The organism is Leptospira noguchii serovar Panama str. CZ214, from assembly GCF_000306255.2.
Lineage (GTDB): Bacteria > Spirochaetota > Leptospiria > Leptospirales > Leptospiraceae > Leptospira > Leptospira noguchii.
Window position 1 is genome coordinate 1 of the sequence record NZ_AKWY02000004.1, and the last position, 115,343, is coordinate 115,343.

A 115,343-nucleotide genomic window follows, 5' to 3' on the forward strand; every position below is an offset into this window, starting at 1 on the left:
AATCTAAAAAAGAAGATCTTTTAGTCAAATTTCTTTATAAGAATCGTTGTTTTACGGTCGTTACAAAAATTAAAAATAGAATTGTTGAAAAATTAATTCTCTATCCGTTTGCGTTTCATGGAAACGGACAATTGAAACAGTTTTGTCGATTTGAACTATGGAATTTTTCAATAACTCTAATTTATTTTTATACTTCTTCATAGTAACTAAAATTGAAGTAACCCTCAGAGTTTAAAAAAAATAAATTTAAACTGAATACAATTCGTATGTATGTTAAAAATAAGCTGGTTATCATTTCTTTTCATTAGAATTCACGAATTGATAGAAACCTTGGTTTTATTACTTGGAGTTATAGAATGGAACGTCTAAGTTCCTGTTTCTAACTATAGAATTGTCTCAAAATGTACGGTGCTTTGGATCAATATAACGATCTAAAAAAGAATAGAGTTGTTGAAAAATTCCATAATGGCGGTTAACAAAATTGTTTCAATCGACCACTTCTATAAAACAGAAATAGATGGAGAAAATTCATTTTTTAATAACTCTAATGTAACGTTCTTTTTACTTGCTGAATTGGAATGATCCAATCTAAAGTCTCGTAATACATCTGGTTAAATTTACATTCATAAATAATGTTATATTTATATAAAATTATTTATGATATTTTTTGATAACAATCTGTAATTGTGCCGAACTGAATTTTCCTGAAATTTTCATTTAGAAGCAGAGCTTTAAACAGCCTATTGCGTAACTCTTCAGTAAATTAGGAAATTATATACAATATAAATTCTTAATATTGATGATAACTGTAGGGCTGCGATTTTACGAAAAGATTCGATTTTGAGATCGTTAGATTTGAATTGAATAGAAGTTAAAGAAATGGGAGTTTAAAAGATGCGTAATTGGAAGAAAATGTTAATAGTAGTTCTGTTAGTCTCGATTGGAGTTGGCTTCGAGTATAGTATAAATCCTACACCTGTCCATGCTTCGTCAAAGGCTAATAATTCGATCGTTCAAAAACCTACCGATCCACCAAAAGATAAACCGATCAAAGTAGTTGTAAGTAATAAGAAGGCGTATTGTTATTCTCCTGCTTTTACTAAAGGTGAAGGTTACGTTTGGATTGACACGTGTACGGATAAGATTGCTAAAGCAAGATACGATGTGTTTCAAAGAATTTCTTATTATATCAATGACACTTGGTTATGTATTACTGCTCCATGGTCAGTCATTCATGGGGAAGAACCCTGGGACTATGTAAATCTCAGACCTTGTACGATCAATGATCCTCAGCAAAGATGGATCGTAAAAGAGAATTCTTTTTGGACTGCAGATGGACTTTATCGATTAAAAGATACAAATTGGTATGGTTATATTTCTAGAAACTCTGGAGATAAATATAATCACACATTAGATTCTTCTATGGATGATTGGGTTAAAACAGTAGCCACTCCTGGAAACATCAGCATTCAAACTTCCATTGCTTGGGATTTGAAAACTACTGATGGAAATGAACGTTACTTTGTTCGTTGGGGAGGTTCGGATAAAAACACTACACCTCTTTACTACAATCCTGAAAGTGGACATATTGCTCAGTATTATCCTTCAAGTGGTTCTCTCTATTGTATGTCTTCTAAGATGAAAGATGATTATGATTGGAACTGGGTGAAATGGGCATTGTGTAGCGACGCAGCAATCAGTAAGGATAATAATCCAGCTTTTTGGAACGTCTATCTTGAGACAAAAGAAGGAGGAATGATTACGGACTATAAAGGTAATATCCTCAGAGTTACTAGATACGGATTCAATAAGGGTGTTGCCTATACAGTCAATCCTTCTTATTTAGAAAAAGATACTACCCATAGCCCCACTTCTTTGTTTGTTGTTGATAAAGATTTGCTAGATTGGACACGTTATACAGCTTCTAATCTTGGTAAGACAGATCAGTATTGTCCAGCTGGTAATAAAGAAAGTCTTGGACATAAAAGAGTCAAAAGGACCTTACCTTCTGATTTTCAATTAACTGAGGCTTGGATTCGAAGACTTTACGATATAGCTAGTACGAACTCGAATTCGCGTACGGCAAGTGGAATATGTGGTGTTTGTATGCTTCAAACCCTTCAGATGATAGCAGAACTCCAGGAATATCATTCTCAAGGACCTCTTCAGAGTGGAGGTTATTTTTTTGATACGGCTCCTAATACAGATCCTTTTGTTTCATTTAGACTACGTTATCCGCACTTAGACAGATTACTGGTGGATATTTTAAATGTGTTTAACCGTTACTTTGATACAAGTGAAATGTTGGGATATTTATCTGCTATGAATCTCTTACCTCAATACGAATGGGGACGCACTCGTGAATTCACTACTATGTCTGAAATACGATCTCATTTTAGAGCGCTCATTGCTTCTCCACCCGGAAGCATTTATTTAGCGTTAATGACGATGCTTAATTCAGATGGAACTACCTCGGGACATGCCGTTCCAATTCTTAGAACCTCTCAGGGATTAGTTGTAATTCAAACAAACATGGCAACCACAACATTTGAAATATATAGATCAAATTTAAGACCCACTACAAATCTTGAACAGGTAATTAGAAATCTGAGATTCCAAAATAGTGTGCTGACAGGAGTTTCAACTTTAGAGTTAGGAAGGCGTTACCACAATCCTTTGGACTCCACAATCTCTAACAGAAATTGCACTGGAGAAGGAAGTGATAGAAGAGGTTCGGGAGAATATCCAACCAGCGCATCTGTAAATCAGTGTCCAAGCGGTAGGTGTGTACTACAATAAATCAGAGACCAAAAAAATGGAAGCTCCTTTGATTCGTTAGTGGAAAGAAAACCCGATAGTAGATAACGTGAGTTCGGCATAACAAATGCGAAAGCGATTATTATGCTGCGATCCGTAGAGAGCAGCACCTGAGTTTATTATTCGCCCCAATTTTCTTACGTCGAACTCACGTTAGATAATAATTTTATAAAAAATAAATCTGCGTCAATCCTACTACTGATCTCTATAAAAATAAGTACCGTTAATTCTATTACAAAACGCTGATTCTATGTAAAATATTAGGTACTCTATTATATAGTTATGAGTAAGAGATTTTTTTACCATAAGCTATTTAAAAAATATTTTAGAATTCAATATTTTAAACAAAGATAAAGTATTTTTGAGTAGCTTATAGTAAACCTTTATAAAATCCGAAACAGTATTCTCCATGAAATCTTCGTTTTGCAATTGTCATTCGAGAAAAAAAATTCATTTTATAGAGGTATTGGCTTTTTGAAGGAGATTACTATATTCTAAGTTTTGAAACAAGCTCAAGTACGGTATTAATCTTTATGTATCGGAGTAGTCATCTTAACGTGAACACCAATACGAAAGCAATGATCATGCTGGATTACTCAAACGGATCACATAGTGCAAGATACTTTATTTAAAGTGAGTTCGGCATCTTTCTGAAAAAAGTTGAGATTTGAACTTTGCAGATCGATTCTTAAAATGTAGGAACTACAACAAATCAGATTTTACAAACAAATTAATTGTAGGAGTACATATTTTTAGAAAATTCTTTCCTATTTAATTAAGAGATTGTTCCAAAACCTGGCGAACGACACTTAGGAAGTGAGACACTTTAGTTTCATAAAATGTGGACCTACTACGAAATTGAACGAGTTAGTACTGCTTGAAAGTTCCCAAAATACCAAATGAGACAAAAATGTGGGAACTACTGCAGTTTATTAAAAATTTCTAAAGAATGATCGCGTAAAATTCTTTGAGATTTTGAGACCGGCTCTAAGTCAAACTTACGTTATTCAGAACATTATATAAAAAATCACTAATAGAGTTGATAAATGAATTCTCCATAGGTTTCTGTTTTATGGAAACGGACAATTTGAAACAGTTTTGTTAATTTGGACTATGGAATTTTTCAACAACCTAATATTTATACTGGAAGCAGTGTTTTACGAAAAAAATTTAAGTTATTCCAACTTTATAAAGATTATTAACAAATCTTATTTTTTAAAAGAAAGATCTAACATTCTTTGAACGGACATCCTTCCTTTTTCAATCACTTCAGGATCGAGATGAATTTCATATTGATCGTATAACAAAGAATCTCTGATTTTTTCGAGAGTGATTTTTTTCATATGAGGACAAACCTGACAAGTGGAAACAAAATGTCTGTCTGGAAATTCGGAACGAAGATTATCTCCCATAGAACATTCGGTAATTAGAAAAATATTTTTAGCCTCAGACTTACGGATAAAATCGCTCATCTGAGAAGTAGAACCAGAATAGTCCGAACGATCCACAACCTCGGTTTTACATTCCGGATGAGAGATCACGGTAACACCAGGGAATTGTTTTCTAGTAAGTTCAATATCTTCCGCAGAATACATTTCATGAACCATACAACTTCCAGGATGAGTAATAATTTTTTTCTGAGTCAGATTTTGAACGTTTGCAGCCAAATAACGATCCGGTAAAAAAATCACAATATCACTTTCCAGAGATTCTACCACCTGTAGAGCGTTAGCTGATGTACAACAAATATCGGTCTCCGCTTTTACGTCTGCAGTACAATTGACGTAAGTTACGACAGGAACACCTGGGTATTTCTGTTTGAGATCGATCACATCCTGTCTCGTAATACTTTCTGCAAGAGAACAACCCGCTTTTAGATCTGCGATCAAAACTTTCTTTTGAGGAGACATCAACTTAGCGGTCTCCGCCATAAAATGAACCCCGTTAAAAAGAATCACATCCGCATCCGTATCCGCGGCCACTTTGCTCAGATAAAGTGAATCGCCGGTAATATCCGAAACACCATGAAACACATCCGGGGTCATATAATTATGTCCGAGAAGAATCGCATTTTTTTCTTTTTTTAATTTCTGAATTTCTTGGATCAGAGGAAGTTTCCCTTCGACCTCGTGTTCCATATAAGTGCTTTTAAGAGCTTTTGTAACTTCTTCGAGAGTTTTCATGGATAAGGCCAATAAGTTGTTGTAGTTGAAATCCCATTTAATTTCGGAAAAGAAGAATTCGTTCCCGTGTTACAATTAGACTGACACTGTCTCCAAAGATTCCCGCTATTTGTGGAACTAGAACGTTTGGCGGTAACATAATCGGATTCGGTTTCAAAAGAGCACGAACCAGAATAATTCAAAAAAAACGTGGAATTACATTGGCTCCAACATTGTAATAGTTCATCTAAAACTCCCCTATTTTGCATATTAGCCGGTTGGATTCCTTTTTGGAGTCGATCCATTTCCTGATCAGAACACTTTTCATTGATAGATACGGGAGATTTTAAACATAAATTTTCTTGAGAATAATAATCCGAACAAGCTGGGTTCGCATTCAAAGATAAAATCCAACCTAAAAATTGTTGATTGGTTGTATCCTCTTCTTTTTTAGAAGTAGCGCAATTCAAGAGAATGATGATACAAAATAGAAAAATGAAAACAAATTGTTTGTGCACAGCAAAACTCATCTTAGTTTCAGTATCTTGTATCAGAAGTGTCTCTACAATCAAAAAAACAAAGAACAAAAGATCCGTTCGTCAAATCCTAGTTTTTCGATTCTAAAATAATTGACATGATTCTTTTTGATTTTTTAATCATCCCTTATTCCCCAAAATCAAACAGGATTGGTGTTACTTTTCATGAGAAAATTATCTTCTCTAATTTCTGTGTTAGTTCTCCTTATGTTCTTAGGAAATTGCGCAGCTACAGTTGATGTAGAATATCCGGTATTCCCGAAAGATAAAGAAGGCCGTGCGCTTCAAAAATTTCTCGGAACCATTCGTAACGTAGGTTTAGCTGTAGAAGCTCCTAAAAAAAGTCTTTGGGAAGCGATCTTTGGTGAAGGTTCTAGTTTCATCGATCAAATGCCTTCTAAAGTTTTCGAAGCGTTTGACAAAGAGTCTTATTACAAACTTACCGACCTAAGCAAACGCGCGGACGCAATCAACGAAGCGAGTCTTTCTCTTACAGGAATCACTAAAAATAGAGCGAAGATCGGAAATCTAATCGGAGCGGAAGCAATCCTATACATAGGTTATCAAAAACCTTATACAGAGTGTAGTACTGAAAATAAAATCGATGCGGTTGCAGCCGGTTTGAAAGTGGCAGGTTTTGCTGCTTCTATGGCAACTGGTAAAGACGTAAATACAGGAAACGAACCAGTATCTAAACCTACTGGAGTTCGTATGATGTTAATTCCTCTGGATGCAACTCTGATCAAAGTAGAAACTGGAGAAGTAAAAAAAGCGGTCGTTTCTAGCCCTGCAAAAATTTTCAACAGCGTAGGAAATTTAGAATGTCCTTCAATCTTGGATTCTTTCGGACAAGGTTTGGATGAAGCTGCTGCGTATATCAAGGGCAGACTTTCTCCAATGGTTAAAACAGAAAAAATTAAGGTTTTCGTTAAAGACGAAGACGAAGAAGTAAAAGAACTTCTTCAAGAAGGTTACGAAGAAATCGTTGGTGAAACTCCAAGTTTCAAAAAAGCAAAAGAAGCTTGGGAAAAAGCTGATAAAAAAGCAAAAGGTCAGTCTTGGGGAGCGAAAGCAAACCTTGCAACCTACTATTTTTCAGCAGGTGATTTTGAAAAATCAATTAAACTCTACGAAGAAGCTATGAAACTGAAAGATGCTGATAAAAGCTATTTGAGAGAGCTTAGAAAAAGAGTAGAAGCCACTTTTGCTGTTGATGAAAGCAACGCAAAGTAATCCGATTCTTTGAAATTACTAAATTGTAAGAAAAGCGGGCTTTCGTCCGCTTTTCTTATTTCTATTCTAACCTTCTCAACCTTATTTCTTATTGAGTGTAGAAAAACTCCAAACGAAGAAGAATGTGTAGAGAATCAGATGCACAACGTCAAACTAATTGCAGACGCCTCTGAAGACGAAATCCCTCCTACAATGCAACAGATTATGTTGAAACAAATTCTTCAACCGGATATGTCAAAAGCGATCGTTCTGCGTTGTATGTCCGAAAAAACTCTCAAACAAGTTCAATGCGAACTGAAAAAAGAAAAGTTCAAAGATTTAATAGAATGTAAGAAATTCGGAAAAGAAGAATCAAAGTAAATACAATCTTAACGATATTTTCCAAATTTATAATAACGTGAGTTCGGCGATCGATTGACTTATATTGTGTGGGAACTCACACATTTTCTAATTTGCTGAACGTGAAATAGTTCCGCATTTCTGAAATCAACTGTAAAACCCCGGATTTCGAGGTAGTTCCCACATTTTGCAGAAAGTAACAGCGAAATTTTATAGTAAAATCCCAAACCTCATGGTAGTTCCCACAGATTAAGTCACATTACAAATTTTTAAATACTTAACGTAAGAAAATTTAGGCGAATCCAGCCTGCTACAGGCAAACAGACCCGACTCTCTCAGTTCTGGTTAATAAATTTGCATGCAGGAAACTTTATACAATAATCTTCTTTAGTTTTAATAGAACGCGACTTGTCGAGTGCCTTGCAAAGCGCGACCCGGGAAACTCATAACCTTACCCATAAACATTTGGATCTCAAAATAATCTGTCGGAATTACGACAAATCCTCTGTAAAACTTACATCCCAGAAAGCGAATCGCTGAGTTCAGGATGTTTGAGAAACTTTTCTCTATCAGAAAAACATACTTTTTTCAAGTAAAAAGACTCATTCTACTTGAAAAATGTGCGTTTTTAATCCTTCTGATTCTAAAATACTCTTCAACTATGGGTAAGGTTATGGGGAAACTCAGCAAATGCTTCTCGTAAATCCTACATTAGAGTTGTTGAAAAATTAATTCGCCACTTAGTTTCTATTTTATGGAAACGGTCGATTGAAGCAATTTTATTGATCGTCACTATAAAATTTTTCAACAACTCTATTTTAAATTTTGAAACAAACCAGCTTTCCATACTCCCGCGCAACGAGCAAAATTCAGTTTATAAGCAAAATAGAATTTTCTAATATTTTTTTCAAAAAAATATTAACGATTAAGTTCCAGAGTTGTTTCTTCTTAAATACGCAGGAATATCATAATCCTCCATTTTAGGAGAAGAACTGTTCGAAGAACGAAGTCTTAAAGATCCTGGATTTCTTTGAGGTTCTACATTTTCATCTTGAAAAAAATCTTTTTTTTCAAGAGAGGAATTTTCCATTCCAACCGCTTTTCTTTGAAACCCGTAGTTCTCTTGTACACCTTTCTGAACCGAATCCTGATTTTGAAGCAACTTACCTCGTTTGTGAAAACCGGTCGCAATTACAGTCACTCTAATTTTATTAGAAAGACTTTCGTCTTCATGAAGACCTACAATGATGTTTGCATTTGGATCAACTTGAGACGTGATAATTCCGGAAACCTCGTTCCAATCCGAAATCGTAAGATCCTTTCCACCGGAAACATTGATCAGCAAAGAAGAAGCTCCGGCAATCGAAGTAGAGTCTAACAACGAATTGTTGATCGCATATTCCACCGCTTCTTTGACCTTACCTTCCCCACTTCCTTCTCCTACTCCCATAACCGCGTCTCCGGTATCACGCATAATCGTTTTCACGTCCGCAAAGTCTACGTTGATCAGACCAGGATTATTGATGATGTCGCTGATTCCTCGAACTGCATTGAGAAGAATATCGTCTATCACTTGAAAGGCGAGATCGATCGGAGTATTTTTATCCACGACTCTAAAGATAGAATCGTTATTGATCAAAATCAATGTATCCACGTGAGAACGAAGTTGTTCGATTCCCTTGCGTGCAAATTCCATTCTTCTTCGACCTTCAAAAGAAAAAGGAAGAGTGACCACTCCCACAACAAGACATTTCATTTCTTTAGCGATCTTTGCAATAACAGGTGCAGCCCCGGTCCCGGTTCCACCGCCCATTCCGGCAGTTATAAAAACCATATCCGATCCGCGCACAATAGATTGAATCCTTTCCTTATCTTCTTCCGCGGCTTTTAACCCAAGTTCCGGGTCTCCACCGGCTCCCATACCTCGGGTAACTTTTGTCCCTAAGATGATTTTATTTTCTACAGGAGAACGAAGTAAAACTTGTTCGTCAGTGTTCAGGATTGCAAACTCAACTCCTTTCAAACTAGAATTAGACATTCTAGTCACAGCATTCATTCCACCTCCGCCAACTCCAAACACCTTGATCACAGCGGGGCTCGTTTTAGTTTCTTCTTCAAATCGGATCATGTTATTTTTCCTTACGGATCAAAGATTGTCTTCGATCCATCTCCTAATTTTTTTAGACCATCCTTCCGAACGATCCACTGATTTTTGATCCATGTCAGTCATTCTGTCTGCGTATTTGACCATACCAATCGTCGTGGAGAATTCTGGAGAAGAAGCCTTTTCCGCAAGTCCCGTAATTCCGCCCGGCCTAGCTCTAGATGACGTTAGACGAAATACATCTTCGGCAAGAGTATCGATCCCTTCCAGAAGACTTCCTCCTCCTGTCAAAATCACCCCTCCTGCGAGAAATCCTTTTTTACCCGACTTTTCCAGCTCCTTATCTACCATCTCGAAAATTTCTCTCATTCTAGGTTCAATGATAGAAACTAACTCTTCTCTGAGCACTTGTCTTGCGGGTCTACCACTGATCGGAGGAATTTCGATCGTTTCGGTCGGATCAATTTCGGAAAGAATGGTATGTCCATATCTTTTTTTTAAAAGTTCTGCGGTTTCTAAAGTGGTTTTAAGTCCGATAGATATGTCGCTCGTAACGTTAATTCCTCCAAAAGGAATCACGGAAGAATAAGAAATTCCTCCGTCCACATATACGATTAAGTCACAACTTCCGGCGCCAATGTCTAACACTGCGGTTCCCAAATCTTTTTCCCCCGAAGTCAAAACCGCTTCTGAAGAAGCAAGGCTGGAAAGAATCATTACCTCACAACCTAAACCCGATGATTCAACACACTTTTCTAAATTATGAATTGCTGTTATTCCTGCTGTGACTATATGAACTTCCGCTTCCAAACGAACTCCGGTCATTCCGATCGGATCTCGAATGCTGGTTTGATCATCGACTGAAAACTCCTTGGAAAGTACGTGTAAGATCTGTTGATCCGCCGGAACTCGAATCGCCTGTGCGGCTTCGATCACTCTTACAACGTCCGGTTCCGTTACGGTTCGATCACGATTTGTAATTGCAACCACTCCTTTAGAATTATCTGCCTTTACCGTTTTACCTGTGATATTAACTGCAACCACAGAAATTTCTTGACCCGACATGAGTTCCGCTTCGCTCACAGCTTCGATGATGGAGCGTGTAGTAGATTCAATATTGATAATAGACCCATTTTTAATTCCAGAAGAAGGATAAGCACCGGTCCCGATGATTTCTACCTCGTATTCGGAGACTGGACGAGCTACGACTACTTTGGTCAACGAAGTCCCCAAATCTAAAGCGGCAATAATTCTATCTCTTGGTTCCGACATATCAGTGATAGACAGCGTCTTCTCCTCTGATGTCTACAAGTTCGGACTGAATCCGATCTTTTTCAAAATATGCTAATATAGCGTATAGTTTTCTGACCTGATCCCTATGAAGAAGAGTACCGATTTGAATCCTCAAACGGATCGGTTCGTCCACAAAGAAAAAAATTTCGCCGTCTTCTTGTAGTAAAACTTCGGAGATTCTAGGTTTCAAAGCTGGATACATCTTAAACGCATGTTCCACAGAATTATAAAGGTCTCTAAAACTCGCGTCTTGAATAGCTCCATTTTTAATTTGGAAATTTCCGGAAAGAACACATAAATCTTTTTCACGAACATCATCCTGAGAAAGAAGTCGTAACTCCGAATCGATCTCGTAGAGATGCCCGCTCGAATTAACAATATAACTGGCTTTTCTCTCTGTAAGTTCTACAAGAAGTTGATCTTCCGACTTTTTAGTAATACGGACGGAGTTGATCCTCGGAAGTCTGGAAAGTTTTTTCTCTAAAAGATCTAAGTCCAGCGAATCAAAAGAGGTCCCGGGTTGAATTTCAAGCATTCTTACGATTTCTTCCGTTTTAAGCTTTTCATGCCCCGTAATGATTAACTTATTCAATTCTCGTGGAATCATCCCTTGATAACTGAACCCAAGAATCATTCCAATGCTCAAAATCCCGATTAGGAGAGCCAAAAGTAGGACGTTTCTCCTTTTTTGCACAAATTCTCGTAGAAAGTCAATCAGATTATGTCTCATAATAAATTCTTAGAAGAAATTTCTTTTCTAGTTTCCCTATCGGTATTTAGGATGATTTACATATCTTGTTTTTCGATGTGGGAACTCATACGTTTTCAGTTTTAACTTGTTCAAAAAATTGATGACTATACCAAAATTTTTTAAAAAAAGAAGGTCGCCTCAAAACAATCGTCTTATAAAATCCGATCTGAACAAAAATCGAATCTTTTTATGAATCTTTCCAAACATACAGCCATTCTAACAGGGATTGTTTTCTTCTTAGCGTTTTCCTTAGGTATGTATGTCTCCGTCATTGAAAAAGCCGGAACCAAAGATGAATACCCGTATACCATGAAAATCTATTATCCTCGTTTGGAAGGAATTCATCCAGGTGCACCTGTTCGAATATTAGGAGTAGAAAAAGGAATTGTGCGTAGCTTAGACGTGGTTTCGATCGATGAGGTAGAAGATCAAAGATTTCTAAACAAGGACCAAACTAAAGCGATCGAAATTGTCATTAGACTGAAAGAACCGGTCACACTCTGGGACAATTATAGAATCACATTCCAAACCAATACGATTCTCTCCGGAAGAACCATCGATATAGATCCTGGATCTTTCGACAAAGAAGATACGTCTTTTTTTCAACCTACCTACTTAGAAGAAGAACAAAAACCTCCCGACTTTTTACCTTCCGCAGATTACTTTGAAGATTTTTTTGCGGCTTCCACGGGAGTCATCCGAGAAAATCGCGAAGACATCCGAACTTCTTTTAATAATTTTTACGAAATTTCAGAAAAGCTGAAATCAAATCGAGGAACAATTCCTCAAATCATCAATTCTCCGGAAACGTACGATAACGTAATCGAATTACTTACAGATGCTAGAATTTTCGGCAACGATGCCCGCCGTTATCTGGAAGGAAATCGCAAGTTGGAACGTTCCGCTCCAATCCCACTCTCGATCAATATGTATCGTAGAACTACTTTGATCGGAAACGTAAGTAATCGATACTATTTAGAAAAGTTATAAGTTTTAAAACTTTTCTTCTCCTCGACTAGAATTGTTCTTTCAAAGATATTTGTATTGTATGGAACTCAGTTTTCCTTCACCAGGAAACCCTATCTTCGATTATATTCTATTGCCTTGTTTTATCTTTTTATCCAGAGTCACAGACGTATCCATTGGAACGATCCGAGTTATACTTCTTACAAGAGAAAAAAAAGGAATCGCAGCTTCTTTAGGATTTTTAGAAGTCCTACTCTGGATCGTAGTAATTACTCAAGTTATCAAAAATTTAAACAACATATTTTGTTATCTCGCCTATGCAGGAGGTTTTGCAACAGGCACTTTTATCGGAATGATTTTAGAAGAAAAACTGGCAATCGGCTTTTCACTTCTGAGAATCATATCTCCTCAAAATGGGAACGAAATTGCAAACAAACTTTCCGAAGCAGGTTACGGAGTAACTACGATGAACGGACACGGCAGCCGAGGCCCAGTCAAAATCGTTTTTACAGTTTTAAAAAGAAAAAAAATCAACCAAGCGATGAAGATTGTTCAAAGTGTAGAACCCGACGTATTCTACTCAATAGAAAACGCCCGAAGAACCAATACGACTGCGTTTGAAGATGACTCTCCAGGACTTCTCAGAAGAGGAATCCTGGAAAAAATCCTAAAAATTAGAAAGTAATATTTTCGTTTGGGTTTTTATACCGGAATTTTGACGTAAAGTTTTTTGATTTCTTTTTGGATGAATTTAGGAAAGTTCATCTGATATTCATTGACTAGAAGTTTCCAATCATCTTTTCGAATGGACTTTCTACAGTTTACCGACCCACAGCCGCACTCAAAAGTCTGATCGAAGTTTACGATGAAATTCGCATAGTCGATGGTAAGTTCTTCTCCGGCTCGAATGTCCCTTTTCGCTACGATGTTATCGTCTTGATCGTACCACATATTTGGATCACAGGAATGATTCATGAAGTTAGAATGATTGATCACATACTGATCACTGGTGGGTCCGGTCACTAGACCAAAATCCACATCGTACCCGTATTTCATGAAGATGTCCTTTTCGGAATCGGGAAGCGACTCGGCTTCTTCGACCGTTAGAACTTTCCACCCAAATTCTTCGTCTTCGATCCACTCGCTGTAACTAAACAGCAAGGTTCCTTTGGGGATGTCCTTCGTTGCGAAGGTTCCGTTCTCCCCGAATTTGTTGATTCGTTTTTCGATCATGCAGAAGATCCCTGCGTTTATTGCCATTGGCAAAATTTTTATCTATCAAGAATGGTATAAAAAAAACTTCAATTAAAATACTAAATTCGAGTAATATTTAATACAACTTCCCGCCGACCTAGATTTCATTCCAAAAACGTAAATCACCTTTCTAAGATCTGCTTTCAAACAAACTCCCTCGAACCCACGACTCTAAAAAAAGTTTTATCCTATTTCGTTTCTGACGAATCATTCATTCAATTTGAAAATTATTTTCTAAAATTTATAGGACCAATGAAAATTTGTAAAAGAACCTATTTCTATTTGGTACTTTTCTATACTTAGTAAAACTCTAAAAAACAAAACGTAAAAAATCGATCTCCTATGTTTCCTTGAATCAATTTTACTTGTTCTTCAAAGTTTTTTTCTTTAGAAATAGAATCGGATTTTTTGCGAGTGTATAATGAGATAAGATTCAATTTTTTTAAAAGACTTTTCAGAGACTTACTTTACAACAACCTAGATAAACTAAATATATGTATAGTCATTAATGCGACATGAGAATTCATATTTACAGAGTTTTTTAAATAAATCCAAAACTACAGGATCTCATTTTGGTTTTGGAACAAATTCTAAATTCGATAAATCTAATTCTTACTTTTTGGATTTTATAAAAGTTTCTACGAATATTTAAAATAAAAGGTCTCTTAAATTGATTCAAATGGCCGATTTAACTGCAAATTTTGACACTTCGGTTTAACGTAATTTTTCTAAATGAAAGTCTTTTTAAAGAAAAAACGCGCAGAAGCTCCGAATACACTTGCACATCTTTATCTTAACCCGAAAGATTCCTCCTGGGCGAACTTCGGTTATTGGAAAAACACTACCGACTACCCGACTGCCTGTAAAGAATTAGCATTACTCTTAGGTAAAAAAGCAGATCTGAAACCTGGACTCAAAACATTGGATCTAGGTTTTGGATGTGGAGATCAGTTCTTTGTCTGGAAAGAAGAATTCTCTCTCGATTTTTCCGATATAGTAGGTGTCAACGGTTCTTTAGTCCAAACGGAATTTGCAAAAAATCTGATAGAATCTAAATCCGATGTTTCACCTCAATTGATTTGTTCTTCCGTTGAAAAAGCGCTCCTTTCTTTTCCACATCAATCTCTAGATAGAATTCTTTGTCTGGACAGCGCTTCTTTCTTTTCCAATCGAATAGAATTTTGTAAGCAGTCGTTTGAAATTCTCAAACCCGGAGGTAAACTAGTTTCCGCCGAACTGATTTTGAAAAATTCGAAACTGGGAATAATAGACTCTTGGCTTAGAAAAATGATTTGTAAATCCGGTTCGATCCCTAAAAACAACCAAGTTACACCGGATTTTCTTTCTCAACTTTTAAGATCCTCTGGTTTTTTGTTGGAAGGTTTTGATTTTTTAGAAGAGTATATCTTTGAAGATTTTTCCAATTTTCTTAAAATGAAATCGAAAGATTCTAGTATTCCCCGAGAAATCTCTCGTAAGTATTTCCGCTTTGCCGAGTTTTTAGGCGGAGAAAGAATGAAAAAATACTTTCAATTTGTTTTATATTCGGCGGTAAAACCACGCTAAAAACGCTCCGAATTTTCTACCCAGCGTTTTATGTCTAAAGAAGTAGATACTCCGGCCTCTAAAAGAGGAATCCCATATCTTGCATAAGAACCGCAAAACCAGATTTTTCTTCCAGGTCGTTCTTGAAGCGCTTTTAGTTCCTCTACAGTCCTTTGATTTTTTAGATCGATGATCGGTCTTTCAAATCGGGAACGGGAAATCAAAGTTCCTTGTTTAGGTTCTTCTAATGGATTCCAAGTCTGAAAAATTTCAGTCTTTCCGATTTCCGGAAGTACTTTGTTCAAACGGATCGTAGCAGAAGGTTTGTCTGTCTCTGGTGAAAGAGTAAAACAAAGTGGTGCCCAGTGTCTTTTTTTATTTGGCATAAAAGAAGGATCGGTGTGCATTAAAATTTCTGATTCTTCATAACGAAACGAAGAAAGAAGTTCTTTTTCTGAAGCCATTTCATCCGGAAGTAACGAAATCGCCTGATTTGCCGGGGTGGCGATGATTACCCGGTCAAATTCTTCCTTTCCGTCATCAAAAGAAACAAATACTTTTTTTCCGTTTTGTTCAATTTTTCTAGGATTGGTTTTTAATCTGAGTTCCTTCGCTCCAATGGAAAGTTTTTCTGTAATATCTCTGGTTCCATGACTTGCAGTTAAAAATCGTAGAAACTTCAATCCCTTAGAATGATAACGAATGACCGCTTCCGCCGGATAATTTTTTGCGCTTTGAATCGTACACGTGTTGATGGTGGCGAACATTGGAATCAGATATTTATTTTCAAATTCTTTAGAATATCCGAATCTTTGTAAAAATCCGGAAATCGTAAGTTGTTCTCCACGTAGAAATTCAAATTGTTTTTCTGATTCTACATAAAAACGAATTGTATCTGAAAAAATTTTTCTAGATTCCCCATTTTTAAAACAAACCGGCGAAACAAATGGATAAAAATTTCCTCCGATCCCAATCGTAGCAAATTGAAAATAAGTTGTTCCGTCCCTTTCACTCAAAGAAAAAGAATAATCTACCGGCCTAAATTCGATTCCGGCTTCGTTATACATTTCTATCAGACAAGGATAATAATTTTGTTTGAACGCTCTAAAAGGAACGTCAAATCGAAAAACTCCGTCCTTTAAAGATACATCCGTTCCATGCGCGTCCATTCCAGGGAGAGAATGACGTTCAATTAAAATTACGTCATGTTCTTTGCTTAGATACCAACACGCGCTCAATCCCGCGATTCCACTTCCTAAGATTGCGATTTTCATATTTGGTTCTTAAATTTAGATTTCTGAAAAGAAAACATAGGATTTTTTTCTTTCAAAATGAAAATCCTATTTATACATTCGAAAAAATTTTTATCCTCTTACATACATCTTTTTTGAATGAGATGATTTGTCGAAACAAAGTAAGTTTTAATTCCACTTTAAGATTTAAATTCGTGGTAGTTCCCACATTTTTTTAAAATCCTTTTTAAAACCTCAAAATAAATCCTATTTTAAATGTTTAACAAAACGTGGCAGTTCCCACATTTTACATCACATTACAAATACAAATTTTTCCAATTTTTATAACGCTGTAAATGGAAACCTATAGAGAAACTTGATTTTAAGATTATTCTTCTTGGACTTTATGAGTGTTTATAAAATTACGATAAAAACTCATAAAAACAATACTGTATAAACTTATCCAAAAAGTTAAGAACTTGTCCCAAAACCATCCAATGTAGGAACTATTACGAAAATTGAACTGCTCGAAAGTTTGCAAATTGACAAATACGACTTAATTTGTAGGAACTACTGCATTTTATTAAAAATTTTTAAAGAATAATCGTGTAAAGTTCTTTGAGGTTTTGGGACAAATTCTAAATGTAGGATCTCTCTCAATAGAGTTGGTGAAAACTAATTCCTCCATCAGTTTCTGTTTCATGAAAACGGTAGATTAAAACAGTTTTGTTGATCTGAATTATGAAATTTTTCAACAACTCTAATAGACAAAATCTGTAAAAAGACTCTGTATTTTCATAAACCCATTGTTTTATTTTGTATCATTTTTATGTGTCTTAGTAGTAAAAGTATAAGTTTTAACATTTATTTTTAGTAACAATTCTTTCTAAACTTCGAATTCTTTTAATAGGATGTTTCATTTTAAAGTTCTAATTTCAATTTGTAGTATATTTGCTTTTTCTAATTTATCGGCGGTTCCTAAAATGGAAAAAGCTACCTTTGCCGGTGGTTGTTTTTGGTGTATGGAAGGCCCATTCGAATCTCTTCCAGGAGTAATTTCGGTTGTAGCCGGTTATTCTGGAGGAAAAGAATTCTATCCTACTTATGAGGAAGTAAGTCGAGGCAAAACAGGTCATAGAGAAAGTGTTCAAATAGAATTCGATCCTTCTAAAATTCGTTATGAAGAACTACTCACAGTTTTTTGGAATCAAATCGATCCAACGGACAACGGTGGACAATTTGCAGATCGAGGAAGTCAATATAGAACCGGTATTTTCTACCACAACCAAACTCAAAAAAAAGCTGCTGAAAAATCTAAATTAGAAATTTCAAAATCAGGAAATTTTTCTGGTTCGATCGTGGTCGAAATTATTCCTTTTACTTCTTTTTATCCCGCGGAAAATTATCATCAGAATTATTATAAAACAAATTCGGAGCAATATAAGAAATATAAAAAATACTCTGGAAGAGAAGATTATTTAGAAAGGATATGTAGACAACGTTAAAACACAAGGAATCAAATTGTGTTCCACATGATTCCTTGTGTTTTAAATCTGATCAGCAGAGACGAATCAAAAACATAGTAAGTCTCTGAAGTTTATCTCTTCCTTGCCCCGGTTGAGGCAAATCTTTTTCAATTGTCTTTCTATAAATCGCCTTGAGATGGTTTTTTAGAGTTCCTGAATGCACTCCAAGTTGTTGAATGAGACAAGCTCTTGTCTGACCCGCAACCAAACGTTCACAGATTTTCGCTTCCTGGCATGTTAGGCCGTATTCTCTTTGAAGTTGTGGAAAAAGAGATTCTTTAACTTTTGTGTTTTGAAGATTATCAGAAGGTATCGACTGCTCTTCCGTTGGAGTGACATCAGTCTCGTCATTAGAAGAAAGGTCTACCCTACATAAGAAATTTGAAATATTCCCCGCTTCATCTCGAAGAGGGGTAATCCTTTCCTTCCAAGCAATTGTCTCTCCCGATCCATTTCGATTTAAGAAATTTCCTTCGTATTCTTTGCCTGAAAGAATTGTTTTCCATAATTCTTCGTAAAAACAAGGGTCGTGTACACCGGCTTGAAACAACTTTGGATTTTGCCCTATCAGTTCACTTCTGCTATAACCAGAAAGTGTTTCAAATACCGGATTAATATATTCAATCATCCCGCACCGATTTGTTATAAACATCGCATGTGGATATTGATAAAAATAAGAAACTAAAATCGAAGAAAGGTTCATAATTTCTTTACCTCCTCGATTTTTACTTTCATCGTAGACATAGATCTCCTCCATTTCTTAAGGAATAAACGATTCTTATCTATATTGAATCGCTATAAACATACCTAAGTATTTAGTTGGATTCGTCAACTAAGTGGTCTTCGAAAACGTCTAGAAACATTGATAAAAATCAATAATCTAAATCCATTAAGTAATGGACCGCCTCATTTAAACGCAAATATTTGCTTAAATTATATTTCTACTTCATTAAGAGAATACTTTATCTTCTTTTAATGAAGTGTTTAACGAATAAGGAAATAATTATGAAAGAATGTTTAATGCCAAAAAAGTATCTTGTTGGAATTGGAACTCGTACAAAAAATACAAACGAAATGGGATCCAACGGAAACATTCCAAAATTATGGGAGAAATTTTTCGGTGAAGTTCTACCTAAACTCAAGACCACAGACAAGTTCATCTACGCTGTCTACAAAGATTATGAAAGTGATGAAAACGGAGAATACTCTTATTTTATCGGAGTTCCTTCCAATGAAATGAATATTTTCGAAACAGTTCAACTTCCAGAAGGAAAATACTTGGAACTGACTTCGTCAAAAGGTAAAAGTCCGAATATAGTCATTGAACTATGGCAAGACGTCTGGGCAAATCCGGATATAAAACGCAGAAGAGCCTTCAAAGTAGATTATGAAATTTATCCAATGGATTTTTCGGAAACTCCAGAAACTCAAGTTCGCCTTTTTCTTTCCGAAAAAGACTGAAGGCATTTCTTGTATAAATTATTTTGTAAATTATAAATTTATAAAATACTAAATTATAATTTCATAAATAAAAATTTTGAAAATCAATCTTATTTTATAGTTCTCATTAAAACAAATAGATAAAGTCGCTTGTAATTATGATCCTTTAAACAACTCTAATATTTACAAAATAGGCGCCATATTTTTTTAGATAAATCCACGTTTATTTTTATATACCTTATCGATCAACCCAACACTGAGTCGAGAAAGCGTTTCATTAAATTCAGGAGGCAACATTGAATTTTTTATTCGCTAAGATTTTCTCCACGAATTTACGTTAAAGAAGTAGGTTTTTTATTACTCTTACGCATAAAAACAACACTTTGAATTTGTTCCAAAAAAATTAGAATCTGAGATTTCTTTCAATAATCTATGAATTCCAGATCAGACGCAATTTTTGAAAACTTCTACATCTTTTTCAAAATAGCCTAATACTATTTTCATACGTCCGAGTTAATAATAAATTAATTTTCCAAAAAATTGTAATTTGAAAGAATTCCCATAAAAACCGTTTTTTTCAGAACTTATCCCAAAACCTTAAGGTGTCAGAACACTACGATTTAACGACATTAAAACTCTCAAAAATTCGCAAATTGCCAAATGCGACTTAATTTGTGGGAACTACTGCATTTTATTAAAAATTTCTAAAGAATGATCGTATAAAATTCTTTGGAGTTTGGAACAAACTCTTAGGCTATTTACGAATTTTTAAATTAACGTTTTATTATTAAAATCAGGTGAGTTCGACGTAAGAAAATGAGAAGGGTTTTCCAAAAACGTGAGTTCCTACAATTTCAAAGATTGATCTGTAAAATTCGAACTTGTAAGAGTTCCTAAAAGTTAAGCCTCATTATAAATTTTTAAACATTTACTTTATGCATGAGTTCCCACATTTTAGGAATCGATCAGTAAAGTTTAGATCCAATTTTTTTCAGAAAAATGAATTCCTTACGCCAAAATTACATTAAAAACCAAATGAGTCCGTAAGTTCTGGTGAGAGTTCCCACAGATTAAGTCTCATTTCTGATTGGTCCTGCGGGTTTATTTTTTAGTTGCTGTAGTTCCCACATTTACAAAAAAATCTTGAATCCTTCGATCAGTTCAAGAAGGCGCGTTTAAGATACAAATACAGTTTAATAGACATTGATTCCTAATCCCAATATTTCTCAATAAAACAGTGTTTGGTGATGAAAATTCATGCAATTCAATTTTATAGAATCAGTAGCAACACACCTTCCTTTCAAATACAAAAGCATCTAATTTCAACTTTCAAAATTATATCCCCAAAAGAATTTGACCATATGGCAAATCTTCAACTTGTAATTGGTGATAAAAAACTTTCATCTTGGTCCATGCGTCCTTGGATTCTATTAAAAGAAAAGAATATTCCATTTATCGAAATTTCTCTAACTCTAAACACACCCGAATTTTACGAAAAGATCAAATTTTATTCCAATGCAAGTAAAGTACCGGTACTCATAGATGGGGATGTCAAAATTTGGGACACCAACAGCATCGTAGAATACCTAGCGGAAACCTTTCCCGAAAAAAATCTTTGGCCAAAAGATAAAATATTAAGAGCCTCCGCCCGTTCTATCGTCGCAGAAATGCACTCCGGCTTTTCCGATCTTAGAAAAAATCTACCAATGAAAATAACCGAAAGGCTATACGGCAAATCGTTTCCCGAAGAAGTGTGGAAAGACATTCAAAGAATTGAATCTATTTGGAAAGATTGTTTGAATTTATATCAAGGTCCTTTTTTATTCGGAAAAGAATTTACAATCGCTGACGCATTTTACACTCCAGTTGTGGGAAGATTTATAACATACGGAATAGAATTCGATTCGGAAGCAAATAATTATGTTTCTACAATCAGCGGCCTTCATTCTTATAAAGAATGGATAGAAGAAGCTTTAAAAAATAAATAATAGAGTTGTTGTAAACTATTTAGAACTGTATAACAGGACACCAAATCCAATAAGTAGTTTACACTTCAATCCTGTAAATTCTACATCAAAAAGTTTCGCCGAATCGCGCTTTCAGCTTTAGTCAATAAATTATATGAAATAAACGTTATGCAATATTTCGCCTTTAGTTTCAACTTGTCATAAAACGCAATCTATAGAACGTCCTGTTGAGCTAATCGCTTTCGCGTTGGATTATATAGAACCAACGTTAATGACCCTTTGTTACAACATTGATGGATGCTCGATTTTATAGGAACGAATAATCAATCTTATTCGAGATTCAAACAAGATTGATTATAAGATTTTAGAGTAGATTCAAAAATGAAATTTTTAACCCTACATACGCACAAAACATCAATTTCATGCAGAAATTCGATTGGCCAATCATCTATTTTTGGATTTTACAGAGGTTCCCTTAAATCGAATTATATGATGAATTTTTTATATATATTATATCAATATATTAATACCTTTGCAATCTAAGAGCGTTTAAAACCACTGACACCGAACTAAGAGCCATAGCGCCACCTGCAATCCAGGGCGCCAAAAATCCTGCGGCTGCAATCGGGATACCTAACGTATTATAGAGCAACGCCCAGAAAAAATTCTGTCGAATATTATAAACTGTTTTTTTACTGATAGAAAAGGCCCTTACAATTGAATTCAAATCTCCGTTTACGATTACCAAATCGGAAGATTCCATTGCCACATCCGTTCCAGTCCCCATAGCAATCCCAAGGTCCGAAATCACAAGCGCGGGAGCGTCGTTAATTCCGTCCCCTACCATTGAAACCACTCTTCCTGAACTTTTTAGATTCTTTATTTCTATCGCCTTTTTTTCCGGAAGAACTTCAGCTAACACATGTTTAATGCCACAATTCTTTGAAATCGCTCGAGCGGTTCTTTCGTTGTCTCCGGTTATCATATAAATTTCCATACCCAAAGATTTCAATTTTTCGATCGTGGCCGGAGTAGATTCTTTGACCGTATCTGCTAACGTTAATATAGCGGAATGAATTCCGTTCACACTCAAATGGACGACCGTATTTCCCTCTTCTTCTCGCACTCGTTTCAGATTGTTTAATTCTTGATTCAGTTCGATTTCTTTTTCGTAAAACAATCTCTCGGTTCCAATCAATATCCGATTTCCTTCTACAATAGCGGAAATACCTCCTCCAGGTATTGTCTCAAAATTTTCGGGAATCGTTAATATAAGACCTTTTTTCTTTGCGCTTTCTACGATTGCCTTTGAAAGAGGATGTTCCGAATTCTGTTCGGCAGAAGCAGCTAATGTAAGTAAATCATTTTCTTTAGATATATTCAAACTTTCTAAACTTTTCAAAACCGGTTTGCCATAAGTTAAGGTCCCCGTTTTATCAAAGACAATCGTATTTACTTTATGCAAAATTTCTAATGCTTCCGCACTACGAAACAAAATCCCCATAGTAGCCGCTTTTCCAGATCCGGTTAAAACCGAAATCGGAGTCGCTAGACCTAAGGCACAAGGACAAGCAACCACAAGCACGGCAATCGCCTTTTCCAGCGCTCCTGAAAAATTGGAAGGTGAAATCCAAAAATACCATACGCATAAAGTAATTACCGAAATCAAAACGATCACAGGAACAAAAACTTCCGAAATTTGATCCGCGATCCTTTGAATCGGAGCCTTGGTTCCTTGCGCTTCCCGAACCGCTCGAATAATCCCCGAAAGCAAAGTTTCTTTTCCAACTTTAGAAGCCCTAAACTTGAAAGTCCCATTTTGATTTAACGAACCTCCGTAAACGAAACTAGAAATTGTTTTTTCAACGGGAATACTTTCTCCGGTTAACATCGATTCGTCGACGGTTGAACTTCCATCCTCTATCATTCCGTCCACAGGAATACTTTCTCCCGGTTTTACTAAAACCAAATCTCCGGGACGAATCGCAAGCAAAGGAATTTCTTGAATCTCTTTTTCTCTAATAACATTCGCTTTTTTAGGCTGTAAGTTTACCAAGGATTGAATTGCCTTCGAAGATTTTCCCTTTACTATATGCTCCAATAATTTTCCAAAAAGAATCAAAGTGATCAATACAGATGAAGTTTCGTAATATAGATTAGTTACCTTATGAATATGTGTTTTATTGAAAATAAAAGTTAAATAGACGCTGTAAAAATACGCCGCAGAAGTTCCTAAAACAACTAGAACGTCCATATTAGCGCCTCCATTTCTAAGAGCGCGAAAACTACCCTTATAAAAAGAAGCTCCGATCCAAAATTGGATTGGGGTAGCTAAAACAAATTGCAACCAAGGGTTCATTATAAATGATAAATATTCAAAAATTAGATTATTTTCAAAATGCCCAATCATACTTAAAAGCAAAGGTAAAGACAAAACCGCGGAAATAATAACTCGAACTTTCAGTTTTTTGAATTCTTTTTTCTGGATCTCTCCGTCTATTTCTAGATCTTCGTGAACAACTGCGCGATAACCTAAGGAATCTATTTTATCCAGTAGATTTTTTTCCGAAATCGAAGATTCAAAATCCACCTCTGCTGTTTCCATCGCAAAATTAACTCTTACATCCTTAACGCCCGGTATTTTTTTGAGTCCTTTTTCAATTCTAAGAGCACAATTGCCACAGGTCATACCAATTACGTCTAACGTCACTTCTTTTAAAGGTAATTCTTGTTCAACTTTCATTCTGGTTTGTAACCTTCGATAATTTTTCCGCAGTCCCTTTTCCGTGATAAACGACTTCCCGATTTTCTAAGCTTGCTTTTCCCATAAATCCAATTTCTTTTAAAGCAGACTCAACGGCTCTTAAACGCAGTTCATTTCTTTTACAGTTAGTCTAATTTCTTTTATTAGATCCTCTCCTTTGTCTACCTAAGAATATAACCTACGGTTCTAATAAACTCTTCTAAAATTTTTGAATCATTTCCTCTGATCCTCTCTGTGACACACGTTCGAATATGACTTTTAAGTAACGCTCCAGATACACCATCTAATGCCGACTTTACGGAAGATATTTGATTGAGTACGTCGTCGCAATATTTTTCGTTTTCAATCATTCCTTGAATTCCTCGTATCTGCCCTTCTATTTTTTTTAATCTTAGAATTAAACTTTTACTTTCCTTTGGATCCGCTCTAAGTTTGTATTTTGGTTTATGTTTCATATACTATACCCCCCTATACTATAGACTTTTAATTTAAAATATTGCTTATTAATTTTAATACCATTTTATACTTTTTCGTGTAAATACTTCGTAATTTTTTTCACTGACTTAAGGTAATGCACATCTACCTTTCGAACACTGATTTACCGTTGCACTGGTTGGGTATCCTCCTGTACCTCTTCTATCCTCCCCCTCTCCAGTGCAATTCCTGTTAGAGATCATAAAATCAAAAAGATTCTGATAAGCTTGTTCTAACTGTATAGTTACAAATACTGTTAGAGTCCTATCTGCTTCTTCTAGATAATCATTGATTATCTGGGCCGGACTCGTGCTAGGTGTTAAATATTCCCTATATAAGTCAAATGATATCGAAGACACTCTCGTTGGAATTACCACTAACCCCTGAGAAGTTCTAAGAATTGGAAGAGCATGCCATCCCAGAGTTTGATCCGATTCACGACGTTGCATCAATCCTAACCAAATACTTCCGGGGGGAGAATCTATAAGTGATCTAATATGAGAATGCATATCAGACCGTCTGGTAAATTCCATAGAAGGGGTCCATTCGTACTGAGGCAACATAGTCATAGCAGATACTAATGTTAGTAATCTAGTTGTATTATAAGCCGGACCATACGCCGTAGCTGCATCCGTCAACATAGTATCCAACAACGGATAACGTTGCCTAAACGAATCAAAAGGATCTCTATTAGGAGCTGTATCGAAAAAATAACCTCCACTCTGAAGAGGTCCTTGAGAATGATACTCCTGGAGTTCTGCTAACATCTGGAAGGTATGAAGCAAACAAACACCACATATACCATGTATCTGTCCGGGATTTGTAAATGAAGTGGAAATCGCTATATCATAAAGTCTCCTCATCCACTCTTCCGTTAATTGAAAGTTAGATGGCAAGGTTCTTCTTATTCTTTTATTATGACTTTCTTTATTACCGGCTGGACAATATTGTTCTGTCTTTCCAAGATTACCGGCAGTATAACGTACCCAATTCAATAAATCACTATCAACAAAAAACAAAGACGTAGGATTATTAGTAGTATCATTTTTCAAATAAGAAGGTTTAACCGCATACGCAACTCCCCAATTTGGTCCAGACTTAGTAACTCTGAGTATATTGCCCTGATAATCCGTGATCATCCCACCTTCTTCAGTTGTTGTAAGATAGACATTCCAGTAAGCGGAGTTATCCTTACTACTGGTAGAAGCATCACTACAAAATCTCCACCTAACCCAATTCCAATTATAACTACCTACCTGAGAATGCATGCATAAGAAAATCCCACTAACAGGCATATATTGAGCAAGATGTCCATTTTCAGGATTGTAGTAGATTGGTGTAGTATTTTTATCTGAGCCTTCCACATAAATAAAATAGCGACTAGGTGGCATATCCAAAATTCCATCCCCCCAACCTGAATACCAAGCTATGGAAGTTTTAATGCTAACGTTTCCAGGAGTAGCCACGGTCTTAACCCAATCATCCATAGAAGAATCTAACGTATGGTCATAGCTATCTTTAGAATTTTTTGATATATAAGCATACCAATTTATATCCTTTAATCGATAACGTTCATCTGCAGTCCAAAAAGAGTGATCCTTTACGACCCATCTCTGCAGAGAGTCATTGATAGTACAAGGTCGAAGGTTCACATAATCCCAGTTTGTCGCTCCTTGAACTACCTTCTCAGGAGCAGTGATACACAACCACGTGTCGTTAATGTAATAAGAAATTCTTTGAAACACATCGTACCTGGCATTATTAACTTCCTGTTCCCCACACCCTCCAATCTGAATATAACTTTCGCCACGGATAAATACTGGAGCATAACAATACTTACCTCCATCATGGACTACGATCTTAATCGGTTTATCTTTTGGTTTATCGGTAGGTCTTTGAACAATCGAACCTGGAAGGATACTCGATGAAATTGAGCTCCATCCATAAGTAAAACTAATTCCAATTAAAACCAACAAAACTATACAACGAGCCATTCTTACCTCCTCTTTTTGAAAAATGAAAACGTGGCCTTCTACTCATCCATAAGAACATAAGATAAATACAGTCTTCGCAAATCTTGTTTGAATCGGTTTGTTGACAAGTCGGACTATCCGATTGAACGGAAAACATAAGTATCGTCTTTTCGATCGTTATTAATATCTTTAAACAATACGAATCTCTTTAACTCGTATCTCTGATTGATGTTACAATCAGATAAACTTAAAAAAATTCCCTTACTAGATACCACTTGAAAGATGGAAATTTTAAAGATTAAAAAATTAGTATTTTGTTTTGCTTATGATTCGTATTGGAAATTTTTTATATGTTATCCGAAAACATCTGCTCTAAAGAACATTTTAAATAATCTGCATATAAATCTTCTAATGTTTCTAATAAAAAGAAGCCAATTAGAATCATTAAAATTGTATTCATCATTTTCACCTTCTATCATCCTTTTTGTTTTTCAGGGAAAACAAAAACTTTTCACTTCTGAGATATTTCTAATGAAGATTAATTATTATTTGTTTATTTTGAACATATATTTGAATTATATTTAAATTTTGTGTATCGAGATTTTGACGAAGTTTACAAGGAAGTAAAACTCAGTAGACAAGATTGATTTTAAAAGATATAGAAATAAACCTAAATTGAATCGCAAAAATCTGAAGTAAAATTAATAGATTCGATATATGAAGATCTTTTTTGAAAAATAATTAGAACAAAATATCAAATCTGCCTAATTACTGTAATGTTAAAACTTTCATTTCAAGACACTCAACAGGATCCATACTTTATATATGATAAATTAACATGTATTCGAAGTAAGAAAATGAGAAAGAATTTTCTAAAAGTATGAGTTCCTACAATTTTAGAATTTTTTCTTAAAATCGCGGACTTGAGGTAGTTCCCACGTTTTAGAAATCGATCAGTAAAATTCAGATCTAACTTTTTTCAGAAAAATGAATTCCTTACGCCGAATTCACGTTAAACTACTTATTTTAAGTATTATTGATGTTTGCATATAAATTACCTTAAATTTGTAGATGAATCGCTGCTTAAAAGCTAAAAATCCGAAAACATATTACACGATCTTGAGTAGCAGTAGCTCGGATATAATTCAATAATTTATTTCAAATTCTAATTCGTTCAATTCAAAAACCAATGGGGATTAAGTATCAAAATCATATTACAACGTAAAAGTTCAACACGCTAGGAATTTCCACAAAATACGAAGGCAACGATTTTAAAAAATCCAGACATTCTCATAAATCTATATTTTATATATAAAATATTCTAATTTATTAAAATTTCCAGAATTCAAATAAAAATAAATTACCCAATTGCCGCTAAACTCTAAAATAACGGAATGCCTAAAATTTTTCGTCTAAACTTAGAATAAAACTCAAAATGAAATTATTGATTATACAGGGTATTATTACTATGAGGTATGAAAATAATACTAGGCCACGAAACTTGTTTCAAAAGTTAGAATGTAGGATCCCCTTCAAAAAAGACAACAATTCTGGGTTAAGCGCAATTTTGAGAACTTCTACGTCTATGGTAAAATCGATCGTTAATTTTAGTACTATTTTATGTCCGCATAGTAATTGTGGGCACTAATACAAATCTTTAAAAATTTACCTGAAAAATTCGAGTCAACCGAACTATTTTAGAATTTTATTGTATTTTTTATAAACAATTTTTTAACTAAAGATCCTCCCTCTCAATTTTTTGCTTGATTGATTTTTCTCATAAAGTATGTTCCGACGCGTTTCTAATTGAAAATTAAACTAGGTAAAGAATATGAAAAAAATAAATTTGAAAATTTTGTTAATGTTAACGTTTCTAATAACGAACGTTACATATGCGTCTGGAGGAGGAACCTCTAGTAAACCTCTTTCGGGAAGTTATCCGATCGTACTAGTTCATGGATTGTTTGGTTGGGGAAACGGTTCTAGCGTTGTTGATTATTGGGGTGGAAATGCTGCCTATCTTAGAAATCAAGGCGCGTATGTTCTAACTCCCTCCGTCACCGCGTTAAATTCAAGTTCCAGCAGAGCCTCTCAATTAAAAACGGCTATTGTAGCAGCTATGGCTGCAAACAATTATACTGGCAAAGTACACATCATAGGACATTCACAAGGTGGACTGGATGCGCGTTATATGGTTTCCAATCTTTCTATGGGCACTAAGGTCGCCACCTTAACGACGTTAAATACTCCTCATCAAGGCAGTCCTATCGCAAATATTGTAGCAGCGGTCATTCCTAATTGGGCCTTACCTTACGTTTCAACGGTTTTAAATACTATAATCGGTTTTGTTTACGGGGATTCCAGCCAGAACGCTATTGCAGCTTTAAAACTTCTCACCACAGACGGCCTAAAAACATTTAACTCTGTAACGCCTAACGTATCTGGTGTAAAATATTTTTCTTATGGATCAACGATCAGCGTCCCAGATCTAATTCAACATCCAGCAATGGGAATTTTATATCCGATCTGCGCAATCGGAGCCCCTTTTTACGGAATGAGTATCGCAAATGACGGTGTAGTTCCAGATTCCTCCCAGAGGTGGGGAACTTGGAAAGGAGGACCTTCGATACCAATCTTGACCACTGGAGTAGATCATTTAGAAGCGACTAACGCTCTCTATCTAGGACAACTTTGGTACGATACAAACGCTTATTTTTTAAAGATAGCGACTAACGCAAAATCCAATCAATAAAATAGATTGGATCAAAATCTCCCTGAAATTCGCTCGGTTTTGGGGAGTTTTTTACGATCAATCTAATATCATATAACGTTAATTAGGTGTTAAATTTTGGGCGAATCCTGCAAATATTTTGTAAAAGTTAAGCTTGAATGAAATAAAGCAGGATCGGGCTCTCAGCTCTGGTCAATAAATTGTATGAAAGAAACGTTATACAACATATAAGCTTTAGTTTCAATTTATTGACCTCGCATCGATCCCTTTCGCGTACGATAAACCGAACTATTACGAACATGTTCGTTTTCACATTTTCTAAAATAAACCCGTAAAACCCGATTTGTGTTAGTTCCCACATTTTTTGTGGAGAAATTAAGATAGAAATCTCTATTAACGTGAGTTCAGCGAAAGAAATCTATGATTCATTTTTCTGAAAGAAGTTGGGATTTGAACTTACAGATCGATTCTTAAAATGTGGGAACTAACACAAATTCACAGATTACAAAAAAACTTTCAAAACTAGGAACTCACGCAAAACTAAATCATAAAAAAAATGTTCAAAAAATACAATGCGACTTAATCCGTGGGAACTACTGCAAATCACAATTTACAAACAAATTCTAAAATTGTAGGAACTCACACTTTTAGAACATTCTTTTTAATTTTATTACGCTGAACTCACTCTATTTAAAAATATTAAAATTTACTAATTTTTAGAATCATCCTCCAACCAATAATAAAACACAGGAAGTATCACCAAAGTGAGAAGTGTAGACGAAACAATTCCTCCAATCACTACGGTCGCCAATGGTTTTTGTACTTCCGATCCGAGACCAGATCCAAACGCCATCGGTATAAATCCAAAAGAGGCAACAAGCGCAGTCATAATTACAGGTCTAATCCGACTCGTAGCCCCTTTTAAAACAGCATCCTTTAAGGTTATTTTTTCTTCCTCCCGTATTCTGTGAATCGTATCCAACTTAACGAGTCCGTTTAACACCGATATTCCGGATAACGCAATACATCCCACAAATGCAGAAACACTCAGATCCATTCCTCTCAAAAAAAGAAACCAAATTCCTCCAGTCAACGCAAACGGAACACAAAAAAACACAAGCAGAGCCCTACGAACCGATCTCAGCCCCAGATATAAAACCACAAAGATCATCAAAAATGTAGAAGGAAGAATGACAGACAATTTCTCTTTTGCTTTGGAAAGATTTTCTATTTGCCCGCCCCAAAACACAGAATATCCCTGAGGAATATTCATATTAGAAATTTTATCCTTTGCCTCGGAATAAAATCCTTCCAAATCCCTTCCACGAAGATTTACAGAAACGGCCACAAACCTTCTAGATTTATTCCTAGATATTGTCATAATCTTTTCTTTTTTTTCAATAGACGCCAAAAGTTTGATTGGAATCATACCTCCGTCTTCTGTTCCAACTCCTATATTCGATATTTCTGATTCACGATTTCTAAATTCTTCTGAAAGCCATATTTTAATCGGAAATCGAACTTCTTCCTCGTAATATCCACCCAATTCAAATCCACTCATGGAAGCTTCGACGGCACTGTTAAACAGAGGAAGAGATATATTATAATATTTTAATTTAAATGGATCTGGAATTATATCGACCACGGTAGATTTTCTAAGTGCCATAATCGGATCTAGTTCCACTTCCGCGGCTCCGGGAATGTTATGTAAGGTTTCTTTTAAGGAATTTTGCAAATCCAAAAGAGTATTCAAATCTTTACCTAATATTCTTACGCTAATATCGGCCCTACTTCCTTCTAAAAGTTCATTAAATCTAGCCTCCAGAGGTTGACTGAGAGTTAATTCGGATTTTGGAAAACTTTCCTGAACTTTTTCATGAATTCGGTTTAAAAAATTCTCCCAATTTTTTTCTTTTAACAGATCGTTCAAAGATTCTTTTTTAAGTATAATAAAAGTATCCGCGTTAAAAGTTCCCATCGGATCGTTTGCTACGGAACTAGTTCCAATCCTGGAAAACACGCTCTGAATTTCCGGCATTTGCATCAGAAGTTTTTCCACTTCCCTTTGTTCTTTCAAACTTTCTTCTATACTAATATCTCCTTCTCTTACGATCACTAACATCAAGTCCCCTTCCATTAGCTTGGGAAGAAAAACCGTTCCCATTCTGAAATAGACAAACAAAGTAAGTAGAAAAAACAAAATGGAACCGATTATAATCGATTTAGGTTTTTTTAATAAAATGGGAAGATACGTTTCATATAACGTTATCAGTCTACTTTTTTTAACCTTCTGGTTTGTTGTGTGTTTAGGTGGAGTAATAAAAAAGAACAACAAAGGAGGAAGGAAAAAAACCGCCAAAATCAGACTAAATCCCAATGCAAAAAGAACTGTCTGAGCCATAGGACGAAACATCTTACCAGGTATTCCGTCTAACGTAAATATCGGAACATATACGAGCATGATGACTACGATTCCAAAAGACACCGGTTTTAAAACTTCTAACGAAGCGTTCAAAATCGTACGAATTTTTTCTTCCCGACTGAAAATTGGATTTTTTTCAAACCGAGTTAACACGTTTTCCGTGATTACAATAGAAGCATCCACAAGAAGCCCGAAATCAATAGCTCCCAAACTCATTAGATTAGCAGAAATCCCAAAAATCTTCATAAAGATCGCTGTCAAAAGCATAGAACCCGGAATGATCGCCGCGACTATGATCGAAGCTTTTATGTTATAAAGTATAAAAAACAAAGTCAGGATAACTAAAACCGCACCTTCGGAAAGATTTTTGATCACGGTTAAAATTGTAGAATGAATCAAAAACGATCTTTCTAGCAATACTCGAACCTGTACACCCTCCGGAAGTTTTAAAAGCGACACGGCTCGATTTAAATCCGAGTTTACTTGATAACTGTTTTCTCCTCTCAACATCATCGCGGTTCCTAAAACAATTTCTTTCCCTTCAGAACTCGCCCCACCTAATCGTTGTTTGCCGTGTTCCTTTACTTCCGCAATATCAGAAACCCGGATAGGGGAACCAGTAAGAGTACGACGAACCGTAACTTCTGATAAAGAGTTTAAATTTTTTTTGATTCCATAAGCTCGAACGATGGCAAGTTTTCCGTCGTTCTCTATAAAACCACCTCCGAAACTTTCTCCAATAGTGGACAATTCTCTGATCAACTGATCGATGGTAATTCCCCAAAATTTCATTTTGTTAGGGTTTAAATCGATATGAATTTCTTTTTCATATCCTCCGTTGGAATCTACTTCTACAATTCCTGGTACGAGCGCTTTTAACTGAGGACGAACCGTATAATCTTGAACGGTTCTCAAATAAAGTAAACGTTCCTTTTCAGGAAAAGAAGCGAGTTTACTTTCTGGCTTTGCCTCTACCGTATAAAAAAAAATTTCTCCGAGTCCAGTGGTGTTTGGAACAATCGTAGGTGAAATCCCTTTCGGAAGTTTTTCCTTTGCACTTGAAATTCTTTCCAAAACCATACTTCGAGCTTGATATATGTCCGTTCCTTCTTTAAAGATCAAAGATATATTAGAAAGTCCGAATTTAGATACAGAACGAACGTCTATTAGATTGGGCATTCCCATAAGCTCCGTTTCTAACGGAAACGTAACTACCTTTTCTACCTGCTCAGGATCTAAGGACCCGGTTTTTGCAATTACGATCACCTGAGTATTTGTAATGTCTGGAACCGCATCGATCGACACTTCTTTTAAAGTGAAAAAGGAATAGATAAATAAAAAAAATACGATTCCCGTCGATAGAATGGGATTACTTAAGCTGATATTCAAAAGTCTGAACAGCATGTTGCAAAGTTCCTATAATTTCTTTTTCGTTCGTGATATACAATAGATTGAGCAGAGCTTCCAAGTGCGCAACCTGAGCGTCCAAAATAGCATGATGTGTTTCATGAAGTTGGTTTTCCAACTCCAAATAACTGATCATCAATATTCTTCCTTTTTTGAATTCGACATCCGCATAAACCAGATCTTTTTCGATTTCGTCTAACTTGGAAAGATTAAAAAGTTTGAGATTAATTTTGGATTGTTCGTAATCTAAAAAAGCTTGTTTAAATGCGGTTTTTATAATATTCTCTTGATGATGAAAAATTTCCTGTTTGGATTTTACATTGACCTCCGCAGCAGAAATCTTATTTTGAAACCGATCCCATACTGGAATCCTAAACTTAAAACCAAAATCATAAAACCGGTTGGCTACTCCTGATCTATCTTCGCCCACTTGACTGATAATGGAGTAATCCGGATATTTTTCCAAACTAGCGAGATTCAATTCTGTTTTCGCTTTTTCGATTTCACCTTTAGCGGCCATCAAAGTTAAGTTTTGAGAAATCGCCTTGTTTTGTAGTTCGTTGAAATCGAACTTTACTCCTTCCGTAAAAAATGGAATTCGAAACGAAGGAACAGTTTCAAACATAAGATATAAGTTCATCGCTTCGTATTGTTTATTTGCATCCAATTCCAGATCATTGAAATGTTTTCTAAGAGCCAAAATTTTTCTTTGAATGATAAATAAATCAGTCTTCGATTGAGGAGTGATAAACGGTCTCGCACTGATATAACTTTCTAAAATCGATAATCTTTTAAGTCGTTCTTTAACGTGATTTTTTTTTCCGGCGGAAACTAGATAACGATAAGCGAACTTAAGCGCGTTAAACCGAATCGAGTTACTCGCTTCTTGAAGTTGAATCTCCTTGATTTTAGAATCGTTATCTACCAAAAGTTGATGTAATTCTTTTCTACCTGGAAAATACACAGGTTGCTCAAACTGAAGTGCGTATTCGGAACCACTCTCGTTTGCAGCACTCCTACGGCCGTAGTCCAAAGTCAAAGAAGGATTCTGTGTTTTTCCCTGTTGTTTACGTTGATAAAAAAGAGATTCTAAATCCGCATTTAAGGAAAGTAGCAAAGGAGAATTTTTTTCGGCCCTATCAAGAATGGTTCGAACGTCCAATTGGAAAGAATTTTCTGATCGAACGGGAAAAACTAAAATTACTAAAAAAATTATCGTATTAAACAAAATAGATAAGTTTAAAAAATTATCCGCAATCCGTTTCATTAATATTACAAATAGTTTCAAAAAATAGAATATACTTTTGTAAGTTTCAGAAGTATCGTCCCGTTTAATTAGCATAATCTGCCTCAACATTTAAATCGAAAAACTCTGTATCAGAATAAACCTTTTTTAAATTTGAAATAGAAAGAAGGTTCCATCAATTTCAAAATAGAAAGGATCAAAAATAAGTGGAGGTTATAAATTAAATCAAAAGACGAACCGAGCCTAACGTTTGAATTTCGTTTGAGCCAGTTTTGAGAAAATCGACAATAAATCGGATTTGAATATTGAAAATAAAAAATGAAAAATATAGGTTTGAGGAGTAAATTTGAGGTGGTATAAAAAATTTTAAGAGTTTAAAAAGATTAGTATCTGTTTCCAAAAAAGTGATCGAACCAGAATCCCATTCACAACCAGACGCCTCATTCGAATTTGATTCCTGATGGCAAGAAGACTGAAAAGTTTCGATCGTTCTTTTTGTTTCAGAATCGAATCCACAAATTGGGCCACAATCTAAAGTCAACATAAGAACGGCTAACAGTGTACATCCGATCCATGTTTTTAATATCGTGAAGCCCATATCTAATCAACACGATTTGTATCCAAAGTTGTCAACGTAAAATAGGTATTTTACTTCACAAAACACATCAAATTAGTATCAGGACTTCTTGAAAAAACATAAAGTGAAGTTCGCTCGAAAAAACAGACATTGTTATGCAGATTTTTTTTCTCTGAACTTGACAAAGCTAAGACAGAATATCTTCTTTTTCTATTATAATATCTTTCAATATAATCAAACAGAAAATATTGTGTTTCTTGAATTTCCCTCTGTAAACCTCCTTTATTTTCAAAGTTTTAAAAAACGATTCCAAAGAGACTCCCAAATTTTTTGATAGTTAGTCATTGATTTCCTCGACTTTATCACGAGTTCAATCGTGCTCTTCTTAAAGTCTTCCTCATAGCGTATTTTACGGGGCATACTTTTTTATCTTTTTAATTTTGCACGAATCCGTCCACTAACTCGGGGATTCTCATATTATACTATTCTTAAATTCGAGAAAGACTCTCATTACTGATACCTATAAAAATAAGTACCGTTAATTTTATCACAAAACACTGATCCCATGCAAAATATTAGGTACTTAATTATATAGTTATGAGTAATATTTAAATAAGAGCTTGTTCCAAAACCTAAACACCGATAGGTGTTTGCTGAGTTACTTCGAGCGCCCATAGAAGCGAGATGCTGAGTTCAGGAGGGGTTTGCTTTAGTTTCATAAAATGTGGGAACCACCACGAAAATTGAACGAAATTAGTACTGCTTGAAAGTTCCCAAAATACCAAATGAGACAAAATCTGTGGGAACTACTACAGTATATTAAAAATTTCTAATAATTATTGCGTAAAATTCTTTGGTTTTTTGGATAGGCTCTAAATTAAACTCAAATACAATTCATATGTATGTTAAAAATAAGCTGGTTATCATTTCTTTTCATTAGAATTCAAAGCACTTTAATATAGGACAGAAAAAACGATCTAAAAAAGAATGTAGTTCTCTTTTTACTTACTGAATTGAAATGATTTCTTTTACAGACTCACAGAGATAAAAACTTAAACAATTTCTTAATAATACTATATGTATATACTATTATTATAATTATGTATAAGTAGTATTTTATAATAAATACACCTTGAGATTGCAAACAAATCTTCATTTAGAAGCTAAGATTATCTACACCCACAAAGAAGCTCTCAATAAATTAGGAATTCTATACAATAGAGTTATTGAAAAATGAATTCTCGATCTGCTTCTGTTTCATAGAAACGGTCGATTGAAGGAATTGATCTGAACTATGGATTTTTTCAAAAAATACAGTATAAATTCTTAATATTGATGATAACCGTAAGATTGCGATTTTACGAAAAGATTCGATTGGGGATCGTTAGATTTGAATTGTATAGAAGTTTAAAAAAAATAGGAGTTTAAAAGATAAAGATGCGCAATTGGAAAAAAATGTTAATAGTAGTTCTGTTAGTCTCGATTGGAGTTGGCTTCGAGTATAGTATAAATCCTGCACCTGTCCATGCTTCATCATCAAAGGTTAATTCTTCGATCGTTCAAAAACCTACCGATAAACCAAAAGATAAACCGATTAAAATCGTAGTCCATGATGGAGGTAAGTATTGTTATTCTCCTGTTTTTACTAATGGTGAAGGTTACGTTTGGATTGACACGTGTACGAATAAGACTCCTAAAGCAAGATACGATGTGTTTCAAAGAATCTCTTATTATGTCAATGACACTTGGTTGTGTATTACTGCTCCAAGGTCAGTCATACGTGGGGTAGAACCCTGGGACTATGTAAATCTCAGACCTTGTACGATCAATGATCCTAAGCAAAGATGGATCGTAAAAGAGAATTCTTTTTGGACTGCAGATGGATTTTATCGTTTAAAAGATACAAATTGGTATGGTTATATCTCTAGAAACTCTGGAGATAAATATAATCACACATTAGATTCTTCTATGGATGATTGGGTTAAAACAGTAGCCACTCCGGGAAACATCAGTGTCAAGACTTCTATTGCTTGGGATTTGCAAACTACTGATGGAAATGAACGTTACTTTGTTCGTTGGGGAGGTTCGGATAAAAACACTACACCTCTTTACTACAATCCTGAAAGTGGACATCTTGCTCAGTATGATCCTTCAAGTGGTTCTCTCTATTGTATGTATTCTAAGATGACAGATAAATATGATTGGGATTGGGTGAAATGGGCATTGTGTAGTGACGCAGCGACCAGTAAGGATAATCCAGCTTTTTGGAACGTTAATTGGGAAACGCAAGAAGGAGGAATAATTACGGACTATAAAGATAATATCCTCAGAGTTACTAGATTCGGATTAAATAAGGGTGTTGCCTATACAGTCAAACCTTCTTATTTAGAGAAGGATATTACCCATTTTCCCACTTCTCTATTTATTGTTGATGAAGATTTATTGAATTGGACACGTTATACGGCTTCTAATCTTGGAAAAACAGATCAGTATTGTCCAGCTGGTAATCAAGAAAGTCTTAGACGTAAAAGAGTAGTAAGAACCTTACCACCTGATTTTCAATTAACTGAGGAGTGGATTCAAAGACTTTATGCTATAGCTACTTCAAATACACAACAGGTATCGATACAAGAAATATGTGGGACTTGTATGCTTCATAGTTTTCAGATGTTATCTGAACTACAAGAATACCATTCTCAAGGACCCCTTCAGAGTGGAGGTTACTTCTTTGATACAGCTCCGAATACAGATCCTTCTATATCGTTTAGACAACGCTATCCAGAATTGAACAGACGCATTACTGATGTACCTGAAATCTATGGTAGAATCACAAGTTCAACTAGACTTTATGCATACGGATTTACTAGGACTATGATGCCTCAGTATCTATGGAATCTCTCTAATGAATCCGCCACTCCAACCGAGATAAGTTCGCACATTAACGGGCTTTTCAGCAATCCTGCTGGAAGCATTTGGTTATCCATTGCATTACTGCAAAGTCGGAGCGGAAATTTGATATGGCATGCCGTTCCAATTCTTAGGACTTCTCAGGGGTTAGTAGTAATACATACAAATATACGTCAGACTTCATTAGACACCTACAGGCAAAGTATAACACCCCTCAATAATCCGAGCCAAGTAATAACTAGCCTTATGACAGGTAGTAGATCCCTACAAAGACTGATAACGATAGAGTTAGGACATTACTACCAAAATCCTTTGGATTCCATGATTTCTAACAGCAATTGCACTGGAGAAGGAGAAGATAGAAGGGGGACGGGAGAAAACCCAACTAGCACATCCGTAAATCAGTGCGCAAGCGGCAGATGTACATTGATAAGTCAGTGACCACAGAATAAAGACATAACAAAAAGAGTCATTGACGTAAATATACGTTTTCGTCAATGACTCTTTCTATGGATTGCAGTATGACATACCAATTCTTCCGGAATTTTCGCGACAATCCGCTTTCGCACATCGTTATTTGAATTAACGCTAAATAAAATTGTTTGTAAACTTACTCAGAACTATATAAAAGAGTACCCAATATTTGCCCTAAAATAGAACTTTATGATAAAAATTTACGGTGCTCAATTTTGTAATGATATCGCAAGAAAAAGTTTTAAAGAATCCTAGAATGTCGCAAGCCTTGTTTGGTGTCTCCCATCAAGAATTCAAAACCCTTTGTGTTCCATTTGGTCTTGCGTATTTATCTTTGAAAGAAGAAATAAAACATAATTTTACCAAAGGTAGAAAATCAATCTTACAGGATATAGAAGAGAATTTATTTTTTATCTAAAAACTTATCCGACCTACGACGTCTTGGGGCGGTATTTAAAATGGATAGGACTACTGCTTGTAAGTTGATAAAACTTTTGGCAGAAGCTTTATTTCTTTCACTTGGTTCAATGAATACTCTTCCCACAAATGAAATTTCAGATCTCAAAAGAAAGTTGAAGAAGTTAAAAAAACTGAAGTATTTAGTCGTCCCTAAAAAAGATAAGGGAAGATACGATTAAAAAAAGAACAAAAAAAGCTCGAATGAGCTTAGAGAAATTAAACCCAGCAACAGCGAATATAGCATTGATACGATCGCCTTCTTTACCTTTGAGAAAATTTTGAATCATATTGTGATCGTGTTTCAGATGAGAAATAATCGGTTCAATAGCAGATCTTCGATTCATCCACAACGAGTCATATTCTTTCTGCTTTTATTGGAAAGATAAATTTGAACATCCTCGGGATGATGATCGCGTCCTTTGTAAACCGTCGAGCGACCATAGAAGCAAGACGCTGACTTTCAAGAATGGTTGAGCTAATAAAGATTCTTCGAAAAACGTTTGGATTTGTTAAAAAAGGACATTTTTATGGGGACTTACTAAATTCAAATGTAATAGTTAGAAGTTGATCTTACACTCCTTAAAAACTAACAAGGAGAAAAAGAAGACGACAGCACAAAAGATAATCAAAAACAAGATGGGCCTCTTGAAGTTAGCAAAGACTTTGGGAAACGTATCGAAGGCTTGTAACGTAATGGGCTATTCGAGAGATAGCTTCTATCGTTTTCAAGAGTTATACGAGAAGGGAGGCGAACTTGCCCTCCAGGATCTGAGTAGACGCAAACCGAATCCTAAGAATCGTATCGAACCTGAAAAAGAAGAAGCGGTAAAGAAAATGGCGATCGACTTTCCCGCGTATGGTCAGCAGAGAGCATCGAATGAATTGAAAAAGCAAGAAATCATAGTGGCTCCTGCGACTGTTCGAAGTGTATGGGTTCGTCACGATTTGGAGACTTTCTCCAAAAGACTGAAAGCTTTAGAAGCATTCATGGCTCAAGGCAATTCTCCCGTATTAACCGAATCGCAAGTCCAAGCATTAGAAAAAAGGAAATTAGAAAAACAAGTAGAAGGTGAAATAGAAACGGAACATCCGGGATACCTGGGATGCCAAGATACGTATTACGTGGGCACAATCAAGGGTGTAGGAAGAATTTACCAGCAAACCTTTATCGACTCCTATTCTAAAGTGGCGATGACAAAACTTTACGACAGAAAGAATGCGTTAGTAGCTGCCGATATGTTAAACGACAAAGTGATCCCTTGGTTCGAAGAAGAAGGCGTTCGCTTGTTGAGGATTCTAACCGATAGAGGAACCGAGTATTGTGGAAATAGAGAACATCATGAGTTCCAACTATTCCTTGCCGTGGAAGATATAGACCATTCGAAAACAAAAGCCAGACATCCTCAATCGAACGGGATTTGTGAAAGATTTCACCGAACCATTCAAGATGAATTCTATGCAGTCGCTTTCAGGAAGAAGGTATACAACTCGATCGAAGATTTGCAAAAGAATTTGGATCAGTGGATCGATTCGTATAACTACGAAAGAACGCATCAAGGCAAGTATTGTTTCGGTAAAACTCCGATACAAACTTTTCTTGACGCAAAGGAATTAGCTAAGAATAAGTATCTCGACAACTTACAATTTTCGTTATAAACAGGAACGGAGTGTCTGATCTAATATTGGCTATTACAATTCAAACCGAGTCTTCGAAGTTTTGAAACATTCATATAGACTTCCTTAGGTCGAAGACCAACAATCTTTTCCATTTGATTGATGGCGTCTTTCAAAGTATGACCATCATACGGATTACCATGTAAGGCTTGAACCCCAACAATCCAATTAGATTTACTGGTAGTAACTAAACTAACTTTACAACTAAATTCACATCTCTTATGAGATTTACCTTTAGAAATACATTCCATTTCCGGAGCATGAATGCTGTAGATTTTATTTTGCTTTGTGTTAAGATTCGTTCGGAGATTTCTAAAATGGATTTAATTCGTATATTAGGATTTTATACTTTTCTTTCTATATCCCGTTTACTTTGTTTCGCATGAAAATAACGTCCTTGTTTAAGGAATTCTAATTTACCTTTTCGTTTACAGCGTATCTCAAAACTTAATCTTACTTTACAAAAAAATTAAGCTGCAAGATTCTGTTCCCTCACCAGTTTCTTTCGTATGAAAAACTGGTGAGGTTATGATACAGCTTTGCGTCCTTTGGAAAGGTGATCGCTTTCTCCTGAACACACTTCACTCTTCTAAACTTTGATCTGGCCTTTTAGTTGACCGAATAAGATCGTCTCTTCTAAAAATTTCTCTACTCCATCCGAACCGATTCGTTTTCGCCACTTTACTAAACTCGTTGGATCACAAGGGAATCATGTTCGAAATATTCATTTCCGCAAAAATGTTGCCAATACGGATTTTCCAAATAACCTTCTACTACTTTCTCATCTGACAAGTTATACGCGTGTTTCAAGTAGTGAAGTCCAACTAACAATCGTATTTGTAAGCGGGTTTCCCATCTTCTCTGTGTAGTATTCTCCGAATTCTTTCTCAAACTTTTCCCAGTCTATCCTGTTCGCTATTTGATACAATGGATGTCTATGATCCAGGATCTGATCTAACCTGTTGCGAAATAGTTCACCTTGATTCTTTTGTTTTTGATTCGATCCATCTGGGATAGTGTTTTATGTGCGTTATTCGCCATTCTAACACTTTTTCAGGGACGACTAATTAGGTTTTCACCTTGCAATAGCTTTAATCTCAGGACATGTCATTCTAAACAAGAATCTTAGCAGTATTTTTTTTGGAAAAACGTAATTTGTGGTAGTTTCCACAGACAACATCAATTTACTTCATCTGTTTTCCAAGAAAAAACACAGCTTCAATCGAACCTGGAAATTCGAAATTTTCAAAAGGAGACCAACCAGATTTACTTTTGATTTCTTCCTTTAAAAACTTCTTTGGTTTTTTTAAATTTAACACCGTAAAGTTGGCAGAGTAATTCGGTTCGATCCTTCCAAAACCTTTTCCGAATTTTTCGGGAAGATACTCGTTCACAAAATCGCCTGGATTTTTTGCGCAGATTCTTGCGATCGTTTTTAATTCCACACCCGCCTTCAAAATCAACCACGTTACAAAAAGTGAATATGTATCCAGTTGAGAAATACCGCTTGTACCTTTACGTTTTTCTTCGATACTATGAGGAGCGTGATCCGTAGCAAGATAATCGATCCAACCTTGTTTAACTCCTTCCAGCATCCTTTCTCGATCTTCCTTATTTCTCAGAGGAGGATTCATCTGAAACCAATGACGATTTTCCGGAGTTAACATAGACCTATCAAAAAACAAATGAGTAGGAGTGACTTCGCAAGTGACTTTAATTCCTTTTTGTTTTGCAAATTTGATCTTATTTAAACCTTCTCCGGTAGAATAATGGCAAAGTTTACCTCTGAGATTGTATTTTTCGATTAAATACAATGCAAAGTTAGTCGCCGTCGTTTCTGCTTCAGCCGGTCTTCTATCTTCGTGAAACGTTTCGTTCTGAAATTTTTCTAAAATTTCCGGATCTTCGCAGTGGAAACTTACATTCTCACCCATATAATTGGAAATTGTATCTTCCAAGGTTTGATTGTTATGAAAAAAAAGTTCTCCAATACTCGGGCCCATAAAAACCTTATAAGGCACTGATTTTTTCAGTGGTTTCGTATCCGGTCCGATTCCCGCATATAACGTTATGTGTATATTTGAACGATCGGCTAACTTTCGTTTTTTTGAATATGAATTTTCGTCAATCGGAGGAATTGGATTATTCGGCATATCTGCCACATGAATCACTCCACCGTTGACGGCGGCGGCACTTGCAGAAACAAAATCTTCTTTATAAGTATGTTTACCACTTTCGTCCTCTCTCGCATGAATATGAATGTCTCCAAATCCCGGAAAAATCACAGTCTCTAAAGAATCGAATTGAATTTCATCTTCTTGGCGTTGTGAATTAAATTTTTTTTGTTCTAAAACGGTTGAAATTAATCCTGTTTTAGAATCCCATTCCACGGTTCCTAAAAAGTCTTTCTCATGAGTAACGATCCTACCAGATATTTTTTTAATCATCTAAAATCCTTTTTGAGTAAACTTGGAAGATCGTAACAACTCAGAATTTTAGTTTCATCTTCCTTTATCAATAACTTCTTTCCAAAGTTCTTTTTATTAGAGTTGTTAAAAAATTCCATAGTCCAGACTAACAAAACTGCTTCAATCGACTGTTTTCATAAAACAGAAGTAGATGGAGATTCATTTTTTAACAACTCTATTGAATCTTCTTTGAACGCAGGTTTTATGTAAAAAAAATTGGGAAAATTTTTTACAAAAGTAAGAGTTCCCACTTTTATTTTTCCACTACAAAACAAACTTTTAAGAAACGATCCCTCTAGAATTTACATAAAATAACTCATTCCTAGAAAAAACTTCATTCGAATTTAGATTTATCTATGAGACAAAGTTTTGAAAAATGAAACACTTACGCAAATACCACGAATAAAGTGTCACTATGCTTCCGATCTAAAATATTCCCTTCTACCAGAACACAACATGTAAACTTTCCTAAAGTGACGGTTTGTGGGAGCTATTACATTTTCGGAGTTCATTCGTAAAATCGCGTTTTGTGTAAGTTCCCACATCCAACTTTATTAGATTTATTGAAAAATTTCATAGTGACGATCAATAAAACTGCTTCAATCGACCGTTTCCATGAAACAGAAACTAGTGGTAAATTAATTTTTCAACAACCCTATTTAATAAAACTCCATTTCGCCAACTGATTCGTTCAATTGGGTAACATTCACAAAACACAATTATATCGATTTCACTTAACGCAGATTACGTTATATTTCATCGTTCCAGGACTGCTTATTTCAGAGCCATCCTTAAAATTCACTGAAAAATAATAACCCGCTGCTTCTCCATCTTGACTAGAAGACCAAAAGATTCCCGCGTTTCGTAGTTTCTGATCTGCTCTTTTACTGAAAGTTTTAAGCTGATCCTTTCCGGGTAAACGTTTGGATTTTTCTTCACAGATTTCCTTTGCTTGAATCCAACTTGTAGATCTCTGAAAAGTATCATCCCAACCACGTTTACCATAAACGGGAGTTTTTGTATGATAGTTTTCGCAAATGAAATAACTAAAAATTCCTAAAAGTAAAATACTAACGATAAAGATCACTCTCGCAATCAGTTTCCCGCTTTCTTGAGATGTTCTTATTTTAGGAGAAGAATTTTTTTCTAAAACGAGTTCTTTACTTTTACGTGTAAACTCTTGATTTCTTTGAAAATTTTTTCCTTGTTGCTGCTGACGCTGTTGGTGAGTAGATCTTACTCTCTGCTCGCTTCCGCCTCGGTTGGAATCAGCATTTTCTCGATTTCCTCCCGAACCCTTATGATTGGAATGATGTTTCTTTCTAGGAGGCCTTCTTTTATTTGCCATTTGGACCTGTGTCTTTAAATTTAAAAACTTTTACTTGATTGGTAACAGAAAAATGAATCGTTGTAAATTAAAATTTCAATCCTTCTAAGAACATCACTTTTGCATTTGAATCTTACTCGCAAGTTACGAAGATGGTAAACCATGGAACGCATTCGTATTGGATTGATCGGCGCCGGAACCGTCGGATCAGGGGTCATCGAAATTTTAAAAAAAGAAAGTAAGAAGTATCTTGAAAAATTTGGAATAGAACTGATCCTTTCCTCCGTTTGTACTCGAACTCCCGAGAAAATCAGAACAGAACTTCAAAGTTTTCCTAACTGCAAATTAGAATCCGATTATCAAAAGCTCATCACAAATCCTGAAATCGACATGATCTTAGAACTCGTGGGTGGAACGGACATTGCTTATTCAATCGTAAAAGACGCGTTAAAGTACGGTAAAACTGTAATTACTGCAAACAAGGCCTTACTTTCACAAAAAGGAGATGAGTTATTTTCTTTTGCTCAAGAAAGGGGTTTGGAAATCGGAATGGAGGCTTCAGTTGCAGGCGCCATTCCAGTAATTCGTTCTATCAAATCCGGTTTGGGTTCTGATTCATTTCTTTCCTTATATGGTATTCTCAACGGAACGACAAATTTTATTCTTTCCAAAATGGAATCTGAAAATCTAGATTATTCGGAAGCCCTTCGTATCGCTCAAGATTTGGGTTTTGCGGAAAAAGATCCTACCTTCGACGTGGAAGGAATCGATACAGCTCACAAAATTAGTATTTTAGGAAGTTTAGCTTTCTCCGAAAAAATTCCTTTACAGAGCGTACAAATCGAAGGTATAACAAAGATTAGCGGATTGGATATTCGATTTGCGAGCGAACTTGGCTATAGAATTAAACTTCTTGGATTAGTAAGGAAGTTATCTCATAAAATCGAGGCCCGAGTTCAACCCGTAATGATTCCTATTAAACATCCGTTCGCAAATATTATGAACGAGATGAATGCAGTCTATTATCAAACCGCTTATGCAGGGCCGGGTATGTTTGTGGGTAAGGGAGCTGGATCTTTACCCACGGCCTCTTCGGTTGTCTCCGATATTCTTTATTATGGAGCGAGAAGAAACAAGGGTATTTTTCAGGAAAAAAATATTTTTCCACAAGCTACAATTTCAGAAGCTAATGTTTCTTTAGTACGCTACTATCTCAGGTTTACTACCGTAGATTTACCTGGAGTTCTTTCTGAAATCTCTAAAATACTAGGGGACCACGGGATTTCAATCTCTTCAGTAAGACAAAATGAAACTGAAAAAGAACCCGTTGAAGTTGTAGTAATTACACATCCCGCAACGGAAGAAAATATTAAAAATTCATTGAAGATCATAGATGGGTTGTCTCTAATCCGACATACTTCGGTTGCAATTCGATTAGAGGATAAACTCTGAAAACCTCCCTACTCGAACGTGAATCTGGAAGATTCTTCGAAGTGTCAGTAATAGAATTTAAAAAAAAATGTTCTTATAAACATAGTTAAGGAATTTTCATGGCGAGAGTAGAATTTGATTCATTATACATCGAGACTTCAAGAACAAGTCTTTCTGATAAGGAAGTCCAACTCGTTGTATTCAACGGGAAGGTGACTAATTCCAATTCTTTTGAAATTTCTCGGAAAATTCATTTTATCTTTGAAGAAGAAATTTACAATATCATTTTAGATCTTTCCAACTTAGAATATATCAACAGCGTAGGAGTTGCGACGATTCTTACACTAATCAAAACAGTAGATCAGCATTCGGGTAAGATTGTTATTGGAGGTCTTAATCATTTTTTAGAAAATGTAATTCGTTTAATGGAACTCCCTAAAAAAGTTCAAATCTATCATTCTATCGAGGAAGCTCAAAAAGCCTTTTCTTCTTAAGGGGATTTTAACACATTACACTGGCTCTAAATTCTGGGCATCTCACTCCAAATCAATGATTTATTTTTTCACGCTCAAGTGGAATGATCTAACAAGAATTTTTCTGTAAAATGCTGTGCGGTAGTTCCCACAACCATAACCCACAGGAAAATCTAAATTCTTGTATAAGGTTCGGTGTAAGAATATTGGGAAAAATTTTTCTATAAGATATGAGTTCCCACGTTTTATTTCTTTGCTATAAAATAAAACGTGGGAACTCACATAAAATTATAATTTTACAGTAAAATTTTCAAATACTCAGGTAGATTTTTAATACGATTCGAAGAAAAAGATTTTATGAATCTTCAATTGAAAACGAATAGTCATTTATCCATTAAGATCTATCCAAAATACTTAGGATTGTAGGACCTCCTGCGTTTTATATTAACGTAAGTTCGGTGTACCTCAATGCGAAAGTAGTTATTTGTTGCACCATCGAACGACAACGACTCGTAGTGTGAGATGCTGAGTTACTCAAACGAAAACTGCCGTCTAACAACAAGAAAGTGTTAGATCTTGTCTTGGTTTATACATTTTATTCGCCAAGATTTTCTTACGCTAAATTCGCGTTATCACTGAAAACTATTAGAGTACTAAGAGCTTATCCCAAAACCTTCCAATGTGGGAACTACTGCATTTTATTAAAAATCTCTAAAGAATTATCCCATAAAATCTTTGAGTATTGGGACAATTACTAAATCTAATTCTGGCTAAACAAAAATTTATCTCAAAGTTTACGATGTTTTATTATAATGGATCAGTAAAATCGAATTTCTTCGTGGAATCGCCGTTTTACGATTTTCATTCAATAAAAAATTCATTAGAATTGTTGAAAAATTTCATAATTCAGATTAATAAAACTGCTTCAATGACCATTTCTATGAAATAGATGGAGAATTCATTTTTCAAAAACTCTATTCTATAATGGTTCCTTAAAATAAAAATTGTAGATTTTAAAATGGATCAATTTTTAACTTTTTTCTTCTAAAATTCACTCCCATTCACTCCTTAGCTGAAACTGTTATTAATATGGGAACTTTATTATTAAACTCCAACTTTGAAGTTAATTCTTCTCTTGGTAAAAACCGTTCTGAAACTGTTACTTTGTTGATTCCAGAAAAAACCTGGATTCATTTTTCCGAAAAGGATCGAAAACTTCTTTCCAAAAAAATTCCTGAACTTCTAAAAATCTATGGGAAATATCTTTCTACTACGAAACGACTTGGTAAAAACGCTGGAAGAACCTTATATCAACCCAGTCCAGGAAAACATAAAATGAAACGTGTTAACGTCCGGGTCAATACCGCAAGTTGGACTCTGTTCGGCACCCTTGCACAAGCTCATGGTGTATCTCGTTGTTATCTTTTCAATTATCTTCTTTGGTTGGATTCTTTGGGTGTTGGAAATTCAATTGTAAATACAGTTAACGCTGGGGTTCCTACCTTTCATCGCTCTTACAGTTATATACTCCACTTAAACTTGATGAACAATCAAGTAACTCGTAAATTACAATATAAACCTAAATCCTATTTCGAAACATTAGAAACCCGGAAATGGTCTCCATATTAGAAAATAATTAAATATCCAAAGGAAATGATTTTGAAGAAAATTGCCGGATGTGGGACCTCCTCAATTATATTATAGCTTACCCCAATGACGGAGCAAAATAGAATTCTCAAAACCAAATTTTTCGTAAATTTTTTTTCCTGCCTGTGTCGCGTGTAAAATAATAAAGCCGGAAAAAACCTCTCTTATTTCACCTAATATATGTTCAACGATATTAGACGCATAACCTAAACCCCTATAATTTCGATCGGTTGTGATAGAATATAAACCAAAGGATTCTCCATCGAAAAAAGTCATTCCTGTTGTAGTCATTTGACCATTTGCAAAACCTCCATACAAACGAAAAGAATTTAGATTTAGCAACTTAGAATATAAGTTTAATCGATCGTCAGATTCAAAAGAATCATTTAAAATTTTTAACCAAACTTTTAGATCTTTATCAGATTTTATTTTTTGAATATTCAAGTCTGTATTTGACTTTTTGTTAAGTGAAATCACATTTCCTTTCAAGAACATTCCAATCTGTTTATCACAGAAATTATATCCGAGTTTATAAATAGAGGTCTCGTGAACTCTCGTATTTAAGAAATCCAATATATAAGGATCAAATCCCTTAAGTCTTAGATCTTTAATTTCTAGAAATAAATCTTCGAGTTGTAAATTTCCCTTTAAGACAATCCTCGTAAACCAATTTGAATCTGGATTCGAATAAAAATCGAAGCTTTTATAATTAAAAATAGGAGTTCCCATCAAATTGGAAAGAGTCCGAAAAAGATTAACGTAATTTTCCGTGATTTCTACGACTTTCGCTTGCATTGCGAATTCCTCTCTATTTAGAGCTTATAATAAAAATACCCAATATTTTGCACCAAAACGGTGTTTTACGATAAAGATTAACAGCACTCAATTTTATAGAAATCAGTATATAAAAAAATTATGATAACCTAACATGAGTTTGGTAGAAAGAACTTTTAATTTATCTTTCTTCAATAAAATGTGATAGTTCCCACAGATCAAATACCTCTTTTTTATCCTTTTTACGATTTAGAATCGTTCTTTCACAAAGAAATTTTGCGGTAGTTCCCACAAAATCCTATCCCATTACAAACCAACTCTATAATACAAACAAAAGAAATACTACTTTTGTTTTGAGCTTTCTTCTAGTTTCATTTTCACCGGCTTTTACGTAGCTTCTGGATGTTTTATGGTAATTTTGTTTTTGATTCGATCCATCTCATAATCTTACCCGCAAACATTTAGATCTCAAAATAAATCTGTCGGAATTACGACAAATCCTCTGTAAAACTTACATCCTAGAACGCGATCCATAGAGAGCCCCCGTTCTGCTGAGTTTAAACGTGATCTGTCGAGCGCCAATAGAAGCGAGACGCTGAGTTTGAGAGAGCGTTGCATGAGTTTTCCCTAATTTTTTGGTGACGAACGATCCATAGAAAGCGAGTCGCTGAAGTTCAGAAGATTTTCAAGACTTTTCTCTATCAGAAAAACATACTTTTTGCAAGTAAAAGACTCATTCTGTCGGAACACTTGAAAAATGTGCGTTTTTGATCCTTCTGATTCTAAAATACTCTTCAACTGTGGATAAAGTTATGGCTCCATCTGATAGCAGTTTATTTGCGTTATTCGCCATTTTAACACTTTTTCAGAGACGACTATTATTTTTGAATCTTCACTAAAATGCAGTAGTTCCCACATCGACAGCTTTAAGATGATTCTAAACCAAACTCACATGATTTATGAATAATTTGCTGTATGAGTTAATACAGGTCTTCTTTTTTCTTTATTTGCAGTCATTGCTTCCAAAAGATTTGGAATGATACTCGACTGGGTTTTAAAAAGATACGCTAACTCTTTCGAAGCAGACTTTGCAGCCTCTAACGCTTCTTTGTTCAAAGCTCTTTTAGTTTCCACTGTTACGGAAGCCGGAACCCGGTTAAGAACATTGATCTTACTCAAGGATTTTTTTCTTAATTCTTCCAAAGAAGCTCCTACTTCGCTTAACAATCCGTTTCGAACCGCGTCAGAGGGTTTATAAAGTGCGCCTTCCATAGCAGCTTCGGATACGGAAGAAGGAAGCATCACTTGTCTCATTCTAATGATTAATGCAGATGTAATTGGCAATCCAACTAATGGCTCCGCAAACCCGATTCTACCCTTTCCATCTACCATATATCTATAATCGCACGTGTAAGCTATGATCGCTCCACCTCCAACGGCATTACCACCGACTTCGGCAATTAAAGGTTTTGGAAAACTAATCAGAGATTCGAACATTTCGAAAATTCCGGCCATAATTTTTGCAATTTCATCAACAGAGGAATTTAAAATAGCATCCGGATCAAGTCCCACACAAAAATCTCCATCGGGTCCGGAAATAATTCCCGCCCTAATCTCTTGGTCTATGGTAAATTCTTTCAATATATCACACATCTCGTGAATCAATGAAAGTGTCAATGTCATTGGTCCACCGTCAGATACCAGTTTCATAACACCAATTTTTGAATCTTTAGAAGTAATTATTTCTTTTGCGAGTTTCATACGATTGCTTTTGATCTCCTGGATTTAAAATCCTTCGATTGATTTACAAAGTGAACATTTGATAATCTTGGATCAAACTTATTTTCTTCTCAGGACGTAATTCTTATGAAAAAATAAACTGTTTGAATTTTAAACTTTCGATTCTACTGATTTCTATAAAATTGAATGCCGTGAATTCTTATCACCAAAATACTGTTTCCCGTGCAAAATATTAAAATACTCTGTTATATAGTTTTGAGTAAGAACTTTATCCCAAAGGTTTAAATGTAACCCTCTTAACCTGTCCTGAAAAAGTCAAAAGAATCAAATTTCAAAAATAAGGACAGAATGTAGTATTATAATATTGTCTAATGGCCAAGTAATAACAGTAGTTTTGATTTCTTTTAAAAGAAAATGATTTTGCGAAAAATTATTTAAACGTGAGTTCAACGTAAGAAAACCTGGGAGAATCTGGCTGCCATAAGCAGCGGACCGGGCTCTCAGCTATGGTCAATAAATTTTATACAGGAACGTTATACAACTTATCGTCGTAGATTTCAATTTAGAACGCGATCCATAGAGAGCGTTCTGCTGAGTTTAACGCGATCTGTCGAGCGCCAATAGAAGCGAGACTCTGAGTTTGAGAGAGCGTTCTGCTGAGTTCCCCGCACGATCCCTTTCACGTTATTTTAACGTGAGTTCGGCGTAAGGTGGGAAAAAAGAGAAAGATCTTGTACTCAAAAGCGCCAGATCCATATTGAACCAAACTTTCAGCAAAAAGGAGTTCAATATGGATCTGACATCAATATTTTGTGCAATAGACGATTATTGTACACAACAAAAAATAAATTGGAACGGGAAAATATTGAGTCCCGTGGCAGGAAAAAGAAATCGTAAATTTCAGCTCAGCCTGAGTGAGGTAGCAACAATCGTAGTTTATTTTCATCTTTCTCATTATAGAGAATTTAAAAATTTTTATTTGATAGAAATAAAAAAGAATCTGAAATCCGAATTCCCAAAAGCGGTAAGTTACAATCGTTTCGTTGAACTGATGCCTAACGTGTTAGCTGTTATAGCTTCCTTTCTATCCAACACTTGTATGGGAAAATGTTCCGGAATATCGTTCATTGATTCTACAATTCTCAAAGTATGCGACAACAGAAGAATCCATTCTCATAAAGTATTTAAAAACATTGCACAACGAGGGAAATCAAGCACAGGCTGGTTTTACGGCTTTAAATTACATTTAATCGTAAATGATCAAGGTGAAATATTATCATTTATGGTCACTCCTGGAAACGTCGACGACAGAAACTCGAAAGTGATTTTCCCACTTGTTAAAAAGATTTACGATAAACTTTTCGGAGATAGAGGATACATCAGTCAATCTCTATTTGAAAGTCTTTATGAAAAGGGAATTCAACTCATTACAAAACTTAAAAAGAATATGAAAATAAATTAATGCCCTTGGTTGATAAAATTCTTCTAAGAAAAAGAGCTATCATTGAATCGGTTAACGATGAACTTAAAATATCTGCCAAATTCAACATACTAGACATCGGAGTTTTTGCAATTGGGCTGTTAATCTTTTAAGTGGTTTAGTTGCATTTTCATTCTTTCCAAAAAAACCGTCTTTGAATTTGAGATCTAAAGACAATTTGCAACTTTTAATCTCTCCTTAGACCGAATTCACGTTATTTTAACTCAGGAGAAAACGAATATTCAATCAATACAACGTATATGTAGAACGTTTTCATTAAACTTTACTCGATGAACATTTTAGAATCGCAAATTCTAAAAATCGATTGAAGAAATACAAATTGATTTGGAAATTTTCTTGGAAAAATACAATTACAAAAGAACACAGAACTCCTTTCCAAGTCTTCGTCGAAAAAGTCAAGAGAACGATAAGCTAAGTTCAAAGGGCTAGTCAATTTCTTTCAGAAAATACTATCTAACTAAAACAAGTTCGAAACTTCGAAATCACAAACCATCCAACATCTAATGGGAAAAAGTAGATTCAAAACTCTTTCTTTTTTGTATCAAGTCCATCCGAAACTACTCTTCAATTTGAAACTCACAATTTCTACAATAACAAAAAACTTTTATGAAAAGCAGTAGTTCCCACAATTCGTTCAAAAGAAAAAAGATAAACTTTGGCAAAAATGGAAATTCTATCCTCAGAGAAGGCCAAATTCTCAAAAAATGCACTAAAAATCCGATCCCGAACCCGTTTTTTGGTTGAAAAACCCTATTCAAACAGCCAAAGAAGTAACGGAACAACTATGGAAATAACTGTACAAGACGACATTCATATTATAAAAATTGCAGGGTCCATTCTTCAGTCTGATAGTGAGGAATTAGACCGTAATCTGAGCGAGCATAATTTTGATCCAAGTCCTAAGATCATTATCGATCTGACAGAAGTAAATCATATCTGCTCTACCGCGTTAGGTATCATTGTTTCTTATAAAAAGAAATTTAAAAGCGCAGAAGGTGACATTATTATCGTAATCAACGATGAGGATCTGTTGCAACTTTTCGAAATCACGATGTTGGACAAGGTTTTTAAAATAGTTCCGAATATCGAAGACGCATTCGATGAATTTAAACTGAACCCTTGAAGCGACAACTCGCTCTCGCCACAAACAACCCAAACAAAGTAAAAGAAGTAAGCTCCATTCTCATGGAGCTAGGGATTCAAATCCTTACACCCAAGGATCTGAAAGTTTCTTTTAATCCTGAAGAAACAGGTTCTACATTTCAAGAAAACGCTCTCATAAAAGCAAAAGAATTGTTTCGTTTAACTAAAATTCCTTCAATCGCGGACGACTCTGGAATTTGTGTTTCTGCCCTCGAAGACGAACCGGGGGTTTATTCGGCTAGATTTGGAGGTCCAGAACTGAATGATGAAGGTAGAGCGCTTCTTCTTTTAGAAAAACTGAAAGAAAATCAGAATCGCAACGCCTATTATGCTTGTGCAATCGCTTATGTGGACGAATCTACTGAACAGAGTTTCGAAGGTAGATGTGAAGGATTTATTTCAGAAGAATATGATAAAATCGGAATATATGGTTTTGGTTATGATCCTATTTTCATTTTCCCGCCGTTTCAAAAGCCTTTTTCACAAATCCCTGAAACAGACAAGAACTCAGTCTCTCATAGAAAAAAAGCTTTAGACGAGCTTTTAAAATTTCTTAAAACGAAACCATAAAAATTACTTTAAGAAAATTTATAAAATAGATTTTTAATTTTCTGATTATCACTAAATTGTAACCTGTAAAGACAAATAAATAGAGTTATTAAAAAACGTGAGTTCGGCAAATTTTCTAAAAATACGCACTTCTACAATTTTAGAATTTGTTTGTAAAACCGTGATTTGCAGTAGTTCCCACATTTTAAGTTTTTAGGACAAGTTTTTTATGAAATTCATGCTTACTTTTGTTATCATTTTTTGTTCTGGTCATACGCTCTTAGCTCAGAAAAACGATAACAAAAAAAACATATCCGATATGAATTTCGATATAAACGTTAATAATTTTAATAAATTAAAAACGATCCATTCTATATTCCATGATCCTGATATAAAGATAATTGAATACTACTGGAAAAGTATTATAGAACAAATCGACATGGAAGCAAAATAATAAATTATTAATCCGATTATTGCGTTTAGAATTTTTTTAAGATGAACATCTTCAAAACTTAAGAGTTTTCACAAATTATATCAGATTTAGGCGATTTACCGATTTTAAAGGATATTTTTTGATTCGATTTTAGTGTGAGTTCCTATATTTTACGGGTTTCGTTTTTGGGACAACTCGGTATAAAATTTCTTAAATTTTGGCCTTTCCTCAACTTTCTGCGAGAACAGGACCACCGGATAAACGTTTGTAGAATTCCGCGCCTTCTCTTTCCAAGAAATCTTCATAAGTTCCTTTAAAGTCACGAATTCCTTCGGTAGAAACTTCGATCACACGGGTCGCGAGTGAAGATACAAATTCTCTATCATGAGAAACGAATATTACAGTTCCCTCAAATATGGAAAGTGCATAGTTCAAAGCTTCTATCGTTTCCAAATCCAAATGGTTTGTAGGTTCGTCGAGAGCCAAAAGATTATCTCCAGTGATAATCATCCTTCCTATAATGAGCCTGGACTTTTCTCCTCCAGAAAGTACACTCGTTGGTTTTTTAGCCATATCTCCGCTGAACAACATTCTTCCCAATATCGCACGGATCTCTTCCATTTCAGTTCCTGGATCGGCGTATCTGTAAAGCCAGTCCACCAGTGTATCAGAATCTTCTAATATACCTTCTCTATGATCCTGTGGAAAAATAGAAGAAGTAACCGAATCTCCCATTGCTACTTTTCCGGTATCCGGCTCAATCTGTTTCATCAACGTTTTTAAAAGAGTGGTTTTTCCAACGCCGTTAGTTCCGATAATTGCAATCTTCTCACCTTTGGTAATATTAATCGTAAAATCCTTGAATATGGATCTATCATAAGACTTAGAAATATTATCCGCAAGAATCACGTCCTTACCCAAAGTTTTTTTCATCTTAAAACGAATGTAAGGTGAAACCCTAGAAGAAGGTTTGACGTCGTCTAATTTGATCTTCTCAATTTGTTTCTGTCTGGAAGTAGCTTGTTTAGACTTACTCGCGTTTGCACTAAATCGATTTACGAAATCCTGTAGTTCAGCGATCTTTTCTTTCTTACGTTTATTTTCGTCTAACAAACGTTCGCGGGCCATTGTGGAAGCTTCCATAAAGTCGTCGTAGTTGCCCGGATAAACTGTCAATGATTGATAATCTAAATCCGCAATATGAGTCGCTATCGAATTGATAAAGTGACGGTCGTGAGAAATTACAATGACTACTCCACGGTAGTTAGTTAAAAATTCTTCTAACCAATGAATGGTCTTAATATCTAAGTGGTTGGTAGGCTCATCCAAAAGAAGTATATCTGGTTTTTGGAATAATACCTGGGCCAAAAGAACCCTAAGTTTAAATCCTCCAGTTAAATATGCAAGAGTTTGAGTATGACTTGAAGTAGGAATTCCTAATCCTTCTAGTAATTCTCCTGCTGTACTTTCTGCTTCGTATCCGCCTAGTTCTCCGTATTTTTCTTCCAGTTCGGAAACTCTGATTCCGTCTTCGTCAGACATCTCTGGTTTAGAATAGATTGTATCTCTTTCCTGAGAAACTTCCCAAAGTTCTTTGTCTCCCATGATGACTGTATTCAGAACGGTTTCATTTTCATACTCATAGTGATCTTGTTTTAAGTATCCTAGTTTTAAGCCCGCGTCTATGGAAACAGAACCACTCGCCGCCTGCTCCATTCCTGCTAGAATTTTCATAAATGTGGATTTACCGGAACCATTTGCTCCAATCAATCCGTATCTGCAATTTTCTTTAAACTTTACGGTAACGTTCTCAAAAAGTACCTTTTTACCAAAGTTTAAAGTCAGTCCGGAAGTGCTGATCATTTAGGATACCTGCCTCATGACCATGATTTTCAAAATAGGGTTTTTTTGCCAATAAAAAGTAGAATTAAGTACTTTTGAAATTCTACCGAAGTTGAAAACGTATGCGTATTTTACAAACTCTGCTGACCCTGATCTTAAGTTTTTTGTTTTTCTCTGGTCTTCAGTCCGAGGATAAAAATCTTTCCTCAAAAAAACTAAGTGAATCCACTTCTTGGATTCCTAAAGAAAATTTTACTCAACTCGCATCACAAAAGGAAAAACTAAAAAACGTTTCTCACAACGAAACATTCAAATTAGAAATTGGCTATAAATTATTGACTGGAAAAATCCTTCAGTTCGGAAAATTACTCAATACTGAAAACGCATACGTCCCCATCGAATCCAACGAAATCACTTCCGAACTTTCTCAACTCAACGACAAGACCGTGAAAATTCTATGTAGTATGAAAGGTTCCACCTGCAACCCGATACGTTATGAGATTTATCCCTTTTTAAATTCCAAAGAAATCAAACCTTGGACGATTAAAAAAATTCCTGATTACGTAAATCATAATATTTTTGCATTTAATCCTACAGTTTCTCCGGACGGTAAATATCTTTTTTGGACCGCTTATATTAAACGAGGTAAATCTGGAACTCAAAAGATTTGGTATTCCAAACTAGACGAAAAAGGTTTTTGGGAAGATGGTAAGGAGATGAGCGCTCCTTTAAATAATGAAATGCCTTCCGCTGTTATCTCTGCGCTTCCTGGTGGTAACGAACTTTTCGTCTTTGGGACGTTTGGCGAAAAAGAACTTTTAGATGAACTCAGTAAAGATTTTGAAACAAAGGGAAACTTGGCCGCTCGTTCTTCTAAAAATTCAAACGAATATAGAAAAAAGATAGAAGAGCTTAGAACAGAATACGACGAAAAAACGAAACAAATCTCAAGTAGAGTCCCTCTTTATAAAAGTTTTAAGGAAAAGGATTCTTGGTCTAAACCAAGTATATTAAAATTTCCTGATTTTTATAATCTTTATAGAAAGAAAAACGATTCAAGCCAAGAAATTTTCGGTGGATCTACTCTTTCTTCTTCAGGTAGAATTTTAATTTATTCTTCTCAACATAAAGACTCCAAAGGAAGATTAGATCTTTATGTCAGCAAAATGTTAAACGACGGAACCTTTCCTTTAGGAACAAACTTAGGAGAAGTCATCAATACAACTCATGAAGAGATGGCTCCTTTTTTAGCAAGCGACGATAGAACCCTTTATTTTTCCAGCGACGGTCACAAAGGACTTTCCATTTATATGACAAAAAGAACGGGAGAAGGTTGGGATCAATGGACCAAACCCGTGGAAGTTTCCGAAAACCTAAAAGGTGTAAATTTCTTTTCCATTCCCGCAAACAGCGACTGGGCTTATATCAGCAAAGACGGCCGATTGTTTATGGCTTATCTTCCTAAAGAGATGCGTCCCGAAAAAGTTGTGATCATAAACGGAAAAGTTTTAGATACAGAAGGTAATCCTCTTTCTGCTGATATACATTATGAATCTTTAAAGTCTCACGAAAAGATTGGTAGCACCAAAAGCGATCCGTCTAATGGTAATTTTTCGATTATCCTTCCCTTTGGTGATAACTACGGCTTTTATGCTCAGAAAAAAGGTTATCTTCCTGTATCACAAAACTTGAATCTAAGTTCTAAAAAGAAATTCTCCGAAAAAGTGGAAGTAATTTTACAACTTCCTCCGATCCAAGATAGAGGCTCCATTCAAATCAATAATTTATTTTTTGAGTCTAAAAGTTTTCAGATCGCTCCAGAATCCATTCTAGAACTGAATCGTCTTGCGGAAATCGTAAAGGAAAACCCAGATATTGAAATTCAGATAGAAGGTCATACCGATAACGTTGGTAAAAAAAAGGACAATCTAATTCTTTCTGAAAAAAGAGCGGCCGCGGTCGCAGAATTTCTTTTTCAAAAACATTCTATTTCTAAGGAAAGAATCCAAACCAAAGGTTTTGGAGACAGTGCTCCTTTGAATAAAAATGATTCCGAAGAAGGACGTAAAAAAAACAGAAGGGTCAATTTTACGATTCTAAAGAAGAGTAAGTAAAAACTTCTCTACATTTTGGATATTTAACGTGAGTTCGGCGTAAGGATTCGTTTTATAAAAATCTGATTTTTTCATAAAAAATAAATGTTTAAAATTTATTATACGACTTAATCTATGGGAACTCTCATAAATCTATATTTTACGGTAAAACTTTGAAATGTGGGAACTCCACTGTTTTTAGCTTTTAAAAATTAGTATCAATCATTTCCATAAATGAAATGTAGGAAGTACTAATTTTAGAAAATTTTTTAGTTTTTCTTACACCAACTCACATTATTTACTACGGGACATATAGAAATAGTATCCAAAATTAGCGGACGATTTTACTAAGAACTGTTCCAAACTCAAAGAACTTTACGCGATAATTCTTTATAAATTTTTAATCAAATGCAGTATTCCTACAAATTAGTCGCATTTGGCAATTTGCGAATTTTCAACCAGTTCTAAATGTAGTTCTATTTTCATAGTAGTTCCTACATTTTTGTGAAACTCAATCAGGCCGTTCGAAAAACTCAACGTCTCGCTTCTATTGGTGCTCGACAAGTTCAGATATGCAGAAGTTTTTAAGAATTTCGTTTAATCAGTATTCGTTGGGTTTTGTAAGAGTTCCCACAATTCTAAGTTTTACTGCAAAATTGCAAATTTCAGGAGTTCCTAGAATTGTTTGACAAGAGGGAATACAAGAATTCGCTTTAAAAAAATATTATGTCTTTTAAACGCGAGAGTTCCCACATTTTTGAGGCCAGAAATAAGAAAAGTTTAGTGACTTCCGCCGTCTCTTCAGTCCTCTATACACGAAAGTGATTGAGGCGTAGGGAAACTTCAGCGGAACACTCTTTATGAAGCGTATTTTATAATAAATTTAAATTAAAGATAAATATTATATAATGTTTCTTTTATACAATTTATTGACTGGAGCTGAAAGCGTAGTTCGGCAACATCGGATTCGCCCAAATTTTTTTGCAGAATTCACATTAGGGTTGTTGAAAAATTTTATAGTGACGATCAATAAAATTGCTTCAATCGACCGTTTCCATAAAATAGAAACTAAGTGGCGAATTAATTTTTCAACAACTCATTATTTAAGTGCAATATCGGATTGGACACTTGATTATGTAGTTTTGATCTTACCTTTTTATTCTAACTCTTATAATACAACTGCTTATTCCTAAAACATGAAAAAAACAAAATATTCAGAAATCCAAATTTCTTTTTCCGAAACGACAACTTACGACTTAAAACAGCTCGATCAGAGGATAATCCCATTTTGGGATGATCTCTCCATAGGACCCATCTATCAAATCAACACAGAAGTAGGACAAAAAAAGAGACAGCAATGGCTTTTTAAAAATATAAGTTCCGATTATTATAAGGAAGAATATTATTTTTCCGACTTTACAAAATGTTTGAAAGAAATCCATTCCATTCCTAAAGATTTACCGATTACTATCTGGAAAGGAGATTGTGCAGGGGATTATCTTGGACTTTGTTTTATACTTTCATTATTAGAAGGACAAAACCAAATACGCGTCATTCACGCTTCGAAAATTTACAAAGAATTGTTCCATAAAGAATACGAAATCTTTAGAACGGGGCAATTATCGTTCGAAGAAATTTCAAAAATCTATGAAAAGTCGAAAGAAATTCCATTTTTAACATATCCTGAGAAAACGGATTTAAAAAAAGAATGGGAAACATTTTTAAACAATACAAATTTACTCCGAATTCGGAAGGGAGATATAGTCCTTTCAGTCGAAGAAAATCATTTGGATTCTTTTATAATCGAATGTGCAAAAAATTTAGACGCACAAAATTCTTTTTGTGATGCAAGCCGATTGATTGGAACAGCCCTAGGTAATTACGAACAACTGATACAAGACAAATTTTGGGAATATCGTCTCAGAACCCTAATAACACAAGGCATATTTAAAATGGAAGGTTCGTTAGAATCTTATTTAACATACAAAGTTAAGTTAGTTCTATAATAGCTTTGCCTGCTGATTTTACCGCTGTCCTCAAATTTAAACTTTGTTTTATCGAAAAAATCAAATACAACTCTATTAGAGTTTCTGATCCGGTTCGAAATTCTAAATGGAAAATATTTCTAATACTTTACAAAGATCGTATCGTTTCTATTGTCTTTCTCTAGAATCCAACAGGATAATAAGAGGAAACGATGACATCCGGTAATGAAAAAGTGTTCAATTCAATCCAAAAAAGTTTTATAAAGATTCTCCACTTTTTAAAAAATCATTGGAGAAAAATTTTACGTTATGCGATCATTGTAACAATTTCAGTCACTTCTTTTTTAATCGGCGGTTCTTATGTGGTTTGGTTATCCAAAAAAGATGAAGTCGTCTCCAATCTGGATAAGTTTAAAAACGAGGTCACAAATTATTACGAAGTCAGTCAAATTCGCCCAATTCGAATTTTAGATAGAAACGGTAAATTGATCGGAGAATTTTCCAGAAGAAAGTTTAAACCAATCCGCACGGACAATCTCGCCGAACACGAAAACATTATCTGGGCGCTTCTTTCTTCCGAAGATAGGGAGTTTTATAATCATCACGGAATCAATTACACCGCGCTTCTAAGAGCGATCTTCATCAATCTGACCACATTTCAAAAACAAGGTGGTTCTACCATCACTCAACAACTTGCAAAACTTACTTTAGATCTGGGAGCCAGAAACATATTTAACAAAATTACGGAATTCTACTGTACTTTTTATCTAGAAAGTCAATTCGATAAGAGCACGATTCTTTCCATGTATCTCAATCGAATTTTCTTAGGAGAAGGCAATACCGGGGTGGAAGAAGCAAGCCGTTATTATTTCAACAAAGCGGCAAAAGAACTTACCCCCGAAGAAGCCGCTATGCTTGTAGGAATCATTCCCGCTCCTTCCAATTATAATCCTGTTCGAAGTTTAAAAACCGCTCTGAAAAGACAGAAACTCGTTTTGATTCCGATGGCTGAAAATCAACGTCTACATCCAAATCCAGCTAACATCGATAAGAATTTCTCTCGTAAGATAGATTCAAATCTGAAAAAATTCAAATCCTTCTACAATGTGGAAGTCACTAAAGACGGCGAAAAAGAATTCTATTCTTCTGATATTGCTAGATACGGTTTTGACAAAGACTTTACTGTAAATCTCGCCCCCGATTTTAATTACGGAATTCGTCAGCATATTTTAGATACGTTCTCCGAAATAGATATTGAAACCAGAGGAATGAACGTTTATACAACTCTGGACTACGATAAACAAGAAGCCGCTGAAAAATCTTTAAGAGAAGGTATCGAATCCGTTCGTAAAAAGCTAAATGAAACAAAAATATCATATTCAAAAAAAGGAAATTCTGAAGAAGCAAGAATCCAACAATCGATCATAGACAATATGAACGGTTCTTTGATTTCAATCAATCCGGGAAACGGTTATATAGAGGCGATGGTAGGTAGTTACAAAATTTCTAATATATTTAGACTTAACAGAGCCGTTTCGGCGCTAAGACAGCCGGGTTCTACGATCAAGGCCTTAGTCTATACAATCGCTTTTGAAAATAGAATGATCACCCCCTCTTCTATGGTAATGGACGAAGAGATCAACATCCGAGGTTATTCTCCTAAAAATTGGTATAGAGGTTACAAAGGAGAAGTTACAGCAAGAATTGCTTTTGCACAATCGATCAACACAATCGCAGTCAAATTGTTAAACGAATTTGGTGTGAACGAATTTTTGGAAAAAATTTCAATGATCTTAGACATAGACAAATCGACTCTTGAAAAAAGATTTCAACCCAATCTTTCTTTGGCATTAGGTTCGGGGGAATTGTCTCCGATGGAACTCGCTTTGATTTACGCTACAATTGCAAACGGAGGTAAAAAAGTTTCTCCCATTCAAATTCTTAGAATTACAGATTTTGAAGGTAGCGAAATGTTCTCCACTCCTTTAAAAGATCCAAACGAATCGGTTCAGATTTTAGATCCTGTTGCCTGCGCAGAAACGATCAATCTCTTAGAAGCAGTGTTAAGCGAACAAGGAACAATGAAACTAAAACTTAAAGGTGAAGATTCTTTTCCGATGGGAGGTAAAACCGGAACGGTCCAATCTCCCAAAGAAGCCCGAAAAAAATGGGGATCGCGCAAAGGAGTGAGAGACGCTTGGTTTGCAGGAGTCAATCCAGATTTAGTTACAACTGTTTGGATCGGAAACGACGTAGGGGCTCCATTTGAAGGTTCCGGTTCCGCGATCAGTGGAAACATCTGGTTTCGTTACACAAACTATATCGCAAAAAATATAGGATTTTCAGACACGCTGGTCAAACCGTTTAACGGCGATTTTGTGCAGGTAGACGTATGTGGAGAAACCGGCTTGCAATTACATTCCTCCGTTCCTTGTATGTATCCTTTGTATGGTCAATATTATTATATAGGAGAACAACCTACTTCTCCCGCGGGTTCCACAGCAACTCCAGAAACTTCCATACAAGAACCTGGGGCTACTACAAACCTTCTTCCCCAAGCAGAAGATGGGGACGGAGATTCCGTAGAATTAGAACTTCCAGAAACTACAGATAATCCTCCAAACTAGAATAATGTTTTGCTTTTTCGGATATTAAAAAAACCTCATACGGTGACCAGAGAAAAATCCAAGGATTTTCTCTGAGGAGTATCCTCAAAGCCTGAATCGTTTCCGATTCCAAATCCAAGGAATCGGAATTTCTAACTTTGGAAAATAAATTTTCAAGCTCCCGATTTTCATAGTGCGCCCTGTTCCCGCCGTTGCCCTTGTCCTTGCCAGAAAACAAGGGATCTATAAAGTTCCAAGCCCCCGGTAAATCTGCGTACCAAAAAAGTAACGTTAGATCTCCTTTACCTTCTGAATTTTCTTTATAAAGAGTCACCTTTTCCATCGGGTGAATTTTAATCTTCAATCCTAATCTATTCAAAAATCCGACCAAAGCCAAACCATTCGCGTTATTCTCCTCATCTCCCCTCATTCTAAAATCAATTTCCCTTTCTAAAATTTTCGGATAACAAGAAGAATTTTTCAGATATTCCTTCGCTTTCTCTTGAGAATGACTTTGTATCGAAAGAATTTCCGGATCTTCCTCTACAACTTTTTGAATTTTAGATGATCCGACAATCCCCAAAGGAACCGGACCGAAGGTTAGATCCGCATTTCCTTCCAATAGTTTTTGGATTACGAGATCAGCGTCTACAGAAGTATTTAAGGCTTTTCTAAAATTCAAATCAAAACAAGGTTCGTTCGCATTAATCGCTATATATTGGATACCTCTTCCCTTTCTAAATCTAAGATTCTCTTTTTGAATATGCGGATTTTTTAATAAGAAGTTAGGAATACGCATCAGATCCATTCTTCCCTTAGAAAACAAAAAGACCCCAGTGGAAGCAGAAGCTAAAATTCTAAGCCTTATTTTTTTTGGAAGATCCTCGTTTACATAAGGATTTTTTTCTAGGAGTATATGATTGTTTTTTTTCCATTCTTTCAGAACGTATTTTCCAGCTTTAGGGGTCTCTAATACATTCTTTTTTTCTAATGTTTCAAAAGATTCAGCTTCCAGTGTTTTTGAATTTGCGGTTTTACAACAAACGATTCCAGCAGGAGGTAAAGAAAGTAAATCTATTGCGTGTCTAAGTCCTCCCGTAATTTTTAGTTCTATTTCTTTTTCCGAAAGAACGTTGATTTCCTTAATAAAAGAATATTGATTTTTTCTAGGGCCGGGAGTATTCACCAACCGATCTAAAGATTCTCGAACCTGTTCGGCTTTTAAGTTTTCTCCATTAGATAAAGTATAAGTTCTCAGTTTGAGCTTAAAAGAACGAATTTTTCCGGCACCTATCAATTGAAATGATTCTACAAGTTGATAGTTAGGTGTACCATTCTGTACTTTTTGAAATAAAAACGGATATAAAAATTTTCCGAGTGTACGAGAAGATAAATCGGTAGAGAAAAGAGGATCTAAACTGATCGGGTCGGATGGAATAGAAAGAATCAACTCCTCAGGATCTTCTTCTCTAGATTTACAACCGGAAAAAAGAAGGGACAAAACGAGGATTCCTGTAAAAAAGGTTAGATAAGTATTCAAAAGACTAAACCCTTACAATGAATATATATAAACGGCTCCTAAAGTATTCCTTCAAGTACAAATACAGATTGACTTCAGGAATTGTACTGTCCTTTCTCGTTTCGATTTTAAACGGAGCCTCTCTTACTTCTTTGATTCCTATTTTTGATTCTTTAGGAACCGGAGAAAAAACGAACTTCGAAATTTCTCTGACTAAAAAAGATAAAATACTTTTACAACGTTTAGAAGAGAAGGATTCTTTTACAAGCGTTGAATCTATCGAACTCAAACTCACTCAATGGAAAATACAACTCAACTCCTCTCTAAAAAAAATGAGCCATGATGAACTCGTTCTTCTTTTTTGTTTTATCGTTTTTCCCGTTTATCTTTTAAAACTGATTTTTTTAGCCGCCGCAGTTTATTGTATTAACTCGGCGGGTTATCTAGCAATTCGAGATCTTAGGTTGGAATTGTACACAAAAGCTCAAACTCTTCCCCTCAATCATTTTGTACAAGAAAAAACCGGAATTCTAATGAGTAGAATTATCAATGACGTAGAAGTTTTAGGAAAATTGATCAGTTCAGATTTGAAAGACGCGATCACTGATTTTTTTTATATCGTCACACATTTACTTCTTCTTCTTTATTTAAGTTGGAAGATGTTTCTTGCGGTTTTTATAATCGTTCCGATCGTAATGGGCCCGGTATCCGCGTTTGCCGATAAAATCCGCAGAGCAACACGCAATCAACAGGAGCGTCTTTCTTTGTTAAACGGACACCTTCAGGAAGTAATTTCCGGAATCAGAGTAATCCGCGCCTTTTCTATGGAAAAAACGGAAGCCAAACGTTTTTGGGAGTTTAACCAAGACCTTTCTGACAAAACGTTCAAAGGACATTTTTATCACCAAGTAGGTCCTTCGTTAACGGAGTTGTTTAGTTCTATCGTAGTTGTGATTTTCCTGAGTTTCGGCGCGTATCTTATGGAAGACGGAACATTCTCGCGTGGTATGTTTATGGCTTTCTTTTTAACGTTAATTTTTTTAATGCGACCTTTTAAACAAATGAGTATGCTCTCTAATTCGATCCAAAGCGCAATCTCGGCGGGAGATCGAGTGTTCGAATTATTGGATCAGGAAACAGATATTAGAAATACAGAAAATCCTAAATTTCTAAAAAAGATGGAAAATGGATTGTCGTTTAACAACGTTACCTATACGTATCCCGGCGCCAAAAATCCAGCCATTCAAGAAATCAATTTAGAAATCCCAAAGGGAGAAACGATCGCATTGGTGGGAGCCTCCGGGGCCGGCAAATCTACATTAGTTGACCTTGTGCCTAGATTGATCGATCCTCAGGAAGGTAAAGTTCTTATCGACGGAATTGATATTCGAAATTTAGATCTAAGTAATCTTAGAAAAAAAATCGGAATCGTTTCTCAACAAGTTTTTTTGTTTAACGGAACCATACGAGAAAATATCTGCTACGGAAACCAAAAAGTAACCGAAGAACAACTTTGTACTGCTTGCGAACAGGCCTTTGCGATGGAATTTATTTTATCATTTGAAGAAGGTTTAGATACGATCGTAGGCGAAAGAGGAGTTATGCTTTCCGGAGGCCAAAGACAGAGAATCGCGATCGCCCGAGCTTTGTTACTCAATCCTGAAATTTTAATTTTGGACGAGGCTACTTCGGCGCTCGATACCGAATCAGAAAGATTAGTTCAAGAAGCGTTAGAATCCCTTTATAAAAACAGAACTGTGATCATCATCGCACATAGACTTTCTACGGTACAAATTGCCAATCGTATCTTTACAATGGAAGACGGAAAAATCGTAGAATCCGGAACTCATATGGAACTACTCCAACTGGATGGAAAATATAAAAAACTTTACGACATACAATTTTCGGAAAACACATAACTTAACAGAATTTTAATATTCTTATGAACTTTTTTTCTACTCTTTCTATATTACAAATTATACTGTTTCCGATTTTATATGTTTTTTCTTATTTGTATCGAGTTCTTTTTATATTCGATCAGAAACTTACAAAAAAGAAAAAACTTCCAGGCGCTTTTGTAATTAGTGTAGGAAATATTTCCATGGGAGGAACCGGGAAAACTCCGTTTTCTATCTTTATTGCAAAACTAATTCATAAAAAATTTCCAGATCAGAAAATCATCATTTTATCTCGCGGTTATGGTGCAAAAGGTTCTCAACGAGGACATCGTGTAGGACAACACTCAACACCGATGGAGGCAGGGGACGAACCTCTTCTATTAAAAAAACATCTTCCGTTTGCCGAAGTTTGGATTGGGAAAGACAGATACTCTTCTTATATTCGTTTTAGAGAAGAGTTAAAGATACAAGAAAATTCGATCGTAATTTTAGACGATGGTTTTCAACATCACGTTTTAGAAAGGGATGTGGACCTTGTTTTATTGGACTCGAGTAAAATTTCTAAAGAACGTTTTTTAATTCCTGCAGGAAATTTAAGAGAGCCTATTTCTTCTTTAACAAGAGCGGATCAGATTATATTTTCTAAATATGAACCTTCCGTAGAAAGAATCGTTCAAAATATTCAAAATCAATTTTCTAAAGAAATTTTTCGTTTTTCTTTAGAACCGGATAAACTTTTATCTCCTAATTTAGAATCCGATTCTCCTAAAATATTATCCGGTAAAAAAGTATATGCGTTTACTGGAATCGGAAATCCGGAAGTTTTTTTTTCTATGATCCGTAAATTTCAACCATCCGAATTGGAAACGAGAACCTTCCGAGATCACCATTCTTATACGATAGAAGACGAGAACGTTTTAAACTCGATTGCAAAAAATTTTGATTTTTTAGTTTGCACTGAAAAAGATCTAATCAAAATTTCCAACCCACCCAATCAATTAAGAATTCTTCTTTTAAAAAGTAAATTAGATCAGGAAGACAAGTTTCTTTCTTTTCTACAAAAAAAATATACTTAAAAATATTTTAAGTATATACATAATTTATAATAAAGCCAGAAAAAGCATTTCGATTGGATTTTGAGAATAGAATTCGTCCATCTTCCCCAAAAGAAACAGTAAATTAAAAGTAGAGTTATTGAAAAAATCCAAATCAACAAATGATTTGTTTAAATGAAGAAAATTAATTTTTCAACAATTCTAATATAGTTACTGTCCTTACAAAATTGAGTATCGTAAGTTTTAATTGCAAAACCCTATTTCAATACAAAACATTAGATATCTCATTATATAACTCCGAGTAAAAATTTTCCGAAAATCGATTCTTCATTTCAAATATTTGTTAGACGATAAAAATCTTCTCGATTCTATTCTGTTTTTCACGATTATAAAAAAGTAATTCATCATTTCATAAACCCATCCGCAAAACAATTCGAAAAGTTTTAAACTCTTTTTTGTTAAAATTCATTTTTAGAAAACTAAATCGTATTGCAAGATTCAAACAATGTGTTATTATTCCCGATACCTTATTTGCAAAAATAAATTTTATGAAAAAATTTATTTCTTATTCGATCATAGTTTTTTTAACCACAACGGTTTCACTTAAAAGCGAAACTGCTCTTTTAAAATCTGGAGAAAGAATAGAAGGAAATATACTAAACCAAGATAAAGAAACAGTCACATTTAAACTTTCGAATGGAACCACAAAAATTTTTAAGAAATCGAACATTCGAAAAATATCTTTTTCAAAAACTATAGAGACAATCCCTAAAAAAGAAGAAACTAAAAATAAAGAAGAAGAAAAAAAAAGAAAATCAAAAGAACTCGCCGAGTTAGCTGAAAAACAAAAATCCAAATTAGAAAATTCTAAAAAAAGAGAACAAGAACTGATCGATTCAAAAAGACATTATCTGGATGTTTCTTTCGGAATCGGAGATGGTACCGAACAATCAGAACTAAGACCTTTTTACCAAACCATTCAATACGCTGGCTTGGCCTTTAGCAGTTCGGGCCAGGCGGAAATTCTCACCAATCCTTATAAAACACCTAACACTGGCTCTACGACTCGCATTCGATATGTTTGGAATCGGCTAACATTTGAACTACGAGGAACAGAAGCAAAACGTAATATAGACGTAAACGGATTCCAAACTCTCGCATTCGGAACCAGCTCAGAATCAGAATCTTCCGGAGAAAGGACGGTTAACGCAATTTTAGGAGAGATGAATACCAAATTTCAAAAAGTTTCTTCTCGTGTCGGTTTTACCCCTTATCCACATCCGATTTTAGATCTGCAAATTCTGGGAGGAATAGAAAGAATCTGGACGAGAACCAGTCAAGAAGTCGATAGTATTGGTCAAAAAACTGGAAGCGGAATCGATCCGAGTCGCATTAGCTTTCGTGAATATTCCAGTCATTATAAGGGATATAGTCTTGGAATCGGATTTGAATGGAAATTCTTGAAACGTTTTACACTACAAGGTCAAATTCTCCATTTAGATATGACAAGTCCTTCTTCTTTTAGAAATAATGAATATAGAATAGACAGTTCCAATCAAATGCTCAGCTTAAATCAATTCGGTTTGGATTATCGATGGAAATCTATTGGAACCGAAATGAATCTTAGACTTTCCACAAAATTAAAAGGAAACTGGAGTTTGTTTTTGGAAACAAGCAACATGAATTTAAAGAACACACTTCAAACAGGTTATATCACCGAAAACGAAGGTGATCCCGATCAACTTGCATTAAAAATTTTCGGGCCGAAAATTTTGATTCCTATGTTATACGAATCTAAAACGATTTTAACTTATGTTCAAGTCGGAGTTAACTATCGTTTGGATTTTTGATTTTTTTCGGTATCTTTCCAATTCCACCACTTTAGCTTTTCTGAATTCGGCTTTTCAGTATTTAAGGAATAATGAACACAGCGGAATACATAGAGCATACATCGATCCACATATCCTCCGTGTAACTTACAACAACGGACATATAATTCCTCCGGATCCGCGATACGGATTCCTTCCAAACTTCTAAAACCTAAATTCCAATAATCCATCGAGACCGATTTACCTACTCCGGGCAAGGTCTGAAATTTTTTTAGTATATCGTTTTGTTCCGTATGTTTTTTAGAAAATTTAGAATATTCTTTTTTATTCATATACTAATCCTTTTTTTCTTCAACTTCGTGGAAACCTTTGTAAAAAAACTCTATAAAATTCCAAAATTGTTTTTAGATTTCTGCATAGAATCTTTGTTCTACGATCAAATCAGAAATTCATTTTATAAAGATTTACACAATGAGTAGCAAAAATTTCACAAATGAGACGTAATCTGTGGGAACTACTGCAAATCACGATTTCACAGAAAAACTTTCAAAAACTCAGGGAACTATTTCTTCGTACGAAAAATATAAAATATGAATATATCATTTTTCGAAAAACTCAATTCAATGTTTCGTTCCAAATCCACTTTTTGTTAGAAATGAGACGTAATCTGTGGGAACTACTGCATTCTTAAATTTCACAGAAAAACTTTCAAAAACTCAGGAAATTATTTCTCTGTGCGAAAAATATAAAATTTGAATATATCATTTTTCGAAAAACTCAATTCAACGTTTCGTTCCAAATTCACTTTTTGTTAGAAATAAGACGTAATCTGTGGGAGCTACTGTAAATCAAATCCATCTAGTTTTTGAAAATCAAGAGTTGTCAAAAAATCCAACGAATCAGTGATTTTTTTAGGAGGCCAATCCCACCACTTCAACTTTAAAAGTTTTTCTTTAACTTCAGTAGAAAACCTTTCCCGAATCACCTGAGACGGATTTCCAGCAACGATCGTATAAGCCGGAACATCTTTGGCTACAACCGAATAAGCGCCTATAATCGCGCCGTCTCCAATATTAACTCCGGGAAGAATGATCGCATTGGTTCCAATCCAAACGTCGTTGCCTACAATCGTATTTCCTTTATCCGGAAAATCTCCTGGCTTAGGCATGGCCTTTTCCCATCCGTTTGAAAAAATCGCAAAAGGAAATGTAGAGAACGCGCTCGTCTTATGATTGGCTCCATTCATGATGAATTTTACTCCAGTTGCAATCGCACAAAATTTGCCGATCACAAGTTTATCTCCTCGAAAATCGTAGTGATAAAGAACATTCTCCTTTTCAAAACGTTCCGGGCCATTCGGATCATCGTAGTATGTATAATCTCCTACTTCAATCAAAGTAGATTGAATAAAGTTTTTTAAAAAACCAATTCTAGGAAATTCCGGAAAAGGATAAGGAGTTAAAGGGTTTGGTCCGAAAGAATGTGAGCCTGAATCTTGCATCAATAAAATCTCCAAAGACGGTCTTACTCAGAACTACATAATAAAGTGCCTATTTAACGTAAGTTCGACGTAAGGAATTCATTTTTCTGAAAAAAGTTGGAATCTGAACTTTACGGTCGATTGCTAAAATGTGGGAACTCGTACAAAAAGTAAATGTTTAAAAATTGGTAATGTGGCTAATCTGTGGGAACTACTGCAAATCACGATTTTAAGAACAAACTCTAAAATTATAAAAATTCACAGTTTTATACATCCATACAATAAAAAAAGAAAGTTAATTTTCCAAGCAAATCGTACAATTATAAAATCTTAATTTCGTTTACTTCTTTTAATTTTGAAAGATTCCCTTCCAAAACAGAAAGAGTATCTATATGATAATCTTTTACGTGTTTGAGCCGAAGCAACTTTTTATCTTCTGGAAGCCTTTTACAAGAAAATTCAAATAAAACTCCCGCCAAAAGTCTGGAACAAGTCAATACGATCTCCTCCGCATACGTATCCTTCATTTCTCTTTCCGGAAGTTCCTTATAAAGTTTTACCAACTCTTGAAATCCGTAAAACAGTTTGTGAGTCAAAGAAGAATCAGATCGGCTTATTAATTCAGATATGTATTCCCCAAACGTATGAGTCAATCCGGAAGTGATTCCTCCGATACACGCATTGACTTGAATCTGAGAAGTTCCGTCATAGATCGTAACGATCCTTGCGTCTCTATAAATTCTAGAAATATCATAATCTTCTGTATAACCCGAACCACCATGAATCTGAAGCGCGTCATTGACCACCTTCAAACAAGACTCAGAGCAATAATACTTACTAATCGGCGTAAGCACATTTGCAATTTTCTCCCAATACCGAACCACTGTATCGTTTTTAATTTCCTTTTCTGTAGCTCCTTGTTTTTCAAGTCGAATTGCTCTCCAATAATAATGATCCATCACTCTAGAACCTTCCAGCGTTAGACATCTCATCGCGTAAGTTTCTCTTTCGATCCGATCCAATATCTTTTTCACCGCGGGGATTTCTATCAAAGGTCTTCCAAATTGAATCCTTTCTTTTGCGTATTTTAGAGATTCATAATATGCTGCAGTTGCAAGACCGGTAGATTGTTGTGCGATCCCCATTCTAGCTCCGTTTAACATTCCCATCGTATATTTTATAAGTCCGTAACCTTCTTCACCGATCAAAAGTCCTGGAGAATTTTCAAAAACCACCTCACAAGTGGGGGAACAATGAAGTCCAAGTTTATTTTCGATTCCTGCAATTTGAACATCCGTACTTTGGACTAGAAAAAAAGAAAGCCCTCTCGCACCGGAATTTATTTCGCCAGAACGAGCCAGTGTCAATAAAACTGCGGGAAGATCTCCGAACCCACAACCATGCGTAATAAAACGTTTGGTTCCGTTTAATATCCAATTTCCTTCTTTATCTTTTGTGGCTTTAGTTCTTAAATTGGAAAGATCAGAACCGTGATCCGGTTCGGTAAGTCCCATCGCACAAACAAACTTTCCATCGGCAAGACGTGGTATCCAATCGTTCTTCATTTCCTCGGTCGCATGACGTTCTAAAATTTCCGCAAGATTCACACATCCGATGGCAATGGCGAGTGACGCGTCCACTCTATAGAAAATTTCCGATATAAAAGATTTTACCGTCCAAGGAATTCCTAATCCTCCGTATTTTCTAGAAAATCCATAGGCTTGAACTCCCGCCTCTACAACTTTGGAAACCAATTCAAGCATCTTGGGAGGAAATTCTACTTTTCCATCTTTAAATTTTAAACCTTCTCGATCCAAGTCGGCAACGTGAGGCGAAAGTATATTTCCGGCCAAATCTCCGACTGTATCCAACACGGTTTTATAATATTCTTTTGCTTCGGAAGGATTAGAAGGCCCTCCCTCTGCAACACCGGAAAAATCGTTTTCGTAATCGAGTATAATTTCTGTCCAAGGTAGAATGTGTACAAAATGATCCTGGATGTCTTGATTGTCCGAAAAATAATTATTTTGAATCATTGTATTCTCCCTTAAATCAGTCAGTATAAAAGACAGAAAGACAAAGAGAAGTAAAAAAACGAACTTAAAAAGAATAGAAGTCTTTAAACCTTTTTTAAAAACGAAACAAATTCAAAATCCATAACTTGAAAAATTTTCTTAAGTAAATTTCTATAAAATGAATTTTTAATTTGATGAATTACAAATTTATGCGAAAATCGATTTTTTCACTGCTCCTTACACAATCAGGTCTCATGATTTTTAAGACGAGTCCTAGTTTTAGAGACAGAATTTTGAATATTCTATTTTAAAGTTCTACTTATAACTATAAAATAAAATACCCCGTATTTTGAGCTGAAACAGGGTTTTGTAATCAAAATTTACGGTACTCGATTTTATAGGATATTACTCATAACTATATAATAAAGTGCCTAATATTTTGCATGGAATCAGTGTTTTGTGATAAAATTAACGATACTCAATTTTATAGAGATCAGTAGTAGAATCGTTTTCTTTGGATGTTATAGAACGTTCTCTTAACCATTTCTTAACTTCTAAAAGAAAATTCTAATTCCAAATTGTAGTTTCGGGACTTGTCTACAAGAGTTCAATTTTATATACTTTTATCATGACACAAAAATGGAATTTTCAAAAATTAGAATGTTCTAAAATATGGACTCAAATTAAATTCGGTTCAAATTTTATAATAAAAAATTTATTGAACAAACTAGGTTTTCAAAAATATATTTTTACAATCCTATATTTCTTCATTTCTATCTTTCACTTATCTGCGGATTCTCAAAAAACAGATTCATCTACGTCTCAAACAAAAGGAAAAGTTCTAAATTCTTCTCATATCTTCTCTACTAATATCCGGAACAAAAAAAATTCCGACTCTTCTCCAATAGGTTCTGACTTATTGCAAACCTCTTTGACAAATCTTCAATCGCCAACAAATGAAAAATCAATCGATAAGGATTCTTCACAGATACAAAACGAAGATTTTCAATCTAAAGACGAGATTGAAAAAAATGATCATTCCAAAGAAAGTCCGGAAGAGAACAAACAGATTCCTAAATTCGGCTTTTTTATCGATTCTTATTACGCTCACAATCCTTATCGTTCAAGTTCAAGAGACAACCGTTATCTCACTCAACCCGCACGTTGGGACGAAATCAACGTTAACCTTGCTTACATAGACGGTAAGATCGAAACGGATCAATATAGAGGTAGAGTCGCCTTTCAATTTGGAAATTCTGTAAATTCGAATTATAAAAACGAAGTCAATTCGGAAAAGAATTCCAATGAAATTTCGGTAAGAAATATTCAAGAAGCTTATGCCGGAATCAAACTAGCAAAAAATCTATGGTTAGACGGGGGTATTTATTTTGGCAATATCGGACTTGAAAGCTGGATCTCTCACAATAACTGGAATTATTCCAGGGCACTCGCTCTGGATTACGTGCCTTATTATTCGAGCGGTTTTAGACTTTCGTTTCAATATTCAGAAAAACTTTCTTTTCAATTTCATCTGATGAACGGCTGGTCAAACATCACGGAAACTAACAAAGATAAGGCGATTGGTTCTCAAATCGATTATAAAATTACAGATAAGCTTAAAATCACTCACAATACTTTCGTGGGAAACGAAGCTCCCGATAGTCAAGCTCGTCAAACAAGATATTATAATAATTTAATTCTTCAATATCATTTTACGAAACATTTTATTATCGCAGGTTCTGGGGACGTAGGAATTCAAAGGGTTCCGGATCCAGGCACCCAGGCTTATAGGCAATGGTATCATGGAACGTTTTGGATTACTTGGAGACCGGTTGAAAAATTCAGGACTTCTTTACGTTTAGAAAGGATGTTTGATCCTGAACAAACGATCATTCAAACCGGTTCTAAAAACGGATTTTTAACTTCAGGTGCAACGATTACTTTGGATTATATTCCAAACGAAAATGCCTTGGTTCGACTGGAAGGAAGATATTTTCGTTCTTACGACGCGGTTTTTGATCGAGATCGATCCAAATCCAAAGAAGAAAAGTTTATCGTTTTTGCGATTTCGGTTAAAATATAATCTATTTTTTCAAGCCCGATTTTCCAAACGTGTGGGAACTACCACTTTTAAAAAACATAAGATTTTTCTAAACTTTGAAAATATGATAACTACCACTTATTTCCATTTAGAATTTAGAGAAATTTGCTTTCTGGGTTTGAAAATTACAGAAATTATCAAAACAATCTTGGAATGTGGGAACTATTACAAAAATCAAATTGCAAAAAAGATTGTTACAAAACAGGAACGATTTCTAGGCGACGTAATCTGTGGGAACTACCACTTTTAAAAAAACATTTTTCAAAACTACTTGCAACCTTTCCATTCTAAGCTCGAATCGTCTCCTATGGAACAAGCAACATTAGGCGGCGGTTGTTTTTGGTGTCTCGAAGCGGTATATCAAATGGTAGAAGGAGTAGAATCGGTAACTTCCGGTTACGCGGCAGGAAGGACAAAAAATCCGGATTATCGCTCCGTATGTTCCGGCACCACTGGACACGCAGAAGTGATTCAAATTTCTTTCGATCCTAAAATCATCGGTTATACAGAAATCTTAGAAGTTTTTTGGATCAGCCACGATCCTACTACACTCAACCGACAAGGAAACGATATAGGAACTCAATACCGATCCATCATTCTTTATCACTCTAAAGAACAAAAAGAACAAGTCGAAGAATCAATTCAAAAAACAGAAGAACGTTTTTCAAATCCGATTGTAACTCAAGTAGAAGAACTAAAAGAATTCTATCCAGCCGAAAACTATCATCAAAATTACTTTAAAACCAACCCAGAACAGTCTTACTGTCATTATGTGATCAAACCTAAAATTGAAAAATATCTCAAAACCGGTTTTAAAGTCAAAAACACAAATTAAAAGCCGTTTTAAAAAAAATATTCAGAACTATAAAATAAAGTCCGTTTCTAAACTGACTTGTCCCAAATTTACGGTATTCTATTTTATAGAGATTAGAATGGTTAAAAAAATCCATAGGGACGATCAACAAAACTGATTCAATTGACCGTTGCCATGAAACAGAATCCGATGGAGAATTAATTTTTAAATTCTATTATCCATTTTGTTCTAATGAAAAGCAAAAGAAAATTAATTTTTCAACACCTCTATTAATAAAAAGACTTAAAACAAGATGTTTTAAACAAAGATAAATTATTTTTACGACGAGATCTAATTTATATTATGAATTTCTACTTGATCCTTTCTAAAAAAATCTATAATCTGATTTACTAATGAATACAAACATCCTAAGAATATTCCAAATTTTTGTTTTGGGAATTTTCCTCTTTCAATGTAAAACGACTATACAACTCCAAGGGGAAATTCATCATCCTAAAACGTCGGACGATTGGGATCTGACCTTAGAACATTTTCCACCTGCGTTAGACTCTCCTTCTAAAAAATATCCGGTTATACTTTGTCACGGATGGATGGCCAATAGAACCTACTTGAAGATCAACGAAAAAAGTTCGATTGTCGGAAGACTTCAAAAGGAAGGTTACGACGTTTGGTTATTGGATCTAAGAGGAAGAAGAGACGCGGGTTATCCTTCCTTGTTTTTTGGAGACAAAAAATTTACTTACGGAGTAGACGACTATATACAATACGACGCAGATACTGCCATCAAACACGTGTTAAATGCTACTGGAAAAGACAAGGTAAATTGGATCGGCCATAGTATGGGGGGTGTAATCGCTTATGCAAGAATTGGAAGTTTTGGAGAAACAAGAATCGCCAACTTAGTCACGATAGGATCTTCTGGAATCTTAGATTCTCCGAGCGCTTCTATCAAAAATTTGGCTTCACTTAGTTGGTTGAGTAATCTTTGGCCGGTAGTTCCAGCAGAAACTTGGATGAGCATACAAGGAGGAACCGGAATTCCATTTCTTCCAAAAAAATCTTTGGAAGAACTTTTATGGCATAAAGAGAACGTAGATCCTTTGATTCTTTCCGGAATAAAAACGACTTCAATGAATCCTGGAACCGAAAAGGAAGTTCTTCAGTTTCAAGACTTTGTAGAAAACGGAGAAATTCGAAGTTTAGATCATAAAATTTCCTATTCAAACGGACTCAAAAATATCAAAATTCCTACTTTGTTAATTTCCGGAAGAAGGGATAAATTAGGAACAACTTATTCAATTCGGTATGTATACGACAAAATTTCCTCAGAAGACAAAACACTTTTTATCATCTCCAAAGCGAACAATCATTCTGAAGATTACGGTCACACGGATTTGATCGTCGGCAAAAATGCAGATAAAGATATTTTTGTTCCTATTACTACTTGGTTGGATAAAAGAAATTAGAATAATCTAATGTATTTTTATGAACTCAAAATCAAAGAGAAAAAACTTGGATCAAAAATTCAATTGTGGGAACTTACACAAAAAAATAGAAAGTTCTGATTGGTTAAATCATAAATCTAGAAGTCAGAACAAAAATCTAAATGAAGACAATAAACTCAAAAACAAAAAGTTTTAAAAACGACTCTAAACTCGTCTTAAAAAGAATTTATAATTTTATTTTGGATTTAAAAATGAAACCTATAAAAAAACTATCAATCTTATTCTGCCTAATCACTTTTTTGAGCTGTACACGTTATGTGGTCATTACAGAACAAAAATTCGTTTCACAAACCGCAAATCTAGGACCAAACGTATTTTTAACTACCTTTTCCTATGAAAATTCCTCTCGCCCTCCGATACTTTTAATAGATCCGGTGTTTATCAACAAAAAGGCTCTTTATCTCGGAAGTAAATCCGGATTGATCGGAGTATTAAACGGAAACGGCTTTTCGGTTTGGCTACTACACTTCGAAGATTATAAATCCGTAAACTTAAAAGAAGTGGGAGAAAATCTAATTCCCGAAGTTATTGCAAAAATCCAAAAAGTTACCGGTAAAAAAGAACTTTTTCTGGGTGGAATTTCTTTAGGAGGCCAATCTATATTATATTCTTTGAAATCTAAAAAAGTATCAGATGTTTCTAAAGCGTTTTTTTTAGGAACTGGAATGGACTACAAATACAATGATAGTTTTCTGGAACGGATGAAAGCCGAAAAAAGATTAGGAACTGACTTAAGCGCTTCTTGTAAAAACAAAGATCATTTCTGTAAACGTTTTATCTCTTTGGACGAGGACGATCCTACAACTCTATTCGTATATCAGAATCTTATTAACTATTTGCCAACCTTGGAAGAAAACCCGAAAAACTGGGAACCATTTGAAACGTCTAACTTTCCTACACTTTTTATCGGAGGTAAAATCGACAACGTATCTCCTACCGAAAGTATCCATCCGGTCTATCAAAGAAAAAAGGGAAAAAAAGAATACTGGGAAGCGGGAAGGGACAATGGAACTTCGATCGATTATGATCATCTAGGACTTTTCGCCTACGAAGACGCGCCCTCCGATATTTATCAGAAAATTGCAGATTGGTTAAAAGAAACTACGAAGGTTTTTTCCAACCCAACAAATCCATAACCTTTTTAATGTCCTCCCAGACGTCTCGTTTGAGAGGGCTGTTCTCTCCTCCGTTTCGAATTACAAAACTAGGATGATAAGTAGGCATCACAGGAATCCCAAAAAAAGATCCCCAGGTTCCTCTTATCTTAGTAATTCCTTCTTTAGTATTTAAGATAAATCTTGTAGAAGGATTTCCTAATGTAACAATCGCCTTCGGTTGAATAATCTCAAGTTGTCTTAAAAGATACGGAGCACAAGCTCTGGTTTCCTCTTCTTCAGGAGGCCTATCCTTTTCAAACTTCATATCTACGGTCGGCCTACATTTTACAATGTTGGCGATGTAAACGGACTCTCTCGGAACTCCCATCCCTTTTTCTATAATCCTTGTCAAAAGTTCGCCCGCCTTTCCGACAAAAGGACGACCAGTAAGGTCCTCTTGTTTACCTGGACCTTCTCCAATAAAAACCAATTCCGCATCTGGGTTTCCTTCTCCAAAAACTGTTTGAGTACGAGTGGTTTCAAGTTTGCAAAGTTTACATGCAGAAACCTCGGATTGCATCAGACCCAGTCTTTTCAGTTTTTCTTCTTTGCTCATAATTCAAGTTAAAAAAGAATTTCTCTAAAGTCAATGGAAATGATCATTCTTATCATCCTAAGTTTTGTACTCCAAGATTTAAAAACCATTCTAATTTTTCTGGAAATTTTTCCAGAAAAATCATAAACTGTTTTTAGACGACTTGTAAAACAGAACGTATATTTTTTAAATCTTTACTCAAAATCAGATAACAAATTACCAATATTTTGTTTTGGAATTGTTTTTTGCAAAAAAATAGCAGTACTTAAAAAATGCTGTAAATTCGCGATTTACGGCATTTTAGAGCAAGACCAAAACATTCAAATTTTTGAAACAATCAACCCAAGTATTCTATTTATGTGTCCGAGTAGTAAGATAGCTTATTTTATAAAGGTTCTCATAATTTCAAGCAAAACTGAATAAGTTTCTAAATTCAATATTATTAATATATTAAAAATAATTTCAATCCTACTTAAACAAATCACAAAATTTAAAACACAAATACATTTTAAATTACTAGAATATAATAAAAATATTATTCTTTAAAAAAATAGGCAATTTTATTAACTTGATCACGATAAGATTTTAAAACCGTCCCAAAACCTACAGGCATTTGCTTTAGTGCTTCGAACGACACTTAGAAAGTCATAACCTGACGACCCATGGGGAGTGATAACCAACCCCATCAAGTATTTGGATCTCAATATTAAATCTGTGAGAATTACGACAAATCCTCTGTAAAACTGAGTTCCCACCCTTATTTTTGGGTGGGGGCGGAGGTGGAGAAGTTCGGAAGATTTTTCTCTATCAGAAAAACATACTTTTTGCAAGTAAAAAGACTCATTCTTGTCGGAACACTTGAAAAATGTGTGTTTTTGACCCTAAAACGCTTTCGTAAAAAGCGTTTTGCTGAGTTAACGCAACCCTGCAGAGCGACCCTTAGGGAGCGATGCATTGAGTTCAGGAAAGCGTTTTGCTTTAGTTCATTCATCGATCCCTTTCGCGTTGAAATACGCCAAACACACGTTAAACGGTATTTATAATAAACTTTTACAGTAGAGTTATTAAAAAATTAATTCTTCTATCAGTTTCTCTTTGATAAAAACGATCAATTGAAACAGTTTTGTTAAACTTGAATTACGAGATTTTTCAATAACTCTAGTAATTCAAGTTTATCGGAACCGGTAAAAGACAAATTCTTTTTAGATTATCTTATACATTTTTGTAGACTTCATTCAATATTTGAAAACATAAGTTCGTAAAAAACTCGTTTTGTAAAAGTCAATCTTATTGCAAAAAACAAAATCTGTGGGAACTCCCCTTGTAAATCTGAGTTTTACAGAGAAGTTTTAAAAATGTAGGAACTCCAATCATAAAAAATGAATATAGTATAGGTTGTCAGAGCGATTATTTTGTGGGAACTCTCACCGTTTCCACAAAAATGATTTCAAATTCTTTTACGATTTTAAAACAAATACTGTGTTTCGTATAATCTTTGTTTTATGTCTCTATAAATGTGGGAACTACTGCATTTTATTTATTGAAGATTGATCTAAGGTTTTTGAATAAAATTTTATCTTTGTGCAAAAATACCGAATTCTAAGATTTTTGAGACAACGTCTAAAAATTTCTAAAAGATTATCTTTTCGAAGTTTTGAATCAAACTCAAAATTCAATTTTAGTCGAGTTTCATACATAAGATCGTTTTTAAAATCAACTTAGAATGAAGTTTACAAGCTTCTTCTAAACCTTGATACAAAAGAAAACTTTTCTTAGCAATTCCTAATCTTTCGTTTTTCTTTTCTTCCAAAGTCAGACCACCTTCGTAACCTTCTGTAATCATTAAAACGGTTCTTTGAATACTCAAACCTAAAATTTCTGTAAGTCCTTTACGGGAAGAAACCTCTTCATCAATACGATCCATCTCTTTTAAATTTTTTAGAATCTGATCTTTAAAACGGTTTTCTTCTTTTACTTGAAAATACAAACGATCCGAAAGAATTCTACCTTGAGTTACTTTTTCAATAAAAACATTCAATTGATCATATAACACGTTTAATTCGGAAAGAATTTTTTCCTTCGACATAAATCGAGAAAAGTTTTGTGCAACATCCTCTTCGTCTTTTAAAAATGAATTTATTTTACTAACGGATTTTTGTACACGATAAGGTTTATAGTCAAAAAAATCTTCGCTGTCTTTTTTTTCGAGAGGAGCTTTTTCCTTTAAAAAATTAGACTGCAAATCGGATTCGAGTTCTTTTTCGGAGATAAAAAAAATGTGGTTTCGAATTGATTCCACAAACCCAAAATCACATTCATTTTCTTGAATGTATTTTGAAAAGTCCACATTGGGAATCCCGTGTAAAACAACACCTTCTTTTCCAAAATTGAACCAAGGATTTTTTTTAGGATGTTCCTCGAACCATTTTTTGAAAATGAGAAGTTTTTCGTTGGTTCTAATTTCTCCACCTCGGATCGAAGCCGCTTTTTTTACTGGAAGGGCAGTCATCTGTTTATGGTTATGATATTCTCTTCTCAGTTTTCTGGATTCGATATGATTAAGTCTTTCTTCTAAAACTGCGCCCTTACAATGTGCAAGTTTGTTTGGGAAAGACAGATCCTGACCTACAAGAAGAATATTTCTCGCTTCCATTTTTTCTGCAAGGCTGACAGCGTTAGTCGAAACAGAACCGCCAAAATCAACTGCACCGATTTCTTCTTCTGGTTTGGAAGAAAAAATCTTAATTAAAGGGAAGGGAGAAGAAGTAAAAAAACCGTTTTTAAATTTACCTGGGAGCCTTAAAGAATGATACGAAGAAGTAGGATCAAAAACGATCTTAGCATTGCCATTATAACCTTCCAAATATTTTGTATTAAGAGCCTGAGGATCGACAGAAAAAACTAGATCCGGATCAATTCCAAAATTCCAAAGAACCATCAAAGCAGTATCCACCGCGATTAAAATCAGATTTTTTCTATAGGCCTTAATATCATTCAAAGAAAGAATTAAAGAAGGTCCGGCCCCACAAACGAGAACGTCCGCCTTACCTTTACAAATTCCGAATAAAGAACGAATCGGTTGCATAGACACAAGTTTAGGAAGATTGGAAATAAAATTCCGAGTCCAGATCTTTTCAAAACGAGTTAGAGTGGAAATATTCACGTCCTTCTTATGAAAAAAACTCTCAGAAATAAAACGTAGTTCTTCGTATAAATCTTTTTTCCATCGATTACTCCCACGATGCGGAATAAAACTAATCGGAAAACCCGAAATTCCTCTAAAAGCGGAATAAAGATCTTCTTCTAAAATAGGAGATAATAAAATCTTAAGCTTACCGGATTCTAAAAAATCCGAGTAATCAGAAATAGAAAGCGCATAACGTAAAATTTCGGGAGAGACTTCCATCCAAACGGCGGTTACATTCTTAAACTTTAAACTTTCTTGAACTACATAACCAATTCCAGCACCAAAAAAAAGAAACACTCTTTCTTCGTCTTCTTTTTTCAAACCCTCTAAAAGGCGTTTGGATTCTGTGATCGGATCCATCAAACTGTGAAGCGCAATACCGTCCGCAATTAAAACTGGATGTCCGTTTTTGGAGGTTTTAATTTCTAAAAAAGAACTAAAAATTGAAGTCTGAGAAATAGAAGCCGCACTCTGAGAGGTGGAAAACACTGTAGAAGTTAAACTATCGGTTTCTTCTAACTGGGATACATTTGAAGAAGTTTCAATCGATTTAAGAATTTTTTCCCGTATCGAAGGGAAAACAACAGATAAACTTTTTAAATTTTTTTCGAGAATCGAAGAATTCAAATATATCATAATTTTAGAATATATTATTTACTTGAAATACAAATTAAGCCTTTTGTCTTCGATTTTTTTTCCAGGAGTAGGCTCCTGCTCGTAACAAAATCCGCTTCCGTGAAATTTAACCGAAATTCCAAGAGGTCTTATTATTTCCAAGACTTCTCGTTTGCTTTTTCCAATTAGATCTGGAATCTCATACGTGTTAGTCGCTTTTATATTCTTCCTTTGAAAATGTTTAAGAGAAACGTTTAATGTTCGTTCTCCTTGTTCGATAATTGGAATGATATTTTCCACAACTTCTTTAAAAACCGGAGCGGCCAAACCTCCTCCAGAATGAGTTCCACCTTTCGGTTCATCAAAAAGAATCAAACCCACAATCTTAGGTCGTTCCGCTGGAAAAAATCCCAAAAAAGAAGCTGACCACAAACCTTCCACATAACCCTTTCCGGAGACTGCTTTTTGACCGGTTCCAGTTTTACCCGCAATCGAGTATTCCTGAATGTAAGCGTTTTTTCCGGTTCCGGATTGAACCACTCTAGTCATCGCTCTGAGAATTTTTTCCGTAGTGTAGTCTCTAATTCCAATCGGAGTCTCTTGAGTTTTAAATTCGTGAAGAATTTCTCCGTAAGAATCGCTGAAATGAGAAACCACTCTAGGAGTTAACATCCTTCCCCCATTGACAACGGAAGCGGCGGAAGCAACCAATTGAATCGGAGTCACCGAAATCCCTTGACCAATCGCCATAAACATAGAAGTAGCCGGAGTCCATTTTTTCAAAGGAGGAAAATAACCTACGGATTCGTTCGGTAGAAATCCAGTTTTTTCTCCAAATTGAAACTTCTTCATATAATCATAAAGTAATGTTTCTGGAATTTTTTGAGCAGCTTTGATAATTCCAACATTGCAAGAATATTGAAGTATCTCTTCTAAGTTCAAATGTCCGTGTGCTTCTGTACATTTGATTTTTATTTTCCCTAGTTCTACATATCCTGGACAATAAAACTTCTCATCCGAACGTATTAGATTTTCATTAAATAGTACGGAAGCCAAAAAAATTTTCATCGTGGAACCTGGTTCGTAGACGTGACGAATCGCCCAGTTTGTATGAGAGTCTTCTCCAGATTCGTTGTACTGATTTGGATCAAAAGCGGGAAAAGAAGCAGAAGCAAGAATTTTTCCGGTATTGATTTCCATCAAAATCCCAATGGCTTTTTTAGAACCGGTTTCTTCGAATCTTTTTCCGAGCGCCTTTTCAAGTTTATATTGGATCAGTCCGTCGATCGTTAGATGAAGATTACTTCCTCTAGAAGAATCAGATTCAGTTGGAGTCATTAAGTCTTGGTTGAATTGAACTTCCAAACCGGAAAGCGCACGATCATCGTCCATACCAGTAAAACCGATCAAGCTGGAAGCGAGACTACCGTGTGGATAAACTCGTTTGTATTCTTTTTCTCTTCTTACACCCGGGAGGGCAAGATCCATAATTTTGTTACCTAGAGATTCTTCAATCTCTCTCTTTAAAAGAAAGTAACGACTCTTTTCTCGAATCATGACTTCGATCTTTTCGGGAGACATATCTAAATAAGGAGCCAATTGAACCGCAGTAAAATTTGGATCGTAGATATTTGCGGGATAAATTCCGATCGTTGCGGAATCTACGGTCATCGCGAGTTCAATTCCTCTTCGATCGTAGATGGTTCCTCTCATAATTCGATCTCCAGTTTTTAGAACCACTTCTCGTTCGTTCCAAAACGTGAGAAAAACAACCCTTCCGATCAGTACACAAAATAAAATACAAAGAAAAGAAAATAAAATCGTGAGTCTAGTTTTACGGGAATTCATTCTTCTTATAACAAGATCGACTAAAACTGAAATTTTGAAAAGATCTGTTTTGAAGTTGTATTGGAATAATTTAGATCTTGTCCCAAATCCTAAACACCGATCTATAGAGGTGTTTGCTTTAGTTCTTCGAACGCCAATAGAAGTGAGACGCTTTAGTTTCATAAATGTGGGAACTATTACGAAAATTGAACGAGTTAGAACTGCTCGAAAGTTAGAGTAAATTGTCAAATGTGACCTAATTTGTAGGAACTACTGCATTTTATTAAAAATTTCTAAAGAATGATCGTATAAAATTCTTTGAGACTTTGGGACAAATTCTAAATAGAATTTTAGAAACATATTATCATTTTTTTATTTCAAAAAGATCTTACACTTGGGAAACAAACCTTTCACGTTTTAGTAAAAACTACTACTCAGAACTATATAACCGAGTGTCCAAAATTCTACTTCAAAACAGAGATTGGACTCAAAATGAATGGTGCCCATTCTGTAGAGATGAGTAACGTGAAATAAAAAATAATTCAGAGAAATATCATATATGAACGATTTATTTGAGCCGCTGAAACTATTTCTAAAGAATAGAGAAACGGAATATTCTCTTATCAGTGCAGTTAGAAAGGAAATTTTACTTAAATTTTCAAAAAAGATAAAACAAGAAATCTCTAAAAATAATTTTGTAAAACTATTATTCGTTTGTACACATAATTCTCGAAGAAGCCAAATTGCTCAAATGTTGGCTCACGCATCTGCAGAATATCTTGGGATTAGGAACGTGCAAACTTTCTCAGGAGGAACAGAAGTTACCACATTTTTCAAAAATTCAGTAGAAGCTTTAACGAATATTGGTTTTAAAATAGAAAAAAAGTATGAAAAGGATCAAAATCCAAAGTATTCCGTTGCAATTAACGCAAAACAGGAACCGATTCTTGGATTCTCAAAACTATATTCTGACTCAATCAATCCGAATGAGAAATTTATCGCTGTTATGGTCTGTTCTTCAGCGGACAAAGCTTGTCCATTTGTTACCGGGGCAGATGCAAGAATTAGTCTCCCTTATCCTGATCCCAAAATTTATGATCATACGGATGAAGTCTTACAAAAATACATTGAAACTTGCCAAACAATTTCCAGGGAAATTTTGTTCACTTTTCAGAATGTGAAACAATGTGAGTTCAGCCTAAGAAATCCATGATTCATTTTTTTGAAAAAAGTTGGGATCTGAATCTTATTGATTCATTCCTAAAATGTGGGAACTACTGCAAATTAAGATTTTACAAAAGATTTTCAAAACTAGGAACTCACACAAAATTAAATCATAAAAAACGAATGTTCAAAAAGTATGAGTTCCTACAACTTTTAAGATTTGTTCTTAAAATCATGATTTATGGTAGTTCCCACAATTTAAACCTCTTTGTTCGCTTACATTTCTTTACTACATTCGTGGTAGTTCCCACATTCAGGACAAGTTCTTAAGAAAACTTTGAAATGTAGGAACTCAACAAATCTCATCGAAACTCCAAGTTACCACTTTTAATACTCAAATAAGAAGTTTATGTCTCTTTAATTGAAATTTTTCCGGCACTCTACCCTTTTTAATGCTAAAAAAGCAGTATTTCAAACTCAAAATGGGATCAGATTACTTTCTTCCTTGACATTTTTTAGAGGAATTCAGAAACTAAATGTATAAATTAGCACTCTAACATTCAGAGTGCCAGAAGCCGATGGATTTAACAGAACGCCATAAGAGAATTCTAAAAGCCCTTGTAGATGAGTTTATCCAAGAGAATCGGCCCGTAGGCTCTAAGACACTTTTTGATAAACACGACATAGGATTGTCTCCTGCTTCAATTCGAACCGTATTGAAGGATTTAGAAGACTTCGGCTTTCTTGCTTCCAAACATACTTCGGGCGGAAGAATTCCGACAGAGAGAGGTTATCGTTTCTACGTAGATTCTCTTGTAATTTTATATGAGCTGACTCTGAAAGAAAAACAAAGAATTCAACAAGAATATCTGAAAATGCAGTTTAAACTCGATCAGATATTAAAGGCAACCGCTTCGGTTTTATCTTCTTTATCGAACGCCGCAGGAATTGTAATTGGACCCGCAAAAAATTTAGATACTCTAAAACATATAGAACTCATTCACGTACGTGGAGACGAAATCCTAATGATACTCGTCATGAGATCGGGAACCGTATTACACAGAAATATTTTCGTGGATCAGAATTATTCTCAGGAAGCTCTTTATCAGGTTTCTAAATATCTAAATGATAATCTAAAAGGTTATGATATATACGAAATTCAGAATGTAGTAATTCCGATACTGATGGCTCGAAAAGACGGACCGGAAAATTTTACAAGGATCGCAGATCTGATTTCTTCCGCAATGACGCCGGATAATTCCGAAGTAACTTTATATATAGATGGATTTAAAAATCTTTATGCGAATTTCAGAGACGAAGAACAACAACTTTCTCAAGTTCTTTCTCTTTTGGACGATCAAGGATTTTTAAAGGCATTTTTTTCCGAATACATCGATCAAGACGGAGTATTTACGATCATCGGAAAGGACGGAGATAGAAGTATGTCCGGAGTTTCTATCATCACTTCCAACTATAGAATGGGAGAGAAAAAAATCGGAGCCTTGGGAATTATTGGACCGCAAAGAATGGATTACAATAGAGCCTTACCACTTGTTGACTTTACGTCTAAACTTGTCTCCGAGATGGTAACTCGCATTAGTAAATAAGGGAGAATAAATCATGGCCGAAACATCAAACAACCAAACTTCGGAAGAAGTAAAGGCCAACGGGAAGAAATCCCAACCAGAAACATTAGAGGAAAGTAAATTAGAAAATATGAATTCTGAAGAATCAACTGAAACGGCACAAACTGAGTCAATAAAAACGTCGGAGACGGAAACCTCACTACAAACCGAATTGGAATCTGCAAAAAAAGAAATAGAATCTTTGAAAGATTCTTGGGCAAGAGAAAGGGCTGAATTTCAAAACTTCAAACGTCGCTCAGCTCAGGAATTCGTTTCAATCCGTAAGGAAGCGGTTAAATCTCTTGTAAGTGGATTTTTAAATCCAATTGACAACTTAGAAAGAGTAGGCGCGACTCAGACTAACTCGGAGGAATTAAAACCTTTCGTGGATGGAGTTACAATGATTCTAAAGGAGTTTTATTCTGTATTAGAAAAATCAAATGTAATTCGTTTCGATCCAAAAGGAGAATCGTTCGACCCTATGTCTATGGAAGCTCTTTCTTCGGAAGAAGGAGATCAATATTCGGAAGAGACCGTAATAGACGTATATCAACCGGGTTATTACTATAAGGAAAACGAAGACAAGTTTACACTTCGACCTGCAAGGGTTCGAATCGGTAAACCGAAATCATAATTAGAATCTCAGGAAGTATAAAGGAGAAAACAAATGTCCAAAGAAAAGATTATAGGTATCGATTTAGGAACAACTAATTCGGTCGTTTCCGTGATGGAAGGTGGGGATCCGGTCGTTATTCAAAACTCAGAAGGAGCAAGAACCACTCCTTCGATTGTAGCATTTACCGCAAAAGGAGAAACTCTGATCGGTCAGTTCGCAAAGAACCAAGCGATTACAAACGCGGTAAATACGATCCGTTCCGCAAAACGTTTTATAGGACGTAGATTGAACGAATGTGAATCAGAAATGAAACACGTTTCCTATAAGGTAATTCGCTCTGGAAACGAAGGAGTTAAGTTCGAAACCTCTGCTGGAGAATTTACTCCACAAGAAATTTCCGCCCGTGTACTCATGAAAATGAAACAAACCGCGGAAGATTACTTAGGCCAAAAAGTCACCAAAGCGGTAATTACCGTTCCAGCTTATTTCAATGACGAACAACGTCAGGCAACTAAAGACGCTGGAAGAATTGCAGGTCTTGAAGTAGAAAGGATTATCAACGAACCTACTGCAGCCGCTCTTGCTTACGGCTTTGATAAGAAAAACGTAAATTCTAAAATTGCGGTTTACGATCTAGGCGGTGGAACGTTTGACATTTCCATTTTGGAACTCGCGGACGGTGTTTTCGAAGTAAAATCCACAAACGGAGATACTCATCTCGGAGGAGACGACTTCGATATGGCGATCATGGAATGGATGATTTCCGAATTTAAAAATCAAACCGGAATCGACATTTCTGCAGATAAAAATACGGTCCAGAGACTAAAAGAAGCCGCTGAGAAAGCAAAGATTGAACTTTCAGGAACAATGTCCACTCAGATCAATCTTCCGTTTATCACTGCGGACGCTTCCGGTCCAAAACATTTGGACATGACTCTTACCAGAGCCAAGTTCGATCAACTTACAAAATCTCTTGTAGATCGTACTCGTATTCCTTGCGAGAACGCTCTTCGTGACGCCGGTCTAAAAGCTTCCGATATTAATGAAGTGATTTTAGTTGGTGGTTCCATCCGAATCCCTGCGGTTCAAGAGCTAGTAAAACAAATCTTTGGTAAAGAACCAAACAGATCTGTAAACCCGGATGAAGTGGTTGCAATCGGTGCAGCAATTCAAGGTGGAGTTTTAGCGGGAGAAGTTTCAGACGTTCTTCTTTTAGACGTAACCCCTCTTTCGCTTGGAATCGAAACCCTTGGAGGAGTGATGACCAAGTTGATCGAAAGAAACACTACGATTCCTACTAAAAAATCGCAGGTGTTCTCCACTGCTGCGGACAATCAATCCGCGGTATCGATTCACGTTTTACAAGGTGAAAGAGAAATGGCTTCCGCAAACAGAACTCTTGGTCGTTTTGATTTGATTGGAATTCCACCCGCACCGAGAGGAGTTCCTCAAATTGAAGTAACTTTTGACATAGACGCAAACGGAATCGTTCACGTATCGGCAAAAGATCTTGGAACCGGCAAAGAACAAAAAATCAGAATCGAATCTTCTTCCGGATTATCCGAAGACGAAATCCAAAAGATGGTCAAAGATGCAGAAGCACACGCCGCCGCAGACAAGGCCCAAAGAGAAGTAATCGAAGCGAAGAACGAGTTAGATACTCTTGCATATTCTTTGGAAAAAACCGTAAACGAGGCGGGAGATAAAATTGGCACGAGCGAAAAACAACTCGCAACCGACGAAATCAAACGCGCAAGAGAAGCGATTGAAAGTAACGATAAAGCAAGAATAGAATCCGCAAAGGCTTCTCTTTCTAAAATCGCTACCGATATCGCTAGTAAAGTTTATTCGCAAGGCGCACCAGGAGCGGAACAAGCCACAGCAGGAGGTCCCAACGGCCCGGGCTCGAACGATCAAGGCAACTCTGCGAATAATGGAGAAAAGGTCGTCGACGCGGATTATACCGTAGTGGACGATGAAAAAAAGTAAAATGCGGAACGATTTGACACGTGAGTTTTTCGAAACGATTCGCAAAGAGCACGTGCAAGTTTTTTGAAGTTCAGTTCGTAAATGAAGGAGAATCATCGGATCCAATAGTTATTGTTTTGCGAATCAATTTAGATTTCACCATTGTGAAAATTTTCATAGTTGTGAACTAAAATTTTATAATCAAACTTAAACGTATGTGTAACGTTCACGCATAACGGTTGTTAGGTTACAAAATCCTGAATTTGATAACTGTGGTTCTTGATTTATTTTACGAGTTAGAATTTAAGTTTTGGAACATCTAAAAGCTTTAAGTCAACCGCGTATAAAACTAAAAACTTTTTACGCGGTTTTTTGGAATCATCGAAAGTGTTGAAAACAAAGTCGAAAAGTAAGATCAAAACGTTCAACACAAGTTTGGAATAAAACAATGAGTGAAAGAAGTTACTATGATATTCTTGGGGTTTCGAAGAGCGCTAATGACGAGGAAATCAAATCCGCGTATCGCAAGTTAGCGATTAAATACCATCCCGACAAGAACAAGGGAAATAAGGAATCCGAAGAAAAATTTAAAGAAGCCACCGAAGCCTACGAGGTTCTAAGAGATCCTAAAAAACGTCAGACCTATGATCAATTTGGAAAGGCTGGCGTCAGTGGAGGAGCTGGAGGTTTTGGCCAAGGGGCTTATACTGACTTTTCAGATATCTTCGGAGACTTTGGAGATATTTTCGGTGATTTCTTTGGAGGCGGCGGTAGGAGCGGCGGCTTTGGAGGCGGAAGAAGATCCGGTCCTCAAAGAGGTTCCGACTTACGTTATAACTTAGAAGTTTCCTTAGAAGACGCAGCGCTTGGTAGAGAATATAAAATTGAAATTCCACGTTTAGAATCTTGCGGAGATTGTAACGGTTCAGGAGCGAGTAAAGGAAGTTCACCTGCTACTTGTCCCGATTGCGGCGGTTCGGGTCAAATTAGAAGAACACAGGGATTTTTTTCCGTAGCTACAACCTGCCCTACCTGCAGAGGAAAAGGAACGATCATTTCCAACCCTTGCAAATCCTGCGGTGGACAAGGCCTTGAAGAAAAACGTAGAACAATCAATATCAAAATTCCTCCCGGAGTGGAAACCGGTTCCAGACTGAAAGTTTCTGGAGAAAGAGAAGCCGGACCAAACGGTGGACCTCATGGTGATTTATACGTTGTAACCCATATCAAAAAACACGAACTTTTCGAACGTCAAGGAAACGATCTGATTCTAGTTCGAAAGATTTCGTTGGCTCAAGCAATTCTAGGCGCGGAAATTGAAGTTCCTACAATTGACGGCAAAAAGGCAAAGATGAAAATTCCCGAAGGAACAGAATCCGGCCAAGTTTTCCGTTTAAAAGGCCACGGAATGCCTTATCTAGGCGCCTATGGAAAAGGAGATCAACACGTAATCGTGAAGATTGAAATTCCTAAAAAAATTACAAGAAGACAAAGAGAACTGATCGAAGAATTTGCAAGAGAATCTGGAGAAAACATTCCAGGATCCAAAGGAAAAATCTTTACAAAGTAAAAGGAATTGATCTTTGTTCATTCTTCAATTTGAAAATACAAAAAGATCAATTTCTGTTAAAGGATCTTTGTAAAATGAATTTTATTTTATGATGATCACAAAACTAAAACTCCATGTAGAAATTGAATTGGACGATCGTTATTTTCGGGTTTTATAGAAGTTATTTTAAAGTGAATTCTAAAACTTATCTATTTCTGAGTGAAGACAAAAGAAATTTTTAGAATAAACCTTTGTAAAAAATTGAGAAAACATTTCTCGAATAACGCGCATTCATCGCGCAACTAAAAGGAAGTATTATGACAGAAAGAGTTAAACTCGGCGTGATCGGAACCGGTCATATGGGCCAGTACCACGTAAACGTTGCCAAAACCCTTAACGACGCTACCCTAGTTGGAATTTACGACTCGGATTTAGAAAGAGCAAAACAAATCGCAGAAAAACACAAAACTTTGGCGTTCTCCACAATCGACGAGTTAATTTCAAAAACGGATGCAGTTGTAATTGCAGTTCCTACTTTTTTACATCATGAAATTGCCAAAAAAGCATTAGAAGCCAACAAACACGTATTAGTTGAAAAACCCATTGCCGAAACTACCAAACAAGCCAAGGAACTCGTAAAAATCGCCGGAGAAAAAAATCTGGTCCTTCTCGTAGGTCACGTCGAAAGGTTTAACGGAGCAGTATTAGAATTAAGTAAAATTGTAAAAGATCCTTTGTTGATCGAATCGAGGAGATTGGCTCCTTCTAATCCTAGAACCAAAGACGTCGGAGTTGTCCTAGACATGATGATTCACGACATTGATATTGTGTTGAATCTGGTAAATTCTCCAGTTAAAAAACTTTCCGCCTCTGGCACAAAGGTATCATCCGATCACGAAGACGTAGCAAATGTGTTACTTGAATTCGAAAACGGATGTCTCGCAAGTATTACTGCATCCAGAGCAACTCAAGCGAAAATTAGAACTTTAAATATCACCCAGAAAGACGTCTATATCATGCTCGATTTTACGGATCAGGAAATCGAATTACATAGACAAGCCACTTCGGACATTCTTCTTTTATCCGAGGAGATCAAATACCGCCAGGAATCGATCGTAGAAAAAATATTCGTTCATAAAGACAATCCCCTCAAACAAGAACATGAACATTTTATTCGTTGTATCAGAAAAGAAATAGAACCTACCGTAAATAGGAATTCGGACGTTTCTACTTTAGAAATCGCTTATCAAATTCTTTCGGAAATTCACGGAACTTCTAATAAATAATCCGGTCTAAAGTTGGTTTAAAGTATGGAAGAAAATTACAGCGGTAAAATTTTAATCTCCAATTCTTCGATCGTCATGGATTATTTTAATCGAACCGTCATTCTGATGGTAGAACACGATAACCAAGGAGCCTTCGGTTTAGTTCTTAATAAAAGACAAGAGGCGTCTATAGGAGAAGTAATCCAAGGTATTCCAAAACACGTTAGTCGAAATTTACTTATCTATTCAGGTGGTCCGGTAGATCCTACGTTTATTTCCGTATTACATGAAGACAATAAAATTTCCCAACCCGGAATCGAGATAATTCCAGGTTTATATCTTGCTAGAAGTTTTGATACTCTTCTAGAATTATTAGAATCCTCTTCTAAATTTCACGTATTCCAAGGGTATTCCGGTTGGGGTGCGGGCCAATTGGAAACAGAAATGAATCGCAAATCTTGGGTAATTCACGAAGCCTCTAAAGACTTTGTCTTAAATCAAGATCCTGAAACTACATGGCAAGAAGCTCTCAAAAGTAAAGGTGGAATTTACAAATACTTTGTAGAACACACTAAAGATCCTATGTTAAATTAACGTGAATCCGATTTAGATTGCCTTTTATCTAAAAGAATTTTATATCCCAAAACCTTGGATCCTAAGAACTCAACTTCGTTTCTAAAAAGCGTTCTGAACTCAGCACAATGTTTTTTATAATTGCAGTGTTATTGATCCCTATGACGTAAATTTTCATTACAACGTACTCATTCAGTGCAAAAATACTGGAAATTTATTATATAGTCAACGCGAAGGGGAAGCGATGCGGGAGAACTAAAACCGCGCGCTCAAACTCAGTGTCTCGCTGCTTATGGTAGCCGAATTCTCCCAGGTTTTTTACTTCTAACTCACGTTAGTTGTGAGTTGATCACCAAACAATGATTTTATGCAGAAGTTTGTTTTTAAAATCATTACCTTCGAATGATAGAGATTTCTTAAAAGAAATTGTTTATCTAAAATTTGCAGAATAAAACTCATCGATTCAAATCTTTTAAAATTTTAAATCAGTCCTTAAATCTTTTTAACCTTTACAACAAAGTTAAAACTTTTAAGATCAATCCATCAAGGGGTTAAGGTATGAAAAAATTTCAAAGCCTGTTTTTTATTTTCACGATTTTAATTTCTTTATTTCTGATTGAAGATCTTTCCGCAGACGGTTGTTATATTTGTACTTCCGGTTCCACGGATCTTTGCAGAGATTATTGCAGATACACCGGTTCCGATACGTTTGATAACAGAAAAAAATGTCAAGACAAAGGTTGTAAAGTAGGTGGCACCGCTTCTTGTCCTACGGCTTCTAATTATAAGGTTTGTTCCGCTCAAATAAACGTTTTGACACCTGAACTTTTCGTCTCAAATCGATAAGGTTCTCAATCAATAGAGTTGTTGAAAAAATTCAAGTTTAACAAAACTGCTTCTGTCAACCGTCTCCGTAAAACAGATGGAGAATTAGCTTTTCAACAACTTTAATATAAAAAAAATCTAAAATAGACGAAAGCGATCCGTTTTAACGATACTTTCGTCTTTTTGAATCGTTGTACTTAAAATTCTATCCTGTTTAAAAACGCAATTTCGGTGCCTGGGAGTTTTTTTCTAAAAGTAGTAGTTCCTACATTTTATTTTTGAAAATCAAGGTTCTTTTACTCGAAGAATGATTGAGTTTTCAAAGTTTTACTGTGAAATCTTAATTTGCAGTAGTTCCCACAGATTAAGTCACATTACAAATTTTTAAACATTCACTTTTGCAATTTAATTTTCATATGAGTTCCCACATTTATTTTTACGGAAAAATCAAAAAGGACATAAAATTTCGCACAAAAGAAATGATACAAAATAACGTAAGTTCTTCGGCCTTAGAAATCCATAATTCATTTTTCTGCAAAAAGTTAGGATTTGAACTTTACAAATCAATTTCTAAATGTGGGAACTACTGCAAATCGCGATTTTACAAACAAATTCTAAAGTTGTAAAAGTACATTAAAAAAATTTTTCTAATTTTCTTCACGAATTCGCGTTAAAATAACAAAACTAAATTTTAAATCGCCTTCATAAAACTAACTGGAGGATTTTTCCATTCTCCTTTTAGGTTCAGATAATAAACCGAAGTAGTTGCAAAAATCGTAAAGATATAAACAAACAAGTATTCAAAAAATGGATAGGACATCTCTATTTCTAAAATCTGTTTACCTATCAAAACACTTGCAATCCAAGCCAAAAACAAAGCCAACAAAAACGAAAATGTACCTAAAAGAATTCCTTCCCACAAAAAAACCTTTTTCAAAAAAACAGAAGTCCCTCCTATAATACGCAACAAAGTAGTTTCTTCGATTCTTTCTTTACGGCTTGAATTTAAAGCGGTTAAAACGAGTAATAAAGAAGCGCCTAAAATCAGCCCGGTCATCAACCGAATCGTAAATGAAATTTTTTCCAAAATTCCTAAAAATGAACGCACAGCCTTATCCGTATCGATGATCGTTAAATTCGGGTATTTAGAAATCAAATTCTTTTGAAGATCATATCTTTTTTCTTCCGATTCAATTCTTAAAGAACTCAAATAATAACTAGGCGCTTTTTCCAAAATTCCTTTGGAAAACAAAACCACAAAGTTAGGCCTCATATCCGCCCAGTTTACAGTCCTAAAATTTCGTATAACACCTGTTACTTCCACTCCACCAACTAAAAACGAAAGGCTGTCTCCTAAGTTGACTTTCAGATATGTGGAAAATTCTTTTTCGATTGAAATCTGATCTTCTTCTCCTCTTCTCCAAAAATCTCCATCTACTATTTTTTCTGTAGGATACGGTTCATTTCTATAAGAAAGAAAATATTCTCTCGTCCTGGCGGTGGATCTCCAATCCCTTCTTAACGCGGAAGATTCAGTTTCGTCTTTTTTAACAGCCTCTCCGTTGATCTTAGACAATCTCGCTCCAATTACGGGGGCAACAATCAACTTCTCGGCTCCAAATTCCTTAGCGACTTCCTCAAAATGTTCTTTTTGTTCGGCTCTAATATCCAAGACAAAAAGATTGGGTCTTCTTTCTTTGTCTTTGGCTCCGCTATATTCTAAAAGACTTTCACTTACGATCAAAGATAAAAGAAGAATAAACAGAGAACTTGTCAATCCTATGACCGAAAGGGAAAGAGAAGTCCCAGGCCTATCAAATTTACCAACAATAAACCGAGCGAAAGGAGAAAAGTCGTTTTGATCCCTGAATCTAGATACCAATATTCTAATTCCAGAATATACTAAAAATATGATCAATGGAAGAACTAGTAAAATAGAACATAAAATCAAACCTTTTAAGACGTTTTCCGTCTCCCACCAAGCCAAAGCGAAAAATAAAACAAATAGTATCGAATAACCCAAAATCTGAGTAATTCTAAATTTAGGAATTTGATTTGTTTCTTCCTGAAATTCTTGTTTGAGCGCAAGGATCGGTTTTAACGTTCTAATTTCGATCAAAGATTCAATTGAAGAAAAAAATGGAATCAAAACTCCAATCAAAAATCCCCAAAATAAGGAAGAAAATCCTATCGTAGGCTGAAAACTAAGTATCTCTTCTCCCGCTAAATCCGGAATCCATTTCAATAATATACTGCCAAATAATATTCCGAAAACAGACCCAATTAAAGAAAATAGAAATAATTCGCCCAATACAATCCAACTTACCGTTTTAGGACTTGCTCCCAAACATTTTAAAACCGCGATCGCTCCAGATTTTTCTCTAATGCCTGCTCGACTTACGAGTAAGATAGAAATTCCTCCTAAAAAAAACGCAGATAAACCGAGTAGGCTAAAAAAATCCAAAGTGTTGGTCAAAAATTTTCTAGAACCGGAATTGGTTTCTGTCGAATCATAAATAGTTAAGTCTTTTTGAATATACTCTTTAAAGTAATTTTCTTTATATTTTCCCGCAATCAGTGGATCTTTAAGTTTGACCGCAATCATATAACTGATCCTAGATCCTCTTTGTTCTAATCCAGTGGATACAAGAGATGAACCGGATATGATCGAAGTAGGAGCCATAGAAAGGAAACTTCCCGCAATGCCCGGCTCTTTGATTACCTTTCCTTTTAAAATAAAATCTCTTTCTCCGAGCGAAACAGAAGATCCAATCTTAAGTTTTAAATTTTTAATTAAACTTTCTTCGAGAAGAATTTCACCTTCTTTTAATTTACGATAAACACCTGCAGGTTCGGTTATGATTTCACCGTAATATGGAAACTTCCCAGACACGGTTTTAATCAAAGAAAGTGTAGTTTCGTCGTTTTCCTGATTACGAAGCATAGAAGCAAACTGCACGAGTTCAGAGGTTTTGGAGCCTTTTGGCAGCCTTTGAGACATAAACTCTTTTTGTTCCAGAGTAAACGGAGATGAAGATTGAACGAGCAGATCTGAACCCATTAAAGCTCGCGCTTCTTTTAAAATAGAACGACTTAATTCCTCTCTATAAGTGTGAATGGCAGTAACAGAACCGGTTCCGATAACAATCGCCAAAACGATCTGCAACGCGGAACTTTTTCTAGATCGAAAGTCGCGCGTTATGGATTGAATTAATAATTTAAATTTCATCTTTTTTTAGCAGAAACTTTTCTTTTTGTAGAAGTATGTTTGGATACGGACTTTTTTACTGAGGAAGGATTTTTCGGTTTATTTAAGGATTTTTTTTTCTTTCCATACATTTCTTTAATAATACGTCCATCATTCATTTCTAATATACGATCTGCAAGTTCCGCAACAGAACGATCATGAGTAACTACGATCAAAGTAGAAGATGTTTTTTGATTCAACTCTGCAAGTAAATTCATCACTGTTTCACCGTTTTTTTTATCCAAGTTAGCCGTAGGTTCATCTGCAAAAAGAATTTTAGGATTGTGTATAAAAGATCTTGCAATTGCGATCCTTTGTTCTTCTCCTCCAGAAAGTTGTCCTGGAAAGTTGGACGCTCTTTCTTTCATAGAAACTTTTTCCAACCAAGTCAAAGCTCGATCTTTAATTTCCGTAGAACTCAATTTCGAATTTAAAACGAGAGGTAACGATACGTTCTCTAACGCATTGAGAGATTTTATCAGCTGAAAATTTTGAAAGATAAAACCTATTTTCTCCCCTCTCAATCTAGCAAGTTCGTCTTCGTCTTTTTTAAGAAGTGGAATGTCGTCTAACATGATTTCTCCGCTGTCAGGACGATCTAAACCAGCTGAAATTGCAAGTAAAGTAGACTTTCCAGAACCGGAAGGCCCTATGATCGCTATGAATTCTCCCTCTTCGATCTGAAATGAAATGTCTTTTAACACTTCTATTTTTTTTCCGGAAACTAAATAAGACTTATTTAAATTTTTTACTTGTAACAAACCTAACACCTTTCCTTATCGGATTAAAAAAAGAAATAAATTTCCAAATGTTTTACTATCATAGATTGGAAACCCGCTTTTAAAAAAGTATTCCATTTAAAACAAAAGATTCGATTTTTTTTAAAAAAAATTCTACTGATTTCTGATCAACGTCGGCTAATTTTTTTTGACTCTAAACTACCTGGTTTTTATAACGTAATCTCCAATTCGCCGCGAAGGAATGTTGTTGGATCTCGTTTCTTCGCGGATTTATTGACACACTGTAAATAAAACAAAACTTTATGGATAAATCTGGGAGTAAAATGTATCTACTCGAAGAACAACAAACACAACCGAAAGGAGACCTCATCTTGATTTGCGCCGGATGCAGATCAAAAGTCGCACAACTTTACCAATATGATCTTTGTAAATCTTGTTTGAGTAAAACATTTCAAAGATTGATTAAGGTCATAGACTCAGTCAGAAAATAAGGATCGAAATGCAATATCCGTTTCAAGAAGTAGAATCTTTTTGGCAAAAATTTTGGGAAGAACATAAAAGTTTTCAAACAAACATCCGGTCTTCTAAACCGAAATTCTACTGCTTGGATATGTTTCCTTATCCTTCCGGAGCTGGACTACACGTAGGTCATCCGGAAGGATATACGGCAACAGACATTCTTTCCCGTTTCAAAAGAATGAAAGGTTTTGAAGTTCTTCATCCTATGGGTTGGGATGCGTTCGGACTTCCTGCAGAACGTTATGCGATGCAGACCGGAATTCATCCTGCGATCACTACAAAAAACAATATCGATAATTTCCGTAGGCAGATTCAGATGATAGGCCTTTCCTACGACTGGTCTCGTGAATTATCCACAACCGATCCGGATTATTATAAATTCACTCAGTGGATCTTTATCCAACTTTATCAATCCTGGTTTAATCCTGAATTGAATAAAGCGGAATCCATAAACGAACTCATCCGTAGATTTTCCAACCAAGGTTCAAGTGGTCTAGACTATAGACAATTCAACTCTGAAGAATGGAAAGAGTTTTCTCCGATCGAAAAAGAGAAAATACTTTCCGATTTTAGATTGGTTTATCAGGCAGAAATCCCTGTCAATTGGTGCGAAGGGCTTGGAACCGTTCTTGCAAACGAAGAAGTAGAAGAATGGGTCGGCAAAGGTTACGAAGTAGTTCGTAAACCGATGCGTCAGTATATGATGAGAATTACCGCATACGCCGACCGTCTTTTAGAAGACCTCAAACTAGTCGAGTGGCCGTCTTCTACTTTAGAGATGCAAAAAAATTGGATCGGCAAAAGCGAGGGGCTTGAGATCATATTTCCATTTCCAAAACCTCTGCAAAGCGGCTTAGAAGGGATCCGAATTTTTACCACAAGACCGGATACAATTTTTGGAGTGACTTACATGGTAGTAGCTCCGGAACATCCGATCGTTTCCGAAATAACAACTCCAGAACAAAAACAAAAAGTGGAAGAGTACCAAAAGGTTTCTTCTTTAAAAAGTGATTTGGATCGGATGGAATTGAATAAAGAAAAAACAGGAGTTTTCACAGGAGCTTTTGTTCTCAATCCTGCAGATTCTTCCCAAAAAATTCCAGTTTGGATCAGCGACTACGTGTTATACGGATATGGAACTGGAGCAATCATGGCAGTTCCGGCTCACGACCAAAGAGACTTTGAATTTGCAAAAACCTTTGGACTTAAAATTCTTCCGGTTATCGAAGGTGAAATTTCGGACGCGGCATTCGATTCTAAAACTTCTATTTGTATCAATTCTTCTTCTTCCGAAATTTCGATCAATGGATTGGACTATTCTTCTGCTTCTTCTAAAATTATTTCTTGGGCAGAATCCAAAAAGATCGGTAAGAAAAAAATACAATTTAAACTGAGGGATTGGCTATTTGCAAGACAGAGATACTGGGGAGAACCAATCCCATTGGTTCATTATCCTTCCGGTGTAACAAAGCCAATTCCGGAATCAGAACTTCCATTAGTACTTCCTAATTTAGAAGAATTTAAACCTTCTGGTACGGGAGAATCCCCCCTTGCACTCGCCAAAGATTGGCTTCAATACAAAGACCCCGAAACCGGAGAAATTGGAACGAGAGAAACAAATACTATGCCTCAGTGGGCCGGTTCTTGTTGGTATTATCTCCGTTATATCGATCCTAAAAACGGAAAGTTTCTTTGTGATCCCGAATTAGAAAAGAAATGGATGCCGGTTAATCTTTACGTTGGTGGTTCAGAACACGCAGTACTTCACCTTCTTTATTCTAGATTTTGGCATAAATTTTTATTTGATATCGAAGTTGTTTCTACCAAAGAACCGTTCGACAAACTGATCCATCAAGGTTTAATTTTAGGAGAAGACAAACGTAAGATGTCTAAATCTCTCGGTAACGTTGTCAATCCGGATGACGTAATTAGAGAATACGGCGCCGATAGTCTTAGGCTCTTTGAGATGTTTATGGGTCCTTTAGAAATGGTTAAACCTTGGAGCACCAGAGGTGTAGAAGGTGTATTCCGTTTTTTGAATAGAGTTTGGAGACTCTTTCATTCCGGTCCACAAGAATCTTTTCGTTTAGATGATATTGAACCTACTCCAGAAGAGCTGAAAATTCTTCATAAAACGATTCAAAAAATCAGCGAAGATATTCCAAATTTTTCTTTTAACACCGCGATTGCACAACTGATGATTTTTGTGAACGAATTTACTCCTTTAGAAAGAAGACCTAAAAAAGTTTTAGAATCTTTTATTCTTTTGTTGGCTCCGTTTGCTCCTCACATTGCAGAAGAACTTTGGAAACGTTCCGGTAAAACTAATTCCCTTTCTTATGAAAAATTTCCGGAAGCAGATCCTCAATATCTTGTTGAGTCTGAAATTTTAATCGTGGTCCAAGTCAACGGGAAGTTAAGAGATGAATTCAAAGCCCCTAAAGACATTTTACAATCGGACGCTATTTCGATGGCTAAAAATTTAGATAAGATCAAAGGAATTTTAGAAGGAAAAACAATTCGTAAAGAAATTTATGTTCCTGGAAAATTAGTCAATCTTGTGATTAGTTGAAGGGATGTAGGATTTGAAACATAGAAAAGTCAGCAATATCCTTGAGCTTTTCCACTCTTTCAAACAACTCTCTCTCGTTCCAAAAATAGAAGTCTTGTATATCTCTCTCTAAGGTATATTTTATTTTTCTAATATTTCTTTGTATATCCTTTACTCTCTCATATTCCTCGTCAATCGACTCACTTTTCATTGTTCAACCCATGACTTTTCGCATTCGTCTATCGTAGTATATGTTGCTCAAACATGTCGTTAAAACGAAGTTCCGGACACTCCCTATTTAAGTTTCACTGGGAAGGTGCATTGCAGTTGCTTTCAAGAAGAAGATACACAACTCAATTGAAAATTTGCAAAAGGATTTGGATCGATTCGTAGAACGAACGTATTAAGGCAAGTATTATTTTGGGAAAGCTCCGATACAAACATTTCTGACGCGAAAAAATTAGCTAAGAATAAACATCTCGATAACTTACAACTTTCGTTATAAACAGGAATGGAGTGTCTGGTCTTATCTTGACTATTGACTGCGCTAATAGAATCTTTCCGAATCACACTTAAAAAATCTAATATTATCTACTCTGCACGTCTTTACAAACCAAACTACCAATAAACGTGCCCATGTTAATGTCTGTCTTCCATCCAGTTTCTATCTCTTCGCATTTTACCAAGTCCAAATCGTCAGCACAATCAGAGATGTCTTTCGACTTATATCTATCATACAGACCGAAAGCTTCAAACCTTACAAATATCGTCGCCATTAAGAAAAATATATTGCCAGTTTCTTTCGAAAGTACGCGCATGTTCGGGTCCGGATTGTTGTCTTTTGGATCATAGGTATATTTTACAAATCCACAACTATACATCTTTATTAATATTCTTTCTGTTATGATTTGGTTTGCTTCGGCTCCTGAAATCGTTCCAGGCTCGTCAATCATACAATTTCCTTGGACCGAAATATATATTAATAAAAAAGAATATATAAATAGATAAATAAACCTTCTCATATCCATTTCCAATTTCTCTTATCTCTCCCTTTTTCAAAGGCTGTGCAGGTTCAAATCACAAAAAAAAGCCCGGTATTCACCGGGCAAATCCTTGCTGATCTTCACATTTTTAGTATTACGTTTTACTAAAGTTTAATAAACATAAACTCACATACGTTTAAAAAGCAATTCCTCAACCTTCTCCAAGTCCTCTGGGGGCACTTCTACTTTCACAAGTACGTCAGTAATCGGATCAAAATACACACACGTAACCTCAGGAAACCAAGGTATATCTACATACATCTTTTGACCCGTTACTTTGTTTCGTACTGCTTCACCCAACATGTAACTATTTTTCATTTCATTCTCCATCATATTTGCTTTTCTCAAAAATTAGGGTTCAACGTTAAAACGATTTGCTTCGTATATACTTAACGTTGTCAGCTTTTGCAAAAGTGATTCAATAAATATATTTTTAGCACAAAAAAGATCCTTGAATTAATTTGTGATTTAAGTACATTCATATATTCACAAATATGAACTCCTTTCCTATTTTTATGTCTATCACATTTTATGACGAAACTAAAAAAAATGTGTCAATATCCAAATGAACTTCGTGTTCTGTTTCTGACTTTCATTGGCTCTGGCTTTTTATCATAGAAAATCTTATCCTCGTCTTTCTCTGGAAATTTTCCCCGAAATAAGTTTTACATACTTTCAAAATTCTAAAAGTAAAATGGTTACTATTTTTGAAACTTGAGAAAAAGAAAGTTCGTCCCTACTTACTGGGAAAATACTATCATATCAAAGTTATGTTAGTAAACAATATTACTTGGGGTGCATCCAGAATTCATTCCGAACTTCTTTTACTTGGATACAATATTTCTCTATCTTCCGTTAAAAGAATCATTCGAAAAATTCAAAAACGAAATAATCCTTTCAAAGACAACCGCTTGTGGTGAAAAATCTAATTTAACGTGTAAATTCGGTATAACGCGAAAGGGATCGATGCGGGGTCGATAAATTGAAATCTACGATGATAAGTAGTATAACGTTCCTATATACAATTTATTGACCAGAGCTGAGAGCCCGGTCCGGCTGCTTATGGCAGCCGGATTCGCCCAGGTTTTCTTACGTCGAACTCACGTTAATTTATCAAACCAAAGAATATACAATTACAACTGCTTTCTGTAGAATTCAAACCATTTACGGGACTACTTTTTATCTCTCGTCTTCATTCATATCGCGTCCAGAAAAATTGTTCATCACAGGCGACGGTTTTTGGACTATGACACGTTAGGCGGAATAGGTTAAAATCCTTTGATTTTCACAAAATATATTTGAAAAAAAGGGTTCGCAATGGCTGCAATGCCGGAATACTGTGGTTGACATTGTAGCTACGGTGACTACTATTTTCTTATGAAGTCCATTGGGATCAAAGATTTAAAAAACAATCTTAGTAGTTACCTCGAATTTGTAAAAAAAGGGGAAACTATTATTATTTACGATAGGAATAACCCTATTGCCGAAATCAGAAAGTTTCTTAAAGCTGATAATAGAACTGACTTATTTATCAAAGAGGCTTCAGAAAATAATTCCCTCATTCCTGCGAAGCAGTTCAAAAAAATTAAATTCCGTAAATTTAGATCCTCAAAGACTATTTCAAAGACGGAAATTTCAAACACTTGGAAAACAATCTATAACGAAGAGAGAAATTAAATTTGGCTCTCTATATTGATAGTAGTTTTTTGCTAAACATTATTTATTCTGAGAATCATTTTGAAAAATATTTAGATATTTTCAATTCTGATCAAAACAAATTTAGCTCTATTATCCTGGAATTTGAAACTGTAAGATCCGTAAATGTCTTCTATAACGTCAAGAAAAAAGAATTAGGTAGGACTTGGCTAAATGAATCAGCATTAATACTTAATGATTTTATATCTCAAATTAATTTAAAAAATGTAGACTCTGATATACAATTGGAAATCAAAAAACATAAGAACGTTTTAGAGTTAAAAACTCTTAATGCTACTCATTTAGCTACTGCTATTTATATTAGGAAAATGATCTCAGAGAATCTAACTATCTGCACTTTGGATGATAAATTGAGAAATGTTTCTAAAAAATTCGAATTTAACTTACTTCCAAAAAGTATTAATAAATAACCCACTGCGGCTTCATTCGGAATCGCTAATGCGATCCTCCTGCGGCCATTTACTTTGTCACTCGGTTTGCAAGACGCTTGGTAACATAACCAACCACACAGTTGAAGAGGATTTTAGAATCAACGCACATTTTTCAAATATTCCGAAAAGAATGAGTCTTTTACTTGCAAAAAGTATGTTTTTCTAATAAATGAAAGTCTCTCAAACCTTTACACCTCCCAAAATTAGGGAAAACTCATGTAACACTTTCTATGGATCACGTTACAGTGAATGGAGTTAGTCGTAAAAGAATTCTTTGAAATAGGTTTCTTACAAACAGAAGAAAGAGTTGACGATTGATTTAAAGGCAGTCTACAAATATCCATCGGCAGAGATGTGAATATTAAGATTGTTATATAATGAAGAATATTGAACTATTTGAAACATAAAGTCGCGCAAAGAAGATAGAAAACTTAGGAGATCCATTAAAAAAGCTTCAAGAGATATTGGATTTTGAAATCTATCGAGAAAAATTTTAGAAAGTATGAATCGAAGTGAAACGGAAAAAGGAAGTCGATCACCTTACAATGCAGTTCTGATGTTTAAAATCGTAATATTATAAAAATTATATAATCTTTCAGATTACCAAACAGAGTTTCAGAGCAACGATCAACTCTCGTTTCAAAGATTTCTTGGAGTTGGGTAATACGAGAAACTACCGGATGAGAAGACGATATGGGTCTTTCGAGAAAGATGAATTCGAGAAGGCTTAGATAGAATTTTATTTTCAAAGTTAAGCTATTGGATTCAGAAATCAGAGTTTGAATTAAGAGAAGGTGCAATTCATTGATGCAACGATTATTAGCGTTCCCATTCAAAAATTCTTAATAAACATTTATCGAAAGTTCGTTCGAAAGTAAACACGTCTTTGCAAACATTAAATCCTTTGGTATTCGATGTCGAGGTTTGGCGAGAGCAGAGTTACAGATGTTTCTAAGCAACTTTGTTTACAATGTTCGTCGATTTCGTTTCTTATCAGGAGCAAACTATTACACCTGATTCTTGCTCGAGTTTCGTAAGATGATTGAAAAAGTTGGTCTCTTACGTTTTTGTTAAATCCTTACCCTTATTCTATCAGGATTTTAATGATTCATATAAATTTGCTGATCTATAACTCAGGTTTTTAGAGGTTCCCTAGTAAATATAAAGTCCTTGAAAAAAATAGTAAATTAAAAAAATCGTATGTAAGAAACCCCGCATATTTAAGAATAGAGTTGTTGAAAAATTCCATAGTGACGATCAACAAAACCGCTTCAATCAACCATTTCATGAAACCGAAACTAAGTGGCGAATTAATTTTTCAACAACTCTAATGAAGACTCAACGAGTTTCAAACTGATAACGAAAAATATCATAATCCCTGAAATCCTTATCAATGTCTATGTTTAGATCCAAAATTTTACCTTGTTTTAAATCATAAACCCAACCGTGAAGCTGAAGATCGTTACCTCGACTCCAAACGTTTTGAACGATGGTAGTCATACAAAGATTATAAACCTGTTCTCTAACATTCAATTCTACAAGCCTTTCGTGTTTTTCATTTTCATCTAAGATACAGGAAAGTTCCTTTCGATTCATACGATACACTTGTTTGATATGTCGTAACCAAGCATCAATCAAACCGTGATATTTTCCGTCTATCGCAGCTTTTACTCCGCCGCAACCGTAATGACCACAAACAACGATGTGTCTAACTTTCAAAACCTCAACAGAATATTGAAGGACCGACATTAAATTCATATCCGTATCAATTACTAAATTTGCGATATTTCTATGAACAAAAAGTTCTCCAGCGCTCGTTCCTGTCATTTCATTGACCGAAATTCTACTATCGGAACAAGAGATCAGAAGATACTGAGGAGTTTGACCTAATGCAAGATTCTTAAAATAATCTGGATCTTTAGAAAGTTTTTCCTCCACCCAAATTCGATTGTTTTCAAAAAGTTTTTGATAATCTTGCTGAAGAACTAAGTCCAAAGGTTTGTTCTGGATTTTTTCATAACTAGAAGTAACATCTATAATTTCCAATTTGATATTACGCGATCTGGCTACGATTTTAAAGTCTTCTATAATTTCCAAAACGTCTGGGTCAATGTATTTAGATTTAGAACCGTCGATAATCAAATGTGCGTTATCCGGAACCTTATCAAGTTTATACAACATACTAGATTTATTCAAAAAAGAAACATCTTCAGAAAGATCAATTTTCACTTCTACTCCGTAGGCCATTTCTTTTTTGTTAAATTCATAAGGGTTGAGAACATTCCTTCTCATAATAAAAAAAACGGAAAATAAACAACCGATACCAATTCCCACCAAAATATCAGTAAAAACGATTCCGACTAACGTAGCGATAAAGGGAAGAAACTGATCCATTCCTTTTTTATATTGCGCCTGTAGAATTTTGTAATCCGTAAGTTTATAACCTACTACCAAAAGTACCGCAGCCAAAGAAGCCAAAGGAATTTTTGCAATCCAAACAGGAATCAAAATCACGGAAACCAAAATCAGTAGACCGTGTAAAAACGCTGAAAATCGGGTTCTTGCCCCTGCGTGTAAATTTGCGGAGCTACGAATGATAACGGAAGTGATCGGCAGTCCGCCTAAAATCGCCGAACACAGATTTCCGGTTCCTTGAGCGACCAACTCTCGATTTTTAGATACAATTCTTCTTTGTGGGTCTAACTTTTCAATCGCGTCTAAATTTAGCAATGTTTCCAGACTCATCACAAGGCATAACTTGATAGCAATAAAATAGATCACCTGATTTTTCCATTGGGAAAAATTCGGAAAATAATCATCTTGAAATAGATCCAGAACTCCGTTCAACTGAATTGGTTGAATCAAATGTTCCCCACTTACTACGATGCCTAACTCAAAAATCCTAAACACTTCGTTTAACAAAACACCTACCACGATCGCAACCAAAGATCCATGTATTACAAATTTCTTATGTAACTTGAACTTCTCCCAAATTAAAATTAAAGCCAGAGCAACCGTAAACAAAATGACCGCGCCTGGTGTAAAACGGTAGAAGGCGGTTAAGATTTCTGAAAAAGTATTTTCTCGATCTTTCTGAAAAAATTCCATATCTCCTTCGTAATCAATATCATAACCTACCGCATGGGGAATCTGTTTTAAAATTAAGACAACTCCGATCGCGGCTAACATTCCCTTGACCACCGAAGAAGGAAAAAAACTACTCAGGATTCCAGATTTCAAAAAGCCTAATATAATTTGCAAAATTCCGGCCAGACAAAGAGCCAAAAGAAAATCATTAAAATTTCCTAATGTTTTAATGGAATCAAAAACAATCACGGTCAATCCAGCAGCCGGTCCGCTTACAGACAAAGGAGATTTACTAAACAGAGAAATTACAACTCCGCCAACGATGCCACTGATTAAACCGGAAACGATAGGCGCTCCCGAAGCAAACCCAATTCCTATACAAAGAGGGAGGGAAATTAAAAAGACCACTAAACCGGAAGAAAGATCGTGTCTTAAATTGTCCAAAGAAATACGAGGAAAATAATGTAAGATATTCATAATATACTCCTTCGGCTTAAAGCCGAAAATTTCGAAATTGTTAAATCGAAAAATGAAGTTTTTCCGGAGGTGGGTTTTCTATTTTCAAAACATAATACACGAGAATCAACTCGATTGAAGCGCCATAGTATGTAGTTTTCAAATCGTAATCGATTGCAAACTGATCTGTTTGAGATATCAAATCTTCTGATTTAAATTCTATCGTTTTTTCTTTTTCGGTTTCAGAAAATTGGTTTGCGACCAGCGAAAAATTTGAATCGTAAAACTGAAAATATACGATTGCAAAATAACAAATCAGAATCATTCCTAAAATAGAAAAAAATTTATCAAAAATTCCAAAACCTATAAAACGACCCATAAAAACACGTAAGTTCGACGTAAGAAAATTTGGGCGAATCCGGCTTGCCGCCGGCAGCCGGACCGGGCTCTCAGCTTTGGTAAATAAATTGCATAAAAGAAATGTAATACGATATTTCGACTTAAACTTCAATTTATTTACCTCGCATCGATCCCTTTCGCGTTCATTCACGTTAAAAAAAGAAAACTTTCCTGTTGTTTTGGAAAAAATTCAAATTACTTAAGTAACTTAAAAGTCTCATAATTAGAGTTCCATAGTTCAGATCAACAAAACTGCTTCAATCGATCGTTTTCATGAAACAAAAACCGATGGAGAATTAGTTTTTCAACAACTCTATTTTTCAAATAAAAACACTTTGAAGTTGCCTAGGAACGTAACGTTCTTTGAAATTCAAAATAACATTTTTTTTAAATACAATCGATTTCTTATTAAAAATTCGTCTTAATTTTCACGAAAACGTAGAAAGAAATTTAAATTCGATTTTTTTATAAGAATCTACGCAGATCTACTAAGCGTAAAAAATCAAAAACTAAGATCGCTTTATCTTTTATTTTATGCCGTCGTATCAAAATATACAAATCCCATCCTTGTTTGTCTAAATTTTAAAATTTGAATCCCTATTACATTCAATAAATTATTTTCTAGTTATTTTCAAGCATTTTTTAACATTATAATAAGCTTTATCTTTTTATAAATCGAATTTCTAATTTTTCGTTTACTGAATTTTTTCCAAAGAAGATAATCATCTAAAACAACTATCCTTAAAAGACACGTTACTGATGGAATATCTAGAAAAAACAGAAAGGGAAACGGACACGATCACTTCCGCCGAACAAAAGGATCACGTAATCACAAAGTATCTTTTAGAAAAGGAACTCGTTTTCAAAATCGATCCATTTGACAAAAAAGCCGTAATTAAAAAAGTTTTAGAAGAAGGTGAAAAAATAATCATACAAGTCGCAAACGAAGAGAATTTACCGAAAGAAAAATCTTTCATTCTTTATACGATTCTCGCTAAATACATCCAATTAGAATGTATCTTACTTCAAAAATTGGAAAATTCACTTTTTATAATTAAAGTAGAAAGACTTGCCATCGCGAAAAAAAACAGAGAAACTCAAAGATTTCAAGTTGAAGTGGACGATATGTATGTGACTAACATAGTCTCTTCCAAAACTGTAATCGAGGCGAATATGTTTAATATTCCTACCTTGGTTAAAGTAAATTTCGAAGACTTTAAAAACCGGCTCAAACAAAAAACAAACGATATTGTAAACATAGATACGTTCGGACCCGGTTTGAGTCATAAATTTGAAATCGTCAAAAGAACACTTAAATACCTTCTTTTAGAAAACACTCAAAATCCGAACTGTTATAAAAATAATTCCCCAGAAAGGATCCACTACGAAAAGGAAATAGACGACGATCTGGCTTCTTGTATGCAAGAATACAAAGATCAACAAATTATTTCTGAGCTGATCATTCCTATCATTTATATAAATCACTCGGAAGAACAAATTCCGATCGGTTATTTTTCTATACAGAGTAAGACACAATCTTTTACGGAAAAGGACGTACAGGAATTTCAAATTTTAGCAAAGGATATGATAGAAAGAATCAAAGAATCAAACACGGTCAAAACTTCGGAACAATTTTCAATCCTTGAAATTTCTAAAGGAGGGATTAGGATCAAAGTCGAAAACCCGCATTTGATCGAAACATTACCCAAACAAAACGATTTTATATTCGATATCTTTTTTAAAATGCAGGCTCCGTTTACGGTCCACGGTATAACTCGTTGGTTGGCCCTGAACGAAAACGGTCATCTCATTTTAGGACTAGAACTCGCAGGGAAATCTGATTTGCCAGGCGAAAGAGCTCGTTTCGAATCTAACATAGAACTTCTGGCTTCCAAAGAATTCACATAACTTAAATAATCCTATAGTCAATTTTTTCGTAAAGATCTGACCCGAGAACTTCTATAATTTTAGAAATAGACCTGCAAAATTCAGATTTGTAAAAATTCCTACATTTCGTTTTTTGCATAAAGATTGGTTTTATAAAGTGAACTTTTACACCAAACGTACGTTAGATATTCTTTCAAAAAAATGAATAATCTAACGTAAGCTCGACATAAGAAAATTAGAATATACTTTTTAGGTAATAGTTTTTACAGATTCTAACCCAAAAATTTTAATATTTAGTTTGATAAGGGTCCAAATACTGATGATCCTTTCTCCAAGGACGTAACCCATGGAACTCCACTCCAGCTGCCTGTTTCGCGTTTAAAACGATTTCCTTCCCACGATGTCGTATAACACACTTTGCACTTCCTATATCACTTTGTTCCACATATCTAGAACTTCCGTCCGGATCTCTGTAGATATAACCTGCAATTTGATCCTTGTCCATTTCACTTTCCACAAATATTTCATAATCTTCTAAACGAGTTTGAAAACGTAATTTGGGATATTCTACCTTTGTAGAACTTCTTAAAGAACGAAAGAAAGAATGTTGATGAATAGGAATTCCTTCTTTTAGAAGTGTAACAAAAGTCAAAGCAGGAGTAAACGGTTGAGGTCGAACCGTTACAATTTCCATTGACCAATTGTCAGGATCATTGTCGAACTTAGGAACAAAAGTCCAAAACAATTCGGATACTCGGTTAGTTCCCCAAATATGATTAAAATGTCCATTCGCATTTTGGAATGTAAATTTACGGTTCGCAAGTTGAATCCAACCCGCAACTTCCGTAAAAGGTGAAGAAACAATACTTCTTGTTTTTGGAATTGGAGTTTTTTCCAACCAACGTGGTAAGTGTGTGGCAGGTTCCAATTGATGCCTAAACTCCAAATCCCAAGCCAGATCTTCCGATTGTGGTGTCCGGATTTTTCCGTTCATATGATCCGGCCCCACTGAAGCTTCTGGAAATTCGATCGAATTTTCCCCAATTGAAACGTCTTCGTAAGGAAAAGACTGTGCAACAGTTCGGTGATTTTTTGGGTTTTTACGATCGAACAAAGAAACCCAAACCGCTCCCGTAGAATACAAATCACGGTTGTTTCTAGGATTGAGAGTGGAATATCTTACCCAAAAAGCTTGATCATTTTCAGGAATTAGTATGGCAGCAAACCAGATTTCAAATCTAGGTTTTACGTAACTCGCCGCGAATTTAGAAATAAAACTTTCTCTTAAGTTCATCTTTTATTAATATTTGGGCGAGCTTTTTAGATTAAAAATTCCTAAACCCTACCCTTTCTCCTTTCCTTTAGGTATTCGATCACAGCTGGCATCACAGAAATAATAATAATCGCAAATATTACAATTTTAAAATTTCTTTTTACGAAATCCAGGTTTCCGAAATAATACCCTCCGAGAATAAAAATTGTGATCCATAGAATTCCACCCATCACATTATATGCAATAAATTTAACATAAGTCATCGTTCCAATTCCGGCGACAAAAGGAGCAAAAGTGCGTATGATCGGTATAAATCTGGCGATGATAATCGTCTTCCCGCCGTAAACCTCATAAAATCGGTGCGCTTTTTGGAGATGTTCTTTTTTGATCAAAGGTATTTTTTCTTTTTCTAATATTTTTTCTCCTATAAAATTTCCCACCGAATAGTTCACGGTATCCCCTAATATAGCCGCGATAATAAGAAGGACTAATGTGCTCCCAAGATCCAGAGAACCTCTGGCAATAAAAGCTCCGACGGCAAACAATAAAGAATCGCCCGGAAGAAAAGGAGTTACGATCAAGCCGGTTTCGGCAAAAATGATCAAGAATAGTATAACGTATGTTCCATTTTGATACGTCTGAATGATCGTATCCAAATGTGTTTCCAGGTTTAAAAAGAAATCGAGTAAAAACTTAAGAATTTCCAAATTGCCTCCCTATTTGCGGGTCGTAATTGTAGGTGTATTTAGAGCCTATCCCAAAAAAATCTTCTATAAATTGTAACCAAAACGTGGTAGTTCCCACAGAAACCGTTACTGAAAGCAGTTTACGAGTTTTGATTGTAACTTTCGCTTTTAAATTCTTGTGCGAGTTCCCACATCTTTTAGGATTTGGACAGGTTCTTAGGATAAAATTTATCGAGGATCGAGTAAGTCAAACTTGTAAAAGACTAAAATAACAGATGTTCACTTCCCGAATTATAACGAAAAATTTTCGTTGGATAATTTAATCGAATTGAATGCGAAGAAATCCCTTTTCGATCCGGCTTGATTCTCGCGTCGAACTCAATTTCATCACCCGGTTTAAGATCCATAGATCTGAATTTTCTAGATAAATAAAATAACTGAGATTGAATCACCGATTTTCCGGAAATTAATAAACGAATATCATACAATAGAATTTTAGATTGTTCCTGATTTTTATTATGTAGAACGGAATCTACCGTAGCACAAAATCGAGTTCTTTTATAAGGAAGTACTTGGATTGAATTTTGAACCATCATTCTATTTTATACCATTCTCTCAAAATTTAAAATTCTAAAAACCTATTATTAAAGAACCTCGGTGCAAATTAAAATGTATTTTAAAAGAAATCAACCGTAAGCTTTCCAAAATATCCGAATAGTTAAGGGGCGCATAAAAATAAATACTTATTCTAATGCAGATCTGTTTCAAAAAGTCAATAAATCTGGTTGAAACGTCATTTTCTAAACGGCTTCCATATTTTTTGTAAAATCGACCTGGAATTTTCAGTATTTTTTTCATGAGTCCAAGCAGTAAACTAACGTGAGTTCGACGTAAAAAATCAGGGCGAATCCAGTTGCCACAGGCAGCCGGACCGGGCTCTCAGCTTTGGTAAATAAATTGTATAAAAGAAATGTAATACGATATTTCAACTTAAATTTTAATTTAGAACGCGATCCATAGAGAGCGTTCTGCTGAGTTTAACGCGATCTGTCGAAGCGACCATAGAAGCGAGATGCTGAGTTCGAGAGAGCGTTCTGCTTTAGTTTCCTCGCATCGATCCCTTTCGCGTTCATTCACGTTAAAAAAGCGAGAATATAAATCCCGACTTATGAACTAGAACACATATATCAACGGTTAAATTTATTCTTCAAAATGAAGCTCTTATACCAAATCGAATGGAGCGCGGAGAAGTAGGTCTCGAATGTATATCATTGTATCCACCTTCGTTCGGACCTTCCGATTCAGATTTTAATCTAGAAGCATAGTAATAATCGATGTCACTTACTCTTGCATTTTGAACATTCAATATTTCAAATATAATACTCCACATATCGCCGATTTTCTTTCCAACTTGAAAATTAAATAAAGTGGTTGGAGGAGACCGGACACTATTATCCTCTATCAAAGCCCTGGGACCAAAGTATCTACCTCGAATCGAACCGAAAAAACCGTTCGTTTCTTTAAAAGTAATCCCACCGGAATAAACGTGTTCAATAGAACCTGGAATAAAATTTCCAGTGCTTTCGTCTCCTCTAAATCTGGATCTTGAAATAGATACTTCCGCGTCAAAAATTAAACCTTCGACCGGTTGGATCTGATTGGACCACTCTACTCCTCTTCGAGCGCTGGATCTACTGGCTACGGTCGAAGCAGAGTCTCCTTCAAATATAAGTTCGGAATCTAAATCTAACTGCCATAAACTCAACGCAGTTTTCCAACTTTCAAGAATCATATTTCTAACTCCAAATTCTCCTCCATGTGATCTTACTATCGGATTGAAATTGTTCTCTTGATTGGTAAGCCCTCTTGCATCGTTTGTGTGAAATCCTCTGCCTGCATTTAAGTAAATTTCCGTATTGAACCAAGGACCAAAAACAATTCCTCCTTTTGGGTTGGCAATTGAAAAACGTTTTCGATCATTTAACTCTGAATTACGATCATCCACATGAAATTGAAATTGATCACCACGAAGCCCAAAAACAGTCCTTATTTTAGAATTCCATTGTATTTTACTTTCATAATATATTGATAAATTTGTTTCTATAATTTGATTAGAACGAACTACGTCTAACTCAGCTCTTTTTTCAGTATGATAAAGAGCATTTCTGATAAAATCTCTTCGGATCTGAAATCCGAACGAATTTTCAAATTTGATTTCATTCCATACCGATCGAATTTTATAATTGGATTTAATACCAGACACGGTTCTTCCGTCCGTTTGTTCAATCTGATCTCCTCGTATCGGATCCTCAAGGTAGTAAGTTGTATTTGAAAACAAAGAAAGATCGTTATATAAACCGTAAATTAAAATTTTTGCATGTGAATTTTTATCCGTACGCTGCGCCTCGCCAGAAACCGAAATTCGATTTGTAAAACCTCCGTCTGTAGGATCGACCGTATCAAATCGACCAAGTTCGCGACCAATTGCTCTTTTCGGAATTTGGTGAGTTGTATGCCAATTTCCTCTATAACCCATTGCTAATATACGGTAACCATTCTGATCGTCTCCTCCGCTGTAACTTACAACCCCATTGATTTTTTTATAATTTTCTTTAACGGTCCAAGGACCGTCATAGTGTGAAGTTTCCAAAGCATACAACAGATTACCACGACCAATCATGTGAGACTTTGCAACGAGCGTCCTTACATACCCTAAAGTACCACCTTCTAAAGAAACGATTCCTTTTGGAAGAGAACGAAAGTAAGATACGTTCATAGAACCGGCTGAAGAAAAATTTCCTTCCTCCGCAGAATAAACTCCTTTTTTAAATTTGATTTCTTCTATAAGTTCCGGAATTAAAAAACTAAGATCTGTATATCCTTGCCCGTGTCCATGAGAAGGATTGTTAATCGGAATTCCGTTTACATGAGAAGCGAAGTCAGTTCCGTGGTCCAAGTTAAAACCGCGTAAAAAATATTGATTCCCCTTTCCGGATCCACTGTGTTGAGTAGCGATCATTCCGGGAACAAACTCTGCAATTTCTCCCGTTCTGGAAAGTGGTCTGGATCGAATTTGTTCGGATCGAATCGTATCTTCGCTGGCGGAATTTGGGTTTGTAAAATCTGCTTTTCCGGTAACGATAATTTCTTTCTTTTTTGTTTCTTCTTTTTCTGAACTTGGCTCTTGAGACATTATAACATTAGAAATTACTAATAAATTAAATATTATCAAGATCCATTTTGACGTTATTCTCAGAACTCCGAAAAAATCATTTATAAACCTCCAGAAGGTTTTTAATAAGATGCAGTAGTTCCCACAAATTATGTCTCTTAAGGCAGAATTTGTAAATTTGAATCGTTTTTTTGTAGTTAAATTTCGGTATGAGTTCCTGCACCATAAGTTTTCAAAATAGGTTCTTAAATTTCTAAATAGGTTTTTGTTTACAGAGACGATCAAACTTCCAAAGAAATTCGTCTTTTGAAAAACTAAAACTTTTTGAAACAATTCTGTTCCAAAAGATCCGTTCCAAAAACAAACTGATTGTATTATATTTAAGTTTGTTTTTTTACTCTTTTGGAATTTTGAGATAAGTTTCAATTTTTTCTGAAACAATCTCACCCAAAATAAAATTAAACAAACTTTTTCGTACAAGGGACTATAAATCAGAATCCTGAAATAAAAATTATTAAAAAATAATATTATAATTTTATAAAAAAAATTCATTCTTGAAATTGAATGTAGTTATATTTAAGAATGAATTTCAAAACTACGCTGAAAAAACCAGTATGCCCCTAAGGTCGCAAGCAAAAACAATAAACACAAAAGAACCAGTTTCTTGAACTCAGGTTTGATTTTTCGAAACAAACACCAAATTATTACAAAAACAAGACCGATTAAGAT

Annotated in this window: 80 protein-coding genes and 11 pseudogenes (1 of these 91 running past the window's edge); 48 read left to right on the top strand and 43 right to left on the bottom strand. The window is 35.2% G+C overall.

Features of this window, described 5'->3' with window-relative positions:
• Together LEP1GSC059_RS23925 and LEP1GSC059_RS01740 are read left to right on the top strand one after the other, a co-directional pair.
• A partial coding sequence (locus LEP1GSC059_RS23925; protein ID WP_020980185.1) for a hypothetical protein occupies positions 1–203 on the top strand: 203 nt, incomplete at its 5' end.
• Positions 204–894: 691 nt separating this feature from the next.
• Complete coding sequence (locus tag LEP1GSC059_RS01740; RefSeq protein ID WP_020980207.1) at positions 895–2,799, top strand: DUF1561 domain-containing protein; 1,905 nt, start codon at positions 895–897, stop codon at positions 2,797–2,799.
• Positions 2,800–4,025: 1,226 nt separating this feature from the next.
• Here LEP1GSC059_RS01740 and nadA read toward each other — a convergent pair.
• Positions 4,026–5,000 carry a quinolinate synthase NadA gene (gene nadA / locus LEP1GSC059_RS01745; RefSeq protein ID WP_020980271.1) on the bottom strand — a complete coding sequence of 325 codons (975 nt, stop codon included), beginning with the start codon at positions 4,998–5,000 and terminating at the stop codon, positions 4,026–4,028.
• Positions 4,997–5,509, bottom strand: a complete 513-nt coding sequence (locus tag LEP1GSC059_RS01750; RefSeq protein ID WP_002179097.1) for a hypothetical protein — start codon at positions 5,507–5,509, stop codon at positions 4,997–4,999. The genes nadA and LEP1GSC059_RS01750 overlap by 4 nt, the downstream gene beginning before the upstream one ends.
• Positions 5,510–5,680: 171 nt before the next feature.
• Between LEP1GSC059_RS01750 and LEP1GSC059_RS01755 the strand changes: the two genes are divergently transcribed.
• From LEP1GSC059_RS01755 to LEP1GSC059_RS24765, 3 genes and pseudogenes are all read left to right on the top strand, one after another.
• Positions 5,681–6,748, top strand: a complete 1,068-nt coding sequence (locus LEP1GSC059_RS01755) for a lipoprotein LipL41 (RefSeq protein ID WP_002179095.1) — start codon at positions 5,681–5,683, stop codon at positions 6,746–6,748.
• A gap of 9 nt (positions 6,749–6,757) precedes the next feature.
• The gene (gene lep / locus LEP1GSC059_RS01760) at positions 6,758–7,108 is read left to right on the top strand and encodes a LipL41-expression chaperone Lep (protein WP_017215401.1); all 351 of its coding nucleotides are present in this window, start codon (positions 6,758–6,760) and stop codon (positions 7,106–7,108) included.
• A gap of 686 nt (positions 7,109–7,794) precedes the next feature.
• Positions 7,795–7,875, top strand: a pseudogene (locus LEP1GSC059_RS24765) (transposase); the annotation flags it as partial.
• Between the two features lie 137 nt (positions 7,876–8,012).
• Here LEP1GSC059_RS24765 and ftsZ read toward each other — a convergent pair.
• Genes ftsZ through LEP1GSC059_RS01775 form a run of 3 tightly spaced genes read right to left on the bottom strand, consistent with a single transcriptional unit; the run spans position 8,013 to position 11,214 of the window.
• Entirely contained in the window at positions 8,013–9,215 is a 1,203-nt protein-coding gene (gene ftsZ / locus LEP1GSC059_RS01765) for a cell division protein FtsZ (protein WP_002179064.1), read from the bottom strand.
• An 18-nt stretch (positions 9,216–9,233) separates the two neighbouring features.
• Positions 9,234–10,463 carry a cell division protein FtsA gene (gene ftsA, locus LEP1GSC059_RS01770; protein ID WP_002152421.1) on the bottom strand — a complete coding sequence of 410 codons (1,230 nt, stop codon included), beginning with the start codon at positions 10,461–10,463 and terminating at the stop codon, positions 9,234–9,236.
• Between the two features lies 1 nt (position 10,464).
• Entirely contained in the window at positions 10,465–11,214 is a 750-nt protein-coding gene (locus LEP1GSC059_RS01775) for a cell division protein FtsQ/DivIB (protein ID WP_017215400.1), read from the bottom strand.
• A gap of 210 nt (positions 11,215–11,424) precedes the next feature.
• Between LEP1GSC059_RS01775 and LEP1GSC059_RS01780 the strand changes: the two genes are divergently transcribed.
• Together LEP1GSC059_RS01780 and LEP1GSC059_RS01785 are read left to right on the top strand one after the other, a co-directional pair.
• The gene (locus tag LEP1GSC059_RS01780; RefSeq protein WP_002152417.1) at positions 11,425–12,225 is read left to right on the top strand and encodes an MlaD family protein; all 801 of its coding nucleotides are present in this window, start codon (positions 11,425–11,427) and stop codon (positions 12,223–12,225) included.
• A 58-nt stretch (positions 12,226–12,283) separates the two neighbouring features.
• Entirely contained in the window at positions 12,284–12,886 is a 603-nt protein-coding gene (locus LEP1GSC059_RS01785) for a DUF2179 domain-containing protein (protein WP_002179085.1), read from the top strand.
• A 17-nt stretch (positions 12,887–12,903) separates the two neighbouring features.
• Here LEP1GSC059_RS01785 and LEP1GSC059_RS01790 read toward each other — a convergent pair whose 3' ends face one another.
• Positions 12,904–13,434, bottom strand: coding sequence for an SET domain-containing protein (locus LEP1GSC059_RS01790; RefSeq protein WP_002179062.1), 531 nt, complete (start codon positions 13,432–13,434; stop codon positions 12,904–12,906).
• 320 nt (positions 13,435–13,754) lie between these two features.
• Entirely contained in the window at positions 13,755–13,892 is a 138-nt protein-coding gene (locus LEP1GSC059_RS22695; protein WP_155243382.1) for a hypothetical protein, read from the bottom strand.
• Between the two features lie 295 nt (positions 13,893–14,187).
• Here LEP1GSC059_RS22695 and LEP1GSC059_RS01795 point away from each other — a divergent pair, with 295 nt between their 5' ends.
• On the top strand, positions 14,188–15,021 hold the full coding sequence (locus LEP1GSC059_RS01795; protein ID WP_017215399.1) for a class I SAM-dependent methyltransferase: 834 nt from the start codon (positions 14,188–14,190) through the stop codon (positions 15,019–15,021).
• On the opposite strand, the gene LEP1GSC059_RS01800 is transcribed toward LEP1GSC059_RS01795, so the two are convergent.
• Positions 15,018–16,274, bottom strand: a complete 1,257-nt coding sequence (locus tag LEP1GSC059_RS01800; RefSeq protein ID WP_002179061.1) for an NAD(P)-binding protein — start codon at positions 16,272–16,274, stop codon at positions 15,018–15,020. The genes LEP1GSC059_RS01795 and LEP1GSC059_RS01800 overlap by 4 nt on opposite strands.
• A gap of 869 nt (positions 16,275–17,143) precedes the next feature.
• Between LEP1GSC059_RS01800 and msrA (LEP1GSC059_RS01810) the strand changes: the two genes are divergently transcribed.
• Positions 17,144–17,737 carry a peptide-methionine (S)-S-oxide reductase MsrA gene (gene msrA / locus LEP1GSC059_RS01810; protein WP_017215398.1) on the top strand — a complete coding sequence of 198 codons (594 nt, stop codon included), beginning with the start codon at positions 17,144–17,146 and terminating at the stop codon, positions 17,735–17,737.
• 52 nt (positions 17,738–17,789) lie between these two features.
• On the opposite strand, the gene LEP1GSC059_RS01815 is transcribed toward msrA (LEP1GSC059_RS01810), so the two are convergent.
• On the bottom strand, positions 17,790–18,515 hold the full coding sequence (locus LEP1GSC059_RS01815; RefSeq protein WP_017215397.1) for a PAS domain-containing protein: 726 nt from the start codon (positions 18,513–18,515) through the stop codon (positions 17,790–17,792).
• 248 nt (positions 18,516–18,763) lie between these two features.
• On the opposite strand from LEP1GSC059_RS01815, the gene LEP1GSC059_RS01820 reads away from it, so the two are divergent.
• Both LEP1GSC059_RS01820 and LEP1GSC059_RS01825 read left to right on the top strand, forming a co-directional pair.
• Positions 18,764–19,219, top strand: coding sequence for a GyrI-like domain-containing protein (locus tag LEP1GSC059_RS01820; RefSeq protein ID WP_020980200.1), 456 nt, complete (start codon positions 18,764–18,766; stop codon positions 19,217–19,219).
• Positions 19,220–20,559: 1,340 nt separating this feature from the next.
• The gene (locus LEP1GSC059_RS01825; protein WP_017215395.1) at positions 20,560–21,186 is read left to right on the top strand and encodes a glutathione S-transferase family protein; all 627 of its coding nucleotides are present in this window, start codon (positions 20,560–20,562) and stop codon (positions 21,184–21,186) included.
• A 502-nt stretch (positions 21,187–21,688) separates the two neighbouring features.
• Here LEP1GSC059_RS01825 and LEP1GSC059_RS01830 read toward each other — a convergent pair.
• From LEP1GSC059_RS01830 to LEP1GSC059_RS23930, 5 genes and pseudogenes are all read right to left on the bottom strand, one after another.
• Positions 21,689–23,908 carry a heavy metal translocating P-type ATPase gene (locus LEP1GSC059_RS01830; RefSeq protein ID WP_017215394.1) on the bottom strand — a complete coding sequence of 740 codons (2,220 nt, stop codon included), beginning with the start codon at positions 23,906–23,908 and terminating at the stop codon, positions 21,689–21,691.
• Positions 23,898–24,073: pseudogene (locus LEP1GSC059_RS01835) on the bottom strand (copper resistance protein CopZ). The gene LEP1GSC059_RS01830 and the pseudogene LEP1GSC059_RS01835 overlap by 11 nt, the downstream one beginning before the upstream one ends.
• A gap of 17 nt (positions 24,074–24,090) precedes the next feature.
• Positions 24,091–24,384 carry a metal-sensitive transcriptional regulator gene (locus LEP1GSC059_RS01840; protein WP_020980252.1) on the bottom strand — a complete coding sequence of 98 codons (294 nt, stop codon included), beginning with the start codon at positions 24,382–24,384 and terminating at the stop codon, positions 24,091–24,093.
• Positions 24,385–24,492: 108 nt separating this feature from the next.
• Positions 24,493–26,397: a DUF1561 domain-containing protein gene (locus LEP1GSC059_RS01845; protein WP_020980218.1), complete on the bottom strand. Its 1,905-nt coding sequence runs from the start codon at positions 26,395–26,397 to the stop codon at positions 24,493–24,495.
• 188 nt (positions 26,398–26,585) lie between these two features.
• A pseudogene (locus LEP1GSC059_RS23930) lies at positions 26,586–26,839 on the bottom strand (DUF1563 domain-containing protein); the annotation flags it as partial.
• Between the two features lie 1,368 nt (positions 26,840–28,207).
• Between LEP1GSC059_RS23930 and LEP1GSC059_RS01855 the strand changes: the two are divergent.
• Positions 28,208–29,128, top strand: coding sequence for a lipase family alpha/beta hydrolase (locus LEP1GSC059_RS01855; protein WP_017215389.1), 921 nt, complete (start codon positions 28,208–28,210; stop codon positions 29,126–29,128).
• 688 nt (positions 29,129–29,816) lie between these two features.
• Here the strand turns inward: LEP1GSC059_RS01855 and LEP1GSC059_RS01860 are convergent.
• The 3 genes from LEP1GSC059_RS01860 to LEP1GSC059_RS01870 all read right to left on the bottom strand — a co-directional run bounded on the left by LEP1GSC059_RS01860 (position 29,817) and on the right by LEP1GSC059_RS01870 (position 34,726).
• A complete protein-coding gene (locus tag LEP1GSC059_RS01860; protein ID WP_017215388.1) occupies positions 29,817–32,933 on the bottom strand; it encodes an efflux RND transporter permease subunit in 3,117 nt (1,038 codons plus the stop codon).
• Positions 32,899–34,278 (bottom strand): TolC family protein, encoded by a 1,380-nt coding sequence (locus LEP1GSC059_RS01865; protein ID WP_020980226.1) that lies wholly within the window; start codon positions 34,276–34,278, stop codon positions 32,899–32,901. Before LEP1GSC059_RS01865 ends, LEP1GSC059_RS01860 begins: the two co-directional genes overlap by 35 nt.
• 124 nt (positions 34,279–34,402) lie before the next feature.
• Complete coding sequence (locus tag LEP1GSC059_RS01870; protein WP_017215387.1) at positions 34,403–34,726, bottom strand: hypothetical protein; 324 nt, start codon at positions 34,724–34,726, stop codon at positions 34,403–34,405.
• Between the two features lie 1,470 nt (positions 34,727–36,196).
• Here LEP1GSC059_RS01870 and LEP1GSC059_RS01880 point away from each other — a divergent pair.
• The 3 genes from LEP1GSC059_RS01880 to LEP1GSC059_RS22705 all read left to right on the top strand — a co-directional run bounded on the left by LEP1GSC059_RS01880 (position 36,197) and on the right by LEP1GSC059_RS22705 (position 38,778).
• The gene (locus LEP1GSC059_RS01880) at positions 36,197–38,107 is read left to right on the top strand and encodes a DUF1561 domain-containing protein (protein ID WP_017215385.1); all 1,911 of its coding nucleotides are present in this window, start codon (positions 36,197–36,199) and stop codon (positions 38,105–38,107) included.
• Between the two features lie 253 nt (positions 38,108–38,360).
• The gene (locus LEP1GSC059_RS22700; protein WP_017215384.1) at positions 38,361–38,558 is read left to right on the top strand and encodes a hypothetical protein; all 198 of its coding nucleotides are present in this window, start codon (positions 38,361–38,363) and stop codon (positions 38,556–38,558) included.
• Positions 38,559–38,598: 40 nt separating this feature from the next.
• Positions 38,599–38,778: a hypothetical protein gene (locus tag LEP1GSC059_RS22705; protein ID WP_020980232.1), complete on the top strand. Its 180-nt coding sequence runs from the start codon at positions 38,599–38,601 to the stop codon at positions 38,776–38,778.
• Here LEP1GSC059_RS22705 and LEP1GSC059_RS01890 read toward each other — a convergent pair.
• Positions 38,740–38,943: pseudogene (locus LEP1GSC059_RS01890) on the bottom strand (transposase); the annotation flags it as partial. The gene LEP1GSC059_RS22705 and the pseudogene LEP1GSC059_RS01890 overlap by 39 nt on opposite strands.
• 292 nt (positions 38,944–39,235) lie before the next feature.
• Here LEP1GSC059_RS01890 and LEP1GSC059_RS01895 point away from each other — a divergent pair.
• Positions 39,236–40,255 (top strand): IS481 family transposase, encoded by a 1,020-nt coding sequence (locus LEP1GSC059_RS01895; protein ID WP_017215382.1) that lies wholly within the window; start codon positions 39,236–39,238, stop codon positions 40,253–40,255.
• Between the two features lie 65 nt (positions 40,256–40,320).
• Here LEP1GSC059_RS01895 and LEP1GSC059_RS24770 read toward each other — a convergent pair.
• The 4 genes and pseudogenes from LEP1GSC059_RS24770 to LEP1GSC059_RS01915 all read right to left on the bottom strand — a co-directional run.
• Positions 40,321–40,703, bottom strand: a pseudogene (locus LEP1GSC059_RS24770) (IS5/IS1182 family transposase); the annotation flags it as partial.
• 92 nt (positions 40,704–40,795) lie between these two features.
• A pseudogene (locus LEP1GSC059_RS24775) lies at positions 40,796–41,288 on the bottom strand (transposase); the annotation flags it as partial.
• A gap of 169 nt (positions 41,289–41,457) precedes the next feature.
• On the bottom strand, positions 41,458–42,720 hold the full coding sequence (locus LEP1GSC059_RS01910; RefSeq protein WP_002176837.1) for an amidohydrolase family protein: 1,263 nt from the start codon (positions 42,718–42,720) through the stop codon (positions 41,458–41,460).
• A gap of 751 nt (positions 42,721–43,471) precedes the next feature.
• The gene (locus LEP1GSC059_RS01915; protein WP_017215377.1) at positions 43,472–44,089 is read right to left on the bottom strand and encodes an LIC_10572 family protein; all 618 of its coding nucleotides are present in this window, start codon (positions 44,087–44,089) and stop codon (positions 43,472–43,474) included.
• A 141-nt stretch (positions 44,090–44,230) separates the two neighbouring features.
• On the opposite strand from LEP1GSC059_RS01915, the gene LEP1GSC059_RS01920 reads away from it, so the two are divergent.
• The 3 genes from LEP1GSC059_RS01920 to LEP1GSC059_RS01930 all read left to right on the top strand — a co-directional run bounded on the left by LEP1GSC059_RS01920 (position 44,231) and on the right by LEP1GSC059_RS01930 (position 47,601).
• Positions 44,231–45,520: a homoserine dehydrogenase gene (locus LEP1GSC059_RS01920; RefSeq protein ID WP_002176833.1), complete on the top strand. Its 1,290-nt coding sequence runs from the start codon at positions 44,231–44,233 to the stop codon at positions 45,518–45,520.
• Between the two features lie 98 nt (positions 45,521–45,618).
• The gene (locus LEP1GSC059_RS01925) at positions 45,619–45,993 is read left to right on the top strand and encodes an STAS domain-containing protein (RefSeq protein WP_002152643.1); all 375 of its coding nucleotides are present in this window, start codon (positions 45,619–45,621) and stop codon (positions 45,991–45,993) included.
• 1,068 nt (positions 45,994–47,061) lie between these two features.
• Positions 47,062–47,601, top strand: coding sequence for a DUF1564 domain-containing protein (locus tag LEP1GSC059_RS01930; protein ID WP_017215376.1), 540 nt, complete (start codon positions 47,062–47,064; stop codon positions 47,599–47,601).
• Positions 47,602–47,670: 69 nt separating this feature from the next.
• On the opposite strand, the gene LEP1GSC059_RS01935 is transcribed toward LEP1GSC059_RS01930, so the two are convergent.
• Both LEP1GSC059_RS01935 and LEP1GSC059_RS01940 read right to left on the bottom strand, forming a co-directional pair.
• Positions 47,671–48,414 carry a GNAT family N-acetyltransferase gene (locus LEP1GSC059_RS01935; protein ID WP_002176836.1) on the bottom strand — a complete coding sequence of 248 codons (744 nt, stop codon included), beginning with the start codon at positions 48,412–48,414 and terminating at the stop codon, positions 47,671–47,673.
• Positions 48,415–49,350: 936 nt separating this feature from the next.
• A complete protein-coding gene (locus LEP1GSC059_RS01940) occupies positions 49,351–50,154 on the bottom strand; it encodes an enoyl-CoA hydratase/isomerase family protein (RefSeq protein ID WP_002176848.1) in 804 nt (267 codons plus the stop codon).
• Positions 50,155–50,923: 769 nt separating this feature from the next.
• Here LEP1GSC059_RS01940 and LEP1GSC059_RS21090 point away from each other — a divergent pair.
• The 4 genes and pseudogenes from LEP1GSC059_RS21090 (at position 50,924) to rdgB (ending at position 53,347) form a co-directional block, all read left to right on the top strand.
• Positions 50,924–51,815, top strand: a pseudogene (locus LEP1GSC059_RS21090) (IS982 family transposase).
• 45 nt (positions 51,816–51,860) lie between these two features.
• Positions 51,861–52,049, top strand: a pseudogene (locus tag LEP1GSC059_RS24780) (integrase core domain-containing protein); the annotation flags it as partial.
• A 369-nt stretch (positions 52,050–52,418) separates the two neighbouring features.
• The gene (locus LEP1GSC059_RS01950) at positions 52,419–52,757 is read left to right on the top strand and encodes an STAS domain-containing protein (RefSeq protein WP_000406975.1); all 339 of its coding nucleotides are present in this window, start codon (positions 52,419–52,421) and stop codon (positions 52,755–52,757) included.
• The gene (gene rdgB / locus LEP1GSC059_RS01955) at positions 52,754–53,347 is read left to right on the top strand and encodes an RdgB/HAM1 family non-canonical purine NTP pyrophosphatase (protein ID WP_017215370.1); all 594 of its coding nucleotides are present in this window, start codon (positions 52,754–52,756) and stop codon (positions 53,345–53,347) included. The genes LEP1GSC059_RS01950 and rdgB overlap by 4 nt, the downstream gene beginning before the upstream one ends.
• Positions 53,348–53,987: 640 nt before the next feature.
• On the opposite strand, the gene LEP1GSC059_RS01965 is transcribed toward rdgB, so the two are convergent.
• The gene (locus LEP1GSC059_RS01965; protein WP_002178118.1) at positions 53,988–55,622 is read right to left on the bottom strand and encodes an ABC-F family ATPase; all 1,635 of its coding nucleotides are present in this window, start codon (positions 55,620–55,622) and stop codon (positions 53,988–53,990) included.
• A 101-nt stretch (positions 55,623–55,723) separates the two neighbouring features.
• Here LEP1GSC059_RS01965 and LEP1GSC059_RS01970 point away from each other — a divergent pair, with 101 nt between their 5' ends.
• From LEP1GSC059_RS01970 to LEP1GSC059_RS01985, 3 genes are all read left to right on the top strand, one after another.
• Positions 55,724–57,715: an OmpA family protein gene (locus LEP1GSC059_RS01970; RefSeq protein WP_020980191.1), complete on the top strand. Its 1,992-nt coding sequence runs from the start codon at positions 55,724–55,726 to the stop codon at positions 57,713–57,715.
• A gap of 1,175 nt (positions 57,716–58,890) precedes the next feature.
• On the top strand, positions 58,891–59,700 hold the full coding sequence (locus LEP1GSC059_RS01980; RefSeq protein ID WP_017215366.1) for a DUF1835 domain-containing protein: 810 nt from the start codon (positions 58,891–58,893) through the stop codon (positions 59,698–59,700).
• A gap of 191 nt (positions 59,701–59,891) precedes the next feature.
• Positions 59,892–62,306 (top strand): transglycosylase domain-containing protein, encoded by a 2,415-nt coding sequence (locus tag LEP1GSC059_RS01985; protein ID WP_017215364.1) that lies wholly within the window; start codon positions 59,892–59,894, stop codon positions 62,304–62,306.
• On the opposite strand, the gene LEP1GSC059_RS01990 is transcribed toward LEP1GSC059_RS01985, so the two are convergent.
• Positions 62,284–63,825 (bottom strand): ABC transporter substrate-binding protein, encoded by a 1,542-nt coding sequence (locus LEP1GSC059_RS01990; RefSeq protein WP_036056864.1) that lies wholly within the window; start codon positions 63,823–63,825, stop codon positions 62,284–62,286. The genes LEP1GSC059_RS01985 and LEP1GSC059_RS01990 overlap by 23 nt on opposite strands.
• 17 nt (positions 63,826–63,842) lie before the next feature.
• On the opposite strand from LEP1GSC059_RS01990, the gene LEP1GSC059_RS01995 reads away from it, so the two are divergent.
• The 3 genes from LEP1GSC059_RS01995 (at position 63,843) to LEP1GSC059_RS02005 (ending at position 68,607) form a co-directional block, all read left to right on the top strand.
• The gene (locus LEP1GSC059_RS01995; protein WP_081099775.1) at positions 63,843–65,723 is read left to right on the top strand and encodes an ABC transporter ATP-binding protein; all 1,881 of its coding nucleotides are present in this window, start codon (positions 63,843–63,845) and stop codon (positions 65,721–65,723) included.
• Between the two features lie 23 nt (positions 65,724–65,746).
• The gene (gene lpxK, locus LEP1GSC059_RS02000) at positions 65,747–66,778 is read left to right on the top strand and encodes a tetraacyldisaccharide 4'-kinase (protein ID WP_020980257.1); all 1,032 of its coding nucleotides are present in this window, start codon (positions 65,747–65,749) and stop codon (positions 66,776–66,778) included.
• A 527-nt stretch (positions 66,779–67,305) separates the two neighbouring features.
• Entirely contained in the window at positions 67,306–68,607 is a 1,302-nt protein-coding gene (locus LEP1GSC059_RS02005; protein ID WP_420323966.1) for an LA_0442/LA_0875 N-terminal domain-containing protein, read from the top strand.
• Here the strand turns inward: LEP1GSC059_RS02005 and LEP1GSC059_RS02010 are convergent.
• The 3 genes from LEP1GSC059_RS02010 to LEP1GSC059_RS02025 form a co-directional block, all read right to left on the bottom strand.
• On the bottom strand, positions 68,589–68,918 hold the full coding sequence (locus LEP1GSC059_RS02010; protein WP_002178141.1) for a helix-hairpin-helix domain-containing protein: 330 nt from the start codon (positions 68,916–68,918) through the stop codon (positions 68,589–68,591). The genes LEP1GSC059_RS02005 and LEP1GSC059_RS02010 overlap by 19 nt on opposite strands.
• Before the next feature lie 506 nt (positions 68,919–69,424).
• Entirely contained in the window at positions 69,425–70,087 is a 663-nt protein-coding gene (locus tag LEP1GSC059_RS02015; RefSeq protein WP_017215362.1) for a CatB-related O-acetyltransferase, read from the bottom strand.
• 299 nt (positions 70,088–70,386) lie between these two features.
• Positions 70,387–72,102, bottom strand: a complete 1,716-nt coding sequence (locus LEP1GSC059_RS02025; RefSeq protein WP_002178125.1) for an acyl-CoA dehydrogenase family protein — start codon at positions 72,100–72,102, stop codon at positions 70,387–70,389.
• Positions 72,103–72,709: 607 nt separating this feature from the next.
• Here LEP1GSC059_RS02025 and LEP1GSC059_RS02030 point away from each other — a divergent pair.
• The 4 genes from LEP1GSC059_RS02030 (at position 72,710) to LEP1GSC059_RS02050 (ending at position 77,637) form a co-directional block, all read left to right on the top strand.
• Positions 72,710–74,164, top strand: a complete 1,455-nt coding sequence (locus LEP1GSC059_RS02030; protein WP_017215361.1) for a porin — start codon at positions 72,710–72,712, stop codon at positions 74,162–74,164.
• A gap of 325 nt (positions 74,165–74,489) precedes the next feature.
• Complete coding sequence (gene msrA, locus LEP1GSC059_RS02040) at positions 74,490–75,017, top strand: peptide-methionine (S)-S-oxide reductase MsrA (RefSeq protein ID WP_020980179.1); 528 nt, start codon at positions 74,490–74,492, stop codon at positions 75,015–75,017.
• 371 nt (positions 75,018–75,388) lie between these two features.
• A complete protein-coding gene (locus LEP1GSC059_RS02045; RefSeq protein ID WP_004446798.1) occupies positions 75,389–76,462 on the top strand; it encodes an alpha/beta hydrolase in 1,074 nt (357 codons plus the stop codon).
• 140 nt (positions 76,463–76,602) lie between these two features.
• On the top strand, positions 76,603–77,637 hold the full coding sequence (locus LEP1GSC059_RS02050; protein WP_017215357.1) for an alpha/beta hydrolase: 1,035 nt from the start codon (positions 76,603–76,605) through the stop codon (positions 77,635–77,637).
• Here the strand turns inward: LEP1GSC059_RS02050 and LEP1GSC059_RS02055 are convergent.
• From LEP1GSC059_RS02055 to LEP1GSC059_RS02065, 3 genes are all read right to left on the bottom strand, one after another.
• Positions 77,603–78,214: a uracil-DNA glycosylase gene (locus LEP1GSC059_RS02055; RefSeq protein ID WP_002178084.1), complete on the bottom strand. Its 612-nt coding sequence runs from the start codon at positions 78,212–78,214 to the stop codon at positions 77,603–77,605. The two genes, LEP1GSC059_RS02050 and LEP1GSC059_RS02055, sit on opposite strands and share 35 nt — an antisense overlap.
• A gap of 1,657 nt (positions 78,215–79,871) precedes the next feature.
• Positions 79,872–82,016 carry a motility associated factor glycosyltransferase family protein gene (locus tag LEP1GSC059_RS02060; RefSeq protein ID WP_017215354.1) on the bottom strand — a complete coding sequence of 715 codons (2,145 nt, stop codon included), beginning with the start codon at positions 82,014–82,016 and terminating at the stop codon, positions 79,872–79,874.
• An 18-nt stretch (positions 82,017–82,034) separates the two neighbouring features.
• Complete coding sequence (locus tag LEP1GSC059_RS02065; protein ID WP_017215353.1) at positions 82,035–83,843, bottom strand: penicillin-binding protein; 1,809 nt, start codon at positions 83,841–83,843, stop codon at positions 82,035–82,037.
• A 538-nt stretch (positions 83,844–84,381) separates the two neighbouring features.
• Between LEP1GSC059_RS02065 and LEP1GSC059_RS02070 the strand changes: the two genes are divergently transcribed.
• The 8 genes from LEP1GSC059_RS02070 (at position 84,382) to LEP1GSC059_RS02105 (ending at position 93,428) form a co-directional block, all read left to right on the top strand.
• Entirely contained in the window at positions 84,382–85,035 is a 654-nt protein-coding gene (locus LEP1GSC059_RS02070) for a low molecular weight phosphatase family protein (protein ID WP_017215352.1), read from the top strand.
• Positions 85,036–85,564: 529 nt separating this feature from the next.
• Positions 85,565–86,593, top strand: coding sequence for a heat-inducible transcriptional repressor HrcA (hrcA, locus tag LEP1GSC059_RS02075; protein ID WP_017215351.1), 1,029 nt, complete (start codon positions 85,565–85,567; stop codon positions 86,591–86,593).
• Positions 86,594–86,606: 13 nt separating this feature from the next.
• On the top strand, positions 86,607–87,245 hold the full coding sequence (gene grpE / locus LEP1GSC059_RS02080) for a nucleotide exchange factor GrpE (RefSeq protein ID WP_017215350.1): 639 nt from the start codon (positions 86,607–86,609) through the stop codon (positions 87,243–87,245).
• Positions 87,246–87,278: 33 nt separating this feature from the next.
• Entirely contained in the window at positions 87,279–89,216 is a 1,938-nt protein-coding gene (gene dnaK / locus LEP1GSC059_RS02085) for a molecular chaperone DnaK (protein WP_002178079.1), read from the top strand.
• A gap of 427 nt (positions 89,217–89,643) precedes the next feature.
• Positions 89,644–90,765 (top strand): molecular chaperone DnaJ, encoded by a 1,122-nt coding sequence (dnaJ, locus tag LEP1GSC059_RS02090; protein ID WP_017215349.1) that lies wholly within the window; start codon positions 89,644–89,646, stop codon positions 90,763–90,765.
• A 296-nt stretch (positions 90,766–91,061) separates the two neighbouring features.
• Positions 91,062–92,030: a Gfo/Idh/MocA family protein gene (locus tag LEP1GSC059_RS02095; RefSeq protein ID WP_017215348.1), complete on the top strand. Its 969-nt coding sequence runs from the start codon at positions 91,062–91,064 to the stop codon at positions 92,028–92,030.
• 24 nt (positions 92,031–92,054) lie between these two features.
• Positions 92,055–92,603: a YqgE/AlgH family protein gene (locus LEP1GSC059_RS02100; RefSeq protein WP_002178122.1), complete on the top strand. Its 549-nt coding sequence runs from the start codon at positions 92,055–92,057 to the stop codon at positions 92,601–92,603.
• A gap of 537 nt (positions 92,604–93,140) precedes the next feature.
• Positions 93,141–93,428, top strand: a complete 288-nt coding sequence (locus tag LEP1GSC059_RS02105) for a hypothetical protein (protein WP_017215347.1) — start codon at positions 93,141–93,143, stop codon at positions 93,426–93,428.
• Positions 93,429–94,098: 670 nt separating this feature from the next.
• Here LEP1GSC059_RS02105 and LEP1GSC059_RS02110 read toward each other — a convergent pair.
• A complete protein-coding gene (locus LEP1GSC059_RS02110; RefSeq protein ID WP_017215346.1) occupies positions 94,099–96,636 on the bottom strand; it encodes an ABC transporter permease in 2,538 nt (845 codons plus the stop codon).
• Positions 96,633–97,415, bottom strand: coding sequence for an ABC transporter ATP-binding protein (locus LEP1GSC059_RS02115; protein ID WP_020980217.1), 783 nt, complete (start codon positions 97,413–97,415; stop codon positions 96,633–96,635). Before LEP1GSC059_RS02115 ends, LEP1GSC059_RS02110 begins: the two co-directional genes overlap by 4 nt.
• A gap of 478 nt (positions 97,416–97,893) precedes the next feature.
• On the opposite strand from LEP1GSC059_RS02115, the gene leuS reads away from it, so the two are divergent.
• Positions 97,894–100,485, top strand: coding sequence for a leucine--tRNA ligase (gene leuS, locus LEP1GSC059_RS02120; protein WP_017215345.1), 2,592 nt, complete (start codon positions 97,894–97,896; stop codon positions 100,483–100,485).
• Between the two features lie 302 nt (positions 100,486–100,787).
• Positions 100,788–100,969: pseudogene (locus LEP1GSC059_RS24785) on the top strand (IS481 family transposase); the annotation flags it as partial.
• An 82-nt stretch (positions 100,970–101,051) separates the two neighbouring features.
• On the opposite strand, the gene LEP1GSC059_RS02130 reads toward LEP1GSC059_RS24785, so the two are convergent.
• Together LEP1GSC059_RS02130 and LEP1GSC059_RS02135 are read right to left on the bottom strand one after the other, a co-directional pair.
• Entirely contained in the window at positions 101,052–101,486 is a 435-nt protein-coding gene (locus tag LEP1GSC059_RS02130; RefSeq protein WP_036056919.1) for a hypothetical protein, read from the bottom strand.
• 147 nt (positions 101,487–101,633) lie between these two features.
• Complete coding sequence (locus tag LEP1GSC059_RS02135; RefSeq protein WP_020980237.1) at positions 101,634–101,825, bottom strand: hypothetical protein; 192 nt, start codon at positions 101,823–101,825, stop codon at positions 101,634–101,636.
• 362 nt (positions 101,826–102,187) lie between these two features.
• On the opposite strand from LEP1GSC059_RS02135, the pseudogene LEP1GSC059_RS20665 reads away from it, so the two are divergent.
• The 4 genes and pseudogenes from LEP1GSC059_RS20665 to LEP1GSC059_RS02150 form a co-directional block, all read left to right on the top strand.
• A pseudogene (locus tag LEP1GSC059_RS20665) lies at positions 102,188–102,409 on the top strand (integrase core domain-containing protein); the annotation flags it as partial.
• A 197-nt stretch (positions 102,410–102,606) separates the two neighbouring features.
• Positions 102,607–102,731, top strand: a pseudogene (locus LEP1GSC059_RS22720) (integrase core domain-containing protein); the annotation flags it as partial.
• Positions 102,732–102,884: 153 nt separating this feature from the next.
• Positions 102,885–103,184: a type II toxin-antitoxin system Phd/YefM family antitoxin gene (locus LEP1GSC059_RS02145; RefSeq protein ID WP_017215339.1), complete on the top strand. Its 300-nt coding sequence runs from the start codon at positions 102,885–102,887 to the stop codon at positions 103,182–103,184.
• 2 nt (positions 103,185–103,186) lie between these two features.
• On the top strand, positions 103,187–103,633 hold the full coding sequence (locus LEP1GSC059_RS02150) for a PIN domain-containing protein (RefSeq protein ID WP_017215338.1): 447 nt from the start codon (positions 103,187–103,189) through the stop codon (positions 103,631–103,633).
• A gap of 1,359 nt (positions 103,634–104,992) precedes the next feature.
• Here the strand turns inward: LEP1GSC059_RS02150 and LEP1GSC059_RS02155 are convergent.
• Together LEP1GSC059_RS02155 and LEP1GSC059_RS02160 are read right to left on the bottom strand one after the other, a co-directional pair.
• Entirely contained in the window at positions 104,993–107,218 is a 2,226-nt protein-coding gene (locus LEP1GSC059_RS02155; RefSeq protein ID WP_020980204.1) for a carbonic anhydrase, read from the bottom strand.
• Positions 107,219–107,258: 40 nt separating this feature from the next.
• A complete protein-coding gene (locus tag LEP1GSC059_RS02160; RefSeq protein WP_002178087.1) occupies positions 107,259–107,576 on the bottom strand; it encodes a hypothetical protein in 318 nt (105 codons plus the stop codon).
• Between the two features lie 779 nt (positions 107,577–108,355).
• Between LEP1GSC059_RS02160 and LEP1GSC059_RS02165 the strand changes: the two genes are divergently transcribed.
• Positions 108,356–109,504 carry a DUF1577 domain-containing protein gene (locus LEP1GSC059_RS02165; RefSeq protein WP_020980256.1) on the top strand — a complete coding sequence of 383 codons (1,149 nt, stop codon included), beginning with the start codon at positions 108,356–108,358 and terminating at the stop codon, positions 109,502–109,504.
• 265 nt (positions 109,505–109,769) lie between these two features.
• Here LEP1GSC059_RS02165 and LEP1GSC059_RS02170 read toward each other — a convergent pair whose 3' ends face one another.
• From LEP1GSC059_RS02170 to LEP1GSC059_RS02195, 5 genes are all read right to left on the bottom strand, one after another.
• Positions 109,770–110,777: a hypothetical protein gene (locus LEP1GSC059_RS02170; protein ID WP_017215335.1), complete on the bottom strand. Its 1,008-nt coding sequence runs from the start codon at positions 110,775–110,777 to the stop codon at positions 109,770–109,772.
• A 41-nt stretch (positions 110,778–110,818) separates the two neighbouring features.
• Complete coding sequence (locus LEP1GSC059_RS02175) at positions 110,819–111,463, bottom strand: DedA family protein (RefSeq protein ID WP_002178076.1); 645 nt, start codon at positions 111,461–111,463, stop codon at positions 110,819–110,821.
• 242 nt (positions 111,464–111,705) lie between these two features.
• Positions 111,706–112,038: a hypothetical protein gene (locus LEP1GSC059_RS02180; protein ID WP_017215334.1), complete on the bottom strand. Its 333-nt coding sequence runs from the start codon at positions 112,036–112,038 to the stop codon at positions 111,706–111,708.
• Between the two features lie 611 nt (positions 112,039–112,649).
• Entirely contained in the window at positions 112,650–115,166 is a 2,517-nt protein-coding gene (locus LEP1GSC059_RS02190; protein ID WP_036056873.1) for a TonB-dependent receptor, read from the bottom strand.
• A gap of 24 nt (positions 115,167–115,190) precedes the next feature.
• On the bottom strand, positions 115,191–115,343 hold the end of the coding sequence (locus LEP1GSC059_RS02195; RefSeq protein ID WP_017215332.1) for a HupE/UreJ family protein. 1,056 nt of this gene lie beyond the right edge of the window; 153 of the gene's 1,209 nt are visible here — the last part of the coding sequence; its start codon lies off the right edge, out of view; its stop codon occupies positions 115,191–115,193.

Excerpts from the sequence above, each read along its gene's own strand:
- LEP1GSC059_RS01795 (WP_017215399.1), top strand. The coding sequence starts at position 14,188 with ATGAAAGTCTTTTTAAAGAAAAAACGCGCAGAAGCTCCGAATACACTT.
- LEP1GSC059_RS02005 (WP_420323966.1), top strand. The coding sequence starts at position 67,306 with ATGAAAAAATTTATTTCTTATTCGATCATAGTTTTTTTAACCACAACG.
- LEP1GSC059_RS02055 (WP_002178084.1), bottom strand. The coding sequence starts at position 78,214 with ATGAGCAAAGAAGAAAAACTGAAAAGACTGGGTCTGATGCAATCCGAG.
- LEP1GSC059_RS02145 (WP_017215339.1), top strand. The coding sequence starts at position 102,885 with ATGAAGTCCATTGGGATCAAAGATTTAAAAAACAATCTTAGTAGTTAC.
- LEP1GSC059_RS01920 (WP_002176833.1), top strand. The coding sequence starts at position 44,231 with ATGGAACGCATTCGTATTGGATTGATCGGCGCCGGAACCGTCGGATCA.
- LEP1GSC059_RS01940 (WP_002176848.1), bottom strand. The coding sequence starts at position 50,154 with ATGAAACTCGCAAAAGAAATAATTACTTCTAAAGATTCAAAAATTGGT.
- LEP1GSC059_RS02015 (WP_017215362.1), bottom strand. The coding sequence starts at position 70,087 with ATGCAAGATTCAGGCTCACATTCTTTCGGACCAAACCCTTTAACTCCT.
- LEP1GSC059_RS02110 (WP_017215346.1), bottom strand. The coding sequence starts at position 96,636 with ATGAAATTTAAATTATTAATTCAATCCATAACGCGCGACTTTCGATCT.
- LEP1GSC059_RS01750 (WP_002179097.1), bottom strand. The coding sequence starts at position 5,509 with ATGAGTTTTGCTGTGCACAAACAATTTGTTTTCATTTTTCTATTTTGT.
- LEP1GSC059_RS02045 (WP_004446798.1), top strand. The coding sequence starts at position 75,389 with ATGAATACAAACATCCTAAGAATATTCCAAATTTTTGTTTTGGGAATT.
- LEP1GSC059_RS02165 (WP_020980256.1), top strand. The coding sequence starts at position 108,356 with ATGGAATATCTAGAAAAAACAGAAAGGGAAACGGACACGATCACTTCC.
- dnaK (WP_002178079.1), top strand. The coding sequence starts at position 87,279 with ATGTCCAAAGAAAAGATTATAGGTATCGATTTAGGAACAACTAATTCG.
- LEP1GSC059_RS01935 (WP_002176836.1), bottom strand. The coding sequence starts at position 48,414 with ATGCAAGCGAAAGTCGTAGAAATCACGGAAAATTACGTTAATCTTTTT.
- LEP1GSC059_RS02155 (WP_020980204.1), bottom strand. The coding sequence starts at position 107,218 with ATGAATATCTTACATTATTTTCCTCGTATTTCTTTGGACAATTTAAGA.
- LEP1GSC059_RS01870 (WP_017215387.1), bottom strand. The coding sequence starts at position 34,726 with ATGTTGACTTTAGATTGTGGCCCAATTTGTGGATTCGATTCTGAAACA.
- msrA (WP_017215398.1), top strand. The coding sequence starts at position 17,144 with ATGTTTCATTTTAAAGTTCTAATTTCAATTTGTAGTATATTTGCTTTT.
- LEP1GSC059_RS02100 (WP_002178122.1), top strand. The coding sequence starts at position 92,055 with ATGGAAGAAAATTACAGCGGTAAAATTTTAATCTCCAATTCTTCGATC.
- LEP1GSC059_RS02025 (WP_002178125.1), bottom strand. The coding sequence starts at position 72,102 with ATGATTCAAAATAATTATTTTTCGGACAATCAAGACATCCAGGATCAT.
- LEP1GSC059_RS02030 (WP_017215361.1), top strand. The coding sequence starts at position 72,710 with ATGACACAAAAATGGAATTTTCAAAAATTAGAATGTTCTAAAATATGG.
- LEP1GSC059_RS01915 (WP_017215377.1), bottom strand. The coding sequence starts at position 44,089 with ATGGCAAATAAAAGAAGGCCTCCTAGAAAGAAACATCATTCCAATCAT.
- LEP1GSC059_RS02095 (WP_017215348.1), top strand. The coding sequence starts at position 91,062 with ATGACAGAAAGAGTTAAACTCGGCGTGATCGGAACCGGTCATATGGGC.
- LEP1GSC059_RS01910 (WP_002176837.1), bottom strand. The coding sequence starts at position 42,720 with ATGATTAAAAAAATATCTGGTAGGATCGTTACTCATGAGAAAGACTTT.
- LEP1GSC059_RS02010 (WP_002178141.1), bottom strand. The coding sequence starts at position 68,918 with ATGAATAAAAAAGAATATTCTAAATTTTCTAAAAAACATACGGAACAA.
- LEP1GSC059_RS01895 (WP_017215382.1), top strand. The coding sequence starts at position 39,236 with ATGGGCCTCTTGAAGTTAGCAAAGACTTTGGGAAACGTATCGAAGGCT.
- LEP1GSC059_RS02060 (WP_017215354.1), bottom strand. The coding sequence starts at position 82,016 with ATGATATATTTGAATTCTTCGATTCTCGAAAAAAATTTAAAAAGTTTA.
- LEP1GSC059_RS02135 (WP_020980237.1), bottom strand. The coding sequence starts at position 101,825 with ATGAAAAATAGTTACATGTTGGGTGAAGCAGTACGAAACAAAGTAACG.
- LEP1GSC059_RS01925 (WP_002152643.1), top strand. The coding sequence starts at position 45,619 with ATGGCGAGAGTAGAATTTGATTCATTATACATCGAGACTTCAAGAACA.
- LEP1GSC059_RS01930 (WP_017215376.1), top strand. The coding sequence starts at position 47,062 with ATGGGAACTTTATTATTAAACTCCAACTTTGAAGTTAATTCTTCTCTT.
- LEP1GSC059_RS02180 (WP_017215334.1), bottom strand. The coding sequence starts at position 112,038 with ATGATGGTTCAAAATTCAATCCAAGTACTTCCTTATAAAAGAACTCGA.
- ftsZ (WP_002179064.1), bottom strand. The coding sequence starts at position 9,215 with ATGATCCGATTTGAAGAAGAAACTAAAACGAGCCCCGCTGTGATCAAG.
- LEP1GSC059_RS01825 (WP_017215395.1), top strand. The coding sequence starts at position 20,560 with ATGGCAAATCTTCAACTTGTAATTGGTGATAAAAAACTTTCATCTTGG.
- LEP1GSC059_RS01980 (WP_017215366.1), top strand. The coding sequence starts at position 58,891 with ATGAAAAAAACAAAATATTCAGAAATCCAAATTTCTTTTTCCGAAACG.
- nadA (WP_020980271.1), bottom strand. The coding sequence starts at position 5,000 with ATGAAAACTCTCGAAGAAGTTACAAAAGCTCTTAAAAGCACTTATATG.
- leuS (WP_017215345.1), top strand. The coding sequence starts at position 97,894 with ATGCAATATCCGTTTCAAGAAGTAGAATCTTTTTGGCAAAAATTTTGG.
- LEP1GSC059_RS02065 (WP_017215353.1), bottom strand. The coding sequence starts at position 83,843 with ATGAATTCCCGTAAAACTAGACTCACGATTTTATTTTCTTTTCTTTGT.
- LEP1GSC059_RS01865 (WP_020980226.1), bottom strand. The coding sequence starts at position 34,278 with ATGCTAATTAAACGGGACGATACTTCTGAAACTTACAAAAGTATATTC.
- LEP1GSC059_RS01860 (WP_017215388.1), bottom strand. The coding sequence starts at position 32,933 with ATGCTGTTCAGACTTTTGAATATCAGCTTAAGTAATCCCATTCTATCG.
- LEP1GSC059_RS01790 (WP_002179062.1), bottom strand. The coding sequence starts at position 13,434 with ATGATCGAAAAACGAATCAACAAATTCGGGGAGAACGGAACCTTCGCA.
- LEP1GSC059_RS01995 (WP_081099775.1), top strand. The coding sequence starts at position 63,843 with ATGAATATATATAAACGGCTCCTAAAGTATTCCTTCAAGTACAAATAC.
- LEP1GSC059_RS02105 (WP_017215347.1), top strand. The coding sequence starts at position 93,141 with ATGAAAAAATTTCAAAGCCTGTTTTTTATTTTCACGATTTTAATTTCT.
- dnaJ (WP_017215349.1), top strand. The coding sequence starts at position 89,644 with ATGAGTGAAAGAAGTTACTATGATATTCTTGGGGTTTCGAAGAGCGCT.
- lpxK (WP_020980257.1), top strand. The coding sequence starts at position 65,747 with ATGAACTTTTTTTCTACTCTTTCTATATTACAAATTATACTGTTTCCG.
- LEP1GSC059_RS02070 (WP_017215352.1), top strand. The coding sequence starts at position 84,382 with ATGAACGATTTATTTGAGCCGCTGAAACTATTTCTAAAGAATAGAGAA.
- LEP1GSC059_RS01820 (WP_020980200.1), top strand. The coding sequence starts at position 18,764 with ATGAAAGAATGTTTAATGCCAAAAAAGTATCTTGTTGGAATTGGAACT.
- LEP1GSC059_RS01965 (WP_002178118.1), bottom strand. The coding sequence starts at position 55,622 with ATGATCAGCACTTCCGGACTGACTTTAAACTTTGGTAAAAAGGTACTT.
- LEP1GSC059_RS02170 (WP_017215335.1), bottom strand. The coding sequence starts at position 110,777 with ATGAACTTAAGAGAAAGTTTTATTTCTAAATTCGCGGCGAGTTACGTA.
- LEP1GSC059_RS02130 (WP_036056919.1), bottom strand. The coding sequence starts at position 101,486 with ATGAGAAGGTTTATTTATCTATTTATATATTCTTTTTTATTAATATAT.
- LEP1GSC059_RS22700 (WP_017215384.1), top strand. The coding sequence starts at position 38,361 with ATGATATCGCAAGAAAAAGTTTTAAAGAATCCTAGAATGTCGCAAGCC.
- LEP1GSC059_RS01740 (WP_020980207.1), top strand. The coding sequence starts at position 895 with ATGCGTAATTGGAAGAAAATGTTAATAGTAGTTCTGTTAGTCTCGATT.
- LEP1GSC059_RS01855 (WP_017215389.1), top strand. The coding sequence starts at position 28,208 with ATGAAAAAAATAAATTTGAAAATTTTGTTAATGTTAACGTTTCTAATA.
- LEP1GSC059_RS01775 (WP_017215400.1), bottom strand. The coding sequence starts at position 11,214 with ATGAGACATAATCTGATTGACTTTCTACGAGAATTTGTGCAAAAAAGG.
- hrcA (WP_017215351.1), top strand. The coding sequence starts at position 85,565 with ATGGATTTAACAGAACGCCATAAGAGAATTCTAAAAGCCCTTGTAGAT.
- LEP1GSC059_RS01755 (WP_002179095.1), top strand. The coding sequence starts at position 5,681 with ATGAGAAAATTATCTTCTCTAATTTCTGTGTTAGTTCTCCTTATGTTC.
- LEP1GSC059_RS01985 (WP_017215364.1), top strand. The coding sequence starts at position 59,892 with ATGACATCCGGTAATGAAAAAGTGTTCAATTCAATCCAAAAAAGTTTT.
- LEP1GSC059_RS01880 (WP_017215385.1), top strand. The coding sequence starts at position 36,197 with ATGCGCAATTGGAAAAAAATGTTAATAGTAGTTCTGTTAGTCTCGATT.
- LEP1GSC059_RS01840 (WP_020980252.1), bottom strand. The coding sequence starts at position 24,384 with ATGAAACATAAACCAAAATACAAACTTAGAGCGGATCCAAAGGAAAGT.
- LEP1GSC059_RS02160 (WP_002178087.1), bottom strand. The coding sequence starts at position 107,576 with ATGGGTCGTTTTATAGGTTTTGGAATTTTTGATAAATTTTTTTCTATT.
- LEP1GSC059_RS01815 (WP_017215397.1), bottom strand. The coding sequence starts at position 18,515 with ATGGAGGAGATCTATGTCTACGATGAAAGTAAAAATCGAGGAGGTAAA.
- LEP1GSC059_RS02050 (WP_017215357.1), top strand. The coding sequence starts at position 76,603 with ATGAAGACAATAAACTCAAAAACAAAAAGTTTTAAAAACGACTCTAAA.
- LEP1GSC059_RS01970 (WP_020980191.1), top strand. The coding sequence starts at position 55,724 with ATGCGTATTTTACAAACTCTGCTGACCCTGATCTTAAGTTTTTTGTTT.
- LEP1GSC059_RS01780 (WP_002152417.1), top strand. The coding sequence starts at position 11,425 with ATGAATCTTTCCAAACATACAGCCATTCTAACAGGGATTGTTTTCTTC.
- LEP1GSC059_RS01800 (WP_002179061.1), bottom strand. The coding sequence starts at position 16,274 with ATGAAAATCGCAATCTTAGGAAGTGGAATCGCGGGATTGAGCGCGTGT.
- msrA (WP_020980179.1), top strand. The coding sequence starts at position 74,490 with ATGGAACAAGCAACATTAGGCGGCGGTTGTTTTTGGTGTCTCGAAGCG.
- LEP1GSC059_RS01830 (WP_017215394.1), bottom strand. The coding sequence starts at position 23,908 with ATGAAAGTTGAACAAGAATTACCTTTAAAAGAAGTGACGTTAGACGTA.
- LEP1GSC059_RS01950 (WP_000406975.1), top strand. The coding sequence starts at position 52,419 with ATGGAAATAACTGTACAAGACGACATTCATATTATAAAAATTGCAGGG.
- grpE (WP_017215350.1), top strand. The coding sequence starts at position 86,607 with ATGGCCGAAACATCAAACAACCAAACTTCGGAAGAAGTAAAGGCCAAC.
- LEP1GSC059_RS22705 (WP_020980232.1), top strand. The coding sequence starts at position 38,599 with ATGGATAGGACTACTGCTTGTAAGTTGATAAAACTTTTGGCAGAAGCT.
- LEP1GSC059_RS01845 (WP_020980218.1), bottom strand. The coding sequence starts at position 26,397 with ATGGCTCGTTGTATAGTTTTGTTGGTTTTAATTGGAATTAGTTTTACT.
- LEP1GSC059_RS01785 (WP_002179085.1), top strand. The coding sequence starts at position 12,284 with ATGGAACTCAGTTTTCCTTCACCAGGAAACCCTATCTTCGATTATATT.
- LEP1GSC059_RS02190 (WP_036056873.1), bottom strand. The coding sequence starts at position 115,166 with ATGAATTTTTTTTATAAAATTATAATATTATTTTTTAATAATTTTTAT.
- ftsA (WP_002152421.1), bottom strand. The coding sequence starts at position 10,463 with ATGTCGGAACCAAGAGATAGAATTATTGCCGCTTTAGATTTGGGGACT.